This window comes from Geothrix fuzhouensis (assembly GCF_024609325.1).
In the GTDB taxonomy this organism is placed as follows: Bacteria; Acidobacteriota; Holophagae; order Holophagales; family Holophagaceae; genus Geothrix; species Geothrix fuzhouensis.
Genome location: NZ_JANHMQ010000002.1, coordinates 808,310 through 909,294 on the forward strand (window position 1 = coordinate 808,310; position 100,985 = coordinate 909,294).

The window sequence follows — 100,985 nt, forward strand, 5'->3', positions numbered from 1 at the left end:
CCCCACCCGGCGGCGCGCCGTACCCCGCCTCCCCCCCGCCACCCTCTCCCCGCTCCCCCCCCCACCTCTGTTCCCCTCCGCTTCTTTCCTTTCTTTCGCTGGGCGTACTGCTACGCCTCGCCCTTGGCCTGGCGGCTGTAGACGACGACATAGAGGCATAGGGCCACCAGCGCCGCGACACCGAGCCACTCGCCAAGGGCGCCCTCGGCCTGGTGGGCGGTGAGGATGGGGAAACCTTCGGTCCACTTCAGCTTGATGAAGCTGGCCACCACGCCCATGATCGCGCCGCCGGCCATGAGGCCGCTGGCGATGAGCACACCGCGGTTCTCGCGAGCCTTGGCATCGGCCTCGCTGGTGCCGGCCTTGGGCCGGTTCACCCAGTGGGCCAGCAGGCCGCCGAGAAACAGCGGCGTGTTCAGCTCGATGGGGAGGTACATGCCCAGGGCGAAGCCGAGGGCGGGCAGTTCCACCATGCGCAGGACGATGGACAGCATGACGCCGAGGCCGAAGGCGTACCAGCGCAAGGGCATGGACACGGTGCCGAAGATGCCTTCGAGGATGGCCTTCATGGCGCTGGCCTGGGGCGCGGGGATGGAGGTGCCCAGGGCCATGGTGCCGTCCAGGTTCACCTGCTTGGCCATGAGCCACATGGCGATGCCGGTGAAGATCGCCGCCACGAGGGTGCCCACGAACTTCCAGCCAATCTGCCGGGCGGGGGTCGAGCCGATCCAGTGACCGATCTTGAGATCGGTGCTGAAAGCGCCGGAGGCTGCCAGAGCGGTGCAGACGATGCCGCCCACCATCATGGTGAGGAACATGCCGTAGCCGCCGGTGAAGTTCAGCTTGAGCATCAGCACGCCGGTGATGACGAGGGTCAGCATGGTCATGCCGCTGATGGGGTTGGTGCCGATGGTGGCGATGGCCCGGGCTGCCACGGGCGCGAAGAAGAACGAGATGATCATGACGACGAGGGTGGCCACGAGAGCGGGCACGAAGGCGTGTTGGATGCCTACGCCGAAGCTCAGGAAGGCCATGGTGCCCACGGTGCAGGTGACCAGGCCCACGGCGATCATGGAGCCGGACAGGCTGCGCTCGGTGCGGACGGCCTTGGGTGATTCAGCCGCCGCGTCGCGGTTCATCAGGGCCTTCATGTTGCTGATGATGCTGCGGATCATGTTGGGCATGGAGGCCAGCACGCCCATGACGCCCGCGCCGGCGATGGCGCCCACACCCACGATGCGGATGTAGGAGAAGAAGACCTGCTCCGGCGTCATGTCGGCAATGAGCTTGGTGCCGGGAGCCACGATCAGGGGCACGTACTGGCCGATGGCGTGGAAGAGGGGCACCAGCACGAACATGCTGAAGAACGATCCGGCGGCGATTACGGCGGAGTACTTCAGGCCGATGATGTAGCCGATGCCCAGCGTGGCCGCGCTGTTCAGGAAATTGAAGGACATGAACTTGTCGCGCAGCGCCCGGCCCACCCAGAGATGCTCCAGGCGCAGGTACTCACCCATGCCGCGGAAGATCGAGGTGATGCCGTCGTACAGCGCGCCGATGCCGGCAGCGACCGCCAGCTCCTTGGCCTGGTTGCCGGCCTTTTCGCCCGTCACCAGGATCTCGGCTGTGGCGGTGGCTTCGGGCCAGGGGAAGATGCCGTGGTTCTCCACCATGAAGTGGTGGCGCAGGGGCACCAGGAACAGGATGCCGATGCAGCCGCCCAGGAAACTCACCAGCACCACCTGCCAGAGGGTGGGCGTGGGCACGCCGCTGCCGGGCGTCTGCGCCAGGATGTAGAGGGCCGGGATGGTGAAGGCCGCGCCGCTCACCACATGGCTGCTGTTGGCGCCAATGCTCTGGACGATGACGTTCTCCAGGATCGTGTTCTTGCGGGAGAAGAAGCGGCTGATGCCCACGGCCAGGATCGCGATGGGGATGGCGGCCTCGATGCCCTGGCCCAGCTTCAGGGCCAGGTAGGCGGCGGCCATGCTGAAGATCGCGCAGAAGATGAGGCCCATGGTGATGGCCCGGGGCGTGGTCTCCGGCACGCCGTCCTGGGGCACGAGCGGCACGTAGGCCTCGCCGGGGCTCAGGGGACGCCGCGCATTCAAGGGCAGACCCTTGATCTCCTGGGGTTCGGATCCGTGGGACATGGAGGTCTCCTGGAACTAGAGAAAACTGATCACCACCAAGACACCAAGGCACCAAGAAAGGCAGAAAAGAAATCTTTTTCAGTTCTTGGTGTCTTGGTGCCTTGGTGGTGAGACTTCAGGCGGGATAGGACTCGAGGACGGACTGGACCACGCGGCGTGACAGGCCGTGGTAGCCAGGGCTGGCGGCGGTAAAGATCTCGCGAGCCAGGGCGCGGGTGCGGGCGTGCTGGCCCAAGGCGCCATAGAGGGGGCGGAGGTACTTCATGCGGCCCACGCGCGTCAGCACCTCGCGGATGCGCGGGAAGGCCACTTCGTAGTCCGCCGCCGCGGCCAGGGTGAGCCACTCCACGAGGATCTCGTAGTTGCCCCGGCCCATGAGCTGGAGGTGGCCATCCAGCCAGGCGCAGTCGGCCTGGCTGAGCTGCCGGGGCAGCTTCTGGAGGTAGACCAGTAGCTCCGAGGGCGTCCAGGCCGCGATCTGCTGCGGACTGGGCCGACCACCCGTGGTCCAGCTTTCCGCCAGGGCCGTGAGGCCATCCAGCTGCGCGCTACGGAACTGGGGCGCCGTCGCGGGGATTCCGGGCTCGTCGAGATAATCCTTGGCGTTCACGGCCACCAGGGCGCCGGGCAGCTTCTCGTCCACGAAGGCGCAGAACTGCTCCGTGGTGATGGAGGTGAACCGGAAGGCGTCCATGTACTCACGGAGGAAGCGCTGGAAGCGCGCCTCGCCGGCCTCGCGCTCCAGGGCGGCCACCAGGCGGGCACCCTTCTCGTAGGGGATGCTGGAGAAGGCGTCGTCGGGATCGATGCCTTCGAGGTGCATGCGCAGGACGGTGAGCTGGGGCTCATTCTTGAAACGCTCCAGGCTGTCCTCCAGCGCCTTCTGGCCCATGGCCCAGCCCAGGGCCGCGGCATCATCACCGTGCAGGGTGCGCAGGATCTTGCGCTCGGCCCAGACGGTGAAGCCCTCGTTCAGCCAGAAGTGCTCCATGCTGGCGTTGGTGACGAGGTTGCCGGTCCAGCTGTGGGCCAGCTCGTGGGCCACCACGTCCACCAGGCTGCGGTCCCCTGCCAACAGCGTGGGTGTGAGGAAGGTCATGCGGGGATTCTCCATTCCGCCGTAGGGAAAGGAGGGCGGCAGCACCAGCATGTCGTAGCGGTCCCAGGGGTAGGGCCCGAACAGTCCCTCGGCCTTCAGGATCATGTTCTCCACGTCCACGAATTCCCAGGCGGCGGCTTCGACTGTCTCGGGTTCAGCCCACACCCGGGCGCGCGGGCTCAGGTCCCGGGATTCCAGGCGCCCCACGGCCAGGGCCAGCAGGTAGCTGGGGATGGGCTGGGGCATGGTGAAGCGGAAGATGTGGCGGCCATCGCCGGTGGCCTCGTCGCCGTCCGGACCCGCGGACATGACGGCGGTGAGGCCTTCGGGAACCGTGACCTCGGCCTGGTAGGCGATGCGGGCCAGGGGCGTGTCCTGGCAGGGCACCATGGTGCGAGCGTGGATCTGCTGACACTGGCTGAAGAGGTAGGGCGCGACCTTGCCCTCGGTCTGCTCGGGATCCAGCCACTGGAGGGCCATGGCGTCCGCGCCGGTCCGGTAGGCGATGGCCACTTCCTGCGTGCCCGCGGGCACCTCCAGCCGCAGGCGCTGGCCCAGGATGGCGTCGGCCTCCCCCAGTTCCCAGGGGATCGGACCGTGGCCGGGCACCTGCACGGTGTGGATTTCCAGACCTTTGGTATCCAGGTCGAGTGGACCCGACACCGCGCCGCCAAACTCCAGCACCACTTCCCCATCGATGCGCTTGGCGGCGAAGTCCACCCCCAGCTTCAGGCGCAGCCTCCGAGTCTTCGGCTGGGCGGCATCGTAGTGGGAATGCGGATCAGGGCGGTGCATGGGGACCTCGGGAGACCGGCCATGATCCCACAGGGCATGGATTGGCAAGCGTCACAACTAGGAGGCCCCGCGAGCGGGGCCTCCTGACGAAAAGGGTGGTGGTAGACGCTTCAGTGATCCTCACGCTCGTGGGATTCCTCCTGGCGTGCCTCCGGGCTCGGGGCCGGAACATCCGGTCCCGAGGTGGCCACGATCGAACGGACACCGAATTCGTGGACCAGCCGTCCCCCTTCATGGGCCACCCGAGTCAGTTGGCCCAGGCCGACGAGATAGGCGAACAGGAACACCACCGACACGGTCTGCCGGAGCCAGGCCTTGGGCTCCCGTTTGAGCACGAGCGGGACGAGCACCAGGATCGCGAAGGCGAGGGTGAGGAAACTGAACACCACCTGCCCGGTCTCCGCCAGGGACTCATGACGCTCCAGGGCGGCGGTGATCTCCGGCGTGCGTTCCGCCAGCCGGCCGGCGGCCTCCCCGGTGGCCACGGCCAGGAACAGGCTGAGGGTTCCGAGTCCCATCAAGACCAGCGCCGCCAGGAACCAGCCCTCCCGGGCCCGGCGCCAGAAGATCGCCACCAGGATGAAGAGGGGGGCGACATAGAGCAGTGCGATCGGGAAATGGATAATCAGGGGATGGAGGCTGGTCCAGGCGGGGATGGGAGGCATGGTGACCCCCTCAGCCGACAGTGAGGAAACGAGCGCTCGGGGTGAAGGAAGAGGGGCACTTCTCCTGCGGCCGGGTGGTGCTGGTGTACCCGCAGACCGGGCAGACGAAGAAGCTGACGTTCTGGGTCTTCCAGCCATCCAGGTTGTCGAGGGCCTCCTGGTAGAGCCGGGCATGCTCCGCCTCGGCCGTCTTGGCGTAGTTGAAGGTGCGGATGGCGTCCACCTTGCCCTCCTTGCGGGCCTGGGTGAGGAATCCCGGATACATCACATCCCGCTCGTAGCTCTCCCCCTTGATGGCTGCCTGGAGATTCTCGCGGGTGGACTTGACCTCGGGCGCCTTGATGTCGGCCTTCGGTTCGGCGCCCATAGCCTTGATCACCTGGGCGTGGTTGGAAGCGTGGATCTCCTCAGCCTTCGCGGCCGCCCGGAAGAGCGCAGCAGCCTTGGCGTAACCTTCGTTCTGGGCCTTCGTCGCGTAGGCCAGGTAGGTGGCGCGGGCGTTGGACTCGCCGTTGTAGGCCGCCTGCAGGTTGCTCAAGGTGCCGGTCTGGGGCGCGGGGGTCGCGGGCCCGGCGGCCGACAGGAGGGTGGCGGTCAGGGCCAGGGGGCTGAGGAAAGCGGATCGGAATCGGATCATGGAGGTCCTCCGGTGTGGGGCACGGCCCGGACCGGATGGTGCAGGGCGCGTGCCAGTCATCCAAAAGGCCTGAATATATTGAAAATAAAGGTTTTATTTTGTTATGTCCACGAGTCGTAACCCGACATCCGTCCCAATATTCGAACGGCCGTCAGGATCCTTGAACGCCGCGACGCTTCAGCCGGTAGTGCAGATCGCTCCGCGAGATGCCCAGGCGCCGAGCGGCTTCGGCCTGCACCCCCCGGCTTTCGAGAAGGGCCCGGTCGACCAGGTGTTCCTCCAGGGCCGAGACCAGGGCAGGCAGGTCCGTCGGGAGGGGAAGCCCCCCCGCGAAGGTCTCGAGGTCGGGCGGGCTCGGCGCGCCCAGGCCGGGCTCGAGGGGGAAATCTTCCGGTCCGATGTCGGGACCCTTCGCCAGGATGCAGGCCCGCTCGATGAGGTTCCGGAGTTCCCGGATGTTGCCGGGGAACGGATAGGCCTGGAGCCGGGCCAGGGCCTCGGGGGTCAGGGAACGGCGCGGCAGGCCCATGTCCCGGATGGCATGGTCGAGGAAGTGGGAACACAACTCCGGGAGATCCTCCAGATGCTCACGCAAGGGCGGGACCCGGATGGGCACCACGGCGAGGCGGAAGTAGAGGTCTTCGCGGAACAAGCCCTCCCGCACCCGCGCCGGCAAGTCGCGGTGGGTGGCCGCGATCAACCGGACGTCCACGTGGCGGGGGGTCCGGCTGCCCACGCGCTGGACCATCCCGTCCATCATCACGCGGAGCAGCTTGGCCTGGAGGGAAGGTGGCATCTCACCGGCCTCGTCCAGGAACAGGGTCCCGCCATGAGCGGCCTCGAACAGCCCCTCGCGAGCCCGGTCGGCTCCGGTGAAGGCCCCCCGCTCATGGCCGAAGAGTTCGCTCTCGAGGAGCGTTTCGGGCATCGCGGCGCAGTTCACGGCGACGAAGGGCTTCGGCGCCCGCGGGCTGAGTGCATGCAGGGCCCGCGCCACCAGTTCCTTGCCGGTGCCCGTCTCTCCGGTGATCAGCGCTGTCGCCTGGGTGGGGGCCACCCGCTGGAGGGTGTCCCGGAGCTCGGCCATGGGGGCGCTGAGGCCCAGCAGGCCGCGGAGTCCTTCCGGGTGGCCGGCCTGCCGGCGCAGGCGGCGGTTCTCCTTCAGGAGCCCGCCATGCTCGAGGGCGCGGTGCACGGCGGCCTGGATCCCCTCCGGATCGAAGGGTTTCTGCACCACGTCAAAGGCCCCTTGACGCATAGCCGCCACGGCCAACTCGACGGTGGCGTAGGCCGTGAGGAAGACAATGGGGACAGCATCCTCTGCCTGCCGAGCCGCCGCCATGACATCCAGGCCCTCGCCATCGCCGAGCTTCTGGTCCGTGATCACCAGGTCCGGGGCCTCGTCCTCCAGGCGCTGCCTGGCCTCGGCGACCGAAGCTGCCTCCACCACCCGGTGTCCTGCTTCCTGAAGCACCATCCGCAACAGACGGCGGAGGTTGGCCTCGTCATCCACGATCAGGATGGTGCCCATGGGGCCTCCTCCTCAGGGATCCGCAAACCGAAGCGGACACAGCCCGCCCGATTCTCCTCCAGGAGCAGATCCCCCCCATGCCCACGCGCCATGGAGCGGGCGATTGCCAAGCCCAGCCCGGTTCCCCGGGGCTTGGTGGTGAAGAAGGGCTCCCCCAGCCGGGCGGCCACGGCAGGAGGGATCGCGTCACCTTCGTTTTCCACGAAGAAGACCACACGTCCTCCCTCCTGCCGGGCGCCCATGCGGATCCTACCTCCGCGGGGCGTGGCGTCGATGGCATTGAGGAGCAGGTTGAGCAGCGCCTGCTGGACCTGGAAGGGATCAAAGCTGGCCAGCCGGTTTTCGGCGGGGGCGACCTCCAGCTGCAGCCCGGCCTCCTCGGCCCTGGCCCGGGCCAGTCCCGCGGCCGAACCGAGGGCCGTGGCGGTCTCCAAGCTCCTCCGCTCAGGCGGCCGCTGCCGGGCATAAGCCAGGAAATCCTCCGTGAGCCGCTCCAGGCGCAGGGACTCCTGGGCCAGGATCGAGAAGAATTCATCCCGATTCTCGGGGGAGGCGTCGGGGCGGCTGGTCGCTGTAAGGGCTGTGCGGATCATGGCGACAGGGTTGCGGATCTCATGGGCGATGGCCCCAGACAGCCGGCCGATGGCCGCCAGCTTCTCTTCCTGGACCAGGCGGTCCCGGGTCCGGGCCAGTTCGGCCATGCCGGCGCGCACTTCGGCTTCCTGGTGCCACTGCTGGACCACGAGCAGGCGGACGATGATCGCGAACAGGAGAAAGGTGAGCGCCACGGTGGTGGCCTCGAAGTACTCGACGAGCACCCCTGCCGGTGTTGATCCAGCGGGGGTCCAGACCTGGAAGATGGTGAGGCCGCTGGCCACCAGCACCGTGGCTGCCAGACCGGCCAGGGAGAGCCAGAACGCCGAGGCCAGGACCGGGATGACGAGCAGGACCACATAGTGGCTCTCCTGCCCCGAGTTGATCCGGGCGAGGATGACCGCAAACAGGAGATGCACCGCCACCGAGACCCGGGCGAAGGTGGCGGGCCGCAGCCACTCCCGGCCGGACATGAGCCAGAGCTCGCCGAGGAGGAGCAGGAAGCGGAGGCAGAGCGCCAGCGCGATGGCGAAGGGCAGGGGCCCGAGGAGGGGGCGGAAGACCAGGTGGATGCCGAGCAGGCAGAGCAGCACCCCCAGGCTGAGCAGGATGAGGGTGCTGTTCTGCCTGCGGAAGGCGGCGAGTTCCAGAGGAGGTGGAGATCCCCAGATGCCCGTGGCGAATTGGGATGTGTCGGGCGCCATGGGTTGATTTGAGCCCTATTCCTCGTCCGGCGCCAGCCCTTCCACCTTCTTCATCTGGATGACGTCGCCGTGGTCCTTGACGATGCAGCGCAGCCAGTCCTCGGGGGCCTTGGGGTGGGTGACCTCGCCCTTCCCATTGCGCACGTTGCCATCGAGGTACTTCCAGATGAGGAACTCGCCCAGCTTCTTCCAGCGGCCCATGAGCTCCTCGGACTGGCTGGCGGCCCGCTGGGTGAGGAAGGCCTGGGCCAGGGCCGGATCCTTCTTGTAGAGTTCCAGGGCCTTGCGGTCCACCTCCGCCTGGTCGGCCAGGTAGCGGCCTTCGAACTCGCCCTGCACCTTCTGGACGTCTACGATCATGTCGCTCCAGCGGGTGTAGGTGTAGTTGCTGACGAAGTTGAAGGTCCAGAACGCGCTGTCCCAGCTGAAGGCATCGAAGTTGCCCGTGCCGATGGCGAAGGCCTTGGGGGGCGCCGTGATCGCGCAGGAGATGGGCTGGTAGACGGTGGTGTAGGTGTCGTCCACGCCGAACCAGAGCACACCACCCACGGGGCCGGGCATCCAGCCGCGGGCCTGGCTCACGAAGGAGAAGCCGGTCTGCTGGGTGCTGATGGCGCGCTCGTGGAGATACTCCTGCCCGTCCACCTTCCAGGTCATGGGCCGCCAGCGGTAGGGCAGCTTGTAGGGCCCGGCGCCCACGTCCTTGGTCATGTCGAACTCGGTGCCTTCGAAGTGGTCGCGCATGAGCTGCATGACGTCATGCACGCCCAGCTTCTGATCGGGCTTGATGAAGAGTGGCATGGGCTTGGCGCCCTTCACGGCCTTCACGTAGTCGATCGAGAGGTTCAGGCTGGGCGCCGCGCGGCGGAACAGGCTCCACACGCGGGCCTCGCAGGCGCGCAGGGCCCCGAAGCTGAGGGGCGCGTAGGTGTCCGCGAAGCTGAAGTCCTTGTCCGCGCCCTTGAAGTAGCCCTTCTCCCGGGCAAAGGGGATGAGGTCCTTGCTGTAGATGGCGGTGCTGGGATCGTTCAGGGGGAACTGGCGGATGCGGGACTGGTTGGCGTGGGCACTGATGGTGCCGTCTGGCAGGTGGTAGGCCACCCAGAGGGCGCCTGTCTGCCCCTTACCCTTGCCGATCATCTCGAGGATCCAGACTTCGTTGGGATCCGCGATGGAGAAGCTCTCGCCCTCGGAGGCATAGCCGTACTGCTCGGCGAGGGAAGTCATCACCTGGATGGCCTCCCGGGCGGTCTTCGCGCGCTCCAGGCCGATGTAGATGAGGCTGCCGTAGTCGATGATGCCGCTGGGGACCTGCAGCTCTTTGCGGCCGCCAAACGTCGTCTCGGCGATGGTGACCTGGTTTTCATTCATGTTGCCGACGCGGGTGTAGGTCACCGGTGCTTCGGGAATGCTGCCCAGCACCTTGCCCGTGTCGAAGGTGAAGCCGCTGTCCCACTCCCGGATCACGCGCACCTCGCCGGGGCTGTGCTTCGCGCCGGGCTTGAAGTAGAGCTCGCCGTAGAGCGTGTGGCTGTCAGCGGCATAGGTGATCATCGTCGACCCGTCTTTGGTCGCGCCCTTGGTCACGAGCAGGTTGGTGCAGGCTTCCAGGGCCGCGCCGGCGGTCAGGAGGGTGGCGAGGAGAACGAGGGGGCGAAGATGCATGAATAATCCTTGAATCAGGTTGTTCAGAAGCGGACGGTGGCGCCGCAGGTCAGGAAGGATCGGGTGGCACCGTAGCGGACCTCGCGCTGCTGATGGAAGGTCAGGTCGCTGTAGACATAGCGGGCCTCCACCGAGAAGGTGGGGTTGAAGCGCCAGCCCGCGCCGCCGCTGAGGGTGAGGCCCCACTTGGTGTCGGTGTGGCTGCCGTCGAAAAGGTTGGGGGCACGCATGGTTTCGTTCCAGAGGGTCCCCCCCACGCCGAAGATGCCGAACAGGCCGTGGCGGGCGGGCTCTTCCACATGGGGCATCCACTCGTAGGCCACGCTATAGGCCTCCATGCGGCTATCGGCCATCAACGGGGAGTACACCCAAGCAGTGCCGTTCCAGGTGGTCAGGGCGCCCGCCAGCACGGGGCGTTTGGCATCCATGCGCAGGTAGTCCATGCGGAAGCGCCCCAGATGGCGACTTTCGCGGTTGAAGTGAATCTGGAAGCCCACCTGGAAGCCGGGATTGAACACCGACTCCAGGTTATCCACCGGAGCCAGGTAGGACACCCCGATCCCGGTGCGTTCCCCGCCAGGGTTGTCCTGGGCGCTGAGGGGCAGGGCCAAGGCGGACAGGAGCAGGAGGGAGAGGATGGATCGGGTCATGCGGATCACCAGATGGAAGGTCGTTCGCCGAGGGGGCGCTTCATGAGATCTCCATCCTTACAGCCAAAAGCCTCATAGAACTCCGGAAGGTTGGCCAGAGGTCCGTTGACGCGGAATTTCGCAGGGCTGTGCGGATCGGTAATGGTTCGGAGGCGCAAGGACTCCTCGCGGGTGAGGGTGCGCCAGGTCTCGGCGTAGCCCAGGAAGAATCGCTGTTCAGGTGAGAAACCCCCGATCTTTCCGACGGGGGTCTTGCCCTTCTGGCTCAGCTTCCAGGCGCTCCAGGCGATCTTGAGGCCGCCCAGGTCGGCGATGTTCTCGCCCAAGGTGAGCCTTCCGTTGAGATGGAGGCCGGGCAGGGGCTCGAAGGCGTCGAATTGCTTCACCACCAGCTCAGCGCGGAGGTTGTAGGCCTTTTCGTCCTCGGGTGTCCACCAACTCTTGAGGTTGCCGTCGGCGTCGTATTGGCGGCCCTCGTCGTCGAAGCCATGGGTCATCTCATGGCCGATGGTGGCGCCGATGTTCCCGTAGTTGACGGCATCGTCGGCCGTGGCGTCGAAGTAGGGCGGCTGGAGGATGCCCGCCGGGAACACGATCTCGTTCATGGTGGGGCTGTAGTAGGCATTGTTGGTCTGGGGCGTCATGCTCCATTCGTTGCGGTCGATGGGTTGGCCGAGCTTCGCCAGGCGCCGCTGGAACTCAAAGCGGTGGGTCTCGAGGTAGTTGAGGACGTACGGCTGGCGCTTGACTTCGAGCCTGGCGTAGTCACGCCAGACATCGGGGTAGCCGATTTTCACGCGCATGGCGGCCAGCTTCTGCCGGGCCCTTGCCTTGGTGGGAGCGCTCATCCAATCGAGGCCGTCGATGCGGGCCCCCAGTGCGGTGCGGAGGTTTTCGACCATTTCCAGCACCTTGGCCTTGCTTGTGGCTGGGAAAGCGCGCTGGACGTAGAGCTTGCCCAGGGCTTCGCCCAGGCCGCGGTCGGCGGCGAACATCACACGCTTCCAACGGGGATGCTGGGCGGTGGTGCCTTGCAGTTTGGTGCCATAGAAGGCGAAGGCCTCCTGCTCGAAGGCCCTGGAGAGGGCGGGTGCGGCGTTGCGGAGAAGGGTCCAGCGCAGATAGACGCGCCATTGGTCTGCCGGCAAGTGCTGCATCATGCGTCCCAGCTCTGCCAGGAAGGCCGGCTGGCGCACCACGAAACGGTCTGGGGCCGGCACACCCAGCGCCTTCAGGTAAAGCTCCATGGGAAAGCCCGGCGCCGCGGACTTGAGCTGGGCCGGGGTCATGGCGTGGTAAGTGGCGTTGGGGTCCCGCTGTTCGACGCGGGTCATGCTGGCCTTGGCGAGGCGCGTCTCAAGAGCCAGGATGCGGTCGGCGTCCCCGGCCTGGAAGCCGGCCATGGCCATCATCTTCGCCACGTGGGCCCGGTAGGCGGCGAGGAGTTCCTTGGACTTGGGGTCGTCCTTCACGTAGTAGTCCCGGTCGGGCAGGCCGAGGCCGCCCTGGGCCAGCGCCATGGAATAGCGGCTGCTCTCCTTGTCGTCCTGCTCGATGCTGAAGGAGAAGCCTGCGAAGGCACCCAGGCGATGCAGATCCGCCAGGACATCTGCGAGGGAGGCGGCATCCTTCACGCCGTCGATGCGGGTGAAAAGCGGCTTGAGGGGAGCGATCCCCGCGGCCTCGATGCCGGCCTCGTCCATCCCGCTGGCATAGAAGTCGCCGACTTTCTGGGCCTCGGAACCCGGAGCGGCCTTGGCGGCCGCCGCGGCTTCCATGATCTCCCGCAGGATCTGGTGAGTCCGGGTATCGATCTCCTGGTCCACGCCGTACCGCTCGTACTCGGCGGGAATGGTGGTGCGCTTGGCCCACCCGCCCACGGCGTATTGGAAGAAATCCTGGCAGGGCTTCACCGAGGGATCGAGGTTCGCCGGATTGAAGCCCTTGTAGGACACCTGGGCGGAGAGCGGCGCCATCAGCGCCAGTACGAGCAGTGCGGATCGCGTATTCACACCATTTCCTTTTATCTAGTTCCGGACGCCGCGGCCTTCCGGAGCAGGGGCTACCAGATGGCTGGCCGCACCTTGATGTCCCGCTTCAAGGGCTGGCCATCGGTGCAGCCGAAGGCGTCGTAGAACTCCGGCAGGTTGGACAGGGGGCCGATGACGCGCTCCCGGCCGGGGCTGTGGGGATCGGTCTTGAGACGCACGGAGGCGGCGGCCTCGCGGATGTGGTTGCGCCACACCGCCGCGGCGCCCAGGAAGAAGCGCTGGGGCCCCGTGAAGCCGTCGATGGGGGCGGGGGCGGGCTTGCCCTTGAGGCTGTTCTGGTAGGCCGCGAAGGCGATCTTCAGGCCGCCGATGTCGGCGATGTTCTCGCCGAGGGTGAGCTTGCCGTTTACGTGCTCGCCCTTGAGAGGTTCGTAGGCGTCGTACTGCTTCACCACCAGGTCCGTGCGGGACTGGTAGGCCTTCTTGTCCGCGTCAGTCCACCAGTTCTTGAGGTTGCCCTGGGCATCGAACTGGCTGCCGCTGTCGTCGAAGCCGTGAGTCATCTCGTGGCCGATGACGTAGCCCAGCGCGCCGTAGTTCACGGCGTCATCGGCCTTTGCATCGAAGAAGGGCGGCTGGAGGATACCCGCCGGGAACACGATCTCGTTCATGGTGGGGCTGTAGTAGGCGTTCACGGTGGGCGGGGTCATGCCCCACTCCGTGCGGTCGATGGGCTTGCCGAGCTTGGCCAGGTTTTCGTGGACGCGGAAGGCGACCGCGCGGCGCACGTTGCCGAAGAAATCATCCCGCTTCACGTCGAAGGCGTAGGTCTTCCACTTGTCCGGGTAGCCGATCTTCACGCCGAAGGCGTTGAGCTTCGTGAGGGCCTGCTGCTTGGTCTCAGGGCTCATCCAGTCCAGGTTCGTGATGCGCTCGCGCAGGGCGACGCGGAGGTTCTCCACCAGCTCCAGGACCTTCTTCTTGGATTCGGGCGGGAAGGCCACCTTCACATAGAGCTGACCAAGGGCCTCGCCCAGGGTGCCATCCGTCATGGCTTCGATGCGCTTGGTGCGGGGTTCCCGTTCGGGCGTGCCGTTCAGCACCTTGCCGTGGAAGGCGAAGGCCTCTTCGCCGAAGGCTTTCGGCAGCAGGTTGGCCGTGGCGCTGAGGGCGTGCCAGCGCAGGTAGGTGCGCCACTGGGGGGCGGGCACCTCGGACGCCAGCTTGCTGAAGGCCTGGAAGAACGAGGGCTGGCTGAGGTTCAGGTCGGCGAGCTTCACGCCGCGGGCGGCGAAATAGGCCTTCCAGTCGAAGCCCGGGGCCTCTGTCATGACCTGGTCGAGGGTGCGCTTGTTGTAGGTTTTCTGGGGGTTCCGCAGCTCCACGCGGGTCCACTGGGCCTGGGCCAAGCGGGTCTCCAGATCCAGCACCACCTTGGCGCGGACCCGGGCGAGGTCCGGCGCGTCGCCCGCCAGCTCCAGCATCTTGGCGATGTGGGCTTCGTACTTGGCGCGGATGTCGCGGCTGCGGGCGTCATCCTTCAGGTAGTAGTCGCGGTCGGGCAGGCCCGTGCCGCCCTGGCCCAGGTAGCCGAGGTACTGGGTGGAGGCCTTGGCGTCCTGGCGCACGTAAAAGCCGAAGCCACCGGGCAGGCCCTGGTTGTGCAGCTTCGCCAGCAAGGCGGGGAGCTGCTTCGTGTCCTTCAGGCCGTCAATGGTGGCGAAGATCGGCTTCATGGGCCCCAGGCCCCGCTTCTCAATGGCGGCTTCGTTCATGCCGGAGGTGTAGAAGTCACCCACCTTCTGCTGGACGCTGCCTTTGGCCCAGGTGGTCTTGGCGCTGGTCTCGGTCAGGATCTTCTGGAGAATGGCGCGGTTGCGCTCGCTCAGCTCCTCCATGGCGCCGTAGCGGGATTTGTCCGCAGGCAGGCTGTGGGATTTGAGCCAACCGCCGTTGGCGAACCGATAGAAGTCGTCGCAGGGCTTCACGGAGGTATCGAGGTTGGCGGGGTCCACTCCGGGCTTGGACTGGGCCACCAGGGTGAAGGCCGCCAGGCCCAGACAGAGGCAGACGGAGGCTCGAAGGGAGGATGCCATAAATAACCTCGTAAGATGAGGGTAAAAGCCTATCAGGAACGGGTGCGAAGGGATATGTGGATCACTTTCTGGATTTCCGCATGGACCACCCCCTGGGCATCCCGCAGTTCTACTGGGTAGATGCGGTCGACCTTTGGCTGGTCCTGGAGCAGGCGGTGGATCTCGGCCACCTCGGCCTCATCCACCCGGAAGGTGGCGAAGAGGGTGCTGCGGCCCGGTTTGCGGAAGCGGATGGAGGCGGCCTTGTCCCACACCACGTAGTCCGGCCCCAGCCGGTGGATCAGCATGAGCATGTAGAAGGGGTCCACCCCGGCGTAGAGGCTCCCGCCGAAGATGGTGCCGACATAGTTCCGGGTCCGCCACGAGAGGGGCAGACGCACGCGCACTTCCGACCAGTCCGAGGCGATGAAGGCCACCCGGGCGCCGGTGCCCCGGAAGCAGGGCCAGACGTTGAACGCCCAGCGGAAGAGGCGGGTGCGGAGGGATTCGCGCAAGGGGATTCGCCGGGGCTAGAAGCGGACCGTGACCTGTTCGCCTTCCTTCATGTGGACCGTGTCGATGAAGTGCACCTTCCGGTCCTGGTAGGTAAGGACAAGACTCTGGGTGCGGACGCCGTGGCCAAAATGCAGCACGCCCTTGAGGAGATTGCCATGGGTGACGCCGCAGGCGGCGAAGACGATCTCCTTGCCGGGGCAGAGGTCGTCCGTGAAATAGATGCGGTTGAAGTCGACGCCCATGGCCTCGGCCTTCTCGCGGCTGGCGGTGTTGGTGTCCACCTTGAGGCGGCCCTGGATCTCGCCGTTGAGGCACTTGAGGGCGGCGGCGGAAAGCACGCCTTCGGGCGCCCCGCCGGTGCCCATGACTGCGTGGATGCCCGTGCCGCTGACGGCGGCGCTGATGGCGGCGCTGAGGTCGCCGTCGCCGATGAGCTGGATGCGGGCGCCGGCCTTGCGGATGTCCGCGATGAGCTGGGCGTGGCGCTCCCGGTCGAGGACGGTGACGGTGATCTCCTCGACCTTGCGGTCCAGGGACTTCGCGATGATCTCCAGGTTCTCCTGGACGGGCGCGTCAAGGCTCACCTTGCCCTTGGCGGCCGGGCCCACGACGAGTTTCTCCATGTAAAGGTCCGGCGCGTGCAGCAGGCCGCCCTTCTCGGTGGCGGCCAGCACTGCGATGGCGTTGGGGGCGCCGGTGGCGCAGAGGTTCGTGCCTTCCAGGGGATCCACCGCGATGTCCACCGCCGGGTGGTCTCCGTCCAGGTCCGCCCCCATGCCGACCTTCTCGCCGATGAAGAGCATGGGTGCCTCGTCCCGCTCACCTTCGCCGATGACGATGGTGCCGTCCATACGGACGGTCTCCATGGCGTGGCGCATGGCCTCCACCGCGAGCTGGTCGCTGTACTTCCGCCGGCCGTGGCCAACGGAAGAGGCGCAGGCAATGGCGGCCTGTTCGACCACGCGCAGGAATTCGAGGGACAGGGTCTGTTCCATGGGGGGCTCCGGGGGAGGCTGGTCGGATGGGCTCAAGCGAGCCGGTTCACGCTCTGATGGATCCAGTCGAGGAAGCCCTCGGACCCGGCTTCCACCGGAAACATCAGGATCTCCGGGACTTCGTAGGTGTGGAGGTCCGCAATCACTTCCGACACCTGGGGGAACAGTTCACGGGTGGTCTTGATGATGAGCATCACCTCTTCGTCGAGGTGGGTTTCGCCCTTGAAGTAGTAGTAGCTCTTGATGCTGGGGACGATGTTCACGCAGGCGGCATAGGCCTGATCCACCAGGGCCGCGGCGATGGTCAGAGCTGTCTCCTCGCTGCCGCAGGTGGTCATGATGGTGCAGGCGTCGCTCATCGGGTGGACTCCCCGCCCGGCGGGCGGAACCGGTCATTGTAGCTTGGGAGCGGGGATATCGCGGATCACGAAAGGCCAGGCAGCCTGTCTGGGGGGTTTGGGTGGTCTGACCGCAAAGCACACGTTTGGTTGCCCTGCTTCGTTGTTGGTGCTGATCAGCCTTGGCACCGGGTTTGAGCGCGTCTGGCTGCGCCGTGTGCCGGTCTCGCTCCGGCGTGCCAGCAAGCCACGCCTCGGGCGATCCCACTCGGAGGTTGGCCGCTTACCCTTCTGAGGTTTCGACCCACCTGGTCGGGATTCGAACTGCGTCTGGCTGCGCCAGCCGCCGGTCTCGTTCCGGCGCGACATCTAGTCGCGCCTCCACGATCCCACTCGGAGGTTCGAACCCTCTCGCCTGCTTCCGACCAATAAGAAAGGGGCCCGCAGGCCCCTTTCTTATTGGTCGGGGCGAGAGGATTCGAACCTCCGACCTCTCGGTCCCGAACCGAGCGCTCTACCAGGCTGAGCCACGCCCCGACGAAGGTTTGACTTTACTGGAAACGGGCGGGGGCGTCCAGTCTGGCGCTATTCCTTCTCAAGGCCGAGGCGGACGCGCTCTTTGCGGCGGACGTCGAGGAGGTGCAGGGCGCGGCGCAGGGGGTCGGGATCCTCGGGCTGGGTGGGCGTTTCCGCGGGGGGATCGCAAGGCACGATCTGGAGGCCGGTCAGGCTGAGGTCCAGGGCCCGGTGGATTCGGTCGCGGATCTGTGGCCACACGGCTTCGGCGGCCTCACGGAGGGAGCCGATGCGGGTGAGTTCCCAGCAGCCCATCACCAATACGTTCCGCTGCACGCGCAGGGGGCGGGTGCGGTCGGCCAGGGCGGGCCCGACGACGAACGACCATGCCCGGCGGAGGCGGGCCAGGGCCTTCTGATCCGGCTGGCGGGCCCCGAGGGGCACCAGGCGAGGGGTGCGACGGCGGTTCGGGCTCATGACGTCCAGCGGGGCGGGGGAAGGGGCGCGCAGGCTCGTTCACCATTGAGCAGAAGGGGCGAGGCGAGGGTGGGCACCACGACGTTGGTCTCGGGTTCAAAGAGGGGCTGGAGCAGGTTGTGGAGCTCACCGCCGTGGCGGAACAGGACCTCGTCCACACTGCGCACCTGACTGGCGGGGATGGCGTTGGGTTCGCAGAAGGCGAGCACCTCGCCCACCGTGTTGGTTTGGGTGCGGGCCTCGATGAGGGCGATCAGCTCCTCGCGATCCTTCACGCGGCCCCGGTTTTTCCGCCACTCGGGGCGCGTTTCCAGGTCCAGGCCCAGCCACATGGCCAGCACCTCGAATTGCCGGTCGCTGCCTACGGCGATGGCCACGTCGCCATCGGTGCAACGGAAGGACTGGTAGGGCACGATCTGGGCATGAGCATTGCCCCACCGCTGCGGAGCCGTTCCGGTCATGAGGGCTCCCGCGGCGACGTTGGACAGGCCCGCCAAGGCGGCCTCCATGAGCGGCACCTCGATGTGGATGGCTTCGCCGGTGCGCTCGCGATGGAGCAAGGCGGCCTGAATGCCGTTGGCGCAGTAGAGGCCCGCCAGCACATCCACCAGGGCCACGCCCACTTTCATGGGGCGGCCTTCGGGTTCGCCGGTGATGGCCATCCAGCCGCTCTCCGCCTGGATGATGAAGTCGTAGCCGGCGCGGCGGGAGGCGGTGACATCCGAGGCGAAGCCGCGGATGGACGCCAGAATGAGCTTCGGAAATTTCGCGTGGAGCCGTTTCCAACCCAGGCCCAGGCGATCCGCGGAATCGGCGCGGAAGTTCTCCACCAGGACATCGGCCTCCTTCAGCAGGTCGAAGAGATCGGCCTTCCCTTCCTCGGTGTGGAGATCGATGGCCTGACTCCGCTTGCCTCGGTTCGCGCAACGGAAATAGGCGCTTTCGCCAGCGTCGCCATCCTCGAAGGGTGGGCCCCAGCCGCGGGTGGGATCCCCTCCGGGGGGTTCGAGCTTTTGCACCTCCGCCCCCAGGTCCGCCAGCAGCTGGGTCGAGAAGGGGCCTGCCAGCACGCAGGACAGATCCACGATCCTGAAGTGGGACAAGGGCTTGAGCATCGGGTTCTCCGGGTTCAAGCCTACTTCATGTCTTCGGGCGGGATCAGCTTGCGGCGATGGTCTGGCGATAGGCCGCGGTCAGGGTCGCGGCGATCTCCTCGGGGCTGTGGGCGAGGAAATCCTGGCGCTGCATGAGGTGGACCAGCTGGCCGTCCTTGAAGATGGCGGCCTGGGGGCTGGTGGGCATGGCGCCCTCAAAGTATTCCCGCGCCTGGGCCGTGGCTTCCTTTTCCATGCCTGCAAAGACGGTCACCAGATGATCGAAGCGCAGATCCTGTGACCGCAGGGCCTCGGTGACGCCGGGTCGCGCGCCCGCCGCAGCGCATCCGCAGACGCTGTTCACCACCAACAGAGTGGTGCCGGGCCGCTGGAGGGCCTGGTCCACCTGGGCGGGCGTCAAGAGCTGCTGGAAGCCCTCCCGCACCAATTCCTCACGCATCGGGGCAACCATGTATTCGGGGTAATTCGACACAACTTCCTCCTCGGACAGTAAAGTTTACCGATTAAGTAAGGATTGATCCAGGTCACAATTCAGGGCTGATGAGGAGTGACCATGCGGCTGGCCTTGATGGGTGGGAGTCTTCGTCCGGGTTCCCTGAATACCCGCCTGCTGCGCCAGCTGGCCGCCCAGTTGGAAGCCCGGGGCCATGAGGTGTCCACCTTTGCGGGAGAGGCCCTGCGTTGGCCGCTCTATGAGGAGGGTAATGTGGCCACGGCTGAGATCCTGGCGCTTCACGGAGCCCTTCAGGCCGCCCAAGGCCTGGTGATCGTCTCGCCGGAATACAACGCGGGCATTCCGGGCCATCTGAAGAACGCGGTGGATTGGCTCAGCACCCTGAAGCCCAGTCCCTGGCACGGCCTGCCTGTACTGCTCTGCGCGGCGAGCCCCGGCGCCTTCGGCGGCGCCCGCGGCCTCGTGACCTGGCGGACCACCTTGGCAAACATGGGCGCCCTGGCCCTGCCCGAGGCCCTCACGGTGCCCCATGCGGATCAACAGCTCGATGAGCAGGGGGCACCGAGAGACCCCCGCACCCTCGCCGCCGTGCCGAAGATCCTGGACAGCTTCCTGTCCCTGGTGACCCGGCTCCGTTCGTAGCCCCAGAGGTATGCGATCCTGAACTGTCTTCCGGAGCCGTCATGAAGGACTTTTTCAAGAGCTTCTTCGCTACGCTGCTGGCCCTGATGGTGGCCGGAGGTGTGGCCGTCTTCCTGTTCTTCGGCCTGCTGACCGTCATCGGCTCCGCGGGCAAGCCCACGGTGCCCAGCAAGGCCGTGCTGGTCTTCGACCTGGACACCAGCCTGTCCGATGCGGAGCGCGATCCTGAACCCAGCGAGGCCCTCAGCGAAGCCCTTGGCGGCGGGGGGGGCCACAGCCAGGCTCTGCCGGCGGCCATCGAGGCTCTGGATCGGGCGGCCTCGGACAATCACATCACGGCGCTGTTCCTCACGGGGAACCTCCAGGGCGCGGGTCCGGCTCAGCTGCGCGAGCTGCGCGAGGCCATCCAGCGGTTCAAGGCGAAGAAACCTGTGCTGGCCTACAACCTGGGCTGGAGCAAGCGGGACTACTACCTGGCGGCCGGCGCCACCACTGTGTTCATCAATCCCTTCGGCCAGATGGAGGTGAACGGCCTGGCGAGCGAGCCGATGTTCTTCGGTGAGGCTTTCAAGAAGTACGGCGTGGAAGTACAGGTCACCCGCGTGGGCAAGTACAAGAGCGCGGTGGAGCCCTTCATCACCGACCACATGAGCGATCCCAACCGGGAGCAGGTGCAGAAGCTGCTGGATGACATCTGGAGCGAGTGGAAGGAGACCGTCGCCAAGGACCGCAAGAAGACCCCCGCAGATTTCCAGACCATCGCGGATGAGAAGGGAATCGTGGAGGCCGAGGAGGCGAAGAAGCTGGGCCTCGTGGACCGCATCGCGCCCTATGACGAAGTGCTGGACGAGCTGAAGAAACTGGCCGGTAAGCAAGCCAAGGACAAGGACTTCCCCCAGATCGCCTTGGCCACGTACGCCGGCATCGCTGGCGAGGCGAAGACTGGGCGGACGCGCATCGCCGTGGTCGTGGCTGAAGGCGAGATCGTGGATGGCGAAGGCAAGGCCAATCAGGTGGGCGGCGAGCGCCTCAGCCGCGAGCTGCGCCAGCTGCGCCTGGACGACCGCATCAAAGCGGTGGTGCTCCGCGTGAACAGCCCCGGCGGTAGCGCGGCGGCCTCGGAGCTCATCCAACGCGAAGTCATCCTCACGAAGAAGGTGAAGCCCCTCGTGGTGTCCATGGGCCACCTGGCGGCCTCAGGCGGCTACTGGATCAGCACCTACGGCGACCGCATTTTCGCGGAGCCCAGCACCATCACTGGCTCCATTGGGGTCTTCGGCCTGCTGCCCAACGTCAAGAAGCTGGCCAATGAGCACGGCATCACCTGGGATAGCGTGCAGACCGCCAAGATGGCGAATCCCATGACCTTGGCCCGGCCCAAGAACGACTTGGAGCTGGCTCGCATCCAGGGCTTGGTGGACCGCATCTACGATCAGTTCGTCTCCAAGGTGGCGGACAGCCGGAAGATGAAGAAGGAGGCGGTCCATGAGATTGCCCAGGGCCGCGTCTGGTCCGGCCAGGAGGCCGTGAAGCTGGGCTTGGTGGACGAGCTCGGGGGGCTGGATGCCGCGGTGAAGTACTCCGCCGGCCGGCTCAAGGCGGGCGACAACTACCAGGTTGTGGGGCCTGAACGGGAGCCGGACACCCTCCGGGAGATCCTGAAGAATCTGGGCGGCAAGCCCAGGAAGCTCACCAGGACCGGCCCGGTGGATGGGCTGGTGGATTCGTTCCGCCATCAGCTGGACCTGCTGACCTCGCTGAACGATCCGCAGGGCGTCTACGCCCGGCTGCCCTTCGAACTTGAGCTGAAATAGCCAGTGGATTCGGCCTCCTTTGTTTCGGCCATCATCCTGCTGGTGCTGGTGACGGATCCCCTGGGCAACATCCCCGTCTTCATCGGGCTGCTGCGCCAGGTGGATCCGGCCCGGCGCCAGCGGATCATCGTCCGCGAGGTGCTGTTTGCCTTCGCCATCCTGCTCTTCTTCGCCCTCTTCGGTCAGACGGTGCTGCATCTCATGCACCTTACCGACACGTCGCTGGGCATCGCCGGTGGTGTGATCCTCTTCCTCATCGCCCTGAAAATGGTCTTCCCCCATCCCGAGGGACCCACGGACCTACCCGTCCACGGAGAGCCCTTCCTCGTGCCGCTGGCCATCCCCTTCATCGCGGGGCCCTCGGCCATCGCCACCGTGCTGCTGCTCGTGAGCCGGGAGCCGCACCGGCTCTGGGAGTGGCTGGGCGCCCTGACCGTGGCCATGGCCATTTCGGCGGTGGTGCTGGGTTTCGCCGAGAAGATCGCGGCCTTCCTGGGCGAGAAGGTCACCCTGGCCTTCGAGCGGCTCATGGGCCTGGTGCTCACGGCCATGGCTATCGAGATGCTGCTGGCGGGCATCCAGAAGTTCGTGCTGCAGCTGCGCGCGGCCTAGGCCTTTCGCTTCAGGCTCAGCTCCAGCGTGAACTCCGCCACGGGCTCGAAGGTGCCGTCCGCCAGCTTTACCGCCGCCTGGATGTGCATGGGCTCGGTGATGCGCTCCTCAGAGGCCAGGGTGCGGCGCACCTGGTCCCGGATGGCGGCACCTTCCTCGCAGATGAAGTAGACATCGGCTTCGGGGCGCTTCAGGAAGGTGGCCTGGAAGGTCTTGAAGACCAGGGCCACGGCCTGCCCTGAGCGCTTGATCTGATCCATGGCCAGCAGCCCTCCGGCGCAGTCGGCACCGATGGCCAAGGCACCGAAATACATGGAACCGAGGTGGTTCTTCGTCCAGCGCCGGAGCGGGATCCGCACGACGCAGCGGGCTTCCGTCAGCTCGACCACGCTGGGATGCACGGAGGCCAGGAGGGGGATCTTCAGCCACCCGAACAGGCGCATGCCGAAGGTCTGTTTCAGGCGTTCCAAGGAGGGGGACATGGTTTCGATTGTCAGTCGCCCACCAGGTTCACGTCCAGCAGACCTTCCGGGGGATCCAGGTCCAGGCGGCGGTTCGGCAGGTCCAGCCTCCACCAGGCCTTGATGTAGGGGATGTCGCGCTGGCCCGTGCGGCCGGGCCGCAGGTCACGCATGACCACCATGTCGTAACCGGCAGGGCCGGGATCCAGGCGCAGCACCTCGCCCACCTTGCGCCCTCCCACGAAGACGTCACAGCCGATCCACTGGTGGCGGAAGGTTTCACCTTCTTCCAGCGTGGCGGCCGCTTCCGGCATCCACAGGGCCCAGCCCTTCAGAGGCTCGGCGGCGGTACGGTCGGGCACCTCGGCGAAGGCGAGGCAGGGCCGGTCCTGGTGCCAGCGGAAGCTTCGCAGCTTCACAGGCCGGGCCGGGGCAGCGTCCTGTCCGTGTTCCAGATCCAGCTGAGGCGGCGCCAGCACCAGGCCCGCCATGCCTTCCAGCCGTTCTGGCTCATCCATGACGGAATGAAAGAGGAACTCGCCCTTGAGTCCCTGGATCTTGGCCAGATGACCTGCCAGCAGCATCTAGGGCCTGCCTTCAAAATGGATGCGAGCCGCGACGGGTCCAGCCGCGTGATCTAGGAAGGAAGCGCGCGCAGGGCGATGCGGGACATCGTTCAAGCGCGGTGACGCACCTGGGCGCGCGGCTGGGCCCGTCCCGAAGGGCAAGGGGCGGCGCCCGGCGCGAACCTGCGTCAAGCTCCTCGTCAATAGTGCCGCTATTGCCATCGTCGCTTTCCTTTTCTCGCTTGGGCGGCGCCCCTTGCGCGGCCGCGCCCCATTCTGAGGCCAGGCCCTAGACCTCCCGTTCGTCCTCGTCATCCAGTTCGAGGTTCACCATCAGACCGGCCTTCTCGCCGGCGACCTTGCAGAGGGTGCGGAGGGCCGAGATCATGCGCCCATGCTTGCCGATAATGCGCCCGCGGTCCCGGGGATCGGCGAAGACCAGCACGTCGCGCTTCTTCCCTTCGCCGCTGACCTCGACCCGGAGCGCCTCCGGATGGTCCAGCAGGGGAGTCAGCACATCACGCAGGAAGGCTTCGGGGTTCATCATCGCTCCACGAACAAAGAAAGCCGGACCAGGGCCCGGCTTTCGGACGTCGGAAACCGGATTACAGGATCTGGTTCTTCTTGAACAGATCGAGCACGGTCTTGGAGGGCTGGGCGCCCTTCTGGAGCCAGGACTTCGCCTTCTCGGCGTCGATGCGGACCTCTTCGCCGGAACCGGCGATGGGGTTCACGAAGCCCAACACCTCCACGGCGCGGCCGGTGGGGATGCGGTCATTCTCGGAGACGACGATGTGGTAGAACGGGCGCTTCTTGGCACCATTGCGAGCAAGTCGGATCGAAAGCATGGGCACTCCCTGAGCAGGAGAGTGTATCGCGGAATTCACCCGTTCCCAAGCGCAAATTTGGGCGTCTGGGCAGTGTCTCTCACGGCTCGAAGCTGGCGGGTGGGAAGCTGCCTTCGAGGACGGCCTGGCGTTCCCGGACGTTCCGCCGCAACGTCGGCCAGCGGGGATGGCTACGCATTTTCTCGAGGAAAGGCGAAGTCTCATACCAGCGGGCGCAGCTGAATCCCTGGACGAAAGCCCGCGTGGCGCAATCCACGGCCAAGCCCGCCTCGCCCAGCAGCGAGTAGGCCTCGGCTTGCTTGAAGGTCAATTCGCCATCGGGGATGCGCAACTTCCCTCGCACCTCGTCGATGCGTCGAAGCTCGGCCAGTCCCTCCGCCGTCCGCCCATCAAGGTACGCGCGATAGACCCGGCTGAGGCCCTGGAAAGGGCTGGAGCCCGCTGCCGCTTCGGCAGCCTTCATGTGCGTGAGGGCGGCCTGGCGATCGCCCTTCAGCAAGGCGAGGTAGCCCTGGTAGAACAGGAAGCTGGCATCTTCGCGCACAGCCTTGGCCTGCTGCAGGTCCTCCTCGAAGGCTGCCCAGTCGCCGAGGTAGAGGTTGGTGGTTTCGACAGTCCAGTAGGAGGTCGGGGGCAGCGGGGCGAGGAGGGCCTTCCGCCGGACCATGGCCGAGTGGGCGCCGGCCAGCAAGCCCGAGGTCCGGCCAGCATAGGTCAAGCCGAGGTAGAGATCAGGCACGCTCGGGCGTAGACGGACCGCCTCGCCGAGGATTCGCAGCGCCATGTCCTGGTTCCCCGTGTCGGTGAGCATCAGGGACCATAGAAAGGTGGCCCGGGGATGGCCCGGAACAAGGCTCACGGCCCGCTGGAACGCTTTGTGGGTGCGGGAATTAAGGCCAATGCCCGCCTTGGCGGGATCCACCCAGAGGCTGCGGTAGAGGTGGTCACCCAGGGTGGCCCAGGCGGTGGCACACATGGGTTCCGCTTCGGCCAGGGCCTGGGTCGTGGCCAGTTGCTCCGTGGCCTCCTGGTCATCCCGCACGGCCATGGCATGCAGGAGGCCCCAGAAATGGTCCGTCTGGCGGGGGTAGAGGTCTGCCGCAAAGCGATGGCGCCGCTCCATCGGCCAGTGCGCCAACCAGGTGTCCAGGGCCAGTGCAGGCTCCATGGGGGGTTGTCTGCTGCGGTTCCAGGGTTGGCCTGCCAGCAGTTTGGCGGGCGTGGTCCACTGGGTGGTCAAGGCCAGCCGTTGGCCATCCCGCCACCCCTGGAAACGGAACAGTGCCATGTCGGCGGGGAGCTTCCGCAGCTCTGCCGGGGTGGGGACGGCGGGGGCTTGGGTGACTGTCAGACCGGCCAGCACCTCGAAGTGGTCCTTGATTAGGGTCTCCAGGCCGAGGTTCAGCTCGGTCTGCAGCGAAGGCTCGGGGCTGATCATGAGCACCCGCCTTGGGCTTGGGTAGTGGGCGTTGGATCGCCACAACCACGCCCCGGCCAGGCTGATGCCCAGAACCGCGCCCAGAAGCATCCAGGTTCGGGCAGGGGTCAGGAGAGGACGTCGCACCAGAGGTGGCCCCTAGAAGGGAAGGTTGGGGGCGCCGCCCATCTTGGCCATGCGCTGCATGCGAGCCATGAACTTGGGATCGTTCATCTGGCCCATCATCTTCTTCGTCTCCACGTACTGCTTGATGAGCTGGTTGATCTCGCTCACGGGACGCCCGCAGCCTGCGGCGATGCGGCGCTTGCGCTTGCCGTCCAGCAGGTTGTGGTTGGCACGCTCGGCGGGCGTCATCGAATTGATGATGGCCTCCAGGTGCTTGATGCGCTTGTCGGTGGCCACGCTCGCCAACTGTTCCTTCATCTGCCCCAGGCCCGGCAGCATGCCCAGGATCTTGTTCATGGAGCCCAGCTTCTGCACCTGCTGGAACTGCTTGCGCATGTCTTCCAGAGTGAACTGGTTCTTGGCCAGACGCTTGGCCATGACCTCGGCTTCCTTCTCGTCGATCTTGTCCTTGGCGTGCTCGATGAGGCTGAGGACGTCGCCCATGCCGAGGATGCGTTGGGCCATGCGATCGGGATGGAAGCGCTGGAAATCCTCTAGTTTTTCGCCCTCGCCTACGAATTTCAGGGGCTGGCCCGTGGCCTGCTTGATGCTGAAGGCCGCGCCGCCGCGGGTGTCGCCATCCGTCTTGGTGAGCACCACGCCGGTGATGCCCAGCTTCTCGTGGAAGGCCGTGGCGCTGCGGACGGCGTCCTGACCGGTCATGGCATCGGCCACGAAGAGGATCTCATCGGGCGAGGTGGCGGCCTTGATGCGGGCCAGCTCCTCCATCAGGGTTTCATCGAGATGCAGGCGGCCGGCGGTGTCCAGCACCACCACGTCCCAGCCCTTCAGCTTCGCCTCGGCCACGGCTGCCGCGCAGATGGCAACCGGATCCTTTTCCTCGGTGCGGAAAGAGGGCACTCCGGCATCCTTGGCCACCACGTGCAGCTGCTCGATGGCGGCGGGGCGGTAGACGTCGGCCGGCACCAGCAGGGGCGAGCGGCCCAGCTTCTTGAGAAACACCGCCAGCTTGCCGCAGGTGGTGGTCTTGCCGGCCCCCTGCAGGCCCACCATCATGACCACCGTCGGCGGCTTGGCCGCGAAGGTGAGGGGATATTCCGGCGCCTGGCCGCCCATGATCTCCACCAGTTCCCGGTGGACGATGTCGATGAAGGCTTGGGTCGGGTTGAGGCCCTGCAGGACCTCCGCGCCCAGGGCCTTCTCCTTCACCCGCTGGAGGAAGGTGCGGGCCACGCTCACGTGGACATCCGCCTCCAGCAGGGCCATCCGTACTTCGCGCAGCACGGCTTCGAGGTTGGCTTCCGTCAGCTTCGACTGGCCCCGGAGAGACTTCATCGCCTGGCTGAGTTTCTGGGTGAGATTGTCGAACATGGGACTCCGGTACGTACCAAAAGGTCCATTCTACCGGCGGGGAAGGGGTTTCCCCGGTTCGGAAGGACATCCTGGGGCATAATCCTGACTAGCGGAGTCGGATATGCCGAATCATCTGGTCGGAAGCCTCAGCCCCTACCTGCTCCAGCACGCCCACAACCCCGTGGATTGGCATCCTTGGGGCGAAGCGGCCATGGCCAAGGCGAAGGCGGAACAGAAGCCCATCTTTCTCAGCATCGGTTACAGCGCGTGCCACTGGTGCCATGTCATGGAGCGGGAGAGTTTCGAGAATCCCGCCGTGGCCGAGGTCCTGAACGCCCACTTCGTGAGCATCAAGGTGGACCGCGAGGAGCGGCCCGATCTGGACGACCTCTACATGGACGCCGTGCAGGCCATGACCGGCCGGGGCGGCTGGCCCATGAGCGTGTGGCTCACGCCGGACCTGGAGCCCTTCTACGGGGGCACCTACTTCCCGCCGGAGCCCCGGGGCGGGATGCCGGGCTTCATTCCGCTACTCACCCGCATCGCGGAGGTTTGGCGAGAGGATCGGGCTGGGGTGGTGACCCAGGCCGGCAAACTGGCGGCGGAACTTCAGCGCCAGGCGGCCGTGGAACCGGGCGACGGCTTGCCGGACGCGTCGGTCTTCGAGGCCGCCTTTCAGCAGCTCCGCCAGGGCTTCGATGCCCGTTGGGGTGGCTTCGGCCCGGCGCCCAAATTTCCGCAGGCCATGGCGGTGGAACTGATCCTGGCCCGGGGGACAGTGGAGGATCGGGCCATGGCCCTCCGCACCCTGGACGCCATGCGGGAAGGCGGCATGTACGACCACCTGGGTGGCGGCTTCGCCCGCTACAGCGTGGACGGCCAGTGGCTGGTGCCCCATTTCGAGAAGATGCTCTACGACAACGCCCAGCTGGCTGCCTGCTACCTGGCCGCCTTCCAGGCCACGGGAGAGGTCCGCTACGGCCAAGTGGCGCGGGAGACGCTGGACTACCTCCTGCGGGATCTGCGCGGTCCCCAAGGCGGCTTCCATTCCAGTGAGGATGCGGACAGCGAGGGCGAGGAGGGAAAGTTCTACCTCTTTACACCCGCCGAGGTCCGCGAAGCCCTGGGTGAGGCCGATGGCGCCCGCTTCTGCGCCGCCTTCGGCATCACCGAGCCGGGGAACTTCGAACATGGCCACAGCGTGGTCCACCGGTTCTCCTGCCCCGCCGGGGTGGGCCTGGCGGAGAAGGAGGACCGCGCCCTGCGCGACAAGCTGAGGCTCTGGCGAGACCGGCGCGTGCGTCCTGGCAAGGATGACAAGGTGCTGACCGCCTGGAACGGTCTGACGCTGTCGGCGTTGGCCCGGGGGTTCCAGGTGCTGGGTGACCCGCGCTATCTCGAGGCGGCGCGGGAGTGTGCCACGTTCCTGCGCCGGGAGTTGTGGCCGGAGGGGCACCTCCTGCGAGTGTGGCGGCAGGGCCAGGCCCACACCCGGGGCTTCCTGGAGGATCATGCGGCGGTGGTGGAGGGCCTGGTGGACCTCTACGAGGCCGGCTTCGATCCGGCCTGGCTGCGCTGGGCCGAAACGCTGGCCGAGAGCCTGCTGGCCCGCTTCCAGGATCCGGCGGAAGGTGGTTTCTTCAGCACCGAGGCCGACCAGAAAGACCTGATCTTCCGGCAGAAGCCGGGCTTCGATAACGCCCTCCCCAGTGGCAACACACTGGCCGCGCGGGCCCTGCTGCGCCTGTCGCGGCACCTCCAACGGGAGGACTTCCGGCAGGCTGCCGAAGGCGCCCTCCGCTGCTTCACGCCTTGGCTGCAGCGGGCCCCGCGGGCCTTTCTGGGCATGCTCAGTGCGTTGGACCTGGCCTTGCGCGAGCCCGTGGAGGTGGCCATCTCCGGTGATCCGGAACACCCCAAGATGCGGGACCTGCTGGCGGAGGTCCATCGTCGCCACCTGCCTGGTCGGGTCCTGTCCGTGTCCGAGGATCAGTTCCTGCCGCTCCATGAGGATCGGGTGGCCTCGGGGGAAGGTCCCTTGGTCTTCGTGTGCCGCGGCCGCACCTGTGCCCGGCCGGTGAGCACCCCGGAGGATCTGGCCGCGCTCCTCTACTGATCACCTGGATGTGACCCGATCCTCTGGGGTAGGAAGGCTACACTGGGACCACACCACGCGGGCGTCCGCGGACTCCGTGGTCTGCGCATGGTCATGTAAAAAGGGGCTGCCATGAAGACCTTTGTGTTGAACATCGACCCGCTGACGGGCGAGGAGTACTACGAGGTCTATGTCAGGGGCCGGCAGCTGCTGAACAATCCCCATCTGAACAAGGCTTCCGCCTTCACCAAGGAGGAGCGCCTGGGCCTGGGCCTGGATGGCATGCTGCGGCCTGGCATCTCCACCCTGGAATCCCAACTCGACCGGACCTATGAGGCATTCCTGCGGAAGCCCGACGACCTGGAGAAGTACATCTACCTGTCGGGGCTCCTGGACCGTAACGAGGTGCTGTTCTATCGCCTCCTGGTGGACCACCTGGACGAGATGGTGCCCATCATCTACACCCCCACCGTCGGCCAGGCCTGCCTCCAGTTGAGCCACATCCAGCGTCGGTACCGGGGCATCTACATCACGCCCGAGAACATCGCGAACATCGACCAGATTTTCCAGGGGCTCTCCCAGCCGCAGGTCAACCTCATCGTGGTGACGGATGGCGAGCGCATCCTCGGCCTGGGCGACTTGGGCTCCGACGGCATGGGCATCCCCGTGGGCAAGGTGAGCCTCTATGTGGCCGCCGGTGGGGTCCATCCTGGCGTCTGCCTGCCCGTCACCCTTGATGTGGGCACCAACAACCCCCGCCTGCTGGAGGATCCGCTGTATCTGGGCATCCGCAGGCCCCGGCTGCGTGGCGCCGAGTACGAGGAACTGGTCGAGAAGTTCGTGCTCGGCGTGAAGCGCAATTTCCCCGGCGCGCTGCTCCAGTGGGAGGATTTCGCCAAACACACGGCCTTCAAGAATCTCGACCGCTACCGCGAACGGATTCTCTCTTTCAACGACGACATCCAAGGCACGGGCTCCACAGCCCTCGCAGCCCTGATGACGGCCATGCGCATCAAGAAGAGCCGCTTCCAGGACGAGCGCTACGTCATCGTGGGCATGGGCCAGGCCGGCACCGGCATCGCCATGAACATCCGCGCGGCCCTGAAGGCGGAGGGCCTGTCCGACGAGGAGGCCCGCAAGCGCATCTTCGCCGTGGACATGCAGGGCCTGCTCATCGAAGGCGATCCCCTGCTGGAGGGCCCGCAGCTGCCGCTAGCCCAGTGCCGGTCCGCGGTGGAGGGCTGGAAGCTGGACGATCCCTCCCGCATCAGCCTGCAGGACGTGGTACGCAACGCGCATCCCACCGTGCTCATCGGCGTCACAGCCCAGCCGAACCTCTTCGACGAGGCCATCCTGGCGGAGACCGCCAAGCATTCCGAGCGCCCCATCGTGCTGGCCCTCTCGAACCCCACCCACAAGTGCGAGTGCTCGCCTGAAGCGGTCTGGAAGGCCACCGACGGCAAGGGCCTGGTGGCCACGGGCAGTCCCTTCGCGCCCATGGACTGGAAGGGCCGCAAGCTCCAGGCCTCCCAGTGCAACAACATGTATATCTTCCCTGGCGTGGGCCTCGGCGCCCTGGTCTGCAAGGCCACCCGGATCACGGACAGCATGTTCCTGGCGGGCAGCAAGGCCATCAGCGCCTTCGTGACACCGGAACAGGAGGCCACGGGCCTGCTGCTGCCGGAGATGAAGGACATCCGCCAAGTCTCGGCCGCCGTGGCCAAGGCTGTGAGCAAGGAGGCGCGGGACGCGGGGCTCGGCCGGCTGCTGAATGACGAGCAGTTGGACGCCATCATCGTCAAGGCCCAGTGGGATCCGCATTACACCGCCTATCGCGCGGGAACGCCTCGCCACTCGGATTGATGCCAGGACAGATTTTCCCCTTGAGGGTGCCGGGGGCTGGCCTAGCCTTTGAGGTCGGGAAGAGACTCTCTTTCCTCCCTCGGGGCGACCGTTTACGCCAGCCCCTTCCGGCCCATGCACCAACCGGCCGAGACACTTGGGCACCCTTCGGGGTGCCCTTTCTATTGTCCGGGGGTCCTCCCGGCAACGCATGCGTTGCCAGGATCAATGGGCGCGCTTGCGCGCACACCCCCGGGCCCCCGCGGCAAAACCCGGCAGAGCCGGGCTTTGCCTGGCTCCAGGTCCCTTGGGCCCTGCGCTGTTCTTTCGTCCGGGGGGCCTTGGGCTTCGCGCCTCCATGGATGGCAATGCCTTGCGTGGCTCCCTGGTTCTGGCCTTTTCCGCCAGGGCCTTCTGAGCAGGCCTTGACAAGGGGATGGAACTACACAAAATAGTCTACACAATCTTGTGTAGGATTCTCGTGACACGCCCCCTCAAGCCAACTGACGTGGAGCTCAAGTTCCTGCGCATTTTGTGGGATTTGGGCCCCTCCACCGTGAAGGAAGTCCATGCCTGCCTGAACCGCAGGGAGGCCTACGCCTATACCGGCGTGTTGCGGATGCTGCAGGTGATGCTGGACAAGGGGCTGGTGACTCGCGACGAACGGCAGCGCAGCCATGTCTATGCCCCGGCCCACAGCCGCGCGGCCATGGAAGGTGGCCTGGTGGCGGACCTGACCGAGCGCCTCTTCGGAGGCTCCGCCGCGACGCTCGTGCTTGCGGCCCTCCAGTCCGGACCGGTCAGCCCCGAGGAGAAGGCCCGCATCCGCGACCTGCTGGGCAGGGAGGAGTGATGGATTCCTTCATCCAGATGCTTGGGTGGGCCCTCATCCACGCGCTCTGGCAGGGCTGCCTGCTCGTGCTGGTGGCGGCCTGGGGTGGGCGTTCCCTACCTGGAAGGGCGCGTCACCGGTTGAACGGTCTGATCCTGCTTTTGTGCCTCGTGCTACCGGTCGCCACCGCCTGGAACGTCCACGGGCCTGGGGGGGGACCCGGGATGGCCGACCGGACCCTGCCGGTTCAGGAAGTGTCCTCAACCCTCCGGCACCCAGCTCGGCCGGTTGCTGAACCTTGGCTCGAACGCCTGGAGGCATCGCTCCAGCCCAAGTTGCCAGGGCTGGTGCTTCTGTGGGCCGTGGGCGCCGGCCTCATGGCCCTGCGCCTGGTGGGCGGGTTCGCCCTCAACCTTCGCCGGCAGCGCCAGGGGCTTCCGGCGCCCGAGGAATGGCAGACCAGGCTGGGCACCCTGGCCCGGCGCCTGGGCATCCTGCGGCCCGTTCGTCTGCTGCTGGCAGCGCGGGGGCATACCCCCATGACCATGGGCCTGTGGAAACCCGTGATCCTCCTTCCAGCGGCTTTTCTCACCAGCCTCCCGCCGGCCTACCTGGAGGCGCTGCTGGCCCATGAACTGGCGCACGTGCATCGGCTGGACTACCTCAGCAACCTGCTCCAGGGCCTCGCCGAAACCCTGCTCTTCTTCCACCCGGCCATCTGGTGGCTCTCGGCCCGCATCCGGGCCGAACGGGAGGAACACTCCGACGACCTTGCAGCCCAGTGCCTGGGCGACCCGCGACAGCTGGCCCTGGCCCTCAATGCGCTGGATGACCTCCAGCCTGCCAACCACCCCGTGTTCCCGGCCCTTGCGGCCCGTGGAGGAACCTTGCTCACGCGCATCGAACATCTGCTCTCGCCTCGCCCCCGGGCGGGCTCCCCCTGGGGGCTACTCACCCTGCTGCTGATTCCCTGCGCCGCGCTGGCCTTGCGGGCGGCCCTGCCGGGCCAGCCCCCCATCGGCGCCCCTCCAGACGTGATCGCCAAGCTTGATGCCCTGGCGGCCAAAGAAGGCCTGGATCCCCAGCTGCTCCGCAGCATGGCCTGGGTGGAGAGTGGCTTCAACACCGCGGCCAGGAGCCCCAGAGGCGCCACAGGCCTGCTCCAGGTCATGCCCGAGACGGCCCGGAAATACGGGGCGGTGGATCCGGGCGATCCCGCCCAGGTGATGGCGGCGGGCGCGAAATACCTGCGGGTGCTCCTGGACCGTTATCAGGGAGATGTGCCGAAGGCCGTGGCGGCCTACAACTGCGGCGAGAAGGCCCTGGAGGAAGGGCGCATCACTGAGGAAGCCACCCGCTACCGGGCCCTGGTGTTGGATGTGCTGGCCGCGAAAGCCGTGCAGCCCGAGATCCCGTTGGCGGAAGGAGAAGTCCAGGGGGTCATCCGGCGCACGAGAGGCGACGAACTGATGATCCACCTGCGCGCCAACGGACGCGGGAACCTGAAGGTGGACCTTCTGCCCGCAGATGGCTCCAAGGCCATCGGGACGGTCCGCATCGGGGGGAAGGAACCTGGTGGGACCTTCAACGTGGGTCCGTGGATGGAATTCCGACCGAAGGTCGTGGTCAAGGCTCCCAAGGCCGGAGTGGCCCTGCTGATCCATTGCGAGGATCCCGGCACCGGCTGGAAGGGCGAAATCCTTGCGCCGCTGGATGGCCCCTGGAAGACGTTCACCTTCCGGATGCAGCCTTCCAAACCCTGAGCTTCCCCGTACGCAGAACGGCCCGGCATCGCCGGGCCGTTCTGCGCAGGAGCCGGCCTCAGGCCGCGAAGGTCCGGTGGCTCCGGTGCATGACTTCGGCTTCGAGCTCGGCCTCAAGGGCCTGGACCTGACGGAGGACAGCGAGGCCGCGCGGGGACGCGCTCATCTGGCGCTCAAGCTGGTTGAAGACTTCGTGCAGCCGCTCAGCGGTGGTCCAGAAGGCCGGGTTGTGCTGTCGAACGCTGGTATCCATGTGCATGGCGGCTCCGTGCTTGCTGGACATCATCATCGTCTTTGATGATCACCAATGCTAGTGATAGACATCACAAGAAATGTCACGAGTTACGCGACTTTTTGTCATGTCTTGCGTGACAATTTATCAAAGCCTTGAAAAACATGACCTTCAGGTCACGCATGGCGGGATCAGGCCCGCCTGGAAGCCAGTAAATGGCCGATCGCCACGGCCGCCGCGTCGGCCGCATCGACCGCCAGGGGCTCCTTGAGGTTCAGCAGGGTCATCACCATCTTCCCCACCTGGCTCTTGTCCGCCCAGCCGTAGCCGCTCACGGCCTTCTTCACCTGCATGGGGTTGTAGTCGCCCACGGGCAGGCCGTGCAGGGCCCCCGTGAGCAGGATCCCCCCCCGGATCTGGCCCAGCTTCAGGGCGGTGGCGGCATTCTTTTCCACGAAGGGCGATTCCACGGCCATGAAGCCGGGGTGGTGAGCGGCGATGGCTTCCGTCAACCGTTCGTGGATGTGGAAGATCCGCTGGTCGAAATCGGCTCCCCGGGGGCTGCGGATGACACCGGCCTCGACCAGGGTCATCCGGGATCCGAAACGTTCCACCACGGCCCAGCCACAGGCCAGGGAGCCCGGATCCACCCCCAGGCAACGGACCGGCGACGGTGCGACGATCATCGGCCCTTCCGCTTGCCGACGCCCCGGACACTGCCTTTCGGTGGCTTGGGGTGGGCTTCGCGGGTCTTCCCCCCCGCCTCGCGGGCCCTTTTGGGTGGCCGGCCTTTGGGCGCGGTGTCGCGCCGGCTCCGCGTCTCCTGTGTCTGGGACCTTCCCCGCCTCGGCTTTTCCAGGTCCCCCTCCTGCAGCATCGCGGGTGCCGCGAGCGTGGGCACGAACTGGAACGCCTTCCCATGCGCATCCTGCGCCTTCGCTTCCGTGACCCAGGCGCTGATGCGACGCAGGTCCTCGTCCACGGCGGTGATCTCCACCGCGACTGCGTCACCGATGGTGAGAACCACTGTGCCGCGCAGGCCCGTGGCCTTGGTGCGGTGCTCATCGATCCAGAAGTTGCCGCCCAGGGCCGCGAGAGGCACGCCGACCTCCACGAACGGGGCGTCGAGCGTGATGAACACGACCTTGGCGGAGAAGCCCTGGATGCGGCCCTGGAATCGCTGGCCAATCCGGGACTTCATCAGCAGGCAGGCCTTCCACTTGTCGTTCTCGCGCTCGGCCTCGGTAGCCTTCTGCTCGGCGTCGCTGGCGCCCTTGGCCAGCACGGCCAGGTGGCTCTGCAGGGCCTCGGGCAGGAGCTCACCGCGCAGAACCTTCCGCAGGTAGCGATGGACGACGAGATCCGGGTAGCGCCGGATGGGGCTGGTGAAGTGAAGGTAATCCTGGAGCGCCAAACCCGAGTGCCCGATGTTCTCAACGCTGTATTCGGCTCGCTTAAGGCTGCGCAAGAGCAGGGTATTGATCATGGCCTCCAGGGGGCCGCCGCGGATCTTGTCGAGCATGGCGTTCAGGTGCTCGGGGGTAGGCACTTCTTTGGGCTTGAGCAGGCCGAAGGTGCGGGCGACTTCCGCGAAGATCTCCAGCTTGAGAGGGTCGGGTTCATCGTGGATGCGGTAGATGGTGGGGATCTTCTTCCGCGTGAAGAACCGCGCCACGTTTTCGTTCGCCAGCAGCATGAATTCCTCGATCATGCGGTGGGCGTCGTGGCGGGGGTAGCGGCGGGCGTCCACCGGGCGGCCTTCGGCGTCGAAGATGAACTCGGCCTCTTCGGTATCCAGGTTCATGGCACCACGGCCCAGGCGGACCTCCGTGAGGCGGCGCGATAGCACCAGGGATTCGTCCAGCAAGGCGCAGAGTGGCTCGTCCAGCTCGGCGCGCTTGCGGGTCGACAAGTCGATGCTGGCTTCCTTCACTTCGTCGTAAGTGAGGCGCTTCGCGCTGCGGATGACGCTTTCGGAAAGCCGCGTCTCCACCACCTCAAGCTCGGGCGAGATGGTCATCCAGGCCGTCATGGTGAGCCGGTCCACCCCTTCGCGGAGGCTGCACAGATCACCGCTGAGGCGGTCCGGGATCATGGGGATGGCCTCGTCCGGGAAATAGACGGAGGTGCCCCGCAGTCGGGCCTCCTCGTCCAGGGGGCCACCCTCCTTGACGTAGTGGCTCACGTCCGCGATGTGAACGCCCAGGAGCCAGCCGCCGCCTTCAGACTTGGGAAGGACTTCGAGGCTGATGGCGTCGTCGAAGTCCTTGGCCGTGGGCGGATCCACCGTGCACGTGAGCGTACCCCGGAGGTCCTCACGGCCCTGGATCCACTCGGGAGGGATGGCCGTGGGGAAGGGCGCCAGCTCGCGCATGACGGCGTCCGGGAAGGCGGTGCGCAGGTTGAAGAGGGCCGCCGTGAGCTTGTTCTCGATCTTCAGGTCGGTCTTCTTCCCGAGCCGCGCCACCACGGTGCCGCGCAGTTGCTTGGCCGCGGGGTCGGCGTCCAGCTTCACGCTGACCAGCTCACCGTCCTGGGCCAGGTCCGTGGGCGGCACGGTGATGATCTGGGGCAGGCGGGGTTCGAGCGGCACCACGCGCCAACCCCAGGGCTGCTGCTGGAGCGTTCCGGGCAGGGGGATCTCGCCCCGGCCCTTGATCTCCAGCACCCGGGCCTTGAGCCGGCCATCCCAGCCTTCGCCGCTGACCTCGGCCACCACGCGATCGCCATGGATGGCGCCATGGGCATCCCGCCAATCCACCAGCAGATCCATGCCCGGCCCCTTGCGGGCACCAGCCAACCTCAAAAAGCCGCCGGCGCCTTCCGGATGGCCCAGGAAGGTGGCCTCGAAGGTCTCGTACGGACGAAGCCCCGCGGCCTGGGGTCGCGGGGCTCGAGGTGGTTCCCGCCGGTCGGGCGTGCGCGATGGAGCACGGACGGGGATGCGGGGGGCGGAACGTCGGGCCATGTCCTCAGGGTACAGGGCCCAGAGGGGTTCAGCCCTTCTTTCCCTTCCTGGCGGGCTTGGCGGCCTTGACGGGAGAGGCCGGAACCTTCCCCAACAGGACGTCCAACTGATGCTGAACCTTCTTGCTTTCGGGATCCAGGACCGCCAGGCGATAGAGGAAACGGGCCTTGCCGGCCTTGTCGCCCTGCGCTTCGAGGTAGGCGGGGCTGGACACCACGGCTTCGACCCACTTGAGCTTGTCGCCCTTGCCTGCCTTGTAGTCGGCTATCTGGTCGGCTTCACCCTTGAGCTTGCCCTCCATGACCTTCACGAGGGGATCGTAGGCCTCAGTCTCGCGCTTGGTTACTTCCAGGTAGGTCTGGAAGAACTTCACCCATTTGGTGTCGTCCACCAGTTCCTTCTCCACCCCAAGGGCCAGATCCAGTTCCTGGCGCTCGCCGGGATCCAGGACGCTCTTCCCCTTCAGTTCCTTGATGCGGGCGTCGTTTTCCTCAAGGACCTGCTTGGCCCGGGCCGCAGCCTGGGTGTAGTAGGCGGCCGTCTTGGTGAATGGGTCCTGAATCGCGGCGTAACTCTCGGCGCTCATGGCCTTGGCCGCCTTCGCATAGTCCAGGGCCTTCTCCCACTGGCCAGCCGCGTCGGCGGTTTCAACGGCCATCCGGTAGGCCTGGCAGATATCCATATAGACGGCACTGCTCTGGACCATCGTCTGGTTGTCGGTCTTGTCGAAGACCGGCTTCGTGGCGGGGAGCAGACTCTCGGCCCGCTTCAGCGCCTCGGGGTACTGGAGGTCCGCCATCAGCTTTTCCACGGCGGGGCGCTCGGCCTTCACGCGGTCCCCAAGGGACGGCGCGGGTGCCTGGGCCATCAGGGCGGCGGAAAAGAGAAGGGCGGGAAGAAGGGCTAGTGTGCGCATCAGCATGACCCAAGATGAAGGGGGGAGACCCCGGGGGGAAACCTCCATTGTTCCGAGATCTACCAAACTTGGCTAGTCCCAGGATCGGATGTCGGCTTATCCCAAGGCTTCGGACTCCCGACCGCAGGGACCCGGCGAGGAGGGAACCTCGCTTGAGTGGGTCGACCCGGCCTGGCGGGCGTCAGCCAAGAGCTTCAGACATCCCCCGGATCTCGGTCTTGATCCGCTCCATCTCCTCCCGCTCGATCCTCCGCGCGGGCACGCCGCCCCAGGTCTCGCCCGCCCCTACCCGGCTACCTGGCAGCACCACGCTCTCCGGCAGGATGGTGGCGCCGTCCCCGATGACGACATCGCCCATGACGCAGCAGGCCAGGCCCAGGGTGGCCCGGTTCCCCACCGTCACTGGAGCGATGACCAGATTCCCCGCGCCACCATAGTGGGCGAAGATCCGCACGCTGCCGCCCAGAGCCGCGTCATCCCCGATGGTGATGAGTTGGGGATCGCTGATGTATTCCGTGTTGATGAAGGCGTGGCGGCCAATCTTCATGCCCATGGCCTTCAGGAACCACACGCCGAAGGGAGTGAGCGTCACGAAGGGCAGGAAGGTGAACCGCACCAGGTAGAAGAGCCCGTTGTGCAGGAACCAGGGCAGAGCCTGCAGGGTGTAATAGCCACCTTTGAAAGGCTTGACGCGGGTGGGCAGCACCCAGTTGTAGATGGGGATCACCACCAGCAGCGTCAGGCCGAAGACGAAGAAGCACAGGGCCAAGGCAAAGCCGGACAGGATCCAGGGCAGGGGCCCCGGTAATCCCGTAGACCACCGCTGGAAGATGGGCCAGGCCCACAGCGCCGGGGCCAGGGCCAAGCCCAAGGCCGTGGAGGCCAGGGTGTACATGAGCAGGACGGCCGCAGCGTAGGCGAACCGGGAAAATCGCCGCAACAAGCGGTCCAGCCCGTTCGCGGGCGGCGGATTCTTGGACTGATCCTTGGCAAAGGGCTTCATGCCTCCAGCCTAGGAGCCTGTCCAAGCATTCGAAAGCCCCGCGATGGCTCCAGGCGGGATGCGCCACAAGGAAGGGCCCGCAGAGCGATGTGGTGGCATCGTTCAAGGGCGCTGACGCCGCGGGGCGCCCGCCTGGGGCCATCCCGGAGGGCGTGTGGCGGCGCGCGTCTCGATGCGGCGTCAGGTTCGGATCGCGTAGTACCCGCTACGCTCACCTCACCTTCCTGGCCTCGCTCGCGCGGCGCCACGCGCGCGGGGCCCTCCAATCCTTGGACAGGCTCCTAGCGGCATCGGCAGGTAGCATGGGGGCATGGATCTGGTGCTGCTCCGTCTCTCCGCCCTCGGCGACATCCTCCGTGTGCTGCCCGCCTGGGCGAACCTGCGGGAGGCCTTTCCGGAGGCACGGTTCCGGGCCGTGGTGGAGGACCGCCACGCCTTCCTGCTGGAGCCGCTCCCGTGGCTGGAGCCGGTGGTCGTGCGGCGGAAGCGGCTCTCCAACCCCCTGACGGCCCTGCCGGAACTGCAGCGTGTGGCGGGCCTGCTCCGGGACGCCGAGGCCAGCCTGGACTTCCACGGCATCCTGAAAGCAGCCCTCATCCCACGACTGGCAGCCATCCCCGAGCGCTGGGGGGACGGGGTCACCAAGGAGTTCGCCGGTTCGCTCCAGACCCATCCGCTGCCCTTCCGGCACCAGACCCGGTACGACCAGGCTCTGGGGCTTGCCGAGGCCTTCGGGAGCAGTCGTGGCATCCAGGGATTGGGCCGATTCCGCCCCGTGCTGAAAGCGGTGGCCCTCCCGGAGCCCGGCCCGATCTGGCTTCAGGCCGCGAGGCCGCGAGCCGTGCTGGTGCCTGGTGCTTCCCGACGCGGCGCCATCAAACGCTGGCCCCTGCGCCACTGGATCACCTTGGCCCGGATGCTGAAGGACCGTTGGGATTTGCGGTGGTCCCTAGGTCCTGAGGAAGAGGATCTTCGCGGTTGGTTGCCGGAGCTGACGGGGGTGCCCGCGCTCCCGCGCCTGAGTTTCTGGCAGCTGGCCGCCGCGCTCAGGCAAGCGGACCAAGTGGTTGCCCCGGACACGGGCCTGCTGCACCTGGCCGTGGTGCTTGGCGTGCCTGCCCTGGGCCTCTACGGGTCCAGCGATCCTGTGGTGGCGGGCCTGCCGCCGGGTGTGGGACAGGTCCTCCGCACGGGCATCAGCTGTTCCCCCTGCCGGGAGCGCGCCTGCCAGCGTCGGCAATGCCTGGAGGACCTGTCGCCAGAGGTGGTCGGTGCGGCGTTGCCAGAGCGTGGCTAGCGGATGTTGAACTTGAATTTGCCCTCGTGGCACTCCAGACACTTCACCTTGGGGGGCTGGTGCTGGCGGTGGCATTCCGTGCAGGGGATCTCCCCCAAGTGGGAATCGTGGGGATTGGGCTTCACATCCTTCGTCAGGGCTTTCATGGCGGGATAGTCGCCGTGGCAGGTCATGCATGAATCTGAAGCCACAGCCTTTTTGGTGGGTTTTTCCTCATGGTGGCAGTCGAAGCAGTGGACGCCGGCCTTGACGTGATGCTCAGGCAGCTTGCGGCCACCGGCTTCCTGGGCCTGGGCTGGCACCGCCAGGAGCAGGCCGCAAAGAAGATTGGCAATGCAACGGGCAGGGGTCATGGCGATTCCTCAATTCCTGGTGGTGGCAGCCACCAGATTCCAGAGCAGGTTACAAAAGGCACGGGCCTTGTCCGAGCAGCCTGCCTGGAGTGGCCTACGAGATCCAGGCCCTGATTGGGATTTTGGCAAACGCGTGACCTCAATCACGTTTGAGTCCACTTGGACGGACCTCGAAGGTTCAGGTGTAGGATCATGACCCAGAAGGCATCTATGAAGGCATCTTTCCAGATCATTGCTAGTTAACCGATGAACTTTCAGGCGATCGACGCGGGGGCTATTCCCCCCGGCGCCCTGAATCAACAAGGGGTCCATATGAGAGGGAACCGCACGCACTTCGCCGCGGGTTTGGCCGTGGTGTTGGGGATGTCCAGTTTCACGGGGCTTCATGCCCAGACCGCCCAGACGCGGGCGAAGGTGCCGACCACCATCCCCCACTACCAGCCGCAGGTTGCGGTGAAAGGCCCCATCGATCTACCGGGGGCGGACGAGCTCATGGACCTCGGCGACGAATGGTCGAGCGGATTCAAGAAGTTCCACCCTGAAGCCAACTTGATCTACCGGTCGAAGCTCACCAAGGATGCCGTGAAGGACTTCCAGGAGGGCTCCGCCCTGCTCATCCTCGCAGACCGGGAACTCTCGCCGGAGGAGACCAAGACCTTCCAGACCAAGTTCGGCTACATGCCGATGCGCATTCCCGTCTGTCTGGACGCCAACATTGTCTTCGTCAACAAGGCCAATCCCATCACCTCCATCTCCATGGAGCAGCTCGACGCCATCTATTCCAGGACACGCCTCGGTGGCAGCAAGGCCCCCGCAATGGTGTGGGGCGACCTGGGCGTCAGGGGCGAATGGGCCAAGCTGCCCATCGTCGCCTACGCTCGGGCGGAAGGCACGAACACCCGCACCTCGTTCGCCGCCCAGGCCATGCTCAAGGGCGAGTACCGGCCCGGCATCCAGGAGCGCGGCGATTCCTCCGCGCTGGCGGAAGCCGTTATGACAGATAGGGCGGGCATCGCCTTCGGCACGATGGCTTCCTGGTATTTCGCCAACAAGGTGCTCCCTGTGGTGCCCTATCACATCGAGGATGCCCGGTTCCCGAACCAGGAGGCCGTTACCACCAGCAAGTACCCCATGCCCCGCCTGTTCTACGCCTACCTGAACCGGACCCCCGGCCAGCCCCTGCCCGGGCCGGTCAACGAAGTCATCCACTTCCTCCTGACCCAGGAAGGCCAGAACGCCGTGGCGGATTCGGGGCTGCTGCCCGGCCCGCCGGAGTTCATCCAGATCGCCCTGAAGCGCCTCAGCCGCTGAGGCCCTCGCGAAAAAAGGCCCTCGTGCGCAGGCACGAGGGCCTTTTTTCGCGATGAAAAATCATCCTTTACGCCAGCCCACCGTGCCGTCCTTGCGGTCCTCCAGCACGATGCCCATGGCCTTGAGCTGGTCGCGCACCCGGTCGGCCTCGGCCCAGTTCTTTGCGGCTTTGGCGGCCCTCCGGGCCTCGATGAGCGCCTCCACCTCGGCGTCCAGGCTGGCCTCCTCGTGGGGCCAGGCGGCGAAGATGGTGTCGGTCTCGTTCAGGAAGGCCAGGACTGCATCACGCTCCTCCCGGGTGAGCGCCATGTGGTCATCCTGGGCGTTGAGATCGCTGATGAGGGTGAAGATCGCTGCCAGGGCCTCGGGGGTGTTGAGGTCGTCGGCCATGCCGGCCCAGAAGGCCTCGCGCGCTTGCTCCAGACGGGCCAGGGGATCGATGGCTTCCGCCCAGGGGCCGCCGCCGGCCTGGCCTTCGCCCTCCATGCGCTTGCGGAAGGCCCGGATGCGCTTGAGGGAGTTCTCGGCGGCGCGCAGGCCCTCGAAGCTGAAGTTCAGAACCTTGCGGTAGTGGTTGCTCTGGATGGCGTAGCGGAGCGCGATGGCGTCCACACCCTTGGCCACGAGGTCACGCAGGGTGAAGAAGTTCCCTAGGCTCTTGGCCATCTTCTGGCCTTCGACCATGAGGAACTCGCCGTGGACCCAGTGGTTCACCCAGCGGTGGCCCAGGCAGCCCTCGCTCTGGGCGATCTCGTTCTCGTGGTGGGGGAAGATGAGGTCCACGCCCCCGCTGTGGATGTCCACGCGCTCACCCAGCAGCTCCATGCCCATGGCGGAACACTCAATGTGCCAGCCGGGCCGGCCGGGGCCCCAGGGGCTGTCCCACCAGGGCTCGCCGGGCTTGGCGGCCTTCCACAGCACGAAGTCCGTGACGGAATCGCGTTCGTACTCGTCGGCGTCCACCGAGGCGCCCGCTTGCATGCCCTCCCGGTCCAGGTGGGCCAGGCAGCCGTACTGGGGCAGGCCAGCGATGCGGTAGTAGACGCTGCCTTCACGGACGTAGGCCAGCCCCTTGGCCTCAAGGGCCTGGATGAGGTGGATCATCTGGGGAATGTAGGCCGTGGCTCGGGGCAGGAAGTCCGCCTGCTGGACGCCCAGCGTCTCCAGATCCTCAAGGAAGATGGCTGTGAACCGATCGGTGAGCGCCTTCATGGCCGCGTGGCGAGCCTCATTGGAGGCGTCCATGGGGAGGGCGACCTGAGAATCCCGGATGATCTTGTCCTCGACATCCGTGATGTTCATGCAATGGCGAACGTCGTGCCCGGCGGCCTGGAAGGTGCGCTTGAGCAAGTCCTGGAAGAGGAAGGTGCGCAAATTTCCAATGTGAGCATAGTTGTAGACGGTGGGGCCACAGGTGTACAAAGAGACTGTCCCGGGTACCACCGGCACCACCGGTTCGATCTTTCGGGTCAGGGTGTTGAAAAGGGAGATCTGCCGCCGCATCTTCATGGCTCTAGGTAACCATCTTTATCCGTTCTTCTGAAGGCTTCGTGTGTGCTTATGGGCCTCTTCGGTGGAAAATCCAGGGACCAGGAGCCCATTGGGCGGGACGATCGTCTGCACCAACTAGAGGCTGAGAATCGGGCCCTCAAGAGCCGCCTAGAAGAAACCCAGGAATTGGTGCGCCACCTGGATGAAGACCGGGATCTCCTGTTGGGGGCCATTGAGCGGCTCCAACCGGGGCTTTCCCCGAAAGAACTGGGGGCGGCCCTCCTGGAGGTCTGCTTCAAGCCCCTTGGCCTGGCCTGCTTTTATGTGGCCCTGGCGGACTGGGATCGCGATCAGCTGGAGTTCGTGCTCTACCACGAAGGTGGACGGGTCCGGCAGCATCCCTCCCGGAAACTCTCCGACCGGGCCGGCCTGTCCGAGCGGGTCCTCTCCAGTCGGCGGGCGATCTACATTCGGACCCTGGAGGAAGGCTCCGCCGCCGGAAGCCTCCTGACGGCGGCAGAACAAGCCACAGGACTTATCCCCCATTCCTGGTACGGGGTGCCCCTGGGCGGCGAGCCCCGGCCAGCTGGGCTCGTGAGCTTCCAGAGCTTCCAGACTGACGCCTTCAGTGAGCGCCGCCGCCGGGTCATGGATGCCCTGGCAGCCTTGATGTCGACCTGCATGTGTACGCAGGAGATGGTTCAGCGGCACTGAAGGGGTTGTCAGGTCCGTTGGACCAGGGCCAGCAGGTCGTCTGGCAGCACCCGTGCCCGGTTGTCGGAACCGGCGACCAGGTGGATGCTTTCGCCCTCGGCCAGAAGCACGCCGCCCCGCTCAATGCGGTAGCCGAAGACGATGCGGCGGCGGCCTGTCTCCCGCAGGAAAGTCCGGACTTGCACCAGTTCGTCGTAGTAGGCCGGTGCCCGGAAGCGCACGCGGATCTCATTCACCACGAGACGCACCCCTCGGGCTTCCCAGTCCGCGTAACTCTGGCCGAGTTCACGAAGGAAATCACTGCGGCCAAGCTCCATCCATACGGGATACGTCGCGTGGTGGACGATGCCCATGGCGTCGGTTTCGGCGTAGCGCACCCGGAGTTCAGTCAAGGATTCCATGGCTGGATTATCCACCACTCTGACTACCCCCATATCGGACAGCGCCTCGCGCTGTCCTCCCGCTCCCGAGGCGCTGCGCTTGCGATCGCGGATGGGGCCCCGTGGTGGACGATGCCCATGGCGTCGGTTTCGGCGTAGCGCACTCGGAATTCGGTCAGCGATTCCATGGCTCCAGCGTACACAAAGAAGCCCCGCAGGGGCGGGGCTTGTGGTGCGCGCGGACCGGGCTCCCGGCTACTCGATGGTGACGCGGATGTGATCGCCCTTGTCCGTGGTGACTTCCAGCAGCAGGTCGCCCGGCTTGGCGTCGGCGAGCAACTTCTGGAGCTGTTCGGGCTTTAGGCCCTTCTTCGATTCGCCGTTGATCTTGATCTCGCTCTCGCCCGCCATATCGAGGATGCCGCTGGCCAGGCTGATGGGCATGCGGATATGCACTTCGTTGGGACCATCCGCGCCCTGGCGCTTGACATGGTGATGGAAGGATTTGGAGACGATGTCCACCTTGAGGAACCGCGCGGTCTGTGCGGCCAGAGGGAGGGCGAGGCTGGCCACCAGGGCCAGCGGGATCATGATGGCGCGCATGGGCGGCCTCCTTGGAAGGAACGGGTCGGCACTCGCCGGGTCGATAGAGATTACGGGGGGCTGATGTGGAGGATTAGCCCGGATATCCTGGAAGATGGAACGGAAAGCCGCCTGCTTCCATCCAAGGTCCAGGTGCGGCCAGTCCGCCCTCATTCCGGAGTCCCAGCATGAAAGCTCTCGCCGCCCTCCTGCTCATCGCCGCGCCCCTGGTCGCCCAGGGCCCTGTGAAGTGGGAGCACAATTACCAGACCGCCCTCAAGCGCGCCAAGGCCGAAAAGAAGGTCATCTTCATGGACCTCTGGACCGAGTGGTGCCCGCCATGCCAGTACCTGCAGAAGAATGTCTTCCCCAGCGCCGAGGGCCAGGCCGCCCTGGCCAAAGTGGTGCCCTTCTCTGCCCTCGTGGAAAAGCGGGACCGCACGCCCCTGCCCGAGGGGAAGAAGCTGGCTGACAAGTTCGGCCTCGAAGCCTTCCCGACCATGGTGATCCTGGACGCCAACGGAAAAGAAGTTCGCCGCCAGGTGGGTGCTTTCCGCACCGGCGCTGAGTTCGCGACGTGGCTGGGGGCGAAATAGCTATCAGCTATCAGTAAAAGCACGGCGGCCTGCGGGCCGCCGTTTCTTTAGCTGAAAGCCGAGAGCCGACAGCTGAGAACGGCTAAAGATCCTTCACTCCGCCCGGGGTTTTCGGTGGTTTGGGTAGGCGCTGTTTGAGGCCCTCCAGTTCGTCCTGTTGGGCACCCATGCTGGGGCGGGGCGGCGGAGGTGGCGGGGGTTTCTTGGGATCAGGAGGCGGCGGTGGGGTCGCGTCCTTCACCAGGGTCTGCAGGTCGTGGATGGCCTCGCGTTGGCCCGGCTGTTCCAGGAGGAGCCGTTCCAGCAGGGCGCGGGCCTCGGCCGGGCGCTGGGCTTCCAGGTGGGCGCGGGCGGCCAGGAGCAAGGCTTGGGCACGCCAGGGCGGCAGGGGGCGCGGGGCGCCTTGACCCACGAGAGGGGACAGCGTCTTGAGGGCATCCTCGGGAAACCCCGTCCGCAGGTCGATCTGAGCGGCCAGGAGCACATGGGAGGGCTTGGCATCCGCGGGCCGCCAGCGGCGGGCGCCAGGCAGGTCGCCATTCTCCAGGGCCTGCTGGGCGAACCAGGCTTTCACGCTGGGGGGGGCCCAGAGTTTCCCAGCCTGGGCCTGGAGGGGGGCCGCCAGGCCCAGCAGGAGGAGCAGGGCGGGGCGCCAGCGGGCCATGGGTTTCCCGGCAAAGGCCAGCCACAGGGCCAGCCCCGCCAGGGCCAACCAGGCCCCCACCTCGGGATGGGCCGGCTGGAGGGAACGTTGGGTCGGCAGAGGGAGTTTGCCGGCGGCCAGGGCCTGGAGGCCCACGGCGGCGGTTTCGCCATTGGTGAAGACCTGACCCCCAGTGGCCTGGGCCAGGCGCGCCAGAAACTCAGGGTGGGCGGTGCTCACGGCGGGTTCCCCCGCCGGAAGTTGACCCTCAGGGCCGGGTTTGGCCGGAACGGCATGGGGTTGGCCGTCGCCGAAGGCCAACACGCAGACCGGTAGCTTCGCCTTCTTCAGGGCTGAGGCAGCTCGCTCCAGCGCCGCCTCGGGGGTCTCCCAGGTCTCCTCGCCATCGCTGAGCAGCAGGATCACGGCGGGGGCGTCCCGGTCGGCCTGGGCGGCCACCTGGGGCAGGCCCCGGCCCAGGCTCGTGCCGGGGGAACCCACCTCGCCGGGCACCACGGCCCGCAGCGCCTCGCGCAGCAGGGTGCGGTCCTCGCCCGGCGGCTGGAGAGGGATGTCGTCGCCCGTGAGCAGGTCCAGGCTCCAGCGGAGACCCGTCTGGGGTTGGGACCAGAGGCGGTCCAGGGCGGCCACGGCGGCATCCCAGCGCGGGCGTCCACCGGCGTCGGGCACGGTCATGGAACGGCTGGCATCCAGCACCACCTGCACCGTGAGCCGAGGAAACTCCGGCAGGCCCCAGCGGGGTTCCGCCAGGCCAAGGCCCAAGCCTGCCAGCATCAGGGCCATGCCCAGGCCCTGCCAGAGCGGGCGCTGGCCCACGACCTGCACGCTCTGGCCGGTCCGGAGGTGGGCCCGGAAGCCCAAGGCCAATACGACGACCGCCGCCGCCGCAAAAGGCGCCAGCAGCCAGGGATGGGTGAAGGGCAGGCTCATGGACCCTCCACCCAGGCGGGCCGGGGCTTGCCCCGCTTGAAGGCGAGGTCGGCGGCCAGAGGCAGGGCCACGAGGGCGGCCACGAGGAGGCACCAGGGGGCCAGGGGCTGGCCTTCGGTGGGCTGATCCACCGGCAGGAGCGTCTTCTCCAGCTGATCCACGGCGGCGAGACTGCGGGCCAGGCCGCCGGGGTCCTCGGCGCTGAAGGACTCACCGCCCGTGAGGTGGGCCACCTGCTGCAGGGTGGCATGGTCCACTTCCACCCGAAGGCGAGCGAAGCCGCCGCCTTCCAGGGGCACCAGACTCTCGCCGTCGGTCCCGAGGGCCACAGCGTGGATGCGGATGCCGTTTCGGCGGGCCTCCTCGGCAGCTTCCATAGGGGTAACCCGGCCCCGGTTCTGCACACCGTCCGTGATGAGCAGGATCACGCGGCTGCGGGCCGGGCTGTCCTCCAGGCGGCGCACGGCGGTCATCAGGGCCGAGCCGATGGCGGTACCGTCGTCGCGGCTGTCCAGGTCGAGCCGCGCCAGCATGCGCAGCAGCCGTGTGTGATCGGCGGTGAGGGGGCTGAGGGTGACGGGATGGGCGCTGAAGAGGATGAGGGCGAAGCGGTCGTCGGGGCGGCGCTGGACGAATTGGGCCAGGGTGCGACGGGCCGCGTGCCAGCGGTCCTCCTCGGGCCGGTCGAGGATCTGCATGCTGCTGCTGCCATCCAGCACCACTGCGAAGTCAACCACGGGTGCCTCGCCGCGCACAGGGCGGCGCCATTCAGGCCCGGCAGCGGCCAGGCCCAGGGCCAGGGCCAGCACCGGCGGCAGCCAGTGGGAGCTGAGGCGCGCCAGGGCGCTCGATGGTCGGGAGGAGGGGATGCCCCAGCGGTAGACCACCCGCCAGGCCCAGATGAGCAGGGGCACCGCCACCAGCAGCAGCAGGGGATGGCGCAGGGCGATCATGCGTTCCCCTTCCGGTCGCCGCGGGCGTCCAACGCGGCCACCAGGGGTTCCGGGGCCGGGAAGGGCGGTTCGGTGCGGCCGAAGCGGGCGGCGTCGAGGCTCTTCGTCCACTGGTCCCAGGGGTCGAGGTTGCGGGCCTGGAACTCGGCGGGTCCCCAGGCGCGGGCGGCGTCCCCGAAGCGGGCGGCCAGCAGGTCGCGTCCCAGGGCATGGGCGGCGTCGAGGGTGGCGCGGTCCCGCCGGGCCGGAGGCCAGTGTCGACGGAAGGTGTGGGCCACATGGTGCAGGTGACGCCTGGCCGAGCTCTTCCGCCAGCGGCGAATGGCCCAGGCGGCCAGGCCCAGGGGCGGCAGCAGCAGCAGGCTGGCCCAGGCCCAGGGGAAGGGGATGGCCGGCAGGAGGTCGTCGTTGCCGCCCCCGAAGCCCACCCACGGGCCGCCGAAGGGGATGGTGCGGGGCACCTCGATGCGCAGCTCAGGGCTCCGCTGCCCGTTGCCCAGGTCCAGGGCCGGGATCACCGCGGACCCGGGCTCCAGGGCCTGCACCTGGAACCGCCAGCCGCGGCCATCGGGCAGGGGCTCCATGGAACGCAGCCGCAGCGGCCCCAGGCGATCCTCCACCGTGGGCCGCGGCGGTGCGGGCAGGGCGGGATCCGCCTCCCGCAGCTCCAGCACCTGCAGTTCCCCAAGCTTCAGCTGAGCCGGTGCCTTCCAGGTGGGGGCGGCCTCGGCCAGCAGCCCCATGGCGGCCATGCAGACGGTCCTGCCAAAGCTGGGAATTCGCGAACGGATTCCTGGCAAGGCCGGGCGATGAATGGAACCACCTGGCCTCATGCGCCTCCCGCCCGCAGCCAGGCGTTCAGCTTCACCACGGGATCCTCGATCAGGTCCCAGCGCTGCCGCTCGATGGCGGGAGAAAAGCCTGGATCGGGCCAGGCTGGAGCATTGGGGCCCTCCTGGGCCTCCGGTTGGAACCACACCAGGCGATGTCGCGTAGCCAGGGGTTTCAGCAGCGGCGCCAGACCTTGCAGGCCCGCGCCGTTGCTGAAGAGCCAAAGACGATGCCCTTTCCCATGCTGGCCCCAGAGGCCCAGGGCTTCCCGCCAGCTGGCCTCCGTGGGGATGGCTGGGCCCCGCTCGGCCAGCGTTTCCAGGATGCGCAGGCCGTGGATGCGGCCCCGCTTGGGAGCGATGCGCAGGGCCGGCGTGCGGCCGTCCCCGGGAACGATGAGCCCCAGCCGGTCGCCCGTGGCCTGGAGCGTGGCAAAGGCCGCGCCGCAGAGTTCCATGGCCCAGCGCAGGGGCGAGACGGGGTCGCCCAGGAACATGGAGGGCGAGGGATCCACCACCAGCCACAACACCAGGTCACGGCTGCTTTCGAAGCGCTTCATGATCGGCTCGCCCATGCGGGCCGTCAGAGGCCAGTTGATGAAGCGCGGATCATCGCCCGGCACATAGGGCCGGTTTTCCACGAAAGAGAGCCCAGAACCCATGAGCTTCGAGGGATGCAAACCCTCGGTCCCGCCACTCAGGCGTCCGCGCAGGCGCAGAGGCAGGCGACGCAAGCGGGCGAGGAAGCGGGCGGGAAGGGGCATGGAGGTTCAGTATGGCGGAATCTTTAGGTTGGAGTCTGGAGACTGGAGACCGGAGGTACCGATTCCTGCGGCGGCCTTTGGCCGCACGTGTCTTTACCTTTGAGCGAGGCCGCTCCCCATGGGGCGGCGCCAGATAAAAAACAGGCGCGGCGCAAAGCGCCGCACCAGAAAACCGTACCTCCAGACTCCAGACCGAGTTCCTTATCTACCACCGCACCCGCACGCGGTAGGTCAGCATGGCCTTGCCTTCTGCCGGGACGGTCACCTGGAACTTCCCGGTGCCGGCGGCGGCCTTGGTGCAGGGGTGGCTGCTTTGGAGCACCTCCCAGTCGCCGGGCATGGGCTCCAGCACGGTGACAGTGATGGGCTCCTTCTTGGCGTTCTTCAGCTCGATCTCGAAGGCGGACTCATGCACGAAGCCGAACTTTCCCTGCTTGCCGAGGCTCTTGTAGTCGGTCTGCTTCCGCCTCGCCGTGACGTCGAAGGCATCGCCCAACTTCAGGCGAACCAGCTCGTTCTTCGGGGTGTGGTCCACGCTGTCCTCGCCCACGAACTGCGCACGACCCTCGCTGTCCCGCTTGTAGACGCGGATGATGCCCTTGGGGAGCGGCATGCCCAGGCGGCTGGCCTCCTTGTTGTCGAACTCGACGAACACGCCCACCTTCTGCTTGTCGCCCAGGTCGCCGTAGCTGCCGGTGTAATAGTAGGTCTGCCCCTGGAGCAGGTACTCCTTGCGGACGGGCACGGCGCTGGCGCTGAGCAGGGCCACCTGCTTGGTCTGGTTTACCGCCAGGGTGGTGGGGCGGTCCAGCGTGTAGAGGTGGTACTCGAAGAGGCTCTCCTCGGCCATGCGGGGAGCGGGAGGCGCGGCCTTCGGGGCCAGCCCTGCCATCTCATAAACTCGCTCGGCCCTCGGTTGGGTCCGGTTCACATCCCCCGCCACCAGCTGGAGGGTGGCATTGGGATAGGCGGCGCCGCTCTGATTGGTGAGGGTCACCCAGCCGCTGAGGTCGAGGGTCTTCTCGTCCGGTGCCAGGTTGGCCACGTAGTCCGCGCGCCAGGACAGGCCGCCCGTGAGGTAGCTCAGCTCCAGCTTCTGCTCCCGGTCGGCCCCGCTGTTGAGGCTGATCACCAGGGTGGGCCGGGCCCGCAGGTTGCCGGGCACCTTGGGGAAGATGAGGCGGCCGGGGATGCTGGTCTCGATGCGGTCTGCGAACTGGAGCACCGTGCCGTTGTTGGTGGCCAGCACCGTGGCCTCCTCGCGGACCTCCTTCGCCCCCGCGCCGGATTCGTTGGGCACGCTGCGCACCACGGTCACCTTCTCGCCCACATACTTCTCCAGCAGCTTCTGGGGCGTGAGCAGGTCGAAGTCGAAGTTCTGCTCCGCCACCCAGAAGTCCTTCGGGTGAGTGAGGTTCCGCAGCAAGGCCGTCTCGGGCCGGATCTGGGCCGACACTTCCTGGAAGGCCAGGCGGGACTCCCCTTTCGGCAGCCGCACCTCCCGGGTGTCCTTCACCAGGGCCAGGTTGTCGTTGTAGATCGTGACCGCCAGGGCCTTCTGGTCCTTCAGCGTGGTGACGGATTCCTGGGCGACCAGAAGCGAGGGCAGGGCGGCGAGGAGCAGGGTGGGGCGCATGGAACCTCCGGGGCGTGGGCGAGTACCCGGTACAGGGTCATGCCGGGATCGGGGACATCCTTTCACGAAAAGAAAGGAAATGAAGTACGCGGAGGGAAGCGGAGGAACTGAGGAGAGCGGAAAAGGAAAGCCTTATCTGGATGTTTTCCTCCGCTTTCCTCCGCCTCACTGCTCTCCTCCGCTTATTCCCCTTCCGTAACCCATCAGATCTGCCCGGCCCCCGCCAGCTCCTGGATGCGCGCCAGGCCGCTGTCCAGCTGGCCCTGGAGCAGTTTCTCGGCACCCATCATGGCCATCATCATGGGGATGTCGGCTTCATCCACCAGGCGCAGGGTGCAGCCCTCGCCGGCGGGAGCGATCTCGAAGCGCAGCTCGTGGTCGAACATCTTCCGGGCGCCGGGCACCAGCACCACCCGCTGGCCGGGCACGCGCTCCTTCACCACCAGCTCCTGGGGCATCTTCATGCCCATGACCTCGATGACGTAGCTGTGCTTGTCGGCGTCGCCCTGGAAGGCCATGGCGGCCGGCTCGAGGAAGGCCCGGTGCTTCGAGAGGTCCGAGAGGAAGGCATACAGCGCGTCGGCGGAGACGGGCAGCGAGGCCGTGGCGGTCTTGATGGTGGTCATGGAGGCTCCGGGGACGAAGGATCCATCGAACCACGAAGCGAGCGGGGCCGCGAGGCCCTACCTCCGGACAGGGTGGCTCACCGGGCGTACACCCGCTCGCCGAAGAACGCCGTGCCGATGCGGATCTGGTCCGTACCGGCGGCGATGGCTTCTTCGAGGTCATCGCTCATGCCCATGCTGAGCCGCAGGGGCTGGCCGAGCGTCTGCTGGAGGCGCTCGCGGAGATCGGCCATCTGGCGGAAGGCGGCTTCCAGGCCGGGGGGCGGGATGGCCATGAGGCCTCGCAAGGGCAGGCGGGCATCGCCGCCCAGGCTTTCGATCAGGGCAGGCAGATCGGCCTCGGTGCATCCGCCCAGCTTGGTGGCTTCATCCCAGAGATCCACCTGGATCCAGACGGGACAGCTCACTTCCTGCTCCTGCGCCAGCCGACGCAGGCGTTCCGCCAGGTCCGGACGGTCCAGGCTCTGGATTTCCGCAAAGTGCTGGAGGGCTGGCTTGGCCTTGTTGCGCTGCAGGGGCCCCAGGAGCACGAAGGCCAGATCCGGGGCGGCAATGGCCTTGTCGGCACCTTCCTGGACGTAGTTTTCGCCGAAGCGCGTGAAACCCAGGACAGCTGCCTCCCGGATCAACGCCAGGGGCTGTTTCTTCGATACTGGCAGCAGCTCGATGCTTTCCGGATCGCGGTTCGCGGCCTCACAGGCGCGGGTGATGCGGGTCCGCAGGCCCTCGATGCGATCGGCCAGGTTCACGGCAGGAAGAGAATCCGCTGGCAGGATTCACAGGCCACGGCACCCTTGGCTTCTTTCAACTGGAAGAGGAAGGGGCCTCGCAGCTTCACGTGGCATCCCGAGCAGGCGCCGTTCTCCACGGCTACCACCACACGTCCCTGCCGAGCGGCGGCGAGGCGATGGAAATGCGTCACCTCAGGTACGGCCAGCTTGGCCTCCAGGGCGGCCTGCTTGGCCTTGAGCTGCTTGCGTCCCTCGACCTGGTTGGCATGTTCCCCCAGGAAGACGGCATGGAGTTCATCGAACTGGGCCTTGAGCGTGAGGCGCTCGGCCTCAAGCGTCGCCAGGGCCTGCTCAAGGGCCAGGGCCTCGGTTTCCAGCGCCTTCAGAGGCCGGGCGATCTGAGCCCGCATGCGCTCCTTCTCATCCAGTTCGCGGATGGCGGAGGTGTACTGGACCTTCTGGCTGGTGGTCTTCACCGCGGCGCGGGCGCGGTCTTCGTCCTTCAGGGCCTGGGTCAGCTCCTTGGACTTGATCTGGATATAGTTCCGGGCAGTGTCCAGTGCCCTGGTCTTTTCTGCCGTCTGTTTCTCGATGGCCTTGAGCCGACTTTCCATGACCGCCAGATCCGGGGGCAGGGCCGACAGGTCGCGCTCGATGGTCCGAAGGTAGTCCAGTGTGGCTTGCAGGTCGCGCAGGATGGCAAGGTGTTCCATGCCATAAGGCTACACCCACCCGAGGCCCGCATCTGGAATTTGGATATCTGACATTCTTGAGAAGAAAATATGAATCATTTGCACTAAAATTTGCAGAGACTTTGAAAAATCCTGCTTGACCAAGAGAAGGGCGGATGACAAACTTGGCACTCGCTGTGGCTGAGTGCTAACAGCTCCATCTGTCCCATTTCTCTATCTTTCCAAGGAGGTCCCATGGCCATCAAGCCTCTGTCCGACCGTGTCGTGCTGAAGCGCGTCGACGCAGCCGAAACCGTCAAGGGCGGCATCATCATCCCCGACACCGCCAAGGAGAAGCCCATGGAGGCTGAAGTGGTGGCCGTCGGTGAGGGCAAGATCAACGAGAACGGCACCCGCAATCCCATGTCTGTGAAGGCCGGCCAGAAGGTGCTGATCGGCAAGTACAGCGGCACGGAAGTGCGGATCGACGACGTGGACCACGTCATCGTGCGCGAAGACGAAATCCTCGCCATCGTCAGCTAACGACTCAGAGACCAAGGAGACATACATGGCCAAGTCCATCATTTATGCCGAAGATGCCCGCCAGGCGATCCTGCGCGGCGTGAACAAGCTCGCCGACGCGGTGCAGGTCACCCTCGGCCCCAAAGGCCGCAACGTCCTCATCGAGAAGAAGTTCGGTTCCCCGCTCATGACCAAGGACGGCGTCACCGTCGCCAAGGAGATCGAGCTCAAGGACAAGCACGAGAACATGGGCGCCCAGTTGGTGCGTGAGGTCGCCTCCAAGACCTCCGACATCGCCGGGGACGGCACCACCACCGCCACGGTCCTGGCCCGCGCCATCTATCGTGAGGGCATCAAGGCCGTCGTGAGCGGCGCCAACACCATGGAGATCAAGAAGGGCATCGACCTCGCGGTCGAGACCGTCGTGAAGGCCATCGACGAGATCAAGAAGCCTGTCGAGGGCAACGCCATCGCCCAGGTCGGCACCATCTCTGCCAACGGCGACGAGGAGATCGGCAAGATCATCGCGGAAGCCATGGCCAAGGTCGGCAAGGATGGCGTCATCACGGTGGAAGAGGCCAAGGGCCGCGACACCGAGCTGACCGTGGTCGAGGGCATGCAGTTCGACCGTGGCTACCTCAGCCCCTACTTCGTGACCAACCCCGATCAGATGAAGGTCGAGTTGGAGAATCCCTACATTCTCGCTTACGAGAAGAAGGTCTCCAACATGCGCGACCTCCTGCCCCTGCTGGAGCAGGTCGTCAACAGCCGCCGCCCCCTGCTGATCATCGCCGAGGACGTGGACGGCGAAGCGCTGGCCACCCTGGTGGTGAACAAGATCCGCGGCACCCTGAACGTGGCCGCCGTGAAGGCCCCCGGCTTCGGCGACCGTCGCAAAGCCATGCTCGAGGACATCGCCACCCTGACCGGCGGCAAGGCCATCAGCGAGGATCTGGGCCTCAAGCTCGAGAACCTCACGCTGGCTGACCTTGGCAGCGCCAAGAAGATCGTCATCGACAAGGAGAACACCACCATCGTCGAGGGCGCCGGCGCCACCGAGGCGATCCAGGGCCGCGTAAAGCAGATCCGCGCCCAGGTGGAGACCTCCACCAGCGACTACGACAAGGAGAAGCTGCAGGAGCGTCTGGCCAAGCTCGTGGGTGGCGTCGCCGTCATCAAGGTGGGCGCGGCCTCTGAAACCGAGATGAAGGAGAAGAAGGCCCGTGTGGAAGACGCCATGCATGCCACCAAGGCCGCCGTCGAGGACGGCATCGTGGCTGGCGGCGGCGTCGCGCTGCTCCGCAGCCTGACCAAGCTCGCCGAGCTGAAGGTCACCGGCGACCAGGCCACCGGCGTGGACATCGTCCGCAAGTCCCTGGAGGAGCCCCTCCGCCAAATCGCCAACAATGCTGGTGTCGAGGGTTCCGTGGTCGTGAACACCGTCCGCGAGAGCAAGGGCAACCACGGCTACAACGCGGCCACCAACGAGTACGGCGACATGGTGAAGTTCGGTGTGGTCGATCCCGCCAAGGTGACCAAGTCCGCCCTGCGCAACGCTGCGTCCGTGGCCGCGATGATGCTGACCACCGAAGCCATCATCACCGAGCTCCCCGAGCCCAAGTCCGCGGCTCCCGCGGGCCCCGGCATGGGCGGCATGGAAGACATGTACTAATCAGCCGCGACTTGCGGTTCATGGAAAGGCCCCGCGGTTGCGGGGCCTTTTTTCTGGTGCAACTGGGGGAGAGTTTGGGGGGCCCTCACGGGTGTGATTCGCTCCCTCTGGGGCCCCGCTTCGCAGGCTCCGCTGGAGCCTGCTTCGCGACCCACATGGTCGCGACATGGTGAGTTTGGCGTGGTTGATCCCGCCAAGGTGACCAAGTCCGCCCTGCGAAGGATGCCGTGTGCACCTTCGGCGCCGGTGCCTCCGTGGCCGCGATGATGCTGACCACCGAAGCCATCATCACCGAGCTCCCCGAGCCCAAGTCCGCGGCCCCCGCGGGCCCCGGCATGGGCGGCATGGAAGACATGTCTTAAGAGCTCTCAGCTGACCGCTTTAAGGTCCAAAGAAACGCCTCGCCTTCGCGGGGCGTTTCTTATGGGTCGGGCCACCTGGGCGCCTCGCGAAAAGGGGACTTGGAGATCCAGTAAACACCCTCACGAAGTGATAAAAAAATACCCGCACGGGGGTTGAGGTCTAGAGAAAAAAACCTACCCGGGCCCGGCAGGACAACCCAGTGCAAGGACAGGCCTAACCCGCGTTGTTTCTGGGAAGTGTCTCGTACAAACGAGGCCTTTTTCTTATATACGACAACATAGTCATTTTTAATTCACACCAATGGGTTGACTATGGAATCAGCCGGGCGGATGCTTCCTGTCGAACCCCCGGGAATACCTCCCAGGGACCTTGAAAAGGCAGGGGAACCCATGGGCATGGGCCTTCTCTTCGACGCCACGCGCTGCATTGGTTGCGGCGCCTGTAGCTCCGCATGCAAGGAGCAGAACAAGCTACCCGGCAAGGTAGAGGAGGTGTTGACGGCCTACACCTGGACGACAGTCCAGGAGAAGGAGGGCCTCAACGTGCGCCGGCTCTGCATGCACTGCGAGGTGCCCACCTGCGCCTCCGTCTGTCCCGTCGGCGCCCTGACCAAGACCCCGGAGGGCCCCGTGGTCTACGATGCCGAGCGGTGCATGGGCTGCCGGTATTGCATGATGGCCTGCCCCTTCGAGATCCCGAAATACCAATGGGATCGGCCTGTCCCCGTGGTCGGCAAGTGCATCCTGTGCGCCGGTCGCCTCAAGGAAGGCAAGCCCACCGCCTGCGCCGAGGCCTGCCCGGCGGAGGCCACCATCTTCGGGAAGAAGGAGGACCTGATCTGGGAGGCCCGGACTCGCATCCGCCAGAAGCCGGGTGCCTATGTGGACCACATCTATGGGCTCACCGAGGCTGGTGGCACTTCGGTCCTGATGATCTCCAACGTGTCCTTCGACAAGCTGGGCTTGAAGACCAATCTGCCGGGAGAACCGCCGGCCATGAAGACCTGGCAGGTGCTGTCCAACATCCCCGACTTTGTCGCGGTATGGGCTGTCTTCCTCTACGGAGTCCACTGGATCACCGCGCGGAGAGAGGTTGTGGCCAAGGCCGGAACCAATGGCAATGGCGGCCATGGACAAGGTAATGGACGGGAGGACCGGTCATGAATACCCTCGCCACGCTCGCACCCCGCCGGTTCCGTCCCGGCTTCTGGACTGGGGTTTTCGTCATCCTTTTCTTGGCCTTCTGTGCCGTGACCATCATTCGCTACACCAAGGGGCTGGGCGCGGTCACCAATCTCAGCGACCAGTTCCCTTGGGGGCTCTGGATCGGCTTCGACCTGCTCTGCGGTGTGGGCCTGGCGGCCGGCGCCTTCACCCTCACCGCCGTGGTGCACCTCTTCAACCTCAAGCGTTTCGAGCCCATCGTGCGTCCCACGATCCTCACCGGGTTCCTGGGCTATGCCTTCGTGATCGTGGCGCTGCTGCTGGATCTGGGCCAGCCCTGGCGCATCTGGCACGCCATCGTCTACTGGAATACCCATTCTGTCATGTTCGAGGTGGCCTGGTGCGTGATGCTCTACACCACGGTGCTGGCAGTGGAGTTTGCACCGGTGGTGCTGGAGCGGTTCGGCTTCCACGCGCCAGCTCGGCTCATCCACCAGCTCATCACGCCCCTGGTGATCCTCGGTGTGATCCTCTCGACCCTCCACCAGTCCTCGCTGGGCTCGCTCTACCTCATCGTCCCCAGCAAGCTCCACCCGCTCTGGTACTCACCGATGCTGCCGCTGCACTTCTACATTTCCGCCATCGGGGCGGGCATCGGCATGATCATCCTGGAGTCGTATCTCAGCAAGCGTGCCTTCCACCACCACCTGGAGATGGACCTGCTGGAGCCCTTGGCCCGCGGCATGGTGGTGGCCCTCGGCATCTACGGCCTCATGCGCCTGCAGGGGATCGCCCGCAACCACGCCTTCGGGACGATTACCAACCTCAGCTATGAGGGCCGGATGTTCCTCATCGAGTTCACGCTCGGTGTCGTGCTGCCGGTGATCCTGATGTCTTTCCGCCGCCTGCGCACCAACCAGGACTGGCTGGTGGGCGGCGCCTTCCTGGCTGTGCTCGGCTTCGTCATGAACCGGCTGAATGTCAGCATCACCGGCATGGAAGCGGCCTCCGGCACCCGCTACCTCCCCTCCGCCATGGAGATCATCGTCTCGCTGGGCTTGGTGGGCACAGGCATGGCGGTCTTCGCCTTCGCGGTGCGGAACTTCTCCATCTTCCCAGAAGGCCCCGTGGCCGGTCGCCCCAAGGAACCAGCAGTAGGAGCCTAAGCCATGCGGACCCGCATCGGCACCCGTCTGATCCTCGGCGCTGGCCTCGCCACCGCGTTGGTGATCGGCGGCATGGCGGTGGTGATCCTCCGATCGCACACGGCCCAGCTCCTGGCGGAGCGCACCCGCAGTGCCGACCAGCTGAGCGAGACGATCAAGAGCGCCACCCATTACGACATGCTTGAGAATCGCCGCGAGAACCTGCACCGGCAGATCCGTGCCGTGGGAGGGCTCGCGGGGGAGGGCATCCAGAAGGTCCGGGTCTTCAACAAGGAGGGACGCATCATGTTCTCCTCCGCCGAGGAGGAGATCGGGACCAGCCTCGATATCCGGGGGGAGGCCTGCTACGTCTGCCACGCGGAGGGCCGGCCCCTCGAACGGCTGGGCATCCAGGCCCGGGCACGGACGTTCCGCGCTCCGGACGGCACCCGGTTGCTGGGGCTCATCAATCCCATTCCCAACGACCCGTCCTGCTCCACCGCCGGCTGCCACGCGCACAACGCGAAACAGAGCCTTCTGGGCGTGCTGGATGTGAACGTCTCCCTCGCCGAGGTGGACCGAGAAATCGCCCATAGCCGGATACTGATCACTGCCTCCGCTGTCCTGGCCATCCTGGCAGGCAGCTTGATCCTCTGGTGGCTCAACCGGCAGCTGGTGGTCCGGCCGGTTGCGGCCCTGGTGGCCGGCACCCGGCGGGTGGGGGAAGGGGATCTCGGCACCACCATCCCCGTCAGTGGCAATCATGAATTGGGCGAGCTGGCCGGAGCCTTCAACGCCATGACCCATCGCCTGGCGGAAACGCAGCGCCAGCTGGCCCAGGCGGACAAGCTGGCCTCGGTGGGCCGCCTGGCGGCAGGGGTCGCCCACGAGATCAATAATCCACTGACGGGCGTGCTCAGCTATGCCTCCCTGCTCCGCAAGCGGCTGGATGGAGATGTGTCGGCCTGCGACGACCTGGATGTGATCGTCCGGGAGACGGTGCGCTGCCGGGGGATCATCCGAGGGCTCCTTGATTTCGCCAGGCCCACGCCACCCGCCCGCAAGCCCATGGACCTGAACGAGGTGGTGCGACGGGCCGTATCGGTCGTGATGACCCAGCTGTCCCTCAACCAGGTGGACCTTTCGTTGGACCTGGCAACCGAGCTGCCCGTGGTTCTGGCGGACGCCAATCAGATCCAGCAGGTGGCGGTGAACTTGCTGCTCAACGCCGGGGACGCCATCGGCGACGGAGGCGGCACCATCCGCGTCACGACGCGCCTTGGCGCAGAGGGCACCGTGGAGCTCCTGGTCCATGACAACGGGCGGGGCATACCGCCGGAAGACCTGCCGCGCATCTTCGAGCCCTTCTACACCACCAAGGGCAATCACGGCACCGGCCTGGGCCTCGCGGTCAGCTGGGGCATCGTGGAAGCCCACGGCGGGGCCCTCGAGGTCCGCAGCGATCCCGGGCAGGGCACCTGCTTCACCCTTCGCATTCCCACGTCCGCCGGCGGCGGCCAGATCGTCATTCCCACCACCACCTAGGAGGTTTTCCATGACCGCCCTATTGATCATCTTCATGTTCGTCGCTTTTGTGGGCATCGACTTTTTGGTGCGCACGAGCCTTCGCCGAATGCGGGAGAAGAAGGAGCGGCAAGCTCGCGAGGCCGTGCTGAACACTGCCATCCACCTCGACTTCACCTACGAGGCCAAGAGCCTCAAACGCGTGGAGGTGCCCAATCCCAAGGCTCGCATTCTGGCCGTCGATGACGAGTCGGTGGTGCTCGATTCCTTCCGCCGCATCCTGGTGCTGGAAGGCTTCAGCGTCGATACCGTCGAGCACGGTCCCGAGGCCCTGGGGCTGATCCAGCGGCACGATTACGACTTCCTCTTCACCGATCTCAAGATGCCGGATATGGATGGCGTCGAAGTGGTGAAGGCGGCGAAGCACCTACGGCCGGACGTGGACGTGGTGGTGATCACGGGTTACGGCAGCATCGAGACGGCCGTGGAGACCCTCCAGCACGGCGCCTGCGAATACATCCAGAAGCCGTTCACCGCCGACGAACTGGCGGACTTCGCGAAGAAGCTGCTCATCAAGCGTGAGGCCCGCATCGAGGCCCAGCGGCGACCCAACGTGCGCGTGGTGGCTCCGGAGATGGCCGAGGTGGTCTCTGCGAGCGAGTTCTGCGTGCCCGGCGGCGCCTTCCTGTCCCCAGGCCACGCCTGGGTGCGGATCGAGCCGGAAGGCCTGGTTCGCGTGGGCATCGATGATTTCGTGCGGAAGGCGCTTGGCACCGTGAAGGCCGTGGTGCTGCCGGAACGCGGGAAGACCTTCCGGCAAGGCGAGACCCTGTTCACGCTGAAGGGGCCCGAGGGGCTCGTGCACGTCGCCGCGCCGCTCAGCGGCCGCATCGAGCACGACAACGCCGGTCTGCTTACGGAACCGGCCGAACTGATGCACAGCCCCTATGATCGCGGCTGGGTCTGCCTCATGACGCCGAGCGATCTGGCCGGTGAGCTGCCGGCCCTGAAGATCGGTCAGCCCGTCATCGACTGGTACCAGGATGAGATCACCCGGCTGCGGAATCCCGATTCACCCCAGGTGACCGGGGCTGGTGCCCTTGACTGGTCCATTTTCGAGCGGCAGTTCCTGGGCCAGAGCGAGCACGCCAAGGTCTGATGGCCGGAAAGCCCTGGAGAGCTTCGAAGCCTAGGCTTCGAAGCTCTCTTTCGCGTGGTAGCTGGACCGCACCAGGGGCGCGGATTCCACGCGCTGAAAGCCCATCTCGATCCCCTTCCGCCGGTACAGGTCGAACTCGGTCGGCTCCACGAAACGCTCAAGGGGCAGGTGCAGTTCCGAGGGCGGAAGGTATTGCCCGATGGTGGCGATATCCACGCGGGAGGCACGCCAGTCGGACATGAGCGCCAGCACCTGGTCCGGGGTCTCCCCCAGACCCACCATGATCCCGCTCTTCACGCGCATGGCCGGGGCGTGGGCGTCGCGCCACTCCGCCGTCCGGCGCAGTACCGCGAGGCTCTGGAGGTAGTCGGCATCGGGCCGCACCCGCCGGTAGAGGTGGGGCACCGTCTCGACATTGTGGTTCAGCACGTCGGGTCGGGCCTCCAGCACCGTGAGCAGCGCGGCTTCGCTGCCGCGGAAATCGGGGATGAGCACCTCCACGCCGCAGTGAGGCGACAGGGTGCGGATCCACTGGATGGTGGCGGCGAAGTGCGTGGAGCCCCCGTCCGGCAGGTCGTCCCGGTTCACGGAGGTGACCACGGCGAACTTCAGGCCCAGCCGGGCCACGGCTTCCGCCACACGCTGGGGCTCACCCGGATCCAGCTCGCCGGGGCGCCCTTTGCCCACATTGCAGAAGCCGCAGTGCCGGGTGCAGACGTCGCCCATGAGCATGAAGGTGGCCGTGCGATGCACGCCCCAGCACTCGTGCAGGTTGGGGCAGCGGGCTTCCTCGCAGACCGTCACCAGCCGCTGCTCGCGGATGAGGCTTTCAACTTCCGCCACCACCTCCGGCGCCGGCACGCGGATCTTCAGCCAATCGGGACGGGGACCGGGGAGGACGGGGGGGCGGGCCATAGCCCTCCATTGTGGAGGGATTAGCCACGGATAAACATGGATGAACACAGATGGGTTTGGCCGGGCATAGGGCATCTTTATTTTAATCAGTGTTTATCCGTGTTCATTCATGGCAGATCCTGCTTCGTCCCGCAGGTTGAGGCCGCCTCGTCCCGGGTAGAATGAACGCATGTCCGACACCCCCCAGGAAATCCCCGAATCGGTAGCTGAGGTTTCGCCTGCGCCAGAGGCCCCGAAAACCTTCGAGGCGCCCAAGGGCTTCGAAACAAAGTTCCGGGGGTTGGCCCTGCACTTGTCCGCTTTCGACGGTCCCCTGGATCTCCTGCTGCACCTCATCCATGAACAGAAGCTGGACCTCCTGAACCTGCCCATGGCGGATGTCACGCGGCAGTACATGGACTACCTCGCGCTCATGGAGGAGCTGAACCTGGAGATCGCGGCGGAGTTCGTGGCCATGGCCGCCCAGCTGTTGCAGATCAAGTCGCGGCTCATGCTGCCTCGCCCGCCCCAGGAGACCGGCGAGGAGGATCCCCGCGAGGCGCTGGTGCAGCGGCTGCTGGACTATCAGCAGGTGAAGGCCGCGGCCATGGTTCTATCGGATCGCGAATCCGACTGGCAGAAGATCGCCTTCGCGCCGGGCCTGGATCTGGAGGACCACAAGCGCGTGGAGGAGGAGCCCATCCGCGCCACCCTCTTCGATCTTCTGGGCGCCTACCGGGAGGCCCTGAAGCGCCTGCTGCCGCCGCCCCCCGTGGAGGTGCGAACCCAGCCCAAGACGCTGGAGCAGCGGGTGGTGGAAGTGCTGCGCGACTTGCAGGATGGCTTGTGGAAGCCTTTCCAGGGCCTGCTGGGACAGGCCCGCAGCCGGGAGGAACTGGTGCTCACTTTCCTCGCGCTGCTTGAATTGGTCCGTACGGGTCGCATCGCCTTGGTCCAGGGTGAGACCTTCGGGGAGATCCGCGTCAAGGCCGCCGAGGCCGCGTGAACGACGCGCCGATTTCGCTGCGCAGCGCCTGCCACCTGGCTCGGCTGGTGGGCTTGGCCCTTTGCATCGGCACGCCGGTGCTCATCGGCGGCCTGATTCTCGCCGGCCTGGTGCCCCCGGGGGAGCAACTGCCCGAGGGCACCTATCTCCAGCTTGGTCACGTCTTCACGGGTCTGGTCTTCCTGTCGGCCGCCTGGGTGCTTTGGCGCCGCGGAACCATGTTGAAGGCCTTCCATCAAGTCTCCGAGCCTCGCCGGGCCGGCGTGGTGCTGCGGGAGACCCTGCTCTACGCAGCGCTGTTCGAGCTGAGCAGTATTTACGGTTTGGTCTACTGGGTCCTGGTGGGAAAGCATTCTGCGCGCCATGCGTTCGGCTTCATCATTCTCTCTCCGCTCCTGTTCCTGGTTCTCGCGCCCCGGCTCGGGCACTGGAGGAAGGCCTTGGAACCAGCCCCTGGGGAGGCCTGATGAGGCAGCGGACGTTATCCTGTGGATTGTTGTTCTAGATCCCAGGGGGACCCATGCGCGAAGGTGAGACCCGACCAGGCCAGGAAGGTTCCCCGGATCAAACTCAGAAGCTGGTTCTGCCCATGACCTCGGATCCTGTCCAGCGGACTCAGAAGATCTCCATCCAGGCCGGAACCTCCGGGCAGACCCAAGCCTCCGAGGCCCAGGAGGGTGCCTCCCGGCCGTGGACCTGGAAACTGCTCCTGGGCTTCGGAGGCATTCTCGTGCTGGGGGGAGCGGTCTTCCTGCTGTCCTCGCGGGGCCCGGAGGCCCGGGTGCCCAAACCTCAGGGTGAGGCCTCCAAGGTGGGGACGCCTGATGCAATCCGGGCCTACCTGGACCAGGCTCAAACGGGGGATGTCCACGCCATGCGGATGCTCGGCGTGATGTACTACTACGGCCTCAATGTGCCGCAGGACCGCGAGGAGGGCCTCCGTTGGTACCGACAGGCGGCGGAGAAAGGCAGCGACGCGGCCCGCGAGGATCTTGCCAGGCTCCAGGTGGGCGCCGCGAAGTAGGCATCAGAAGGTGACCACCACCTGCAGGCTGCCACCCCAGAAGTGGTAGGTCGAGGCCTTCTCGCCCCAGGTGGCTTCCGCCTTCAAGGCCAGGGATGGGTTCAGCGGCCAGTGCCCCGTGAGGCTGGCGAGGCGTTCCTGGGGACGGGAGCCGAGAAGGGAGGTCGCGATGCTGGTCGTGCTGCCCATCATGGATGAGCCGGCGCCGCCATAACCGAATCGGCCCCCATAGCCGCTGCCCCCCGTGGCCATGGCCGTGGTCGTGGAGGCGAGGCCCCCCCCGGAAGCGGTGCTCTCGATGATGCCCCGCCCCCAGGCCAGCCGGAGGTTGTGCCACGTGGCGAAGTCGTTGCCTCCGAACCTGAGGTTCAGGATGCAGCCGTTATCAGAATCCCCGTAGGGTTCGTACTGGAGCCGCTGGTACCAGGCAGAGGCGCTCCAGGACCGGCCCTGATAGCCAGGGCCAGCCTGGAGCAGCCGGACTTCCTGGTTCCCGTCGAAGCGGCTGAGCGCCCCTCCCAGATCCACCTTCCATCCGCGGGTGACGTCCAGGTGCAGATCCACTTCCACCCGGCCTCTCGGCAGGATGTCCGTGTTGGTGCCACCGCTGACGCCCAGGTAGATCGAAGAGGCCTTGCCGATGAGCAGGTAATTGCCCACGGAGAAAAGCGTGCCCTTGCCCTCGGGCCGATCGAATCCCACTGCGGCGAGCTGCCAGGGCCCGCCACGGGTGGGATAGATGGTGCCCTCAAGCGTCCAGCCTTTCCATCGGCCGTAGCCATCCGAGAACGCCTGGTCGTAGCCTCCGATGGCCACGCGCGTGAGGGTGGAGGGCTGGGGAAGGTCGAAGTCGAACGGATCCTCCTGAGCGGACAGCCCCAGGCAGGCCAGCAGGAGCATCGCGGAGCGCTTCGGCATCGGAACTCCAGGTCTGTGGATCAGGTTCGACAAGGGTGGGGCCGTTCAGCGGCCCCGGCCACCCTTACCGGCCATTCGCCCGAACCTCTGGCCCGTGCCCGGCGTCTGGCCGCAACTGCCATCGCGCTTGCGGAGCTGGTCCCGAGTTCTCGCCTGATCGCGGGTTCGGACCTGGTCCTGATCGCGGGTCTGGGTCTGGGCCTGCTCCCGGGCCTGGGTTCGTGTCTGGTCTTTCTGGGGGGTCTGTGCTGAGAGGGCGAGGGCCGCGCCAAGCGCCGCGGCCAGGCAGATCAGGGTCTTCATGAGTGCCTCCAGGTGGAGGTGCGGAAGGTGCCGCACATCTGGAGAGAGGGGTAGCCAGCACCGTTGGTTGAAGGGAATCCAATTGACGTCAGGGTCGATGGAATCAGCCGCTTCCTTGCGCGCTCCCTTGTGATTGATCGCGTTTCCAGGCCTCGATGCGCCCTGTGGCGGCTGGGCCAACCGTCTGCGCCAAATCGGCCTCGCTGGCCTCCCGCACCCGGGTGGCGCTGCCGAAGGCCTGGAGCAGCTTCTTCGCGGTGGCGGGGCCGATGCCGGGGATCTGCGTGAGCTCGGTCTGCAGCGTGCGCTTGGCCCGCAGGGCGCGGTGATAGGTGATGGCGAAGCGGTGGGCCTCGTCCCGGATGCGCTGGAGCAGCTGCAGCACAGGGGAGGACTTCGGGATGCGCAGCGGCTCGCTGGAGCCGGGCCGGAAGACCAGCTCCTCCTTCTTCGCCAGGCTGCCCAGCTCCAGCTGGTCGATGCCCAGGTCCTTCAAGGCGGCCTCTGCCGCGTGCAGCTGGCCGAGGCCGCCGTCGATCAGCACGAGATCCGGGAACTCCTGCTTTTCATCCCGCAGGCGCCGGTAGCGGCGCGTCACCGCCTCGAACATGTTGGCGAAGTCGTCGTTCTGCTCGTTGGTCATCTTGAAGCGGCGATACCTGGCCTTGTCGGGGACGCCGTCGCTGAACACCACACAGCTGGCCACGACTTCGCGGCCCTGGCCATGGCTGATGTCGAAGCATTCGAGGCGCCGGGGCAGGTGGCTCAGGCCGAGGAAAGCCTGCAGGCCCTCCAGCACCGCCTCGTTCAATCGCGCCGGCTCGAACTTGCGCTCCAGGGCCAGCCGCGCATTCTCCTGAGCCATGGCCAGCAGGTCCACCTTCTCGCCCTTCTTCGGCACCTGGATCTGGGGCCGGGACCCGCGCATGCCACCCAGCCAGTCCCTCAGGAGTTCCACATCCTCCGGCTCGATCTCGGTCAGGATGCGGCCGGGCACGGGATCCGCGCTATAGACCCGCTGGAGCACTTCCGCCAGCACGGCGCCGTCGAAGACTTCCACATCTTCCAGCACGTACTCCTGGCGCCCCATCATGCGGCCATCCCGCAGCATCAGGCGATGGACGCAGGCCCGGCCGTCCAGCACGGCGCTGCCGTAGACATCCATGTCCTCCAGGTTCGGACCGGCGGCCTTCTGTCGCGTGAACCAAGCGTCTACCTGCTGGAGGGCGTCCCGGTGCTGGGCGGCCTGCTCGAAGGCGGCGGCTTCGGCGGCCTTCCACATGGCCGCCTCCAGCCGCGCCTTCAGCTCGTCGCGCTTGCCCTCCAGGAACAGGCGGGCCTCCTTCGCCTGCTCCCGATAGGCTTCCTTGCCCACGGCGGCGATGCAGGGCGCCGTGCATCGGTGGAGCTGGTATTTCAGGCAGGCACGGCCGCGCTTGCCATCGATCTCGATGTCGCAGTCGCGGATCTGGAAGAAGCGATAGACCAGCTCCGCGGTGCGATAGGCGGTGCTGGCGGGAAAGAATGGCCCGTAGTAGAGGCTGCCATCCTTGCGGACCTTGCGTGTGACGAAGACCTTCGGGAAGGCCTCCTTCCAGGTCAGCTTCACGTAGGGGTAGCTCTTGTCGTCCCGCAGCAGGATGTTGAAGGGTGGCAGGTGCTCGTTGATGAGGTTGTTCTCCAACACCAGGGCCTCGAGTTCCGTCTCGCAGACGATGAACTCCAGGTCCCAGATGCGGGCCACCAGCCGCCGGGTCTTGGCGTCCAGGTGCTTGTTCTGGAAGTAGGACTTCACCCGGTTCCGCAGCACCTTGGCCTTGCCGATGTAAAGCAGGTTCCCCTTCTGGTCGCGATAGAGGTAGCAGCCGGGGCGGAGCGGAAGGTCCGAGAGCTTCCGCTGCAGGGCAGGGGACTTGTCGGCATTGTTCCGGATAGTGGCCACGACTCAGTGTAGCTGTCAGCTATCGTTCGGGTGGGGTTCGGGGACAATGGGGGGATGCTGAACCTCGAAACCTTCCCCGTGGGCCCGCTGGGCTGCAACTGCTCACTGCTGTGGGAGCCCGCCACGGGCCTGGGTGTGGTGGTGGATCCGGGTGGCGATGGCGCGAAGATCCGCAAGCGCGTGGAGGCCATGGGTTTCAAAGTGACAGCCCTGTTGCACACCCACGCCCACTTCGACCATGTGGGCGCCACGAAGGAATTGCAGGACCTTTGGCAGTGCCCGGCCCATCTGCACGAGGATGACGACTTTCTCATCGCCGCCCTGGCCCAGCAGACCTCGGCCTTCGGGATGCCCACCATTCCTCAGCCGGACATGACCGCCCTGCATGCGGGGGACCGCCATCAGGACCTCACGACCCTGCATACGCCGGGCCACACCCCGGGCTCTTGCTGCTTCCACGGCGCGTTCGAGAAGGGCGAGGTGCTGCTGGCGGGGGACACGCTCTTCCGTGGTGGCGTGGGCCGTACCGATCTCTGGGGCGGCAACTGGGAAGCGCTGGAACAGAGCATCCGCCGGGAACTCTACGTGCTGGACGACGCCACCCTGGTCATCCCCGGACATGGCCCCGCCACGATCCTCGGTGAGGAAGCGGCGCACAACCCGTTCGTGAAACGGTAGGTCAGCGACCGAAGCGGAAGACGGCACTCACCGACAGCCAGGTGAGGGCATCCATGCCCAGGCCATCACTCCCGTTCTTTTCCACCGAGACGCTGTTCAGGTGGCCTTCGAGGCTGAAGAGGCGGTTGAAGGTGTAGCCGCCGCCGACGCGGAGGCCCATGCGTCCAGACTGGTTCGCTTCCACATCCGGGTAGCCCGCAAGTTCGTAGGTGGCCTTCACTTTATTTACGTTCAGCCCCGCGAAGAAATATCCGCCATGGGAGGGAGAAGTCATGTTGAACAGGTAGTCGGCCCCAAGCTGAGCCACGCTGAAGGTGTTCTGTTGGGTATTGCCGAAGAGGGTCTGTTCCTTGCTCGCGAAGCCGTTCGCGTTGAGGATGAGCCGCAGCTGGTGGTTCTGCGTGAAATTGAAATCGAGGTGGCCACCGAAATGCACGCCCAGGCCGTCGTTGGCACCCAGGTAATCGCCGTAGGGCGTCTTCTTGTCGGCGAAGTCACCGATGGGGAAGTTCAGGCCTGCCTGCAGCCCGGCGTTGAGGGTGGTCGACTGGGCCAGGAGGCTTGAGCCCGCGAGAAGAAGGGGAAGTGCCAGGGATCGCATGGTTCCTCCGCGAAGAAAGCGCCGCAAGAATAGCAGATCTACGGGTTGCTTTTTACTGGTCTCCCGGATGACTGATGGCATGATGGGTCAACCCTTCGGAGACCCTCCATGGACACCCTGCTCGCCTCATCCTTCGGCTGCTTCGGCCCCGTTGCGATCATCCTGCTCATCTACTTCTTCGCCTGTCTCAAGGTCGTGAACGAGTACGAGCGGCTGGTGGTCTTCACCCTCGGCAAGGTGGAGGACAAGCCCAAGGGGCCAGGCCTCTGCTTCGTGTGGCGGCCCTTTCAGACCGCCATCACCGTGAGCCTGCGCACCACGGTGCTGGAAGTTCCGAGCCAGGATGTCATCACCCGCGACAACGTGAGCCTCAAGGTGAGCGCCGTCGTCTACTCCCGGGTGCTGGATCCCAAGCAGGCCATCATCGGCGTGGAGAACTACTACTACGCCACCAGCCAGATCGCCCAGACCACCCTGCGTTCCATCCTGGGCGAAGTGAGTCTGGATGAATTGCTGGCCGATCGCGAGAAGCTCAGCGCCCGCCTGCGGGAAATCATCGACCGTTCCACCGAGCCCTGGGGTGTGGAGGTGAGCAGTGTCGAGCTGAAGAGTGTGGACCTGCCCGAGCAGATCCAGCGCGCCATGGGCAAGCAGGCCGAGGCTGAACGGGAAAAGCGGGCCAAGGTCATTGCCGCCGAAGGCGAACTCCTGGCTTCGGAGCAGCTGCTGGAAGCCGCCAACAAGATCAGCCAGAATCCCACAGCCATTCAGATGCGCTACCTGCAGACCCTCACCGAGATCGCCGTGGAGAAGAACAGCACCATCGTCTTCCCGCTGCCCATGGAACTCATGAAGGCCTTCGAGAAATTCACGAAGAGCTAGAAGGCTCCCACTTTCGCCAGGCCGCGGCCTCCGCTTTCGCCAGGGCGGGGGCCGCGCTGTTCCGGCCGCCATAAGCCTCCGCATCCACGGCGTCTGCCAGTTCCCCCAGGAACTCGGCCCGTTCAGGCCGGAGGGCCGCGAGCCGCAGCAGCCAGGCACGGGCTGTCTCGCCGGCTATCGGGGTCGCCACGCGCCGCGTCCGAGCCAGCAGAGGACGCAGGGCGCGGATGTTGCCGGGGCCCAGGGGCACCAGCCGCCAGCGTTTCCGGGTTCGCCACACGATCCAGGCCACCGCCAACAAGGCGAGTCCCCAGGACAAGCCGGTTGGCGGCGCCTTCCAGCGCCACTCCCAACCCTGGACCTGAGTCTGGAGCCAGGACAACCCGGCCACCTGGTCCTGATCCGAGAAGCGCACCACGTGGCGATCCCAGTGGTAGCGAAGGGTGTCAAGCCAGCGGGAGAGCACGCCTAAGCTGAGCGGGCCTCCCTGCGAGTCCTGGCCGACGGCCGCAGGGGTGGGATCCGCCACGTGCCAACGACCCTGGTCCCAGTACTCCACCCAGCTATGCGCCTGGTCCTGGCTGACGCGGAAGTAGCCGCCTTCCGGGATCCAGGGGCCCAGGCGGAAACCGTTCACCACCCGGCTGGGCACCCCGCGGGCCCGGAGCATGAGGGCCATGGCCGAGGCGAAGTACTCGCAGTGGCCGGCCTGGGTGCGGTCCAGGAAATCCTCCAGCGGATTCGCCGCCCGGCCGGAAGGGTTCTCCAGGGTGTAGCGGAAGCCGCGCAGGGCCCGTTCCAGCACGTGCGCCAACTCCGGCGTCGGCAGGATCCCCGGGGCCAGGCGGAGGCTCCACCGCCGGGCCACTTCGTGCTCGGGTCCCATTTCCAAGAGGTGGCCGAGTCGTCGGGGGGGCAGCCAGGGTTCAGAAGCATCCGGGCCCCTGGAACCCCAGGTCACTTCCAGAGGAACGGGGCGGGTTTGTGGGAAGCGCCACCGGAGACTCCCGCCGCCGCTTCGGCGCAGAGCCAGTTCCGGCCTCACGCCGGAAGTCCCGTAGGGCAGGGTCAGAATGCCCTGGGCACTGGGGTAGAACAGGAATTCCGCCTGCAGGTCCCCAGAAGCGCTGCGTGGGTTCCGTACCGCTGGTGGTGTGAGATCGGAGATGCTCCAACGCATTCCCTGGACAGTTTCCAGGGCCACGCCGCGCAACAGACTCAGCCCAGGCAGGGTGGCTGGGTCTGCGCCTGGAGGCGGGGCGATGCGCAGGACGACTTCGGGGTTCGGTTCGATGGGACCGCCGCTGGCGAGGTCCATCTGGTCGCCGAAGCCCGCCCGGGCAGCCATGGCGGCGGTCCCCAGGAAGGCTGCGGGCCGGAAGCCGGTGTTCAGGCGCGGGAGGATCAGAAAGAACCCCACTCCCAAGACCAGGGTCCCGCCCATCCAGGCGGGAAGGTGGCCGTAAGGGGGACGTGATAGGACGCCCCGACGAAAGCTGGCGGAGGCCTCCCAGCTCTGCTGGAGCAGGGCCGCCGCAGCCGAGCCCAGCCAGAGCAGGGCCCAAAACAGAAACACCAGATCCGTGGTGCTCACGGCCGTGGTGAGGAAGAGCAGGAAACCCATGAGCACCAGCTGGCGCCGCTGGGGGAGTTCCCTGGGCAGCGCCAGTCGCAGCCCGGCCAGGACGAACAGGGTGTGGATGGCCACGGGGAAGATGCCATGCCCCCGGGCGAGGTCGGCCAGAAAGAAGATCAGAGCGCCCACCTCCAGCCAGCGATGGTGCCGGCCGAGGTCCAGGCGCAGGGCCTCGACGCCGGCCGCCGCCACCAGAGGAAGCGCCATGACCCCCAGTTCCCCGGGCTCGTAGATGCCCGTGGACACGGCCGCCCCCAAGGCCACCCAGAGGGGAAGGTGGTCGATCCAGCGGGCCCACCTCACGGCCAGACCCAGCTCCCGAGCACCGCCGGCCGCCTGGCGCCAGTCACCTCGGGGAGGTTCCCAGGCAGGCCCAAGGCGCTCGCTGCGCCGAGCAGGGCCCAGCTCACAGCTTCTCTCGCACCCGACGGGAAGGCCGTGTCGGCTTCCAGGGGCAGCCTCAAACGGGAGGCCAACTCAGAGCGCAGGCGCTCGTGGTGCGCTCCCCCCCCACTGACCAGTCCGCGGAGACCTCGGGCCAGAGGGGCGAGCCGGGCGGTCTCCCGCGCCACGGCCTCGGCGCTGAACGCCGCCAGGGTGGCCAGGCGATCTGCCAGGGGAATGGCCTCCAGCACGCCTGCCTCCGCTATGAGCCAGGCCTCCCCGAAGACCTCCCGGCCAGTGGATTTAGGCGGAGCCTGGTGGAAGTAAGAATGGTCCAGCCATCGCTCCAGCAGTTCAGGATGAACGTCCCCCGAGGCCGTTCTGCCGCCGGGATCGAACGCCAGTCCCAGCCAGCGCCGGGCCGCCAGATCGAGGAGCGACATGCCGGGGCCGGTGTCCCAGGCCTGGAGGCGGGCTCCGTCCCAGTACGCCAGGTTCGCGATGCCACCCAGGTTCAGGGCCAGCCAAGGCTCCGCGCCGCGCAGCCAGCGCTCGGGCAGGGGCACCAGGGGGGCGCCCTGGCCGCCCAGGGCCAGGTCGCGGCGGCGGAGATCCCACACCACTGGACAACCCAGAGCCTCGGCCAGCACATAGGGATCCGCCAGTTGCAGGGTGGCCCCCTCCGTTGGGTGGTGCTGAACGGTCTGGCCATGGAGGGAGGCCAGGTCGGGTTGCAGATTCAGGGCCGCGCAGAGGTCCGCCGCGGCCCGGGCGTGGTGATCCCCCAACCGCCGCTGGAGGATGCAGAGGCCCGCGGGGTCCAGTCGGTTTGAAGCGGCCGCGAGAACTTCCGTTTTCAGGGTTTCAGGGTAAGGCGCGGCCTGGTGGCCAAGCAGGGCACGGAGGGGCCGCCCGTCTGGAAAAGCGACCGGATCCACCTCCACCGCCACCACGTCCACGCCGTCCGCGCTGGTGCCGGACATGAGGCCCAGCACGCGCCAGGGGCGGTCCTCCGGGAGCGGGATGCGGGAGTGCATGACGCTGATCATGCCAGCAAGTGTAGGAGGCTGGATTGCGAGTACTCTGAATGACCCCGGGGGTTCCCCATGTTCTGGATCATCCTCATCGTCGGCATCGTGCTTTTTTTCGTTTTGCGCGGGAAGCAGGACCGCACGGAACAGCTTGGCGCCTCGCGCCGCGCCCTGCCCACGGGGCCCCTGGAGCCCTACACCTTTCCTTGCCCCCACCCCAAGTGCCCCGCCTGCGGCGCCTCGGGCGACAAGATGGTCCAGGACTGGGATGGGCTGCGTGCCGTGAAATGGACCTGCGGCTACTGCGGCGCCCTGGCAGGTGTGCAGACCCTCAAGGATGAGGAGCTTCCGCCATCGGCCCGGCGGCGCCTGGGCCTGGACGCGCCGCAGGGTTCGGTCACGATGCAGCCGGGTGGCTACGGTCAGCCCGGTGGGGGCATGGGCGGGCTGCTTACAGGCATGATGATCGGCAGCATGATGGGCGGTGGCGACCATCATCACCACGACGGGCAGGGTGGCGGCGATGGCTGGAGCGGCGGCTCCTCAGACGGCTCCTCCAGTGATTGGGGCGACTCCGGTGGCGGGGAAGGCGACTGGGGTGGTGGCGATTCGGGTGGTGGAGATTCCGGCGGGGATTGGTAGATTCCGGATCACCGGGACAAGGTAGTCAACTCGATTGATCTTATTTGAGGTCAACGAGATAGCCTTATGTCCAGGAATAACGATATTTGTATCATTAATAAACTTACTGGATATTTTCCTTGATATGGACATTCAAATGTCCAATATGAAGCCACTTTCTTTCTGATCCTGGCCATCCCGTGGTGGTCAATTATTTCTGGAGCGGCTGTGGCTTGCCATCGCATGCGCTATCTGACCCTGCTTCTAGCCTCTGGGGCCATCCTGTCCGCCCAGACCACCGGGTCCCTCCAGGGCCGCGTTCTGGACACCAAGGGGCGGCCGGTGGCCGGGGCCCGAGTGGTTCTGAGCGGCAGCGCCATGCAGGGCGGGCGCTCGGCCGTGACGGATGAGACTGGATCCTTCCGGTTTGGCCTGCTGCCGCCCGGACCATGCGTCATCACAGCCACCAAGGAAGGACTAAATACCGCGAAATCGCAGCTTCAGGTTGGGCTGGATCGCACGTCCACGGTGGATCTGACGATAAATCCTGTGGCCACGGCGACAGTGGAAGTGACGGACGCAACCAGCACAGTGGACATGAAGGCCACGACGGTGGGTGCGAACTACACCACCGATACCCTGGCGAAGTTGAACGTTTCGCGCGATTTCGCCAACATCGCCCTACTCGCCCCCGGAGTGAGCCAGGACACCGCCGGATTCAAGGTCTACGGGTCCACGGGCGCGGAGAACAACTTCGTGGTGGATGGCATCAACGCGACCAACGTGGAATTCGGCACCAAAGGCAAGAACGTGCCCATGGAGTTCATCCAGGAATTCCAGGTGAAGACCGGTGGCTACGAGGCGGAGTACGGCAAGGCCATGGGCGGAATCATCAACGTCATCACCAAGTCGGGCGGCAATGACTTCACGGGGGATGTCTTCGTCTATTCCGAAGGTGCCTTCCTCAAGACTGGGAACAAGCATCAGAACGACTCCAATCTATCCAAGCCACTTCCGCTCGAGGACAAGACGCTCGAACTGGGCTTCGATGTGGGCGGCGCGATCATCAAGGACAAGCTCTGGTACTTCATCGCCTATGATCGGCGCAAGGAGAACCAGACCTTCGGCATCCGGCTCGGGCCTGACGCCGGCCAGCAGGCCCCGAAGGATTCCACGCGCGACCTCTTTGCCGGCAAGCTCACTTGGCGCCTGACGGAGGGCCAGAGCCTCATCGCCTCAGTGGTCGGCGACCCCGAAACCATCACGGGGGCCGTGAAGGACGCCCAGGGGACCATTGGGACCTGGAACGGTCGTGACAAAGTAGGTGGCACGGACTTGAGCTTGCGCTACGAAGTCACTGGCGAGCGGTGGTTCGGCCAACTCCAGGTGAGTCGTCACCAGGAGACCAACTCGAAGCTGCCCGAGGGGGGCGGCGACCAGGTCCAGTACGTGGACCAGATGAACGGGGGCGCTCAGAGTGGTGGTTTCGGGCGCTGGGACGACAAGAAATTCACCCGCGATAACATCACCGGCTCCCTCACGGGCTACCTCGGATCCCATGAGGTGAAGGGCGGATTCGATCTCCAGGCCGACAAGGCCGATATCCACCGGAGCTACACCGGAGGTCAGTTGTTGACTCGCCTCCAGGCCAGCCCGGGTGGGGACATCTACAGTCACTACTGGTGGACCACGGCCGCAGGCCAACTGACGCCGACATTCGACGCACCCAGCATCGTCTTTGCCTCCAAGCCCAAGCATGAAAGTCAGGCCTTCTTCCTACAGGACAAGTGGAGTGTCATGCCCACACTCACGGTGAACCTGGGCGCCCGCACGGACCAGACGAACATCAAAGACCAGTTCGGCAATACGGTCATCTCGCTCAAGAACGAGTGGGCACCGCGGGCGGGGATCATCTACGACTTCCGTGGGAAGGGCCAGGACAAGGTGTACGCCAGTTTCTCCCGCTTCTTCGAGCAGATTCCCCTGGATCTGGTGATCCGGTCCTTCAGCGTGGAGCGCAATCCCACCACCTACAACTTCAGCCAGACTGACATGGCGCCTTCCGCCCTGGCCGAAACCTACCTTGGGACCTCTTCCTCCATCGTCGGTTCCTACGTGGAACCTGTGGATACGAACCTCAAGGGCTCCTACACCGATGAGATCATCCTCGGTGTCGAATCCACTTTCCGGGATGTGTACGTCGTAGGTGCCAAGTACATTCGCCGCTATCTGGGAAGGGCCGTCGAAGATGGTCTGGACGTGAACTCCCCGCTGGGTGACTACTTCATCATGAACCCAGGCCTCAGCTCCCCGGCAGGTGTGACGTACCCCAAGGCCGTGCGTGACTATACGGGCATTGAGTTGACCGCCCAGCGCAAGTTCGCGGACCACTACACGTGGCAGTTCAGCTACTTGTGGAGCCAGCTCAAGGGCAACTACGAGGGCGCCTACCAGGGCATCGGTGGCACCGATGGCACCGGTCAGCTGGATCCCAACATCAACAGCGCCTTCGACCTGCCTGAGTTCATCGTCAACAGCTATGGACGTCTCAGTGGCGACCGCACCCACCAGGTCAAGGCGAACGGCTCCTACGAGTGGGACTTCGGCCTCACGGCCGGTGCCTCGCTCACCTACCAGACCGGTACGCCCATCAGCCGATTGGGCTATCACGACGGGTATGGGCGCTATGAGCTGTTCCTCGTCCAGCGGGGCACGGAGGGCCGCACCCCCGACACCGCGCGGCTCGACGTGAACGTGGCCTACACCATGAAAATGGCCAACAAGCAGCGGCTCCGGTTCGTGGTGGAGGTGACGAACCTCCTGGATTCCCAGACCGCCACGGTCATCGATCAGCGCTACAACTTCGCCCAAGGAGACGTGGGTCAGACGAACACGAACTACAAGGGGCCCTTCGGGTTCCAGGCACCTCGGTCCGTGCGCTTGGGCGTTCGCTACAGCTTCTGATTTCGAAAAAATCATCAGTGGAGCGGCTCCTTCGGGGGCCGCTCTGTTCTTACGTCCTACAGCACCTTCGGTACCACAAAGTGCCCCCGGTCCTGCTCTGGCGCGTTGGCCAAGGCCTCGGCCTGGGTGAAGGTGTCGCGCGGCTCATCTTCCCGTCGGGGCAGGGGCTTGCCGAGACCGGCGAGCATGGGCTCCACCCCGTCCAGGGCCAGCTCGTCCAGGCTGGCCGCATGGGTGAGCATCCGCGCCATGGCCAGGCGCATGGGTTCGATCTCCTCCTCCCGCAGGCTCAGGTGGGCCAGGGCAGCGCAGCGCAGCACATCCTCGCGGGTGACGTCCATATCAGGCTCCCAGTTTGAGGTCGGCGTCGGCGTTCTGGAGCCAGGGCTCGCGGTCGGGCTCCAGCAGCGCGCCGGCCGCGGCGATCATGGCGCCATTGTCGGTGCAGAGGCGCGGTTCAGGAATGGCCAGGATCAGGCCAGTCTTCAAGGTCAGCACGGCGGCTTCGGCCCGCAACCGCGAATTGCAGGCCACGCCGCCGCTGATCACCAGGCTGCGGGCACCGTGTTCCTCCGCCAGGGTGGGAATGGGCTTCAGCAGCCAGGTGGAGATGGCTTCCTGCAGGCTGCGGCAGAGTCCCTGCACCTCAGGATCCTCGGCCCCCGCCGCGGCAAGGCGCGGGTTCCGCTCCACCCGCAGTTTTACCCCGGTCTTCAGGCCGGAAAAGCTCCAGGAGGCTTTGCCGTCACGGAACTTCGGCGGCGTGAAGGGCTCTGCGGAGCGAGCCGCCACCTGGGCGCAGGCATCCACCACCGGGCCACCGGGGTAGCCCAGGTTCAGCATCCGGGCGGTCTTGTCGAAGGCTTCGCCCGCGGCATCATCGCGGGTCTTCTGAAGGAGCTGGAGCGACGTCCAGTCCTTCGCCAGATAGAGATGGGTGTGTCCCCCGGACACCAGCAGCACCAGGGCCGGGAAAGGCAGGCCAGGGTTGGCGAAGCGTGCGGCGTTGAGGTGTCCCAGCAGGTGGTGGACGCCCACCCAGGGCAGGCCCTCGCGCCAGGCTACGGCCTTGCTGGCGCTGAAGGTCGCCAGCAGGCTGCCCACCAGACCGGGGCCACGAGTGACGGCGATGCGGTCGAGGTCCCTCAGCCCGATTCCGGCTTGCGCCAGGGCTCCGGCCATGACCGCGCGCACCTGCAGCAGGTGCTCCCGCGCCGCCAACTCAGGCACCACGCCCCCGAAAGGGCCATGGATGGCATCCTGGCTCTCCCGCACCAGGGAGCGCAGCATGGGGCCTGCGGCCGTCTCCTCCACCACCGCGGCGGAGCAGTCGTCGCAGGAGGATTCCAGGCCGAGGATCAGCATCCGTCAAGTGTATCCTGGCCCCAATGGCCCTCGTCCCCACTCGCATCCAGCTGAACCGTCCGCTACCGCCCCTCACCTATCTGGCTCCCGAGGGCCTGCCGGCGGGCGTGCGGGTGCGGGTGCGGGTGCGGAACAGTTTGGCGGTGGGGTTGGCCATGGGGCCCGACCCTGCGCCGCCGGCGGCGAAGCTGCGGCCCGTAGATGCGGTCATCGATCCCTTCCCGCTACTGCCGCCGAAGCTGCGGGAGCTGCAGGCCTTCGCCGCGCGCTACTACGGCTGCCTGGAGGCCCACCTATTGCCCTTGAGCCTGCCACAGGCCTTGCTGCCTCACTGGGAGGCGGAGGAAGATGGCCAGCGGCTCTCCTTCCACCGCGACCGGGGTGCCTGGGAGGTGCTTGCCGAGCTGGGTGAGGCCTGGCACCGCGACCCGTCCATCCTGCCGACCCTATTGCACCGGGCTGCCCTGCGCGGGGCCGGATTCACGGAGGTCCGCCTCACCGGCGCGCCGCATCCGCCACGAGTGACGCCATCTCAAGCCAAGGTGCTGCTAGCGCTGGAGGACGCGGGCGGGGCGCTGATGGAACCGGAGCTGCTGGGAGCCGCAGATGTGGGCGCCTCGGTACTGGGCACCCTGGAAAAGCGGGGGCTCATCGAACGGATGAAGCGGGTGGATCTGCTGGGTCAGCGGCGCGAGGCGGGGGTGGACCGCACGGTGGTCCTGAACGAAGAACAGCGGACGGCCTTGGAGGCGGTGACGCTCGGGGCCTTTGGCGTCCACCTGCTCCAGGGTGTCACGGGGTCCGGCAAGACGGAGGTGTACCTCGAATTGGCCGAGCGGGTGCTGGCGGCGGGTCGGCGAGTGCTCTGGCTGGTGCCGGAGATCGGACTCACAGCCCGGTTGCTCGATCGTCTGGAGGCCAGGTTCCCGGGGCGCATCGCCGTGGGCCACGCGGGGCTCAACGCGGGAGAGAAGCATGGCGACGTGGTGCGCCTGCTGTTCAACGGGGCTGATCTCTTCGTGGGTGTGCGGAATGCGGTGCTGGCGCCTATGCGTGATATCGGCCTCATCATCGTGGACGAGGAGCATGAGGGTTCCTACAAGTCGGAGGAACATCCCCGCATCCACGCCCGGGATCTGGCCATCAAGCGGGCCCAGCTCGAGGGATGCCCCATCGTGCTGGGTAGCGCCACGCCGAGCCTGGAAAGCTGGCAGGCTGCGCAGGCTGGTCGGTATCATCTGCTGCGGCTGAAGCAGCGGCCCGAGGGCATCACGCTGCCCACGGTGGAGATCGTGGATTTGCGGGAGGCCTACCGTCAGCTGCGGAGGAAGGTGATCCTCACGCCGACGTTGATGCAGGCCCTGTCAGACATCCTGGTGAAAAAGGAGCAGGCTCTCCTGCTGCTGAACCGCCGGGGCTATGAGAATTTCTGGATGTGCCGGGCCTGTGGCAAAACCCTGGGCTGCCCACACTGTGCCATCTCGCTCACCTATCACCGGGGCGACTTTCGGCTGCGCTGCCACCTCTGCGGCCACGAGACCGTGCCACCCGAGACCTGCCCCGACTGTGGCGCCGATCACCTGCGCGGTGTGGGCGAAGGCACCGAGCAGGTGGAGGAACACCTGAACCAGCTCTTCCCCACTGCCCGCATCCTGCGCCTGGACCGCGACACCACACGCCGCCGGGGTTCCTTCGAGGCCGGCCTGCTGGCCGCCGAGGCCGGGGAAGTGGACATCCTGGTGGGTACCCAGATGCTGGCCAAGGGCCACACCTTCCCGAAGCTCACGCTCGTGGGTGTGCTCAACGCGGACCAAGGCCTGAAGGTGGCCGACTTCCGGGCCTCCGAGCGCACCTTCCAGCTGCTCACCCAGGTGGCGGGCCGGGCCGGACGTGCGGAACTGGCGGGCCGGGTGATCCTCCAGACCTACTCGCCGGAGCATCCGGCCATCACCTACGCCCTGGCCCAGGACTTCGAAGGCTTCGCGGCCTCGGAACTGCCCTTCCGCGAGGGCCTGGGTTATCCGCCCTTCACGGCGCTCTCCCTCTACCGAGCCGAAGCCGACACCCTGCGGGAGGCGCAGGAGGCCCTGGATGGGTTCAGGCAACGGCTCTCCGTCCCCGGCCTGCGTGTGCTCGGCCCCCTGGAGGCGCCCGTGCCCCGCGTGCGCGACCGCTGGCGCATGCACCTGCTGCTCAAGGGCCCCCGCGGCGCCCTCGGCGAAGTCCTCGCCCGCCATCCCTTAGCCCCGGGCGGTCCCATCAGCCTCGATCGGGATCCCATCCAGTTTGGGTAGAAAAAAGGGCCCCCGAAGGGGCCCGTGGTTTGGTTAAAAGACGAATCTAGCGAACGATGCGCCAGGTGCGGAGACGGAACCCGGGTTTTCTAGAGGTGTCCTTCACGGCCTTGATGTCAGGTGTGTTTTCTCCGATCTGAGCGTTGAAGGTGCCTTGCTTGGAACTGATGGCCCCCCCCTGGACTACCCGGTCGCCAGCATCGGTGAGCTGACTGCTCAGGGAGTTGAAGTAGAAGGCAAGACCGTTGCAGGAGTCGTCGCCCCGGTTTGCGTCATCGGTGTTGCCTACGGTGCCTGGAGTAGTGCCGGTGGCATCTGGCTCTACCTGGGTGCGCAAGGCGAGTGGTCGCAGGATGTCGCATTCGCGGAAAGTTCGAGTGAACTGGTTGGAAGAGCAGTCAAATCCGGTATTGCCCTTGATACTGAATAGGCTGAGGAAAAGTGCGCCTTCCTTGGCAAGGGGACTCACCAGCAACTTGTCGTGGGTATTTCCGCCGTAGGCGCCGGGCAGAGTTCCGTTCAACAGGCTGAAGTAGTACCCATTGTGGTTCTTCCACAGGTAGGTAGCATTCGAAGAATCCAGGCGAGGATCGCTATAAGAGGTCGCCCATGCAGCCGTGCCTGCGGTGTTGTCATCAATGAGTTGGAGGTCAGAATCGAGAATGCCATTGGCATCCAGGCTCTGGGCAGCACTATCTTGACGATCCGCGATCACATAGAGTCGATCGGTGGTCGGTGGAGCAGCGGGGGCTGAGTAGCCGCTTATGCTCATGGATTCGTCAGCATCTGTGGGATTGTTTCGGTCACCAGCTCCTGCGGCGACCATCACAGTGACCGGGCGGAGTTGGGTACCGTCCGCTTCGGTCACGTAGACCGGGAACCCGGTGGAAAGCTTAAATGCCTCCGGCTTGTTGGTGAAGCGCTGCTGGGGAACGGTGGCGTTCTTACTGGCTCGACGGAGGAAGCGTGGGGAACCCCAACTCTTGATATCGCTGTAATCCAGGCGGAATCCAGTGGCAGCTCCCGTGTTGAGGGTGGAGCCGATGGCGGAGATGTTCCCCTTGTAGTCAGCCCAATAAATACGTTGGGTCTGGTCATCGCCCAAGAACATCTGGACTGGAGTGACACCGCCCCCAATGGCACCAGCTTCGGCATCGTCCTTGAAATCCCAGAGCTTGAGCCGACTGCCATCCAGGGGATTAAGAGCCAAGATGAGTTGGCCCATGCCTTGTTCGGAGGTGATGGTACCCAGGGCGCGGTAACGTGCGTTGACCTCATTGTTGGCATAGCCGCCACCGAGGAAGACAGCTGGGGTTCCCCTTACATCGTCGGTTCCGTTCTTTACGGTGGCGAAGGTGGGAACGGAACTGCTCATGCCCATGGTTTTGATAGCCGGGTCACTCGAAAGGAGCGGTTGCACGGACCAGGCGACTAAGGGATTGGTCGGCGAGGCACCTGTGTTGTTATTTGTGCTTCCACTGATAGCCAGGGCCCAGTAGCTTCGCCCACCTTTGCGCTCCCCGAAGACTGCTACCGCATCCTCCCCAGCACTGACCCGAGTGTCGCCACGCAGCGAAGTGCTGGATGGCATGTCCTTGAAGTAGAGGACTGGATCACCGTCCACTAGATACGCGTGCTTGCCATTGGGCCCCCTGTTGACATAGACCTCGTAGAGCTTCCTGAGGACATCCTGGGGGATAAAGGACCATAATTCAGTGGCGTAGGCCGTGACTTTCCCAAGCCTTGAAACCACTACGCCATTGGCATCTGAAGTGTCGGCCTTTCCGGTGGCCGCCACCTCTCCGAAGCAGTGGAACTGGCCCATGTTGGTGCCCACCATGAGGAGACGAGCGTGCAGGTCGTCCCAGGTGGTTGGGGCGCCTTGGAAGGTGGACCACTGGCTGAGCATGGCGCCGCTGATGCGGTCCTTGGAGAGTTCCACAGCCAGCGGGGCGCTGTTGATGATGTCACCCATGATGTCGATTCGGTTGGTGGCCCCGCTATCGTTCGTGTTCTTCCCACGGATGAAGTCGATGAAGTTCGCCACCTCCGTCGCCGAAGCGCCAAGGTAGGTCTGCAAGTGGCCTGTTAGTGTGGTATTGCCAGAATTGAAGCTCACCAGAGCATTGGCCGTGCCTAGGGGATCAATGGTGTAGACCGTGCGGCTAGACCAGAGCAACGGGTTGCCCAGGACTCCATTGGTGTACACCGGGCGATCAAGCGCGACATCAGCCGTGTTGTATACACCGAAGATGTCATAAGCCGACCAGAGGTGGTGATGGTCGAAGTCGGAGATGCCGTATTTGATTGGGTTTGTCGTAGCATCCAGGACGGCCCGGGTGTCCTCGCCTTGGGACCCATAGAAAGTGAAGGTTTCGCGTTTGATTCCAGCAGCGTCGGTTGTTTCGGTGCGGGCGATACCGACGGCGAAAAGGTTGCCGCTCCATACAGGGGTGGTCTGCTGGGTCTTGAAGATGCCGAAGTAGGCCTGAGTGGTGGTGCGGGCGCCAGTGCTGGGCGTAGCCGGGGCTGACAGGGTGGCGCGAGCGGCCACGATGTAGTTCGCCAGGTCGTCGAAATTTTTCTTGAGTGCCGCCGGGTCCGCAGAAGGGTAATAGCGGACTTTGCCGTTATCCGCGACATCCGTGATGGGATAGTCATCGGGATTGCCGTTGGCACTACGCCACCTTCCGTAACCTGCATCGGTGCGGTAGGGATCTGCCCACTGGGCCACCCGGAAGTACCATTCGTGGGAATTTCGCCCACTGTTATCGCTCTGGAACTTATAGGCACCAGGGATGGCGATGCTCACAACCATGGTCTGGATCTTGGCCTGGTGGGGGTCTGAACCGATGTTCCAGGGGGCCCCCCAGGGAGTGTCGCCATTGGGACCGAAGGTATCGAGTACGGAGAGATTCTTCCGGAAAGCCGCGGTGGATGCGAGCACGCCAGGGAAGAAGGATTCCTGGCCGGGGACTAGCGATGACACAGGATGGACTGAAAGGGCAGTATAGCTGCCCCCGGTCAGGTCACTGTTGCCGTTCGTGACGGCTGTGTAGTAACTGGAAGTGCCGACAGCATCCAGCGCATTGGTGATTGAATCGTTCATCGGTGCCGTTGGGAAGGCCACCACGAAGGTTTTGCCAGGACAGGAAGTGTTCTGGTCGTCGAACACCGAAGTGGCATCGCTCACCAAGCCCGTCAGGCTGGGTCGCTCGACCGCGACGCGATAATAGGTGTTGGCCAGTGCATAGGCCCATGGCTGGGGGGTCTTCGGGTCCACGTTCTTGAAGCTGCCGAAGTTGGTCATGTCCATGGGGTTATAAGGGCTGGCCGGCAGATAGTTAGACGGTCCCATGTTCTGAAGGCTCGTGGCACCCGCCTTCAGATCCGAAGAGACGAGACGGCGCAGGTAGCGCAACTTGGTGCTATTCCGGCTGCCGTCATTGGCGGGTGGGAAACTGCCTGTGGTGTTTCCCAACTCTTCCGGGCTGTCACCATCGTCACTGGTCCAGGTGGGGTGACCAGCGATGGAATTGTTGGGATAGGCTGGTGCCAGGAAGCGGTAAACCCAGTTGATGGCGCCATCTTTGTCCAACAAGACATTCGTGGAGACATACTTCACGGCCTGGTACCGGGTCATGACAGGCAGGCCGTTGTTCCAGCCTTCACCACTTGTGGTTCCGCTCACGGGATAGGTCGTGAGGGTGCCACTTAGGGACTCGGTCGCCCCGGGGACTGCGTACCCGGAATTGGACATGTACGGATCGAGAGCAGTTGTCGCCGTGACGAGCCCAGTGGAACTCGCATTGCGAACGATGGTGGAACCGTATATGAACGATAGATAATCAAAGGAATAGAAAAAGTTGCCAATTATGGTGTCGGTGACGCCCGCTTCCGTGAGGGTGCTTGTGGCGGAGTTGGTCAAATGACCATCGGACCAGGGGTCGTACACGACCGTGTCTGACCCGACAGCGGCCTGACGGCGCTGGAAGTTCTTAACGTTGGGGTCGGCGGCGATGCGGGGGTTCTGGCTATCTGCGGCGGCAGGGTTGTCCGCAAGTATGGTTGGACAGGGTAGATCCACCGTGCGGGAGATCCCAGTATCACCCGTGATCCTGAAGCGCACATGGGTGATGCGGCTGATAACATCGTTGACCGTATCGCCCGAATTCCAATTGACTGGAACCATGCGTTTCTGCCCCGCGTCGTACATGAGCGGTACGCCATGGATGGGTACAGCTGGGGTGCCTTGCTTGAATCGGTTGGCGGTCGTCGGCCAGGTCCACATGCGGATCGTGGGGATGTTCTGATAGGCCGCTTGGAGTCCTCCGGATCCGTCCGAGATACGGCTGAATAAGTTCGGGAAAGTGGCCAAGAGTTCCGTGGCGGAGAACACGGCTCCGCTTCGAATGCCGAAGGCCATGCCGAAATCTTTGGGTGCTGTTTCACTTTTGAAGGCTCCAAAGACGGTCACATAGTGATTGTCCTGGGTCCTCACTCCCTGGTTCCCACCGATGAAGTGCGCATGGGTCTTGGAGGTCATGTACCAGGCCGGTTCGAAGACACCGCGACTGGGACTGGTGAAGTCATAGATGACGATCATCTCTGGCTTGCCGGAATCCTTCTGGTATACATCCAGGAGATCTGTCTTGGTGGCCAGCTGGGGTTCCACCTGGGCCTGGAGGCCCGAAGCGAAGCTCAACAGAAGACCTACCAAGGGAGATAGAGCGCGGAGTCGCATGGGACAATCCTTTCGACGGTCGCGGTCGTTCATTTAGTTGCTTTCCATGAAGGTGTCGCGGCGGGATATGAAGGACTGGCCCGTACCGCTGAGGTTGGCTCGGCCCACCGAGCGCACCAAGAAAAAGGCATGTTGCTTAGTGCCTCCGTTCTGATCTGGTAGATAGCCCAGAAACCGGATCTCGATATCGAAGGCTGGCTGGATGATGCTGCCGGTCTGCTGGTAGTTCGCGGTGCTTGGAAAGAGTTCACTGGATGCCAGGGTAGGGTCGAGGCTGCTGAGATAGGCCCGGATGGTTCCATTGGTGGGACTGATGTAGCCATCGCCAGGGCTGTTCAGAGTGGCATCCTGAGTTCCGACAAAGCCGGAGATATCCTGACGATCTTGGGCCGATGGCAGGAAGGTCATGGCATCCTGCAGAGCTTTCCTGGCGGGTTCAGTCTGTATGGGCACATTGGGTCCGGCCCATGTCATCAACCAGTCGAGGCCAGCATCGGCCATTTCAAAGGATTTGCGACCAGTGGTCTCGTTGCCGGTGATGCCGATTTCCCGGAGGGAATTCTGGCTGAGGGAAAGGGCTCCCACTGTCATGGCGCTCAGGAGAATAAGCGCCAGCAGGATGGTGATACCCCCGCGCTGACCGTTGGTGCCATGGGATGTGAATGCGTAACGCATGGTGATACCTCGATGGTTCAGAGGGCGCCGAGGCCGAAATTCCGCGGGCTCAGAAGAAGGGTTTCTGTGCGTGTCCGGAATTCGGCCTTGGGATTGTTCGGATCCAGATTGGCGTTGTATTCGGTTCGTTTGAGTCGAGTTCGAGTGGAGATATCGAGGCGGATAAGGATGGGTGTGTAGCGCGGCCAATAGGGATCCTGCAGATTGGTGACACCCTGGGACAAATTGACCACTGAACTGCTGCTGGTGGTGAGCAGGGTGTTAACAACTCCTCGAATGTTGGCCCAGTCATCCCCACTCCCGCTGGCGCGGATCCAGGTCTTCCCTGCATCGAAACTCCAATCCACCCGGAAGCCGGTCACTCCTTCAAGAAGGATCTGCTCGTCGGCAGGTAAGGTGGTCTGGGGAGTATTCATGTCTGGAGCCCAGATGGTATTGGGGCTGACGCTGAGGGGGCGGCGCTGTCGCACCAGGCAGGGCACAACAGCCGTGGGGTCCGAGGGATCGAGTTTGCGCGGCACCACGGTGTAGCGAACCACGGACATGGGCCGATAGAACGCGAACTCGGCGGTGGCCCTGTGAGCGAATTGAACGGAGGAGTGAGCGAAAGGTTGTGTCTGGTTGCCGTAGGCGTCCTGAGTGGGGGTCGCGGTAATTGGTTTGATATTCACGGTGTCGCTGCTGGCGTCCTGGACGAGGAAGACTTCCCAGTTGGAATCCTGAACCATCAACAAATCCCCATCCCTTACGTCCGAGGCGCCGGAAGGAATCTTGACAGAAAGCGTGATATCGCCTTTGGTTGGGTCCTTCGTCAGAGTCCCTTCCACGTTCAAGGGCATATCGACGACCATCTGGAGTTCATCCACGGGAACGGTCTCATCGGGAGGGGTGTAGCCGGTCTTTTGCATTAATAGTGGTGGTTGGGCCGAGGCTGAGGTCGGGTTCAGGCCGGGAGTCTGGTATGGCGGGAGAAGGAACCCGGCTTGCAGCACCTCTTCTTGGAGCAGATTGAGTCCCCAACGCGCATTTCGCTGAATGGCGAGGGTTTCACTGAGGGACGCGAACGTGGAGGTGCTGGCTTGGAAGATCTTGAGCATGCCGGCCATCAAAATGGAGATGAAGACTAGTGCCACCATCAGTTCTACGAGTGAGAACCCGCGTCGTCGAAGATGGAGGGCTCGGTTAGAGGCGGACATAGCGGCTCACAGAGATGGTCTTGTTCATGGGAGTAGTGGGGGTCTGAGGGTTGACCTCCTGCCAGGACACGTTGACGATGTAATACTGTTGCGCCGCGTTTATGGAGAAATTGGCGCTGTCCCCTGCAAGGCGTTGCCAAGTAACAGTGAAGATCTTGTTGGGGTCGGTCGCAGGAACGAAGGTCCCCTGGATGTCATAAGTGCCGTACCCATTCTTGGCAGCTTCTCCGGCGGCGCTGGTATGGGCGCTGAATCCGACCGGATCAATGAAGTACCAATCCGTGGTGGTTATTGCCCCAGTGCCAGAATTGTTGCGCTCGGCTGCAGAGAGAGCCCCTTCGGCTTGGATGCGGTCAAGCAAGGAGTGGGCAAGTAGGGCAGCTGTTCCGCGTTTCCGGGAACTACCACCCTGGGCGACGGAGACGGTCATCAGGGCGGCCAGTCCCAGGAGGGCGACGCCAAGGATGAATGCAGCCAGAAGCAGTTCCACCATGGAAAATCCATGCTTGGGACCCTTAAAATGAACACGAGAAATGCGCATGGCTACTCCAATCGTTGCCACTGATGGTCGGCATTGGTGGATATGGAATCAGGCTTGTAGTAGGCCCCGACCACACCAGAATCCGTGATGAAAACAAACCCGTAGGGAAGCCCTGTTTCGTTGATTCGATTGCCCCTGACCCCAATCCATGCGCCGCCCGAAGCGGAGATGCGGCCGGTGGATGAGACGATCTGGGGGAGTCCACGTGCGGATAGGCCTATTGGTGTCGTGACATCCGTGATCAGAGGATGGCTCCAACCTGTGAATCCGAGCGTCTTCAACGGCACCAGATCTTTCAGCGGCGAAGACTCACTGGGCACAATGGGTAGTGAGGAAACCGGGCTTGCGTAGCGCTGCCAGGAACCTTCAAATGCGTGACTGAAGAAAGTGCCTTGAGCCGCCTTAGTTGTATCCGAGGGATCGTAAATGTCTGGATTCACTACGATCAACTGAAGCTTGCCACTGGCATTTGTCGAGAAGAGCAGGTTCACGTCGCGGCCACTGGCGATGGCGGCTTCTCGTGCAGACTTGAGGGTGGCTTCGAACTCCTGGACCGCACTCTTTACTGCCTTCGTGCTGTTCGGAGTCAGACTCTGAATGGAAACCATCGCCAGAACGCCCACGATGACCAGCACGACCAGTAGTTCGATCAAGGTGTACCCCCGGTCGGAGGAGGTATCGTGCGATATGGGTTCCATAGGCGCCTCGGTAGAAAATGGTAAGAAAGGAAAGCCGGCGTCTTCCAAAAAAATAAATCAAATTGAATTAATAAGTAAGAGTATACAGCATGGTTAAAAAACAAGATTGATTAAAGATATGTAAAAAAAATATACAGAGATCAAGTGGGAACTCACCTCCAGGGAATGCGCGTGCTAACCTGAATCGTGTCCGAATCCGCCCAGCTTCCGAGACTCCGGGCAAAGAAGCGGCTCGGCCAGAACTTCTTGGTGAACGAGGGGGCCATCGCCACCATTGTGGGCTCGGCGCTGGGTTCGTCGGCGCCGCTGCTTCTGGAAATCGGCCCGGGGCCTGGGGTGCTGACGGAGCGCCTGCTGGCGGATGGCCGGCCGCTGTGGGCGGTGGATCTGGACCCTGAGGCTTGCGCACTGCTGCGGCAACGCTTCGCCTCACTCCCCCATTTCCATCTGCTGGAAGGCGATGCGGTGCGCATCCCCTTCCCGGAGGGTGGGCCCTGGTCAGTGGTGGGCAATCTGCCCTACAACGCCGCCACGCCCATCCTGGCGAGGCTGCTCACGGAGGGCATCCCTTGGGATCGCATGGCCTTGATGTTCCAACTGGAGGTGGCCCAGAAGCTGATGGGCGAGCCCGGCACCAAGGCCTACGGGCCGCTATCGGTGCTGGCTCAGCTTTGCGCCCGGCTGTCCCGGCTCGTGAAACTGGGACCTGGCTCCTTCCGGCCCGCACCCAAGGTGGAATCCGCCGTGGTCCAGTTCGAGCCCCGGGTGGATGCGCCCAGTCTGGCTGAACGCAGGGCCTTGCTCACCGTCCTGCACCGCTCCTTCCTCCACCGGCGCAAGACCCTGGCGAACAACTGGCAAGGAACATTGTCGGCCGAGGTGCTGACCGAGGTGGGACTGCCTCCGGCGCTGCGCGCCGAGGTGATCGCGCCCGCGACGTGGCTATCCGCAACTCGTACTCTGTTGAATCAACACCCGGAGGTGTTCCCATCGTGATGCCCGTGGCTCCCGAATTCGAAACCTGGACGGAGGCTCCTGCCGCCGATGAACTGCGGCTGATCCCCATCGGCGGGCTTGGCGAGTTCGGCATGAACGCCCTGGTGGTGCACAGCGCCCGCAGCCTCTTCCTGGTGGACTGCGGCCAGCTCTTCCCATCGGATGACCAGCCGGGCATCGATTCCATCGTGCCGGACTTCGCCTACCTGGAGCCCTTCGCGGAGCGTGTCCAGGCAGTGCTGCTCACGCACGGCCACGAGGATCACATCGGCGCGCTGCCGTACTTCCTGCGGCGCTGGCCGGTACCCGTGTATGGCACGGCGTTCACCCTGGGTCTGGTGGAAGGGAAGCTGCGGGAGCATGGCCTGGACCTGGGGCTGCTGCATCCCATGCGGGATTATGGCCGCGTGCAAGTGGGAGATGGCGAGATCGAGGCCGAGTGGATCCCCGTGACCCACAGCCTTCCCGACGCCTGCGCCCTGGTGCTCCATACCCCCCAGGGCGTGCTGGTGCACTCTGGCGATTTCAAGATCGATCCCGAGCCTTCGGATGGCCGGCACACAGGCATGGACCGGTTGAAGGCTCTGGGCGACGCCGGGGTGCGCCTGCTCATGGCGGATTCGACCAACGTGGGGCGTCCGGGCCGCTCGCCCTCGGAATCAGCCTGCCGCGAAGGCCTGGAGGCCGCCTTCGAGCAGACCAAGGGGCGGCTCTTCGTCACCACTTTCAGCTCCAACATCCACCGGCTGCAGACGGTGATCGACCTGGCCTACGAGTTCCGTCGCCGGGTGGTGCTGCTGGGGCGCAGCCTGGACCGCAACCTGGGCCTGGCCCGGTCGCTCAAGCGGCTGGACCTGCCGGATGACATCCTGATCGACGTCAAGGATGCCCAGCTCTACGATCCAGATGAGCTGCTCGTGCTTTGCACCGGCAGCCAGGGCGAGCCCATGAGCGGACTGGCCCGGCTGCTGCGCCGGGAGGTGAAAGGCCTGCGCATCGAACCCGGCGACCGGTTGGTGGTGAGCGCACGTGCCATCCCCGGCAACGAAGTGTCCATCTCGCGAATGCTGGATCAGGCCGAGCGCCTGGGGGCGGAAACATCGCTGGAGGGGCTGGGTTTAGTGCATGCCTCCGGCCACGGTAGCCGCGACGAACTGGCGGATCTCATCCGCGCGGTGCGGCCGGTCCAGATGGTGCCTGTGCATGGCACTTACCGGAACCTGCGGGCCCATGGCAAGCTCGCGGCTTCGCTGGGCTGGACGCCGGAGCGCATCTCCTTGCTGGATGGTGGTCTCTGCCTGCGGCTGTTCGCGGATGGCCGGATGGACATGCCCGGAGCGGTACCCGTGGGCAAGTGTTTCGTGAGCGAAGGCGTGGACCATATGGTGGATGCCCGCGTGGTGAAGGACCGGCTCATCCTCCAGGAGGATGGCGTGGTGTTCGCCACCCTCCTGGTCGACCCACAAACCGGCGACCTGGCCGCAGATCCCACCATTCTCAGTCGCGGGTTCGTGATGCTCTCAGACGATGAAGCCTATGCGGAGCTGCTGGCAGGGGTGGCCCGCAAGACCTACGAGGAGGCGCCGCCTGCGGTCCGTAAGGATGGGGAGGCTCTGCGCGATACCCTGCGCCTGGCGCTGCGGAGGGTCATCCGCAAAACCACCCAGACCCGCCCCCTCGTGATTCCAGTGATTCTGGAGTCCCCCCAGAACTGAAGTCCGTTGCTAGCGACGTCCCCGACGGATTCCGGCGCCGGGGCGGAAACCAGGTTCGACCCGGTTGCCGAGCCCCTGCCGGAGGGCTTCCACCGTGCGCCGCTGCATCTCCTCGACATGGGTGATGAGGCGCACCTGCTGGGCGGGGCTCAGCCGGGCCCGGATGTCTTCCTCGAATTTGAACTTGAGCTCCGCCTGTTGGCGCCGCAACTCCACGAAGTGATCGAGCAAAGGCCGGACCTTCGCGTTCTTCTCCTCCTCTGAACCGGGGCCCATCAGAATGTCGCTAAACCGGCGCCGGATCTGCTGGATCTGCTGGGTTTTTTCGAACTGCTCCCGGTCATAGAGGGACCAGCGCTCCACCACCGCTCGAGCCTGTTCCTCGGGGAGTCCGACGGTCTGTTGGAGCTGGTCCATGCGGAAGCGGACCAGGGGGCGTTCATCTACCGTTTGGGCGACGGCGGGCAGGCTGGCAAGCAGCAAGAGGGGCATCAGCAGGGTGGGGCGGAGCATGGAGATCACCTCGTCGGGGCCGGAGCCGCGTCCAGACGCTTCAAGAGCGCCTTCATTTCCTCAGGACTGAGGGCCTGGACCTGAGCGGCCTCTTCCTCGCGGTTGTGGAAGGGCGTGTCGATGGTGGAAAGCTCGAGAATATCGGGCTGCCGGGGCAGTGTGGCTTCCACGTAGGGCGTCCGGTTGGCACGACCAGCCAGGAAGGCACCAGTGCCCACGGCCAAGAGCAAGGCTGCCGCCGCGGCCCAGCCAAGCGGCCCCAGCCGGTGGCGCAGGGCGGGGCGGGGGGGAAGCTTCCGGAGGATGCGGCCCGGCAGGCGTTCAAAGTAGCCCGCGGGTGCCAGGGCATCGGCACTGTCTTCCTGAGCCAGGAAGCACACCCGGGCCTCGGCACAGGCGGTGCAGACCTTCAGGTGTGCCTCAGCGGCCGGACCGGGTTCCAGAGGATCGGCTTCAATGGCCGAAAGGGTCGCGGCACAGGCTTCGGGGAGGGGAAGGGGCCCGGGGTTCATGCTCGGCCTCCTTTGACATGGCGGGTGAGGTTCTGGATGGCGTGGAAGATGTGGGCCTTCACACTGCCCACGGAGGTGCCCATCTGCTGGGCGATCTGCTCGTATTTCCAGTCGTGCTGCAACTTCAGGGTGAGGGCTTCCTTCTGGCGGCGGGGCAGCTTTGGGAGAGCCTCGTGCAACAGCCGCCTGGCCTCCAGGTCCAGCAGGGCGGAGGCCTGGGTTTCCTCCACCCGCAGGGCCGGGTGTTCCAGGGTGCCCTCCGGTCCCTCTAGGCATTCGTGTTCACGGGCCATGCGTTCCCGGAAATTCAGGGCCTGGCGGGTGGCGATGGTGATGAGCCAGGTCCGGAAGGAGGATTCAAAGCGGAAACCGGGCAGCGCCCGGAAGACGCGGATGAAGGTTTCCTGCACGACGTCGTCGGCATCCTGGTGGTTCCTGACGATGGAGTAGGCCTTCCCGTAGACATCCCGGGAGAACAGGCGCACCAGGCTGGCGAAAGCCGCCTGATCTCCGCCCTGGGCTGCCTCGACCCAGGCCAGCACTTCGGGGGTGTGGTACGGCGAAGCCGGATCGGGGATCCGGTCCGCGGCGCGGGGGGCCGTCTGGGGTATCTGGGAGTCGTTCAAAGTGGCTTCCGCCATCATGTTAGGCTCCGGCGTCAAGGGCGGTGGAGGAGAAACGCCGTCCCTGGATGGACCCGGGAAGCCCTTCTGGGGTTGAATGGAAATGGTGCAAGTCTTCAATCTTCAGTCTTCAGGAGTTTCCATGCGTGACCGCATCACCCCGCTGCTCACGGAAGCGCAGATCCAGACCCGGGTCCAGGAGCTGGGTGCCCAGCTGGCCAAGGACTACGCAGGCCAGGATCTGGTGGTGATCGGGCTGCTGAACGGGGTGTTCCCCTTTTTCGCGGATCTCGTGCGGGCCATGGACCTGGATATCGATGTGAGCTTCATGCAGGTCTCCAGCTACGGCGCAGGCACCGAAAGCACCGGCGAAGTGCATATTCTCAAGGACCTGGATCGCTCCATCCAGGGGCGCCATGCCCTGGTGGTCGAAGACATCGTGGACACCGGGCTCACCCTGTTCAAGGTCCGCAACCTGCTCCAGGATCGGGAACCTCTAAGCCTGAAGATCTGCACATTGCTCTCCAAGCCCAGTCGCCGCAAGGTCGAGGTGCCGGTCGATTACATCGGTTTCACCATCGAGGATCACTTCGTGGTGGGCTACGGCCTAGACTTCGACGGCAAGCTCCGCAACCTGCCTTACGTGGGTGTCTACCACCCATAGTTTTAAAGAGTCGGAACACAGAGGGCACAGAGAGCCACAGAAGGCACAGAGTCTTAGGAGAATCTGCACCATGGATCCGCATGAGCACGAAGAGGCTTCGGGCGGGGCAGGTCCATACGCGGAGCTGACTTGGTCTGTGATTCGTGCGGGGATCGAAGTACAGAAACGCCTTGGCCCTGGGTTGCTTGAATCAGCGTATGAAGCCTGCCTCACCTATGAAATGGAGTTGTCTGGGCATACCGTGGAAAGGCAGGTTTCCGTGCCCATTCGGTATCGTGATCTGGTCGTGCCCAAGGCTTTCAGAATGGACCTATTGGTTGATGGGCTTCTCGTCGTCGAGTTGAAGGTGGCCGAAGCCATCACGCAGGAGCATGAAGCCCAGGTGATGAGCTATCTGCGATTTTCAGAGAAACCCGTAGGATTACTCATGAACTTCGCCCTCCAACCTCTTGCCAAGCGTGGCATCCGGAGGTTTCTGATGTCCCATTCTTCCTCTGCGCCCTCTGTGTGATCTCAGTGTCCTCTGTGTTCCGCTTTGTTCTTTTCTCTCTCGTGCTTGCGGCCTCCCTGGGCTGCGGGTACCACCGCCTGGACCGGCAGCCGCGGTCGGCGGCGTGGGCGAAAAAAGGCGAGACGATCCGGCTGGCGCGATTCCGCAATCTGACCCCGCGGCTGGGGTTGGAGGATCGCTTCACCAAGGCCCTGGAGAACCGCATCGTCGCGGCCAGCCCCTGGCGCCTGGTGGGGACTGGCGAACCGTCCCGTTGGGTGCTCCAGGGCACGCTGGAGAGCTACACCTCGCGCCCCATCGGCCTCACCCTTGGCAATGACAAGACCAAAGCCAGCGCCGGGTCTGCCTCTCGCGTGGAAGTGGCCGTGGTGGCCAGTGTGGAGCTCCTGGATGGCCAGACGGGCACGGTGGTGCTGTCCCGCCGGGGGCTGACCTTCACCAACCAGTACCGGGTGGACCAGAACTTCGCCAGCTTCGACAGCCGGGAACTCCAGGTGCTGGAGAGCCTGGCGGACGATTTCGCGGAAAGCTTCCTGACTCAGCTGCTGGAAGGCACGGACTGATGGCCGCCGCCCCGGCCTGGCTGGACCATACCTTTGCGCTGATCCACGGCGAAGATAGCGATGGCCGCCGCACGTCCGTGGCGGAATGGACCCGGCTCCACGTGGACCCGGAGTGGGCGGATTTCACTCTGACGGTCTGCGCCGAGGGGTGTCCCTGGCCCGAAGTGATGGCGGCCCTGCAGGAAGCGGCGCCACTGGGTGCCGAGGCGCGCACGGTGATCGTGCCCGCCGCCGACAACCTGTTCACCCGCGCCAAGGAACTGCCAGGCGCCGTGAAGGCGCTGCTGGAGAAACCGCCCCAGGGCGTGAACCTGCTGCTGGTGGCCTGGAATACGCTGCCGGCCGCGCCAGGCAAGGCTCTAGGCGCCAAGCCGTGGACGGATTGGGCCAAGGCGGGGCGCATCCTTAAAGTGGGGGCCTTGGAACCCGCAGAGATCCCCCGTTTCATCGAAGCCGAGGCCAACCGCCTGGGCCTGTCGCTTCAGGGGGCGGTGGCCACGATGCTGGCCCAGCGCCAGGGTGGAAACCCGGGCCTCATCAAACGGGCCCTGGAGGTGCTGGACCTGCTGGCAGAGGACCGCCGCGTCACCGAAGCGATGGTGGATCAGGTGACCTTCCGGCTGGCAGAACAGAAGGCCTTTGCCTGGTCCGGGGCCTGGCAGCGGGGGGATGCGGCCGGGGCTCTCAGGGCGCTCCGCATGGCCCTGGAAGATGGTGATGAGCCCTTGATGCTGCTGGGTCAGGCCCGGCGCGAGGTGGACCGCCTGCTGCGGTACTCCGAGGCCCAGGCCGCAGGGTTCAAAGGGGCCGAGCTGACCTCAGCCCTGGGTCTTTCGCCCAAGCAGGCTTTCCTGATGGACGGCTATCGCGGCGCTTTCGACAGGCTGAAGCCGAAGGGCGTGAAGGCTTTGTTGGGCCGCCTGAACCAGTGCGAGCGCGACCTCAAAGGTATGGCCATCTCCCGTAGCGACTCGCCCCTGTTGGACCTGACCCTCACCCTATGCCGGGCCTGGGGGCGTTAGTTGCCTGGATCTTCTTGGCGGCCTTAAGGATATCGCCCAGACAGCAAGCGCCGGAGGGGTTCACTTGGTCGCACCGGCAGCGGCCTTCCTTCACGGCAGTCCGGATGGCCTCTACTGAATCCAGGCGGCCCGTGGCTTCCCACTCCGTCCGCAGGCTTTCCAGGCTGTGGCCGAAGCAGTAGCACAAGGGGCGGGGGGCCCTGGTCTCCTTGATTCCCACGCGCACCGTGAGCTGATTCTTGCGGAAGGTCTGTCCTGATGCCGGGCTGAAGTAGACCACCTCACAGCCAGGGGTCGCGCAGAAACGCCAATTGCCCTGGCCCATCTCGCCCACCTCGCGGGGGTCCAACAGGGCCCTCATGGTCGCGGACGGCACGGATTTTCCAGCCCCAGCACAGGCAGGGCAGATATCGCTGGAAGCCGGGCCTTCGGATTCCCCGCAGCAGGAACAAGGGTGTGGTTTACCAGTCGCGGCCATGGCGCCGCCCTAGAACACCAGGACCCGGTCCGCCCACAGCGTCCAGTCCGTAAGTTCCTCCAAGTTGCTGCGACGGCAGCCTTCGGCCAGTTCGGTTTCGGTGAGCCCCCGGGCGTCCATGCAGGTTCCGCACACGCCCACCTGGCCATGGCGGGTGGTGATGGCCTTCAGCATTCGTTCCAGGTTGTAGTAGCCGTTGGGCGTGATCTGGCCCTGCTTGGCGCAGGCGGCGGCGTCACCCATCAGGAAGACGCGGACTTCAGCGCCCTCTCGCTTGGCGGTGGCGCCTGCAAGCCGCAGCCCGTTGTAGCTGCGCTCGGTGCCGTAGGGGGGATCGTTGAGGATGAACAGGTGCTTGCTCACGGGGCCTCCGTGGGGTGAGGACCCAGTGTAGCCCCGGCCCAATTCCAGCCCGCTGGCAGGGGAACCGGGCATTGATCACTTGAGCCTCGGCTTCGCCGGGCGGATGATGGGGGTCTGGATTCCGGAGGGCCCATGTCTGAATGCGTCATTCCCACCCTGACCTCAAATGAGGTGGTGGCGTCCAAGTCCGTGTTGCCCGCCGGATGGGAACCCAATCTCAAGGACCTCAAGTCCCTGGATCTCACCCTGCCCATGCTGGAGCTGCTGCGCCGGTCCACCAGCCGCCTGCCCCAGGATGTGATCGACGCCCTGGTGAAGGGCCGCGACGCCGAGGAGGAAGGCAGCCGGGCTTTCAATACGCTCAATGACATGGTGCGCAACATCATCCTCGCGGATGGGCATGTGACCCCGCTCTGCCAGGACACAGGCACCATCATCGTCTGGGTGCGCCACCCCTTCGGTCTCAGTCAGCGCGCGGCCAAGCAGCAGATCCGGGCGGCCGTGGCCGAGGCCACCAAGCGGTCCTGGCTGCGCCCGAACTGCGTGGAAGCCCTCAGCGGCAAGAACACGGGCAACAACATGGATCCCTTCCATGAAGGCCACCCGGCCGTCCACTTCGAGGAGTGGGACAAGCCGGAGGTCGAGATCGCCGTCATGCAGAAGGGCGGTGGCTGCGAGAACGTGGGCGCCCAGTACCGCCTGCCGGACGCCGCCATCGGCGCAGGCCGCGACATCAAGGGCGTGCGCAAGTGCATCATCGACGCCGTGGTGAAGGCCCAGGGCCAGGGCTGCAGCCCCGGCATCCTCGGCGTGGCCATTGGCGGCGACCGCGTTTCCAGCTACGAGAAGAGCAAGGAAGTGATCCTCCGCAAGCTTGGCACTCCGAATCCTGACCCGAAGATGGATGCCTTCGAGAAGGAGATCACGAACGATCTCAACACCCTGGGCATCGGCCCTATGGGCTACGGCGGCAACACCACCGTGCTGGGCGTCCTGGTCGAGGAGATGTACCGGCATCCCGCCAGCTTCTACGTGAGCATCAGCTACATGTGCTGGAGCAGCCGCCGGGGCTCGATCACGCTCAAGACCAACGGCGAAGTGTCCTTCGACTGATACGAGGCCCCCATGATCCGTCTCACCACTCCCATCACCGAAGACCAGATCCGCCAGCTCAAGGTCGGCGACGAAGTGCTGCTCAACGGCCGCGTCGTCCTCAGCCGCGACATGGGCCACAAGTACATGAAGGAGCAGAAGCCTGAGTGGCTGAGGCCCATCCTCGAGAACATGGTCATCTACCACTGCGGCCCGGTGGTGAAGAAGAACGAGGATGGCACCTGGTCCTTCGTCGCTGCGGGCCCCACCACCTCCATCCGCGAAGAGCCCTACCAGGCCGACGTCATCGAGACCTACAAGGTGCGCGGCGTCATCGGCAAGGGCGGCATGGGCAAGAAGACCAGCGAGGGGCTCCAGAAGACCGGGGCCGTCTACCTCCACGCCACCGGCGGTGCCGGCAGCTTGCTGGCCGAGCGCTGCAAGCGCGTGGTGGACGTGAAAATGCTGGAGGAATTCGGCAGCCCCGAGGCCTTCTGGATCATCGAGGTCGAGGATTTCCCGCTGGTGGTGACCATGGACAGCCATGGCGGCAGCCTCCACGAGATCGTGGCCCAGCAGAGCCAGGAGCGCGCCAAGGTCCTAACCGCCTGACAACCAGGCATTCTGGAACCATCCCTCCTGCGATGAGAGGCCGTTACGGAATCGCCGGTGCACTCCCGGTTAGTTCGTAACGGCCCCTTATGCCGCCCCTGCGCCGAGGGGGAAGGATCGTTTGACGAAGGCGGCTAGGCTGGAGGGATGGTCCAGACTTACCGACAGCTCCGCCTCGACCTGAGCGCAGCCCTCGCCGCTTTTCTCGAACCGTCTGAGGCCCGTGCGGAGAGTGTCCGCTGGTTCGAGGAGGGGCTGGAGCTGACGCGCAGCTGGATGGCGGCCCATGGGGGTGAGCCCGCGCCCGAGTCAGTCCAGCGGCAGGTGAGTGCCTGGGTGCACCGGCGGAAGACGGGTGAGCCCTGGGCCTACATCCTGGGCTGGTGCCTCTTCCGGGACCGCCGGTTCCTGGTCAGCCGGGACACGCTGATTCCCCGCCCAGAGACCGACCTGTTGGTCGAGGCGGCTCTGGAGGTGGGGAAGCGCCTGGGTGTGGCGCGCTGCGTGGATGTGGGCACCGGCAGTGGCATCATCGCGGTGAGTTTGGCCCTGGAGACGGATTGGCAGGTGTCGGCCACGGATCTGAGTCCAGGTGCCTTGGCCGTGGCCCGGGAGAACGCGGCAGCCCTCGGTGCCACGGTGGCCTTCTTTGAGGGAAGTCTGCTGAATCCTGTCCCCGATCCCCTGGGCCTGGTGGTGGCGAACCTCCCGTATGTGGACCCGGCCGACGAGCCTAGCCTCCAACCGGAGTTGGCCTTCGAACCCGCCTCGGCCCTCTTCGCCCCGGATCGGGGCCTGGCGCTGTCGGCGGAGTTGCTGCGGCAGGCCCACGCTCGTCACGCGCCGGCCTGCCTGCTGGAGATCGGGGCTGGGCAGGGGGGCGAATTGTGCCGCAGCGCCCTTGGGGCTGGCTGGTCCAAGGCTATGATCCATCAGGATTTTGCGGGTCACGATCGGGTTCTGGTGGCCCTGGCCTGAGCGGGCCGGACAATCCAGAAGAATCCACCATCAGGCCTCGGGGCTAAGAAATCAGGGGCGAGTTGCTTCAGAGATCCTGACTTCTTGCCGATAAGTACGTTCTTGAGGTGGACATGAGCAGCAGTGGCAAACCACACCGTCACGGCGGCAGCCAGCCCGCCCCAGGGCCGAAGGACTCCGAGGCCGAGCATCTCGTGGCCGTGGCGCATGAAGTGCTGGCCGAAACGCCGGATATTCGATCCGAGAAGCTCAAGGCCCTCAAGCGGCAGCTGGATTCGGGAACCTACCACCCTGATGAAGGGGCGGTGGCTGAAGGTGTGATCCGTGAGTACCTGGAGAAGCCGGAGAAGACGGATCGTTAGGGTTTATCGGGGCTGAAGGGCCGTCAGCGGAAGCCACCACACCTGGTCAGGGCCGCCACAGAGAAGGGCTCCGGCCTCGGGGCGCAGGTCCCCACCATCCCAGCGAGGAACGGGAATTCCCGGAGGCGCAGCTAGGCGTTTCCATGCGTCGGCCAAGAGGATCACCTTCATATGGTCCTCTCCGGGCTTCCAGAGGTAGAGCCGGTCCAACCCTCGGCTGATGTGCGCCTCCCAGACTTCCCTGGATGGTTCGAGGGTGGGCAAGGCCGGCGGGGGTGGCACCGGGGGGGCGGTGTTCTCCAGAAGGGGCGGATCCGAAGCACCCGAAGCTGGAGCCAAGGTTGGTGCAGGAGCCGGTGCAGGAACCGGGGCGGGTGCTGGCAGGGTGGGCCGCGCCAGGCTGAACCACAGGTGCCCGTCGGCTCCGCCGCCGAGCAGATGAAGCAAGCCGGCGTCCAGGCTCGACGCTTCAGGCAGCAGCGCCTTCAGGTCTCGGGGCTCACCAGCTTTGCCATCGGGATTCAGGGGAATCAGGGTGCCTGGCTCAGGCTGCCACCACCCTGCCTTGGCGGTGCCGGCGACCAGGCCCAGTCCGCGGGAGAAGCCCAGAGGCGACGGGGGCGGGGCTTGGATATGGGTCCAGGCTCCATTCCGCCAGGTGGAGAGTCCCAAGTCATGGGCCACCCGGAAGGAGCGGGGCCCGAGGGGCAGCAGGCTGGCGATTCCCTTCACCTCCGGTGGGAGTTCGACCAGGGTGGACACGGGTTTGTGGCTGCCGGCCCGGTTTGCCAGATCAAGGATGGTGACGGGTGTTCCCGCGCCGAAGAGGAACGCGCTCCGGTGGTTAGGGGACAGGGCGAGATGCTCTCCCGGCGCCTGCTGGGACCACCTGGTCTGTTGGGTCTTCAAATCCCAGGCCATGACGAGCCCTGGGGCGGCGGCATCCTCTGAGCTGCGGTAGAGCAGCACCAATGCATCATCTGGGGCGAGGGCCGCATCCACCAGATCCGCAAACTGGAAGAATCTGGCGGGGATGCCCGTCGGTTCAGCCAAGGTGATTGCAGGGCCGGGTGTCCCCTGAAGGAAGAGAACGGCCTGCTGCCGGCCAGTCTGGCTGAGGACCTGGGCTACGGCTGCGCCGCCGGGCAGGGGGGGCGTCCAGCGGACTTGCCTCAGCGGTACGGTGGGTGGCTGGAGGTCAATGAGTTGGCCGGCACCCATCGCCGAGGCCCGGAAGGGTTCCAGGACCTCCTCCTGGGGCGGGGCCCCCGGGTTCCGGCGGGTCGCCCACCATACCCCGGCGCCAAGAGTAATGGTCAGGGCGGCGGCGCCCAGGGCCAGGGTGGTGCGAGTCATGGCATGCCTCCAGTAAGCCTCAGATATTGCTCCAGCGACTGGAGCGCCCTTTCCCGGTGGGCCTGACCTTTGGCAGCCTTCACGGCGCGGGTTCCCCCGGCGCGTTTGAGCCCGCGCAGGTCCAGGAGGTCCTCTGGCAGCGGGGGCATCAATCCCAGCATGGCATTGGTCGGGCCAAAGTCGGAGGTGGAGGCGTGGGCCAGATAGCGCAGCAGGCTGCCAAGCATGGTGTCGGGCGGGAAAGGCAGCGGCTCGAGATTACGCACCGTGCGATCCACGGCGAAGGCGGCGGCGAGGCCGCCCGCGGCTGATTCGAGGTAACCCTCAACGCCGGAAAGTTGCCCCGCGATCCAGAGGCCCTGGACTGATTTGACAGCGAGTGTCGCATCGAGCACTTTCGGGGCCTGGATGTAGGTGTTCCGGTGGATGCTGCCAAGCCGAGCGAATTCAGCCTTCTCGAGGCCGGGGATCAGCCGGAAGACTTCCTGCTGTGCCCCCCACTTCAGGCGAGTTTGGAAACCCACCAGGTTGAAGAGGTCTCCTGCCAGAGTGTCCTGGCGCAGCTGAACGACGGCGTGCGGCCAGCGTCCGGTCCGTGGATCGTCCAGGCCCACAGGCTTCATGGGGCCGTGCCGGAGCGTTTCACGGCCCCGGTCCGCCATGACTTCGATGGGCAGACAGGCTTCGAAATAGGGCGTATCCACCTCGTGGAGGGGGACGAGCTCGGCCGCGATCAGCGCGTCCAGAAACCGCTCGTATTGCGGCTTGTCCAAGGGGCAGTTGATGAAGTCGGCCCCGCCCTTGTCATAGCGGGCGGCCATCCAGGCGATGTCCATGTCCACACTGTCACGTTCCACGATCGGGGCGATGGCGTCGTAGAAATGCAGCTGGTCGCTGCCGGTGATCTTCGCGAGCCAGTCCGCCAGGGGCTCCGCAGTGAGCGGTCCCGTGGCGAGGATGGTCGGGGTTCCTGGTTCCGGGGCCTCGATGCGAGCCGTTTCCCAGCGGATTCGCGGGTGTCCCTTGAGGGCGGAGGTGACGGCTTCGGAGAAGGCGTCACGGTCCACGGCGAGGCTGTTTCCCGCGGGTACGCGGGTGGCCTCGGCACAGCGCAGGATCAGCGAATCCATCCGGCGCATCTCGGCCTTGAGGATTCCCGTCGCCGAGTTCGGATCGTCACTCTTGAAGGAATTGGAGCAGACCATCTCAGCGGCCCTCTCCGTGGTATGAGCCGGGGTCGTCCAATTGGGCCGCATTTCGGAGATCCGGACCTCGTGGCCACGTGAGGCTAGTTGCCATGCCGCTTCAGAGCCAGCCAGGCCCGCCCCGATGATGTGGATCACGCATCCTCCTCCAAGGGGTTGATTCTACGTCAGGGGCCGGTTCCTTCGGGTTTCAGGAGCCCTTGTACGAGCCGTAACAGGGCCGGAACACTCGGTTTCAGGGCTTATTTTGAAATTTCCCCTTGCATGTTGGCTGCGCGATGCTAGTCTGAATGTCCTGCGCAGTTGAGGCTGCGAGGTGCTGGAGGGGGCCGGAAGGTGACCTCGGACCGTGTGGAAGCATGGTGAGCGTCTTTGAAAACCGGATAGAAGATAGGAAGCCTTTGAGGGTTCTGTGGGGCGTCTAAGGATGCTGCGCAGAATTCAGAACAATTTTTCGACCAGAAC

96 protein-coding genes, 1 tRNA gene and 1 pseudogene are annotated in these 100,985 nt (G+C 65.4%); 36 read left to right on the plus strand and 62 right to left on the minus strand.

Going from position 1 to position 100,985, the window contains the following annotated elements:
• Positions 1–110 precede the first annotated feature (110 nt).
• From NOV74_RS10985 to NOV74_RS11065, 17 genes are all read right to left on the minus strand, one after another.
• On the minus strand, positions 111–2,153 hold the full coding sequence (locus NOV74_RS10985) for an OPT family oligopeptide transporter (RefSeq protein WP_257312240.1): 2,043 nt from the start codon (positions 2,151–2,153) through the stop codon (positions 111–113).
• A gap of 115 nt (positions 2,154–2,268) precedes the next feature.
• Complete coding sequence (locus NOV74_RS10990) at positions 2,269–4,047, minus strand: M1 family metallopeptidase (protein ID WP_257312241.1); 1,779 nt, start codon at positions 4,045–4,047, stop codon at positions 2,269–2,271.
• 110 nt (positions 4,048–4,157) lie between these two features.
• Entirely contained in the window at positions 4,158–4,712 is a 555-nt protein-coding gene (locus NOV74_RS10995; protein WP_257312244.1) for a DUF2231 domain-containing protein, read from the minus strand.
• Positions 4,713–4,722: 10 nt separating this feature from the next.
• Positions 4,723–5,349: a rubrerythrin family protein gene (locus NOV74_RS11000; RefSeq protein WP_257312246.1), complete on the minus strand. Its 627-nt coding sequence runs from the start codon at positions 5,347–5,349 to the stop codon at positions 4,723–4,725.
• Between the two features lie 151 nt (positions 5,350–5,500).
• Positions 5,501–6,880 (minus strand): sigma-54-dependent transcriptional regulator, encoded by a 1,380-nt coding sequence (locus NOV74_RS11005; protein WP_257312249.1) that lies wholly within the window; start codon positions 6,878–6,880, stop codon positions 5,501–5,503.
• Entirely contained in the window at positions 6,865–8,178 is a 1,314-nt protein-coding gene (locus tag NOV74_RS11010; protein ID WP_257312252.1) for a sensor histidine kinase, read from the minus strand. The genes NOV74_RS11005 and NOV74_RS11010 overlap by 16 nt, the downstream gene beginning before the upstream one ends.
• 15 nt (positions 8,179–8,193) lie before the next feature.
• A complete protein-coding gene (locus tag NOV74_RS11015; RefSeq protein ID WP_257312253.1) occupies positions 8,194–9,843 on the minus strand; it encodes a dipeptidase in 1,650 nt (549 codons plus the stop codon).
• 23 nt (positions 9,844–9,866) lie between these two features.
• Entirely contained in the window at positions 9,867–10,493 is a 627-nt protein-coding gene (locus NOV74_RS11020; RefSeq protein WP_257312256.1) for an outer membrane beta-barrel protein, read from the minus strand.
• 5 nt (positions 10,494–10,498) lie between these two features.
• Positions 10,499–12,505 carry a M13 family metallopeptidase gene (locus tag NOV74_RS11025; RefSeq protein ID WP_257312258.1) on the minus strand — a complete coding sequence of 669 codons (2,007 nt, stop codon included), beginning with the start codon at positions 12,503–12,505 and terminating at the stop codon, positions 10,499–10,501.
• A gap of 50 nt (positions 12,506–12,555) precedes the next feature.
• Positions 12,556–14,580: a M13 family metallopeptidase gene (locus NOV74_RS11030; RefSeq protein ID WP_257312260.1), complete on the minus strand. Its 2,025-nt coding sequence runs from the start codon at positions 14,578–14,580 to the stop codon at positions 12,556–12,558.
• A gap of 32 nt (positions 14,581–14,612) precedes the next feature.
• Positions 14,613–15,074, minus strand: a complete 462-nt coding sequence (locus NOV74_RS11035) for a DUF4442 domain-containing protein (RefSeq protein WP_257312262.1) — start codon at positions 15,072–15,074, stop codon at positions 14,613–14,615.
• Positions 15,075–15,089: 15 nt separating this feature from the next.
• The gene (glpX, locus tag NOV74_RS11040; protein WP_257312264.1) at positions 15,090–16,070 is read right to left on the minus strand and encodes a class II fructose-bisphosphatase; all 981 of its coding nucleotides are present in this window, start codon (positions 16,068–16,070) and stop codon (positions 15,090–15,092) included.
• Between the two features lie 32 nt (positions 16,071–16,102).
• Positions 16,103–16,429 carry a divalent-cation tolerance protein CutA gene (cutA, locus tag NOV74_RS11045; RefSeq protein WP_257312267.1) on the minus strand — a complete coding sequence of 109 codons (327 nt, stop codon included), beginning with the start codon at positions 16,427–16,429 and terminating at the stop codon, positions 16,103–16,105.
• 439 nt (positions 16,430–16,868) lie between these two features.
• A tRNA-Pro gene (locus NOV74_RS11050) sits at positions 16,869–16,945 on the minus strand.
• A 48-nt stretch (positions 16,946–16,993) separates the two neighbouring features.
• Positions 16,994–17,401 carry a DciA family protein gene (locus NOV74_RS11055; RefSeq protein ID WP_257312269.1) on the minus strand — a complete coding sequence of 136 codons (408 nt, stop codon included), beginning with the start codon at positions 17,399–17,401 and terminating at the stop codon, positions 16,994–16,996.
• Complete coding sequence (locus tag NOV74_RS11060) at positions 17,398–18,516, minus strand: CaiB/BaiF CoA transferase family protein (RefSeq protein WP_257312272.1); 1,119 nt, start codon at positions 18,514–18,516, stop codon at positions 17,398–17,400. The genes NOV74_RS11055 and NOV74_RS11060 overlap by 4 nt, the downstream gene beginning before the upstream one ends.
• Positions 18,517–18,559: 43 nt before the next feature.
• Positions 18,560–18,967 (minus strand): BrxA/BrxB family bacilliredoxin, encoded by a 408-nt coding sequence (locus tag NOV74_RS11065; protein WP_306672459.1) that lies wholly within the window; start codon positions 18,965–18,967, stop codon positions 18,560–18,562.
• 102 nt (positions 18,968–19,069) lie between these two features.
• Between NOV74_RS11065 and NOV74_RS11070 the strand changes: the two genes are divergently transcribed.
• The 3 genes from NOV74_RS11070 to NOV74_RS11080 are packed head-to-tail and all read left to right on the plus strand — an operon-like array spanning position 19,070 to position 22,038.
• Complete coding sequence (locus NOV74_RS11070; RefSeq protein WP_257312275.1) at positions 19,070–19,612, plus strand: NADPH-dependent FMN reductase; 543 nt, start codon at positions 19,070–19,072, stop codon at positions 19,610–19,612.
• Positions 19,613–19,653: 41 nt separating this feature from the next.
• Positions 19,654–21,426 (plus strand): signal peptide peptidase SppA, encoded by a 1,773-nt coding sequence (gene sppA, locus NOV74_RS11075; RefSeq protein WP_257312278.1) that lies wholly within the window; start codon positions 19,654–19,656, stop codon positions 21,424–21,426.
• Between the two features lie 3 nt (positions 21,427–21,429).
• Positions 21,430–22,038: a MarC family protein gene (locus tag NOV74_RS11080; protein ID WP_257312280.1), complete on the plus strand. Its 609-nt coding sequence runs from the start codon at positions 21,430–21,432 to the stop codon at positions 22,036–22,038.
• On the opposite strand, the gene NOV74_RS11085 is transcribed toward NOV74_RS11080, so the two are convergent.
• The 6 genes from NOV74_RS11085 to ffh all read right to left on the minus strand — a co-directional run bounded on the left by NOV74_RS11085 (position 22,035) and on the right by ffh (position 26,848).
• Positions 22,035–22,520, minus strand: a complete 486-nt coding sequence (locus NOV74_RS11085) for a PaaI family thioesterase (RefSeq protein ID WP_257312283.1) — start codon at positions 22,518–22,520, stop codon at positions 22,035–22,037. The genes NOV74_RS11080 and NOV74_RS11085 overlap by 4 nt on opposite strands.
• Positions 22,521–22,531: 11 nt before the next feature.
• On the minus strand, positions 22,532–23,083 hold the full coding sequence (locus tag NOV74_RS11090) for a ribosome maturation factor RimM (RefSeq protein ID WP_257312286.1): 552 nt from the start codon (positions 23,081–23,083) through the stop codon (positions 22,532–22,534).
• 271 nt (positions 23,084–23,354) lie between these two features.
• On the minus strand, positions 23,355–23,609 hold the full coding sequence (locus NOV74_RS11095; protein ID WP_257312289.1) for a KH domain-containing protein: 255 nt from the start codon (positions 23,607–23,609) through the stop codon (positions 23,355–23,357).
• A 61-nt stretch (positions 23,610–23,670) separates the two neighbouring features.
• Positions 23,671–23,913 carry a 30S ribosomal protein S16 gene (gene rpsP, locus NOV74_RS11100; RefSeq protein WP_243288668.1) on the minus strand — a complete coding sequence of 81 codons (243 nt, stop codon included), beginning with the start codon at positions 23,911–23,913 and terminating at the stop codon, positions 23,671–23,673.
• Between the two features lie 79 nt (positions 23,914–23,992).
• Entirely contained in the window at positions 23,993–25,477 is a 1,485-nt protein-coding gene (locus tag NOV74_RS11105) for a tetratricopeptide repeat protein (protein WP_257312291.1), read from the minus strand.
• A gap of 12 nt (positions 25,478–25,489) precedes the next feature.
• Positions 25,490–26,848 (minus strand): signal recognition particle protein, encoded by a 1,359-nt coding sequence (ffh, locus tag NOV74_RS11110; protein WP_257312293.1) that lies wholly within the window; start codon positions 26,846–26,848, stop codon positions 25,490–25,492.
• Between the two features lie 103 nt (positions 26,849–26,951).
• Between ffh and NOV74_RS11115 the strand changes: the two genes are divergently transcribed.
• The 4 genes from NOV74_RS11115 to NOV74_RS11130 all read left to right on the plus strand — a co-directional run bounded on the left by NOV74_RS11115 (position 26,952) and on the right by NOV74_RS11130 (position 33,362).
• Positions 26,952–28,946: a thioredoxin domain-containing protein gene (locus NOV74_RS11115; protein WP_257312295.1), complete on the plus strand. Its 1,995-nt coding sequence runs from the start codon at positions 26,952–26,954 to the stop codon at positions 28,944–28,946.
• A 111-nt stretch (positions 28,947–29,057) separates the two neighbouring features.
• Positions 29,058–30,788 (plus strand): NAD-dependent malic enzyme, encoded by a 1,731-nt coding sequence (locus NOV74_RS11120; RefSeq protein WP_257312296.1) that lies wholly within the window; start codon positions 29,058–29,060, stop codon positions 30,786–30,788.
• 460 nt (positions 30,789–31,248) lie between these two features.
• Complete coding sequence (locus NOV74_RS11125) at positions 31,249–31,620, plus strand: BlaI/MecI/CopY family transcriptional regulator (RefSeq protein WP_257312298.1); 372 nt, start codon at positions 31,249–31,251, stop codon at positions 31,618–31,620.
• Positions 31,620–33,362, plus strand: coding sequence for a M56 family metallopeptidase (locus tag NOV74_RS11130; RefSeq protein WP_257312300.1), 1,743 nt, complete (start codon positions 31,620–31,622; stop codon positions 33,360–33,362). Before NOV74_RS11125 ends, NOV74_RS11130 begins: the two co-directional genes overlap by 1 nt.
• A 58-nt stretch (positions 33,363–33,420) precedes the next feature.
• Here the strand turns inward: NOV74_RS11130 and NOV74_RS11135 are convergent, their stop codons facing one another.
• The 5 genes from NOV74_RS11135 to NOV74_RS11155 form a co-directional block, all read right to left on the minus strand.
• Complete coding sequence (locus NOV74_RS11135) at positions 33,421–33,621, minus strand: hypothetical protein (protein WP_243304126.1); 201 nt, start codon at positions 33,619–33,621, stop codon at positions 33,421–33,423.
• Between the two features lie 164 nt (positions 33,622–33,785).
• Positions 33,786–34,280 carry a crossover junction endodeoxyribonuclease RuvC gene (gene ruvC / locus NOV74_RS11140; protein WP_257312303.1) on the minus strand — a complete coding sequence of 165 codons (495 nt, stop codon included), beginning with the start codon at positions 34,278–34,280 and terminating at the stop codon, positions 33,786–33,788.
• Positions 34,277–36,562 (minus strand): ribonuclease R family protein, encoded by a 2,286-nt coding sequence (locus NOV74_RS11145; protein ID WP_257312306.1) that lies wholly within the window; start codon positions 36,560–36,562, stop codon positions 34,277–34,279. Before NOV74_RS11145 ends, ruvC begins: the two co-directional genes overlap by 4 nt.
• 28 nt (positions 36,563–36,590) lie before the next feature.
• On the minus strand, positions 36,591–37,478 hold the full coding sequence (locus tag NOV74_RS11150; RefSeq protein ID WP_257312308.1) for a hypothetical protein: 888 nt from the start codon (positions 37,476–37,478) through the stop codon (positions 36,591–36,593).
• 181 nt (positions 37,479–37,659) lie between these two features.
• Positions 37,660–38,481 carry a hypothetical protein gene (locus tag NOV74_RS11155; protein WP_257312309.1) on the minus strand — a complete coding sequence of 274 codons (822 nt, stop codon included), beginning with the start codon at positions 38,479–38,481 and terminating at the stop codon, positions 37,660–37,662.
• Positions 38,482–38,791: 310 nt separating this feature from the next.
• Here NOV74_RS11155 and NOV74_RS11160 point away from each other — a divergent pair, with 310 nt between their 5' ends.
• Complete coding sequence (locus NOV74_RS11160; RefSeq protein ID WP_257312311.1) at positions 38,792–39,778, plus strand: glycosyltransferase family 9 protein; 987 nt, start codon at positions 38,792–38,794, stop codon at positions 39,776–39,778.
• On the opposite strand, the gene NOV74_RS11165 is transcribed toward NOV74_RS11160, so the two are convergent.
• Positions 39,775–40,131, minus strand: a complete 357-nt coding sequence (locus NOV74_RS11165) for a cytochrome c3 family protein (protein ID WP_257312312.1) — start codon at positions 40,129–40,131, stop codon at positions 39,775–39,777. The genes NOV74_RS11160 and NOV74_RS11165 overlap by 4 nt on opposite strands.
• Before the next feature lie 312 nt (positions 40,132–40,443).
• On the opposite strand from NOV74_RS11165, the gene NOV74_RS11170 reads away from it, so the two are divergent.
• Positions 40,444–41,442, plus strand: a complete 999-nt coding sequence (locus tag NOV74_RS11170) for a PstS family phosphate ABC transporter substrate-binding protein (protein ID WP_257312315.1) — start codon at positions 40,444–40,446, stop codon at positions 41,440–41,442.
• Positions 41,443–41,502: 60 nt separating this feature from the next.
• Here NOV74_RS11170 and cysS read toward each other — a convergent pair whose 3' ends face one another.
• Entirely contained in the window at positions 41,503–42,951 is a 1,449-nt protein-coding gene (cysS, locus tag NOV74_RS11175; protein WP_257312318.1) for a cysteine--tRNA ligase, read from the minus strand.
• A gap of 51 nt (positions 42,952–43,002) precedes the next feature.
• On the opposite strand from cysS, the gene NOV74_RS11180 reads away from it, so the two are divergent.
• Positions 43,003–43,647, plus strand: a complete 645-nt coding sequence (locus NOV74_RS11180; RefSeq protein ID WP_257312322.1) for a GAF domain-containing protein — start codon at positions 43,003–43,005, stop codon at positions 43,645–43,647.
• 8 nt (positions 43,648–43,655) lie between these two features.
• Here the strand turns inward: NOV74_RS11180 and NOV74_RS11185 are convergent, their stop codons facing one another.
• Both NOV74_RS11185 and NOV74_RS11190 read right to left on the minus strand, forming a co-directional pair.
• A complete protein-coding gene (locus NOV74_RS11185; RefSeq protein WP_257312324.1) occupies positions 43,656–44,048 on the minus strand; it encodes an acyl-CoA thioesterase in 393 nt (130 codons plus the stop codon).
• A gap of 234 nt (positions 44,049–44,282) precedes the next feature.
• On the minus strand, positions 44,283–44,630 hold the full coding sequence (locus NOV74_RS11190; RefSeq protein ID WP_257312326.1) for a hypothetical protein: 348 nt from the start codon (positions 44,628–44,630) through the stop codon (positions 44,283–44,285).
• 167 nt (positions 44,631–44,797) lie between these two features.
• Between NOV74_RS11190 and NOV74_RS11195 the strand changes: the two genes are divergently transcribed.
• The gene (locus NOV74_RS11195) at positions 44,798–45,205 is read left to right on the plus strand and encodes a thioredoxin family protein (RefSeq protein WP_257312328.1); all 408 of its coding nucleotides are present in this window, start codon (positions 44,798–44,800) and stop codon (positions 45,203–45,205) included.
• A gap of 82 nt (positions 45,206–45,287) precedes the next feature.
• Here NOV74_RS11195 and NOV74_RS11200 read toward each other — a convergent pair whose 3' ends face one another.
• From NOV74_RS11200 to NOV74_RS11235, 8 genes are all read right to left on the minus strand, one after another.
• Positions 45,288–46,799, minus strand: coding sequence for a vWA domain-containing protein (locus tag NOV74_RS11200; protein WP_257312330.1), 1,512 nt, complete (start codon positions 46,797–46,799; stop codon positions 45,288–45,290).
• On the minus strand, positions 46,796–47,752 hold the full coding sequence (locus tag NOV74_RS11205; protein WP_257312332.1) for a VWA domain-containing protein: 957 nt from the start codon (positions 47,750–47,752) through the stop codon (positions 46,796–46,798). Before NOV74_RS11205 ends, NOV74_RS11200 begins: the two co-directional genes overlap by 4 nt.
• Positions 47,749–48,504, minus strand: coding sequence for a hypothetical protein (locus NOV74_RS11210; RefSeq protein WP_257312334.1), 756 nt, complete (start codon positions 48,502–48,504; stop codon positions 47,749–47,751). The genes NOV74_RS11205 and NOV74_RS11210 overlap by 4 nt, the downstream gene beginning before the upstream one ends.
• A gap of 77 nt (positions 48,505–48,581) precedes the next feature.
• Complete coding sequence (locus tag NOV74_RS11215; RefSeq protein WP_257312337.1) at positions 48,582–49,346, minus strand: DUF58 domain-containing protein; 765 nt, start codon at positions 49,344–49,346, stop codon at positions 48,582–48,584.
• 205 nt (positions 49,347–49,551) lie between these two features.
• On the minus strand, positions 49,552–50,982 hold the full coding sequence (locus NOV74_RS11220) for a DUF4139 domain-containing protein (protein ID WP_257312340.1): 1,431 nt from the start codon (positions 50,980–50,982) through the stop codon (positions 49,552–49,554).
• 203 nt (positions 50,983–51,185) lie between these two features.
• Positions 51,186–51,608 (minus strand): SRPBCC family protein, encoded by a 423-nt coding sequence (locus NOV74_RS11225; protein WP_257312343.1) that lies wholly within the window; start codon positions 51,606–51,608, stop codon positions 51,186–51,188.
• 77 nt (positions 51,609–51,685) lie between these two features.
• Positions 51,686–52,357, minus strand: a complete 672-nt coding sequence (locus tag NOV74_RS11230) for a YggS family pyridoxal phosphate-dependent enzyme (protein ID WP_257312346.1) — start codon at positions 52,355–52,357, stop codon at positions 51,686–51,688.
• On the minus strand, positions 52,354–53,052 hold the full coding sequence (locus NOV74_RS11235; protein WP_257312349.1) for a zinc ribbon domain-containing protein: 699 nt from the start codon (positions 53,050–53,052) through the stop codon (positions 52,354–52,356). Before NOV74_RS11235 ends, NOV74_RS11230 begins: the two co-directional genes overlap by 4 nt.
• A 213-nt stretch (positions 53,053–53,265) precedes the next feature.
• Here NOV74_RS11235 and NOV74_RS11240 point away from each other — a divergent pair, with 213 nt between their 5' ends.
• The 7 genes from NOV74_RS11240 (at position 53,266) to NOV74_RS11270 (ending at position 60,558) form a co-directional block, all read left to right on the plus strand.
• On the plus strand, positions 53,266–53,553 hold the full coding sequence (locus NOV74_RS11240; RefSeq protein WP_257312352.1) for a co-chaperone GroES: 288 nt from the start codon (positions 53,266–53,268) through the stop codon (positions 53,551–53,553).
• A gap of 25 nt (positions 53,554–53,578) precedes the next feature.
• The gene (gene groL / locus NOV74_RS11245; RefSeq protein WP_257306619.1) at positions 53,579–55,204 is read left to right on the plus strand and encodes a chaperonin GroEL; all 1,626 of its coding nucleotides are present in this window, start codon (positions 53,579–53,581) and stop codon (positions 55,202–55,204) included.
• 227 nt (positions 55,205–55,431) lie between these two features.
• Positions 55,432–55,566 (plus strand): hypothetical protein, encoded by a 135-nt coding sequence (locus NOV74_RS11250; RefSeq protein WP_257312354.1) that lies wholly within the window; start codon positions 55,432–55,434, stop codon positions 55,564–55,566.
• Between the two features lie 390 nt (positions 55,567–55,956).
• Entirely contained in the window at positions 55,957–56,730 is a 774-nt protein-coding gene (locus tag NOV74_RS11255; RefSeq protein WP_257312356.1) for a 4Fe-4S dicluster domain-containing protein, read from the plus strand.
• A complete protein-coding gene (gene nrfD, locus NOV74_RS11260; protein ID WP_257312358.1) occupies positions 56,727–57,896 on the plus strand; it encodes an NrfD/PsrC family molybdoenzyme membrane anchor subunit in 1,170 nt (389 codons plus the stop codon). Before NOV74_RS11255 ends, nrfD begins: the two co-directional genes overlap by 4 nt.
• Before the next feature lie 3 nt (positions 57,897–57,899).
• Complete coding sequence (locus NOV74_RS11265) at positions 57,900–59,420, plus strand: sensor histidine kinase (protein WP_257312359.1); 1,521 nt, start codon at positions 57,900–57,902, stop codon at positions 59,418–59,420.
• Positions 59,421–59,430: 10 nt separating this feature from the next.
• Positions 59,431–60,558 (plus strand): response regulator, encoded by a 1,128-nt coding sequence (locus NOV74_RS11270; RefSeq protein ID WP_257312361.1) that lies wholly within the window; start codon positions 59,431–59,433, stop codon positions 60,556–60,558.
• A gap of 30 nt (positions 60,559–60,588) precedes the next feature.
• On the opposite strand, the gene lipA is transcribed toward NOV74_RS11270, so the two are convergent.
• The gene (gene lipA, locus NOV74_RS11275; protein ID WP_257312364.1) at positions 60,589–61,473 is read right to left on the minus strand and encodes a lipoyl synthase; all 885 of its coding nucleotides are present in this window, start codon (positions 61,471–61,473) and stop codon (positions 60,589–60,591) included.
• Positions 61,474–61,642: 169 nt separating this feature from the next.
• Here lipA and NOV74_RS11280 point away from each other — a divergent pair, with 169 nt between their 5' ends.
• The 3 genes from NOV74_RS11280 to NOV74_RS11290 all read left to right on the plus strand — a co-directional run bounded on the left by NOV74_RS11280 (position 61,643) and on the right by NOV74_RS11290 (position 63,482).
• Positions 61,643–62,458, plus strand: coding sequence for a segregation and condensation protein A (locus tag NOV74_RS11280; protein WP_257312365.1), 816 nt, complete (start codon positions 61,643–61,645; stop codon positions 62,456–62,458).
• Positions 62,455–62,925 (plus strand): hypothetical protein, encoded by a 471-nt coding sequence (locus tag NOV74_RS11285; RefSeq protein ID WP_257312367.1) that lies wholly within the window; start codon positions 62,455–62,457, stop codon positions 62,923–62,925. Before NOV74_RS11280 ends, NOV74_RS11285 begins: the two co-directional genes overlap by 4 nt.
• A gap of 122 nt (positions 62,926–63,047) precedes the next feature.
• Positions 63,048–63,482 (plus strand): tetratricopeptide repeat protein, encoded by a 435-nt coding sequence (locus NOV74_RS11290; RefSeq protein WP_257312369.1) that lies wholly within the window; start codon positions 63,048–63,050, stop codon positions 63,480–63,482.
• 3 nt (positions 63,483–63,485) lie between these two features.
• On the opposite strand, the gene NOV74_RS11295 is transcribed toward NOV74_RS11290, so the two are convergent.
• The 3 genes from NOV74_RS11295 to uvrC all read right to left on the minus strand — a co-directional run bounded on the left by NOV74_RS11295 (position 63,486) and on the right by uvrC (position 66,645).
• Positions 63,486–64,400: a YaiO family outer membrane beta-barrel protein gene (locus NOV74_RS11295; protein WP_257312370.1), complete on the minus strand. Its 915-nt coding sequence runs from the start codon at positions 64,398–64,400 to the stop codon at positions 63,486–63,488.
• 45 nt (positions 64,401–64,445) lie between these two features.
• A complete protein-coding gene (locus tag NOV74_RS11300) occupies positions 64,446–64,703 on the minus strand; it encodes a hypothetical protein (RefSeq protein WP_257312373.1) in 258 nt (85 codons plus the stop codon).
• A 103-nt stretch (positions 64,704–64,806) separates the two neighbouring features.
• Positions 64,807–66,645, minus strand: a complete 1,839-nt coding sequence (gene uvrC, locus NOV74_RS11305) for an excinuclease ABC subunit UvrC (protein WP_257312374.1) — start codon at positions 66,643–66,645, stop codon at positions 64,807–64,809.
• Positions 66,646–66,699: 54 nt separating this feature from the next.
• On the opposite strand from uvrC, the gene NOV74_RS11310 reads away from it, so the two are divergent.
• A complete protein-coding gene (locus NOV74_RS11310; RefSeq protein ID WP_257312375.1) occupies positions 66,700–67,323 on the plus strand; it encodes an MBL fold metallo-hydrolase in 624 nt (207 codons plus the stop codon).
• A gap of 1 nt (position 67,324) precedes the next feature.
• On the opposite strand, the gene NOV74_RS11315 is transcribed toward NOV74_RS11310, so the two are convergent.
• Positions 67,325–67,924 carry a hypothetical protein gene (locus NOV74_RS11315; protein WP_257312377.1) on the minus strand — a complete coding sequence of 200 codons (600 nt, stop codon included), beginning with the start codon at positions 67,922–67,924 and terminating at the stop codon, positions 67,325–67,327.
• 108 nt (positions 67,925–68,032) lie between these two features.
• Here NOV74_RS11315 and NOV74_RS11320 point away from each other — a divergent pair, with 108 nt between their 5' ends.
• Complete coding sequence (locus tag NOV74_RS11320) at positions 68,033–68,806, plus strand: slipin family protein (RefSeq protein ID WP_257312379.1); 774 nt, start codon at positions 68,033–68,035, stop codon at positions 68,804–68,806.
• On the opposite strand, the gene NOV74_RS11325 is transcribed toward NOV74_RS11320, so the two are convergent.
• Positions 68,793–70,745 carry a transglutaminase TgpA family protein gene (locus NOV74_RS11325; RefSeq protein WP_257312380.1) on the minus strand — a complete coding sequence of 651 codons (1,953 nt, stop codon included), beginning with the start codon at positions 70,743–70,745 and terminating at the stop codon, positions 68,793–68,795. The two genes, NOV74_RS11320 and NOV74_RS11325, sit on opposite strands and share 14 nt — an antisense overlap.
• Positions 70,742–71,863, minus strand: coding sequence for an anhydro-N-acetylmuramic acid kinase (locus tag NOV74_RS11330; RefSeq protein WP_257312382.1), 1,122 nt, complete (start codon positions 71,861–71,863; stop codon positions 70,742–70,744). Before NOV74_RS11330 ends, NOV74_RS11325 begins: the two co-directional genes overlap by 4 nt.
• Before the next feature lie 69 nt (positions 71,864–71,932).
• Here NOV74_RS11330 and NOV74_RS11335 point away from each other — a divergent pair, with 69 nt between their 5' ends.
• Both NOV74_RS11335 and NOV74_RS11340 read left to right on the plus strand, forming a co-directional pair.
• A complete protein-coding gene (locus NOV74_RS11335) occupies positions 71,933–72,499 on the plus strand; it encodes a hypothetical protein (protein ID WP_257312383.1) in 567 nt (188 codons plus the stop codon).
• Positions 72,500–72,706: 207 nt separating this feature from the next.
• Positions 72,707–75,442 (plus strand): TonB-dependent receptor, encoded by a 2,736-nt coding sequence (locus tag NOV74_RS11340; protein WP_257312384.1) that lies wholly within the window; start codon positions 72,707–72,709, stop codon positions 75,440–75,442.
• 56 nt (positions 75,443–75,498) lie between these two features.
• Here NOV74_RS11340 and gatC read toward each other — a convergent pair whose 3' ends face one another.
• Positions 75,499–75,783 (minus strand): Asp-tRNA(Asn)/Glu-tRNA(Gln) amidotransferase subunit GatC, encoded by a 285-nt coding sequence (gatC, locus tag NOV74_RS11345; RefSeq protein ID WP_257312385.1) that lies wholly within the window; start codon positions 75,781–75,783, stop codon positions 75,499–75,501.
• A 1-nt stretch (position 75,784) separates the two neighbouring features.
• Positions 75,785–76,807 carry a tRNA (adenosine(37)-N6)-threonylcarbamoyltransferase complex transferase subunit TsaD gene (tsaD, locus tag NOV74_RS11350; protein ID WP_257312387.1) on the minus strand — a complete coding sequence of 341 codons (1,023 nt, stop codon included), beginning with the start codon at positions 76,805–76,807 and terminating at the stop codon, positions 75,785–75,787.
• A 23-nt stretch (positions 76,808–76,830) separates the two neighbouring features.
• On the opposite strand from tsaD, the gene priA reads away from it, so the two are divergent.
• Positions 76,831–79,101 carry a replication restart helicase PriA gene (priA, locus tag NOV74_RS11355; RefSeq protein ID WP_257312389.1) on the plus strand — a complete coding sequence of 757 codons (2,271 nt, stop codon included), beginning with the start codon at positions 76,831–76,833 and terminating at the stop codon, positions 79,099–79,101.
• A gap of 46 nt (positions 79,102–79,147) precedes the next feature.
• Here the strand turns inward: priA and NOV74_RS11360 are convergent, their stop codons facing one another.
• The 6 genes and pseudogenes from NOV74_RS11360 to NOV74_RS11380 all read right to left on the minus strand — a co-directional run bounded on the left by NOV74_RS11360 (position 79,148) and on the right by NOV74_RS11380 (position 86,955).
• Positions 79,148–83,845 carry a pilus assembly protein gene (locus NOV74_RS11360; RefSeq protein ID WP_257312391.1) on the minus strand — a complete coding sequence of 1,566 codons (4,698 nt, stop codon included), beginning with the start codon at positions 83,843–83,845 and terminating at the stop codon, positions 79,148–79,150.
• Positions 83,846–83,878: 33 nt separating this feature from the next.
• Positions 83,879–84,520 (minus strand): PilX N-terminal domain-containing pilus assembly protein, encoded by a 642-nt coding sequence (locus tag NOV74_RS11365; protein WP_257312392.1) that lies wholly within the window; start codon positions 84,518–84,520, stop codon positions 83,879–83,881.
• A gap of 17 nt (positions 84,521–84,537) precedes the next feature.
• Entirely contained in the window at positions 84,538–85,617 is a 1,080-nt protein-coding gene (locus NOV74_RS11370; RefSeq protein ID WP_257312395.1) for a hypothetical protein, read from the minus strand.
• 3 nt (positions 85,618–85,620) lie between these two features.
• Positions 85,621–85,716: pseudogene (locus NOV74_RS15490) on the minus strand (prepilin-type N-terminal cleavage/methylation domain-containing protein); the annotation flags it as partial.
• Positions 85,703–86,257, minus strand: coding sequence for a type IV pilus modification PilV family protein (locus NOV74_RS11375; RefSeq protein WP_257312397.1), 555 nt, complete (start codon positions 86,255–86,257; stop codon positions 85,703–85,705). The pseudogene NOV74_RS15490 and the gene NOV74_RS11375, both read right to left, overlap by 14 nt.
• Positions 86,258–86,259: 2 nt before the next feature.
• Positions 86,260–86,955, minus strand: a complete 696-nt coding sequence (locus NOV74_RS11380) for a prepilin-type N-terminal cleavage/methylation domain-containing protein (protein WP_371748434.1) — start codon at positions 86,953–86,955, stop codon at positions 86,260–86,262.
• A 186-nt stretch (positions 86,956–87,141) separates the two neighbouring features.
• On the opposite strand from NOV74_RS11380, the gene rsmA reads away from it, so the two are divergent.
• Together rsmA and NOV74_RS11390 are read left to right on the plus strand one after the other, a co-directional pair.
• Positions 87,142–87,951: a 16S rRNA (adenine(1518)-N(6)/adenine(1519)-N(6))-dimethyltransferase RsmA gene (rsmA, locus tag NOV74_RS11385; RefSeq protein ID WP_257312402.1), complete on the plus strand. Its 810-nt coding sequence runs from the start codon at positions 87,142–87,144 to the stop codon at positions 87,949–87,951.
• Complete coding sequence (locus tag NOV74_RS11390; RefSeq protein ID WP_257312404.1) at positions 87,951–89,666, plus strand: ribonuclease J; 1,716 nt, start codon at positions 87,951–87,953, stop codon at positions 89,664–89,666. Before rsmA ends, NOV74_RS11390 begins: the two co-directional genes overlap by 1 nt.
• A 9-nt stretch (positions 89,667–89,675) precedes the next feature.
• Here NOV74_RS11390 and NOV74_RS11395 read toward each other — a convergent pair whose 3' ends face one another.
• From NOV74_RS11395 to NOV74_RS11405, 3 genes are read right to left on the minus strand one after another with little or no spacing between them, the layout of a single operon-like run.
• The gene (locus NOV74_RS11395; RefSeq protein ID WP_257312406.1) at positions 89,676–90,179 is read right to left on the minus strand and encodes a hypothetical protein; all 504 of its coding nucleotides are present in this window, start codon (positions 90,177–90,179) and stop codon (positions 89,676–89,678) included.
• A gap of 5 nt (positions 90,180–90,184) precedes the next feature.
• Entirely contained in the window at positions 90,185–90,691 is a 507-nt protein-coding gene (locus NOV74_RS11400; RefSeq protein WP_257312409.1) for a hypothetical protein, read from the minus strand.
• Complete coding sequence (locus NOV74_RS11405) at positions 90,688–91,335, minus strand: RNA polymerase sigma factor (RefSeq protein WP_257312412.1); 648 nt, start codon at positions 91,333–91,335, stop codon at positions 90,688–90,690. The genes NOV74_RS11400 and NOV74_RS11405 overlap by 4 nt, the downstream gene beginning before the upstream one ends.
• 121 nt (positions 91,336–91,456) lie before the next feature.
• On the opposite strand from NOV74_RS11405, the gene hpt reads away from it, so the two are divergent.
• The 4 genes from hpt to holA all read left to right on the plus strand — a co-directional run bounded on the left by hpt (position 91,457) and on the right by holA (position 94,074).
• Positions 91,457–91,978: a hypoxanthine phosphoribosyltransferase gene (gene hpt / locus NOV74_RS11410; RefSeq protein WP_257312414.1), complete on the plus strand. Its 522-nt coding sequence runs from the start codon at positions 91,457–91,459 to the stop codon at positions 91,976–91,978.
• Between the two features lie 70 nt (positions 91,979–92,048).
• On the plus strand, positions 92,049–92,489 hold the full coding sequence (locus NOV74_RS11415) for a GxxExxY protein (protein WP_257312417.1): 441 nt from the start codon (positions 92,049–92,051) through the stop codon (positions 92,487–92,489).
• 14 nt (positions 92,490–92,503) lie between these two features.
• On the plus strand, positions 92,504–93,052 hold the full coding sequence (gene lptE / locus NOV74_RS11420; protein ID WP_257312419.1) for an LPS assembly lipoprotein LptE: 549 nt from the start codon (positions 92,504–92,506) through the stop codon (positions 93,050–93,052).
• Complete coding sequence (holA, locus tag NOV74_RS11425; RefSeq protein ID WP_257312422.1) at positions 93,052–94,074, plus strand: DNA polymerase III subunit delta; 1,023 nt, start codon at positions 93,052–93,054, stop codon at positions 94,072–94,074. Before lptE ends, holA begins: the two co-directional genes overlap by 1 nt.
• Here the strand turns inward: holA and NOV74_RS11430 are convergent.
• Entirely contained in the window at positions 94,046–94,552 is a 507-nt protein-coding gene (locus tag NOV74_RS11430) for a putative iron-sulfur cluster-binding metallochaperone (RefSeq protein ID WP_257312424.1), read from the minus strand. The genes holA and NOV74_RS11430 overlap by 29 nt on opposite strands.
• A gap of 9 nt (positions 94,553–94,561) precedes the next feature.
• Positions 94,562–94,915, minus strand: a complete 354-nt coding sequence (locus NOV74_RS11435; protein WP_257312427.1) for a DsrE/DsrF/TusD sulfur relay family protein — start codon at positions 94,913–94,915, stop codon at positions 94,562–94,564.
• 132 nt (positions 94,916–95,047) lie between these two features.
• On the opposite strand from NOV74_RS11435, the gene NOV74_RS11440 reads away from it, so the two are divergent.
• The 4 genes from NOV74_RS11440 to NOV74_RS11455 all read left to right on the plus strand — a co-directional run bounded on the left by NOV74_RS11440 (position 95,048) and on the right by NOV74_RS11455 (position 97,959).
• Positions 95,048–96,028 carry a fumarate hydratase gene (locus NOV74_RS11440; protein WP_257312430.1) on the plus strand — a complete coding sequence of 327 codons (981 nt, stop codon included), beginning with the start codon at positions 95,048–95,050 and terminating at the stop codon, positions 96,026–96,028.
• 12 nt (positions 96,029–96,040) lie between these two features.
• Entirely contained in the window at positions 96,041–96,619 is a 579-nt protein-coding gene (locus tag NOV74_RS11445; RefSeq protein WP_257312433.1) for a FumA C-terminus/TtdB family hydratase beta subunit, read from the plus strand.
• A 147-nt stretch (positions 96,620–96,766) separates the two neighbouring features.
• On the plus strand, positions 96,767–97,597 hold the full coding sequence (gene prmC, locus NOV74_RS11450) for a peptide chain release factor N(5)-glutamine methyltransferase (RefSeq protein ID WP_257312437.1): 831 nt from the start codon (positions 96,767–96,769) through the stop codon (positions 97,595–97,597).
• A 113-nt stretch (positions 97,598–97,710) separates the two neighbouring features.
• The gene (locus NOV74_RS11455; RefSeq protein WP_257312440.1) at positions 97,711–97,959 is read left to right on the plus strand and encodes a flagellar biosynthesis anti-sigma factor FlgM; all 249 of its coding nucleotides are present in this window, start codon (positions 97,711–97,713) and stop codon (positions 97,957–97,959) included.
• A 3-nt stretch (positions 97,960–97,962) separates the two neighbouring features.
• Here the strand turns inward: NOV74_RS11455 and NOV74_RS11460 are convergent, their stop codons facing one another.
• Positions 97,963–99,315 carry a hypothetical protein gene (locus NOV74_RS11460; RefSeq protein ID WP_257312441.1) on the minus strand — a complete coding sequence of 451 codons (1,353 nt, stop codon included), beginning with the start codon at positions 99,313–99,315 and terminating at the stop codon, positions 97,963–97,965.
• Positions 99,312–100,658, minus strand: coding sequence for a methylenetetrahydrofolate--tRNA-(uracil(54)-C(5))-methyltransferase (FADH(2)-oxidizing) TrmFO (gene trmFO / locus NOV74_RS11465; protein ID WP_257312445.1), 1,347 nt, complete (start codon positions 100,656–100,658; stop codon positions 99,312–99,314). Before trmFO ends, NOV74_RS11460 begins: the two co-directional genes overlap by 4 nt.
• Between the last annotated feature and the right edge of the window lie 327 nt (positions 100,659–100,985).

What these genes read in the sequence shown, in the direction of transcription:
- NOV74_RS10985 (WP_257312240.1), bottom strand. Translation starts at nt 2,153, where the DNA reads ATGTCCCACGGATCCGAACCCCAGGAGATCAAGGGTCTGCCCTTGAAT.
- NOV74_RS10990 (WP_257312241.1), bottom strand. Translation starts at nt 4,047, where the DNA reads ATGCACCGCCCTGATCCGCATTCCCACTACGATGCCGCCCAGCCGAAG.
- NOV74_RS10995 (WP_257312244.1), bottom strand. Translation starts at nt 4,712, where the DNA reads ATGCCTCCCATCCCCGCCTGGACCAGCCTCCATCCCCTGATTATCCAT.
- NOV74_RS11000 (WP_257312246.1), bottom strand. Translation starts at nt 5,349, where the DNA reads ATGATCCGATTCCGATCCGCTTTCCTCAGCCCCCTGGCCCTGACCGCC.
- NOV74_RS11005 (WP_257312249.1), bottom strand. Translation starts at nt 6,880, where the DNA reads ATGGGCACCATCCTGATCGTGGATGACGAGGCCAACCTCCGCCGTCTG.
- NOV74_RS11010 (WP_257312252.1), bottom strand. Translation starts at nt 8,178, where the DNA reads ATGGCGCCCGACACATCCCAATTCGCCACGGGCATCTGGGGATCTCCA.
- NOV74_RS11015 (WP_257312253.1), bottom strand. Translation starts at nt 9,843, where the DNA reads ATGCATCTTCGCCCCCTCGTTCTCCTCGCCACCCTCCTGACCGCCGGC.
- NOV74_RS11020 (WP_257312256.1), bottom strand. Translation starts at nt 10,493, where the DNA reads ATGACCCGATCCATCCTCTCCCTCCTGCTCCTGTCCGCCTTGGCCCTG.
- NOV74_RS11030 (WP_257312260.1), bottom strand. Translation starts at nt 14,580, where the DNA reads ATGGCATCCTCCCTTCGAGCCTCCGTCTGCCTCTGTCTGGGCCTGGCG.
- glpX (WP_257312264.1), bottom strand. Translation starts at nt 16,070, where the DNA reads ATGGAACAGACCCTGTCCCTCGAATTCCTGCGCGTGGTCGAACAGGCC.
- cutA (WP_257312267.1), bottom strand. Translation starts at nt 16,429, where the DNA reads ATGAGCGACGCCTGCACCATCATGACCACCTGCGGCAGCGAGGAGACA.
- NOV74_RS11055 (WP_257312269.1), bottom strand. Translation starts at nt 17,401, where the DNA reads ATGAGCCCGAACCGCCGTCGCACCCCTCGCCTGGTGCCCCTCGGGGCC.
- NOV74_RS11060 (WP_257312272.1), bottom strand. Translation starts at nt 18,516, where the DNA reads ATGCTCAAGCCCTTGTCCCACTTCAGGATCGTGGATCTGTCCTGCGTG.
- NOV74_RS11065 (WP_306672459.1), bottom strand. Translation starts at nt 18,967, where the DNA reads ATGGTTGCCCCGATGCGTGAGGAATTGGTGCGGGAGGGCTTCCAGCAG.
- NOV74_RS11070 (WP_257312275.1), top strand. Translation starts at nt 19,070, where the DNA reads ATGCGGCTGGCCTTGATGGGTGGGAGTCTTCGTCCGGGTTCCCTGAAT.
- sppA (WP_257312278.1), top strand. Translation starts at nt 19,654, where the DNA reads ATGAAGGACTTTTTCAAGAGCTTCTTCGCTACGCTGCTGGCCCTGATG.
- NOV74_RS11085 (WP_257312283.1), bottom strand. Translation starts at nt 22,520, where the DNA reads ATGTCCCCCTCCTTGGAACGCCTGAAACAGACCTTCGGCATGCGCCTG.
- NOV74_RS11090 (WP_257312286.1), bottom strand. Translation starts at nt 23,083, where the DNA reads ATGCTGCTGGCAGGTCATCTGGCCAAGATCCAGGGACTCAAGGGCGAG.
- NOV74_RS11095 (WP_257312289.1), bottom strand. Translation starts at nt 23,609, where the DNA reads ATGAACCCCGAAGCCTTCCTGCGTGATGTGCTGACTCCCCTGCTGGAC.
- rpsP (WP_243288668.1), bottom strand. Translation starts at nt 23,913, where the DNA reads ATGCTTTCGATCCGACTTGCTCGCAATGGTGCCAAGAAGCGCCCGTTC.
- ffh (WP_257312293.1), bottom strand. Translation starts at nt 26,848, where the DNA reads ATGTTCGACAATCTCACCCAGAAACTCAGCCAGGCGATGAAGTCTCTC.
- NOV74_RS11115 (WP_257312295.1), top strand. Translation starts at nt 26,952, where the DNA reads ATGCCGAATCATCTGGTCGGAAGCCTCAGCCCCTACCTGCTCCAGCAC.
- NOV74_RS11120 (WP_257312296.1), top strand. Translation starts at nt 29,058, where the DNA reads ATGAAGACCTTTGTGTTGAACATCGACCCGCTGACGGGCGAGGAGTAC.
- NOV74_RS11130 (WP_257312300.1), top strand. Translation starts at nt 31,620, where the DNA reads ATGGATTCCTTCATCCAGATGCTTGGGTGGGCCCTCATCCACGCGCTC.
- NOV74_RS11135 (WP_243304126.1), bottom strand. Translation starts at nt 33,621, where the DNA reads ATGCACATGGATACCAGCGTTCGACAGCACAACCCGGCCTTCTGGACC.
- ruvC (WP_257312303.1), bottom strand. Translation starts at nt 34,280, where the DNA reads ATGATCGTCGCACCGTCGCCGGTCCGTTGCCTGGGGGTGGATCCGGGC.
- NOV74_RS11145 (WP_257312306.1), bottom strand. Translation starts at nt 36,562, where the DNA reads ATGGCCCGACGTTCCGCCCCCCGCATCCCCGTCCGTGCTCCATCGCGC.
- NOV74_RS11150 (WP_257312308.1), bottom strand. Translation starts at nt 37,478, where the DNA reads ATGCGCACACTAGCCCTTCTTCCCGCCCTTCTCTTTTCCGCCGCCCTG.
- NOV74_RS11155 (WP_257312309.1), bottom strand. Translation starts at nt 38,481, where the DNA reads ATGAAGCCCTTTGCCAAGGATCAGTCCAAGAATCCGCCGCCCGCGAAC.
- NOV74_RS11160 (WP_257312311.1), top strand. Translation starts at nt 38,792, where the DNA reads ATGGATCTGGTGCTGCTCCGTCTCTCCGCCCTCGGCGACATCCTCCGT.
- NOV74_RS11165 (WP_257312312.1), bottom strand. Translation starts at nt 40,131, where the DNA reads ATGACCCCTGCCCGTTGCATTGCCAATCTTCTTTGCGGCCTGCTCCTG.
- NOV74_RS11170 (WP_257312315.1), top strand. Translation starts at nt 40,444, where the DNA reads ATGAGAGGGAACCGCACGCACTTCGCCGCGGGTTTGGCCGTGGTGTTG.
- cysS (WP_257312318.1), bottom strand. Translation starts at nt 42,951, where the DNA reads ATGAAGATGCGGCGGCAGATCTCCCTTTTCAACACCCTGACCCGAAAG.
- NOV74_RS11180 (WP_257312322.1), top strand. Translation starts at nt 43,003, where the DNA reads ATGGGCCTCTTCGGTGGAAAATCCAGGGACCAGGAGCCCATTGGGCGG.
- NOV74_RS11185 (WP_257312324.1), bottom strand. Translation starts at nt 44,048, where the DNA reads ATGGAATCCTTGACTGAACTCCGGGTGCGCTACGCCGAAACCGACGCC.
- NOV74_RS11190 (WP_257312326.1), bottom strand. Translation starts at nt 44,630, where the DNA reads ATGCGCGCCATCATGATCCCGCTGGCCCTGGTGGCCAGCCTCGCCCTC.
- NOV74_RS11195 (WP_257312328.1), top strand. Translation starts at nt 44,798, where the DNA reads ATGAAAGCTCTCGCCGCCCTCCTGCTCATCGCCGCGCCCCTGGTCGCC.
- NOV74_RS11200 (WP_257312330.1), bottom strand. Translation starts at nt 46,799, where the DNA reads ATGAGCCTGCCCTTCACCCATCCCTGGCTGCTGGCGCCTTTTGCGGCG.
- NOV74_RS11205 (WP_257312332.1), bottom strand. Translation starts at nt 47,752, where the DNA reads ATGATCGCCCTGCGCCATCCCCTGCTGCTGCTGGTGGCGGTGCCCCTG.
- NOV74_RS11210 (WP_257312334.1), bottom strand. Translation starts at nt 48,504, where the DNA reads ATGGCCGCCATGGGGCTGCTGGCCGAGGCCGCCCCCACCTGGAAGGCA.
- NOV74_RS11215 (WP_257312337.1), bottom strand. Translation starts at nt 49,346, where the DNA reads ATGCCCCTTCCCGCCCGCTTCCTCGCCCGCTTGCGTCGCCTGCCTCTG.
- NOV74_RS11220 (WP_257312340.1), bottom strand. Translation starts at nt 50,982, where the DNA reads ATGCGCCCCACCCTGCTCCTCGCCGCCCTGCCCTCGCTTCTGGTCGCC.
- NOV74_RS11225 (WP_257312343.1), bottom strand. Translation starts at nt 51,608, where the DNA reads ATGACCACCATCAAGACCGCCACGGCCTCGCTGCCCGTCTCCGCCGAC.
- NOV74_RS11235 (WP_257312349.1), bottom strand. Translation starts at nt 53,052, where the DNA reads ATGGAACACCTTGCCATCCTGCGCGACCTGCAAGCCACACTGGACTAC.
- NOV74_RS11240 (WP_257312352.1), top strand. Translation starts at nt 53,266, where the DNA reads ATGGCCATCAAGCCTCTGTCCGACCGTGTCGTGCTGAAGCGCGTCGAC.
- groL (WP_257306619.1), top strand. Translation starts at nt 53,579, where the DNA reads ATGGCCAAGTCCATCATTTATGCCGAAGATGCCCGCCAGGCGATCCTG.
- NOV74_RS11255 (WP_257312356.1), top strand. Translation starts at nt 55,957, where the DNA reads ATGGGCATGGGCCTTCTCTTCGACGCCACGCGCTGCATTGGTTGCGGC.
- nrfD (WP_257312358.1), top strand. Translation starts at nt 56,727, where the DNA reads ATGAATACCCTCGCCACGCTCGCACCCCGCCGGTTCCGTCCCGGCTTC.
- NOV74_RS11265 (WP_257312359.1), top strand. Translation starts at nt 57,900, where the DNA reads ATGCGGACCCGCATCGGCACCCGTCTGATCCTCGGCGCTGGCCTCGCC.
- NOV74_RS11270 (WP_257312361.1), top strand. Translation starts at nt 59,431, where the DNA reads ATGACCGCCCTATTGATCATCTTCATGTTCGTCGCTTTTGTGGGCATC.
- lipA (WP_257312364.1), bottom strand. Translation starts at nt 61,473, where the DNA reads ATGGCCCGCCCCCCCGTCCTCCCCGGTCCCCGTCCCGATTGGCTGAAG.
- NOV74_RS11280 (WP_257312365.1), top strand. Translation starts at nt 61,643, where the DNA reads ATGTCCGACACCCCCCAGGAAATCCCCGAATCGGTAGCTGAGGTTTCG.
- NOV74_RS11290 (WP_257312369.1), top strand. Translation starts at nt 63,048, where the DNA reads ATGACCTCGGATCCTGTCCAGCGGACTCAGAAGATCTCCATCCAGGCC.
- NOV74_RS11295 (WP_257312370.1), bottom strand. Translation starts at nt 64,400, where the DNA reads ATGCCGAAGCGCTCCGCGATGCTCCTGCTGGCCTGCCTGGGGCTGTCC.
- NOV74_RS11300 (WP_257312373.1), bottom strand. Translation starts at nt 64,703, where the DNA reads ATGAAGACCCTGATCTGCCTGGCCGCGGCGCTTGGCGCGGCCCTCGCC.
- NOV74_RS11310 (WP_257312375.1), top strand. Translation starts at nt 66,700, where the DNA reads ATGCTGAACCTCGAAACCTTCCCCGTGGGCCCGCTGGGCTGCAACTGC.
- NOV74_RS11315 (WP_257312377.1), bottom strand. Translation starts at nt 67,924, where the DNA reads ATGCGATCCCTGGCACTTCCCCTTCTTCTCGCGGGCTCAAGCCTCCTG.
- NOV74_RS11320 (WP_257312379.1), top strand. Translation starts at nt 68,033, where the DNA reads ATGGACACCCTGCTCGCCTCATCCTTCGGCTGCTTCGGCCCCGTTGCG.
- NOV74_RS11330 (WP_257312382.1), bottom strand. Translation starts at nt 71,863, where the DNA reads ATGCACTCCCGCATCCCGCTCCCGGAGGACCGCCCCTGGCGCGTGCTG.
- NOV74_RS11335 (WP_257312383.1), top strand. Translation starts at nt 71,933, where the DNA reads ATGTTCTGGATCATCCTCATCGTCGGCATCGTGCTTTTTTTCGTTTTG.
- gatC (WP_257312385.1), bottom strand. Translation starts at nt 75,783, where the DNA reads ATGGACGTCACCCGCGAGGATGTGCTGCGCTGCGCTGCCCTGGCCCAC.
- tsaD (WP_257312387.1), bottom strand. Translation starts at nt 76,807, where the DNA reads ATGCTGATCCTCGGCCTGGAATCCTCCTGCGACGACTGCTCCGCCGCG.
- priA (WP_257312389.1), top strand. Translation starts at nt 76,831, where the DNA reads ATGGCCCTCGTCCCCACTCGCATCCAGCTGAACCGTCCGCTACCGCCC.
- NOV74_RS11360 (WP_257312391.1), bottom strand. Translation starts at nt 83,845, where the DNA reads ATGCGACTCCGCGCTCTATCTCCCTTGGTAGGTCTTCTGTTGAGCTTC.
- NOV74_RS11365 (WP_257312392.1), bottom strand. Translation starts at nt 84,520, where the DNA reads ATGCGTTACGCATTCACATCCCATGGCACCAACGGTCAGCGCGGGGGT.
- NOV74_RS11370 (WP_257312395.1), bottom strand. Translation starts at nt 85,617, where the DNA reads ATGCTCAAGATCTTCCAAGCCAGCACCTCCACGTTCGCGTCCCTCAGT.
- NOV74_RS11375 (WP_257312397.1), bottom strand. Translation starts at nt 86,257, where the DNA reads ATGCGCATTTCTCGTGTTCATTTTAAGGGTCCCAAGCATGGATTTTCC.
- NOV74_RS11380 (WP_371748434.1), bottom strand. Translation starts at nt 86,955, where the DNA reads ATGGAACCCATATCGCACGATACCTCCTCCGACCGGGGGTACACCTTG.
- NOV74_RS11390 (WP_257312404.1), top strand. Translation starts at nt 87,951, where the DNA reads ATGCCCGTGGCTCCCGAATTCGAAACCTGGACGGAGGCTCCTGCCGCC.
- NOV74_RS11395 (WP_257312406.1), bottom strand. Translation starts at nt 90,179, where the DNA reads ATGCTCCGCCCCACCCTGCTGATGCCCCTCTTGCTGCTTGCCAGCCTG.
- NOV74_RS11400 (WP_257312409.1), bottom strand. Translation starts at nt 90,691, where the DNA reads ATGAACCCCGGGCCCCTTCCCCTCCCCGAAGCCTGTGCCGCGACCCTT.
- NOV74_RS11405 (WP_257312412.1), bottom strand. Translation starts at nt 91,335, where the DNA reads ATGATGGCGGAAGCCACTTTGAACGACTCCCAGATACCCCAGACGGCC.
- hpt (WP_257312414.1), top strand. Translation starts at nt 91,457, where the DNA reads ATGCGTGACCGCATCACCCCGCTGCTCACGGAAGCGCAGATCCAGACC.
- NOV74_RS11415 (WP_257312417.1), top strand. Translation starts at nt 92,049, where the DNA reads ATGGATCCGCATGAGCACGAAGAGGCTTCGGGCGGGGCAGGTCCATAC.
- holA (WP_257312422.1), top strand. Translation starts at nt 93,052, where the DNA reads ATGGCCGCCGCCCCGGCCTGGCTGGACCATACCTTTGCGCTGATCCAC.
- NOV74_RS11430 (WP_257312424.1), bottom strand. Translation starts at nt 94,552, where the DNA reads ATGGCCGCGACTGGTAAACCACACCCTTGTTCCTGCTGCGGGGAATCC.
- NOV74_RS11440 (WP_257312430.1), top strand. Translation starts at nt 95,048, where the DNA reads ATGTCTGAATGCGTCATTCCCACCCTGACCTCAAATGAGGTGGTGGCG.
- NOV74_RS11445 (WP_257312433.1), top strand. Translation starts at nt 96,041, where the DNA reads ATGATCCGTCTCACCACTCCCATCACCGAAGACCAGATCCGCCAGCTC.
- prmC (WP_257312437.1), top strand. Translation starts at nt 96,767, where the DNA reads ATGGTCCAGACTTACCGACAGCTCCGCCTCGACCTGAGCGCAGCCCTC.
- NOV74_RS11455 (WP_257312440.1), top strand. Translation starts at nt 97,711, where the DNA reads ATGAGCAGCAGTGGCAAACCACACCGTCACGGCGGCAGCCAGCCCGCC.
- NOV74_RS11460 (WP_257312441.1), bottom strand. Translation starts at nt 99,315, where the DNA reads ATGACTCGCACCACCCTGGCCCTGGGCGCCGCCGCCCTGACCATTACT.